Raw genomic sequence first — 115,343 nt, forward strand, 5'->3', positions numbered from 1 at the left:
CCCTTTTCACGAAACCAAGTACCTACACGTGAAAAAGTAGAAACGTGAGGAACGAAATATAAACCACAAGATACACGAAATGAAGGATATTGATGCAAAAAACGTGTTAATTTGCGTAAAGAGTCAATTTGAAATACAGTTTTCAAGAAAAAGCATTTCAGTAAGGCTTTTCTACAGATTGGTGGGCGACCTGTCACAGGCGGAACGCCTTCAATAGTTAAACTGTCTACGTATGCAAATAAAATCTGTAAAATGGATTGATTTTCATCAAATTTGGTTATCATACTAGTAAATCCGTCCTTTCTGGAGATAGTTTCGGTTACTATCATTTTTCCAGGAAAACGGATTTTTTTATGCATTCATTTTTGGATATTTATGAGTTTTGCAACACCCTCATTAACATCAAAAGAAGTAACTATTACGCCGCCTGAAGCTCCAAAAGACGGTACAGTATCGATTCATAAAATAGATTCTGAGAATCTGAACAAAGGGTTAAAAGGTGCCGAATTTGAAGTTCGAAATAGTGCAAATGAAGTTGTTGCAAAACTGAAAACGGACGAAAAAGGTTTTTCAGTACCTCAAACTTTAGCTCCTGGGACGTATAAAGTTTATGAAACAGTAGCACCAGAAGGATATCAAAAATTAACAAGCCCAGTAGAGGTTACACTTCAAGCTGGAGAAACAAAAACAATTGAAATTAAAAATACTATGCAAAAGGGTCAAATTGAAGTAAAGAAAATTGATTCGGAAAATGGTGAAAAACCATTAGCAAATGCAGAGTTTGTTATAGTAAAAGACGGTGTAGTAGTCGAACATATTGTTACAGATAAAGATGGTAAGGCAATCTCTAAACCGTTAGCACCAGGGAAATATATTTTAAAAGAAACGAAAGCGCCTGAAGGCTACCAATTAAAAGAAGCAGAGTTCGAAGTAAATGTAACAGGGGACGGCATATTCCCAATACAAGTGGAAAATGCAATGGTAGACAAAGGTAATATAGAAATTACAAAAGTGGACAAAGAAAACGGAGCAGTATTAGCGGGTGTCGAATTTGAAGTCCAAGATGAGAAAGATGAAGTAGTAAGAAAAGTAGTAACAGATAAAGATGGAAAAGCAAACGTTTCAGATCTATCAGTAGGAAAGTACAAATTAGTAGAGACGAAAAGCTTACCAGGTTATAAAAAGCTAACAGAACCAGTACCATTTGAAATAAAAAAAGGTATGACAAAAGCTTTAGCAATAAAAGTAGAAAATGAGCAGTTAGACAAAGGCTCAGTAGAAATTATAAAAATAGATAAAGATAGCCAAAAAGTACTAGAAGGCGTAGTCTTCGAAGTGCAAGATGAGCAAGGCAAAGTAGTAACAGAAGTAAAAACAGATAAAGATGGTAAAGCAAAAATCTCTGATTTATCAGTAGGGAAGTACAAATTAGTAGAGACAAAAAGTTTACCAGGCTACAAAAAGCTAACAGATTCAGTATCATTCGAAATTACAAAAGGTATGACAACAGTCCTATCGTTGAAAGTAGAAAATGAACAGTTAGATAAAGGTTCAGTAGAAATTACAAAAATAGATAAAGACAGCAAAAAAGCATTAAAAGGCGTAGTCTTTGAAGTGCAAGATGAAGCTGGAACAGTAGTAAAGGAAGTAAAAACAGATAAAGATGGTAAAGCAAAAATCTCAGATCTATCAGTAGGAAAGTACAAATTAGTAGAGAAAGAAAGTTTACCAGGTTATAAGAAATTAACAGAGCCAGTATCGTTTGAAATTACAAAAGGTATGACCGAGATCTTATCATTAAAAATAGAAAATGAAATGGTAGATACGGGAAATATAGAGATAACAAAGATAGATAAAGATAATAAAGCACCGTTAGCGGGAGTAACATTCATCGTACAAGATGAAAAGGGTAAGGAAGTTACGAAAGTAACGACAGATAAAGAAGGAAAAGCAAATGTTTCAGATTTACCTGTAGGAAAGTATGAATTAGTAGAGGTAGAAAGTTTACCTGGTTATAAAAAGTTAGAAAAACCAGTATCATTCGAAATTAAAAAAGGCATGACCGAGGTCCTATCATTGAAAGTAGAAAATGAAATGGTGGATACAGGGAATATAGAGATAACAAAAATAGATAAAGATAGTAAAGCTCCATTAGAAAATGTTGTATTTGAAGTACGTGATTCAAAAGGAAAAGTAGTTGCGAAAGTAAAAACGGATAAAGAAGGAAAAGCAAACGTTTCAGATTTATCTATTGGAAAGTATGAGTTGGTAGAAGTAGAAACACCGGCAGGATACAAACCACTAGAAAAGCCAATTTCATTCGAAATTGAAAAGGGTAGAGTAACAGCATTACAATTGACTGTAGAAAATGAATTAGTGGATACAGGAAATGTAGAAATTACAAAAGTAGATAAAGAAAATAAAGATGCTTTAGCTGATGCAGTCTTTGAAATTCAAGATGAAGCAGGACAAGTAGTCGCTAAAATAACGACAGATAAAAAAGGACAAGCACAAGTTACTAATTTATCAGTCGGCACATACAAGTTAGTAGAAGTAAAGGCACCAAAAGGGTATAAACAATTAGTAGATCCGATTACTTTCCAAATTGAAAAAGGCATGACAAAATCTCTTGCTTTAACAGTAGAAAACGAAATGTTAGACAAGGGAAATGTGGAAGTAACAAAAGTAGATAAAGATAGTCAAAAAGTATTAGAAGGCGTAGTCTTCGAAGTACAAGACGACAAAGGCAAAGTAGTAACAGAAGTAACGACAGATAAAGAAGGAAAAGCAAACGTTTCAGATCTATCAGTAGGAAAATACAAATTAGTAGAGACGAAGAGCTTACCAGGTGACAAAAAATTAACGGAACCAGTATCATTCGAAATCAAAAAAGGTATGACGAAAGTTTTATCATTGAAAGTAGAGAACGAACTGTTAGATAAAGGTTCAGTAGAAATTACAAAAGTAGACAAAGAAAGTGGCGCAGTATTAGCGGGCGTAACATTCGAAGTGCAAGATGAAAAAGGCAAAGTAGTAACAAAAGTAACGACAGATAAAGAAGGACAAGCAACAATTTCAGATTTACCAGTAGGAAAATATAAGCTAGTAGAGGTAGAAAGCTTACCAGGATATAAAAAACTAGCGAAACCAGTATCATTCGAAATCAAAAAAGGTATGACAGAAGTTTTATTACTAAAAGTAGAGAACGAATTAGTAGATAAAGGCTCATTAGAAATTACAAAAGTAGATAAAGATAGTCAAAAAGTATTAGAAGGCGTAGTCTTCGAAGTACAAGATGAAAAAGGCAAAGTAGTAACGAAAGTAACAACAGATAAAGAAGGAAAAGTAAAAATTTCAGATCTATCTGTAGGAAGTTACAAACTAGTAGAAGTAGAAAGCTTACCGGGCTACAAAAAACTAACAGAGCCAGTATCATTCGAAATTAAAAAGGGTATGATAGAAGTCTTATCATTAAAAGTAGAGAATGAACAGTTAGACAAAGGTTCAGTAGAAATTACAAAAGTAGATAAAGATAGTCAAAAAGTATTAGAAGGCGTAGTCTTCGAAGTACAAGACGACAAAGGCAAAGTAGTAGCAGAAGTAACGACAGATAAAGAAGGAAAAGCAAACGTTTCAGATCTATCAGTAGGAAAATATAAATTAGTAGAGACGAAGAGTTTACCAGGTTACAAAAAATTAACGGAACCAGTATCATTCGAAATCAAAAAAGGTATGACGAAAGTTTTATCATTGAAAGTAGAGAACGAACTGTTAGATAAAGGTTCAGTAGAAATTACAAAAGTAGACAAAGAAAGTGGCGCAGTATTAGCGGGCGTAACATTCGAAGTGCAAGATGAAAAAGGCAAAGTAGTAACAAAAGTAACGACAGATAAAGAAGGACAAGCAACAATTTCAGATTTACCAGTAGGAAAATATAAGCTAGTAGAGGTAGAAAGCTTACCAGGATATAAAAAACTAGCGAAACCAGTATCATTCGAAATCAAAAAAGGTATGACAGAAGTTTTATCACTAAAAGTAGAGAACGAATTAGTAGATAAAGGCTCAGTAGAAATTACAAAAGTGGACAAAGAAAGTGGCGCGTTATTAAAAGGCGTAACATTCGAAGTGCAAGATGAGCAAGGCAAAGTAGTAACAAAAGTAACAACAGATAAAGAAGGAAAAGCGAAAATTTCAGATCTATCTGTAGGAAATTACAAACTAGTAGAAGTAGAAAGCTTACCAGGCTACAAAAAGCTAACAGAGCCAGTATCATTCGAAATTGAAAAGGGTATGACAGAAGTCTTATCATTAAAAGTAGAGAATGAACAGTTAGACAAAGGTTCAGTAGAAATCACAAAAGTAGATAAAGATAGTCAAAAAGTATTAGAAGGCGTAGTCTTCGAAGTACAAGACGACAAAGGAAAAGTAGTAACAGAAGTAAAAACAGATAAAAATGGTAAAGCAAAAATCTCAGATCTATCAGTAGGAAAGTACAAATTAGTAGAGAAAGAAAGTTTACCAGGTTACAAACAATTAACAGAACCAGTATCGTTTGAAATTACAAAAGGTATGACAGAAGTTCTATCATTAAAAATAGAAAATGAAATGGTAGATACGGGAAATGTAGAAATTACAAAAATAGATAAAGATAATAAGGCACCGTTAGCAGGTGTAGTCTTTGAAGTACAAGACGACAAAGGCAAGGTAGTAACGAAAGTAACGACAGATAAAGCTGGAAAAGCAACAGTTTCAGATTTATCAGTAGGAAAGTACAAGCTAGTAGAAGTAGAGAGTTTACCAGGCTACAAAAAATTAGAAAAGCCTGTACCATTTGAAATTACAAAAGGTATGACAAAATCTTTAGCGTTCACTGTAGAAAATGAAATGGTAGATACGGGGAATGTAGAAATCACAAAAATAGATAAAGACAGTAAAGCACCATTAGAAAATGTTGTATTTGAAGTACGTGACTCAAAAGGCAAAGTAGTTGCGAAAGTAACGACGGATAAAGAAGGAAAAGCAAACGTTTCAGATCTATCAGTAGGAAAATACAAATTAGTAGAGACGAAGAGCTTACCAGGTTACAAAAAGTTAACGGAACCAGTATCATTCGAAATTACAAAAGGTATGACAAAAGTCTTATCATTGAAAGTAGAGAACGAACAGTTAGACAAAGGTTCAGTGGAGATTACAAAAATGGCCGCTGAAAGCAAGGAAGTCTTATCAGGAGCTGTGTTTGAAGTTCATGATGAAAAGGGAAAAGTAGTAGTGAAAGTAACAACAGATAAAGATGGAAAGGCAAAAATCACAGATCTATCTGTAGGTAACTACACACTAGTAGAAGTAGAAGCACCAAAAGGATATGAAAAATTAACTAATCCAATTCCATTTGAAATTACAAATGGAATGATAAATGCAGTTCAATTAGAAGTATTAAACAAATTGAATCATTTAGCACCACCAGGTCCAGAAACACCAGATCCAGAAAAGCCTGGAACACCAGATCCGGAGAAACCTGGAACACCGAATCCAGAAAAACCTGGAACACCAGATCCAGAAAAACCTGGAACACCGGATCCGGAGAAGCCTGGAACACCGAATCCAGAAAAACCTGGAACACCAGATCCAGAAAAACCTGGAACACCGAATCCAGAAAAACCTGGAACACCAGATCCAGAAAAGCCAGGGACACCGAATCCAGAGAAACCTGAAAAAGAATTACCGAAGACAGGGCAGAAAATGCCTGTGGAACCATATATGGGAGCACTTCTTGTAATGATGAGTTTTGGGTTACTCGTATTAGGTAGAAAACAGCAGAGATAATAAAGGTGAAAAGGTATCCTCAAAGTATTTGAGGATACCTTTTTTAGCATAAAAAAAGCATCTAGCAAAAGTACTAGATGCAAATAAAAACACAAGGGAAGACAAAATTCTTCCCTTTTCCCGTATGTAATTATATCAAAAAATTTATAAAAAACTAGCTATATTTAAAATATAATTTTTAAAAAAGTTATATACATAAATAATTGCAATACGCGCAGTTTTATCTTTCTGAAAAATCCATTTCTTTAATTTCGAATATTAAGACTAATGTTGATAAATCTTCAGATAATTAGAAAAAATAACCAAAAGGATATATAATATTGCTTAATAAATAATTTTAATGAATTACATATATTTCATTTGGTGTATTAATTGAATATCATAATTTAAAATTTTATTAAGCAAGAATCTCGGTTACTTATTGCATTTCTAACATAGGGTGAGATAGAAAAATACAATAGTGTGGAGGTTTTTATAATGACGTTTGTTCTTAGTAAAATGAATGGGTTTAGCATAGAAGAAAAGGTACATGAATTTGAATCTAAAGGATTCCTTGAAATCTCAAATGAAATCTTTTTACAAGAGGAAGAGAATCATCGTTTATTAACACAAGCACAGTTAGATTATTATAATTTGGAAGATGATGCGTACGGTGAATGCCGTGCTAGATCTTATTCAAGGTATATAAAGTATGTTGATTCACCAGATTATATTTTAGATAATAGTAATGATTACTTCCAATCTAAAGAATATAACTATGACGATGGCGGGAAAGTTAGACAGTTCAATGGCATAAATGATAGCTTTTTATGCAATCCTTTAATTCAGAATATCGTGCGTTTCGATACTGAATTTGCATTTAAAACAAATATAATAGATACAAGTAAAGACTTAATTATAGGTTTACATCAAGTAAGATATAAAGCTACTAAAGAAAGACCATCTTTTAGTTCACCTATTTGGTTACATAAAGATGATGAACCAGTAGTGTTTTTACACCTTATGAATTTAAGTAATACAGCTATTGGTGGAGATAATTTAATAGCTAATTCTCCTCGAGAAATTAATCAGTTTATAAGTTTGAAGGAGCCTTTAGAAACTTTAGTATTTGGACAAAAGGTCTTCCATGCCGTAACGCCACTTGGAACAGAATGTAGTACGGAGGCTTTTCGTGATATTTTATTAGTAACATTTTCTTATAAGGAGACAAAATGAGAGAGAATAAAATAATTATGATTTCTGGAGCCAATAGCGGTATAGGTCATGCTTGTATAAAATACTTTTTAGAAAAATCATTTCATGTAATAGCGCTTGATATTCATAATAATAATTTAATAGATTATATGAAAACAGATATGCCTTTGAAAGTAGTGCAAATTGATTTAAGTAATAGCGAAGCGATTCATAATCTTTTTACTCAATTAGATTTAGAAAAGCTTTCTCCTGATATATTAATAAATGCAGCTGGTATTCGAGAGATAACACCTGTTTTACATTTATCCGATGATATGTTTAAAAAAGTAATTGATGTAAATTTAGTAGCCCCATTTATCCTTTCTAGGGAAGTAGCTAAGCGATGGTGTGAATCGAAAATAAAAGGTTGTATTGTGAATATAGCATCGGTTTCTGGATTAATGGCTGAACCAGAGCGAGCTGCTTATGTTGCATCAAAGCATGCTTTAATCGGATTGACTAAACAGATGGCTATGGAATTTGGTAAGCAAAATATAAGGGTAAATAGTATTTCTCCCGGTGTTATTAGAACTGAACTTACAGAAGAATACTTTAGTAATAAAGCCTTGATGTCTATGATAAAAAGTAATCAATCTTTAGATACTTGGGGGTTGCCGCAGGATATTGTTTCATGTATTGATTACTTGATTTCTGATCAGGCCCGCTTTATTACTGGTTCTAATTTTGTAATTGATGGTGGTTGGACTGCTGGAAAAAATTTATAATTGAGTGTTTTTGAGGAAAAGCACCTGTCCTTTTTTTAGGCTGGTGTTTTTCTCACTATAAACCGAGTTTTTATTGGAGGGGGATTAATTTGCTTCAAAAGAGTTTTAAGCAAGAGAAAACGGTACCGGCCTTAAAGATGATAGCATCAATGGTTATCTTTGGATCAGTTGGATTTTTTTCGGTTCAAACAAACTTACCTTCGTTTGAATTAGTGTTTGTAAGGTGTATTTTTGCGACAATATTTTTAAGTGTATGCTGGTTGCTTACAGGGCAATATAAACAAGATAAATGGGAACGAAAAGAAGTTATTCAAGTTTTAATATGTGGTTTTTTCTTAGTATTTAATTGGGTTTTCTTATTTAAAGCCTTTGAAAATATGTCAGTTACCATTGCTATCTCAGTTTATCATCTTGCACCAGTAATTGTACTGTTAATTGGAAGTATCGTCTTTAAAGAAAAATTAACATTCATATCTATCATTTCAATAATTGTGTGTTTTGCAGGAGCTTTATTAATTGCTGGTATCGATGGAAGCTTCTCTGTCGGTTCATTAATGTCTTCAGGTATGATATGGGGATTTCTTGCAGCTCTCTTTTATGCATTTACAACTTTATTTGGTAAAGGGATTAACAAAATGAGTGCGTATGCAATGACATTTTTACAAACATTCTTGGGGATATTTCTTTTAATACCATTTATAGATTTAGATGCTTTTAGTGGCCTCACTCAAAGTAATTGGACATATATTATAGCTACTGGTTTTATTCACACAGGGATAGTATATTATCTGTTTTTTGATAGTTTACGCTATTTATCTACAAAAACAATCTCAATATTAGTTTTTTTAGATCCGGCAGTGGCAATATTATTAGATACTGTACTTACTGGATTCCGTCCAACTTTAATGCAAATAACAGGAATTCTTTTTATTTTTATTGGCATGACTTTAACATTAAAAAAATCTAAAGATAAAAAACTGAGCCAAAAAGAAAAGCGAATTGAAAGCGATGCTAGTATATCTCAACAATAATGAAATATATTGTGTATAAAACGATAAACCTTACATGAATCATGTAAGGTTTATTTTAGTTCAATATAATTCATATTTATAATACATAATTTTCAAAACTGAGGTGTGTGTTTCTTTAATATGCTTTTGATTCAACTATTTTTATTTGACTATAAATTTACAAAAATGTATATGAAATCTTATTTTTTGATAATATATAAGTAATAAATTCATAGAATTGGAGTGATGAGATGCAGCCGTTAGAAAGGGAGATTCATTCTAATATGCTGAAAGTGTGGCGAATTCACGCTTTAATTGGGACGGCAGTTATACTAACAGTCGTAATTGCGTATTTCTTTTTTATGATTAACTTTAACTGGTGGGGCTGGTTGTTTGGACTATTAGTAACAGGAGCTATTACATTTATTCCACTTGATTATTTGGTGTTTCCAAATTTACGTCAGCGCTATTATAGTTACAGATTAAATGAAGAAGAGATTGAGATTCAAAAGGGAATGTTCGTTGTAAAACGCGTACTTATTCCGATGATCCGTGTGCAGCACGTAACGATTGAGCAAGGGCCGATCATGAGAAAGTATAATTTAGCAGAATTACATATTTCAACAGCCGCAACTTCTCATAGTATTCCAGGTTTAACGAAAGAAGAAGCAGAACAGCTGAAAAGACAAATTGGAGAACTTGCGAAAGTGAGTGATAAGGATGTATAAGAGGCAACATCCGATTACGATATTGTTAGGTATTAGGATTGCGAGTTTGTTGCCACTTATTATTCTTGTTTTATTTAAACCTGATGAACAAGTGGAACCTTGGTATTTATTTTATCTTTTTCTTCTGGTTGTTTTATTCATCATGGCTATTTTTTCAGCAATTAAATGGTATTTTAAAGTGTACTGGATTGAGAATAATATTTTACATATAAAGCACGGTGTTTTTGTAAAGAAGGAAAGCTATTTAAATAAAGAACGTGTGCAAAATATTAGTACGTCTTCTAACATCATTTATCAAATGCTCGGACTTATGAAGTTAAATATAGAAGTAGCCGGTGGTGGTAATGAACCAGAAGTGATGTTGGCTGGTATTAAAGAAGACGAGGCAAAACATTTAATTTCTTTATTACATAAGAAAGAAACTACTGTAAAAGAAGAAATAGAAGAGGAAGAAAGCAAGACGGTTTATCAGTTAACAGCGAAAGAGGTTTTAGCCGCAGCGATTACATCTGGTCGGTTCGGACTAGTGTTCTCTGGACTAGTACTTCTTTACACAAAGTTTGATTTTGTTCTTCCTGAAGGATTCACAAGTAAAGTAGAAGCGTATGTGATGGGAAACGGTGTTTATAAACTAATTGTAATTGCATTAATTTTAATGGGAATTTCGTGGATTATTTCCACGGCTGGATATGTGTTGAAATATGCAAACTTTAAAATTGAGCGAAAAGGGGAAGAGATTCGTATCGTTCAAGGATTATTTGAAAAGAAAGAGTTTGTCTTAAAATTGCACCGCATTCAAGCGATTACTGTAAAAGAAGGTATGCTTCGCCAGCCGTTTGGCTATTGTGCTGTTGAAGTGGAAGCAATTCAAAGTATTGGAGCAGCAAGTAACGAAGTAATGTTGCATCCATTTATGAAGAAAAAAGATGTACAGCACCTGATCACATATTTAGAGTTACCATATGAAATCGAAGCGGAGATCGTTCACTTACCAAAAACAGCGTTGCGTCGTTATTTCATTATGGGCTGGTTAATAAGTATCATACTCACAGTTCTAATTGCCAGCGTGAGTATATATTTTAAACAATATATTGCGTTATTTTTTATTTTACCGTTATTTATCGTGTTTTCGTTATTTGCGTATGCTAGATATAAAAGTGGCGGTTATGAATTAAGAGAAAATCAACTAACGGTTGTATATCGTAATTTTTCGAAATATACAGGAATAATGCGAAGAAGACATGTTCAAGCAGTAGGTTATAATCAATCGTATTTTCAAAGAAAAGATGAATTATGTACAACTCTTGTAGCGGTAGCTGGGCAGGGTTATGAAGTAAAGCATATGAGAAAAAAAGATTCACTTCGTATATATAATTGGTACAAAGAAAAAGGAAACACCGGTGTGTAATGGTGTTTCCTTTTTGTCATTAAATTGATATCTTTAGTCGAATCGTTGATATATTTCAAGATGTGATAGATATATTCGGAAAATCGTTAATATAATTTCACGTACTGTTAGTGTTGTATTATGTTTTGATTAAACTAACACATCAAAAGTAGTCACAAAAGATGGACGAGAGAAAATACTCTTTTGCTGTTCCGCATGTGGATGCGCTTGAGCTTGTCCTTCTGCTTGCGTGGGACGTTTTTTATGAGCGTTTTCGAATGAACGTGATTCTGTCCAGTCCTTAAAGTTTTGCTCTGTTTCCCACATCGTTAAGATGACGTATGTATCGTTACTTAATGGGCGTAGAACACGGATCGCTTGGAATCCTGGTTCGTTTTCAATAAGGCCTGCGCGGTTTTTAAAACGGTTTTCAAATACAGGGCGACCTTCGTCTGTGACAGAAATGTTGTTACAAACGATATATAGCCAGGTTGTCCTTTAAATTCACCGACAGCATCTAGTACATCATATTGAAGTGAACCTTCTACAGATTCTTCTGTATTTTCTTTATAAAACATATTTTTTTCATCATTTTTTGCAGTGAAATGTGCTTGTTCTAGAGGTGTTTCGTATGAAATAATAGCCTTCATTTTAATGCCCCCCTTAATAGTTTGTTTCTATTATATCAACTCTCTTAAAAAACTTCGAAGATTATATACATAAAGATACTTCTTTTTCAAATAATAAATGTACCATCATTTGGAAAGAAGGACGATGTATGAAGAAAGTAAAGTGGACTTTATTAGGCGGCGTCGCAACGTTCGTAGTAGCGATTGTAATCTATAAACTTATCGTGTTAGCTGGTGGCTATATGATGGATGAAAAGCAGCTCGTTTTCCACTCTTCATCACGTATCGTTGACCAGAAAGGGAAAGAAATTACGAAATTATACGTAGAAAATAGAGAGCTCGTACCAATCGAGCAAATTCCGAAGTATGTGCAGCAGGCGTTTGTTGCGGTGGAAGATTCTCGTTTTTATGAGCATCAAGGGATTGATTATCCGTCTATATTCCGTGCTCTTTATAAAGATACGTTAGCTAGAGAGAAGGTAGAGGGCGGTAGTACCATTACGCAGCAACTCGCTAAAAACGTCTTTTTAACTCGTGAAAAAACATTTACGCGCAAATTGAAGGAAGTCGCAATTTCTCTTCAATTAGAGCAAAAATATACGAAGCAACAAATTCTTGAAATGTATATGAATCATATTTATTTTGGTCATGGGGCTTACGGTATTCAAGCGGCAGCAAAGTTGTATTTTAATAAAAATGTTGAGGATTTAACAGTAGAGGAAGGGGCAATGCTTGCAGGCCTTCCGAAGTCACCAAACGGATATTCACCGTACTATTCTGCAGAGAAGAGTAAGGAACGCCGTGATCTAGTGTTGTCACTTATGCATAAACAAGGCTATTTGACTGCAGAAGAAAGCGTTCGTTATCAAGGGAAGACAATTGCTCTATATAAAAATTTAGATGAGAATGAGCTTGCATATATGCCGTATATTGATATGGTCATAGATGAAGCCGCTCGTTTATACGGGTTGTCTCATCAAGAAGTACTTCGCGGAGGATATACGTTTGTCGTACCTATGGATGAAAAGATTCAAAAGGTAGCATATAACCAGTTTCAAGATGCAAGGAATTTCCCTGGGAAAGAAGAGGGGGCGCAAGGTGCTTTCTTATTAATGGATAATCGTACGGGAGGGATTAAAGCGGCGATTGGGGGAAGAAAGTACGTCCCGAGAGGATTTAATCGTGTTTTTGCCAAAAGGCAGCCTGGATCTGTTTTAAAACCACTTATCGTTTATGCACCAGCACTAGAAACGAAAAAGTATAATCCGTATTCTTTATTAACGAATGAAAGAAATTCTTTTGAAGGGTATGAACCTCGAAATTATAATCATGAGTATTCAAAAGAAATGACGATGTATGATGCGATTTTAGAGTCGGCAAATGTACCGGCAGTTTCTTTATTAAATGAGTTAGGGGTAGAAGAAGGAAAGCAATATTTAGAAAAAGGAAATGTTCATATTGCAGATGCTGGTTTAAGTACAGCGCTTGGCGGATTGAAAAATGGCGTTTCAACATTTGATCTTGTAAAAATGTATCGTTCATTTTTAGCAAATGGAAATATTATAGAGCCGCACGTTATTGATAAAGTATTAAATAGACACGGTGCAGTCATTGGGGAATCTCCAAAAGTAGAGACAAAAATCTTCTCGAAGCAGACAGCATGGTATATGACGAAAATGCTAGAAGGAGTTGTGAAGGAAGGGACAGCAAGAGTTGGTGTATATAACGGTGCGTTAGCTGGAAAAACGGGTACAACTTCATTGCCAAATGACGATAAGGGAGCAAGAGATATGTGGTTCGTTGGTTATACACCGAACTTAGTAGGCGCTGTTTGGATTGGTTATGACCGTACGAATAAGGAGCATCAGTTGCAAGGAGAAAGTGCATCTGCGACAAAATTGTTTAAGAAAATTTTAACGAAGTCTAATGTAGAACATAAAGAGAAGTTTATGAAGCCTGAAGGTGTGGAAACAATCAGCGCTCCGATTCGGCTGCGCAAAATTGAAGATGTAAAAATGAAATTATCATTTAGCCCTTTCGGTTTATTTAAAGCAAAATTAAGCTGGACGCCACTTCCAGATAACAGAATTATGTACCGAATCTATAGAGTGGAGAACGGAATTCATACGCATGTTAGCACTGTAAATGGTGCTGGGGAATATGAGGAAAAGTTCGTTAACATATTTTCAAAACCGAGCTTTTACGTTGTACCATATAATACACAAACGAATCGTGAAGGAGAAAAGTCAAAAGTAGCTAAACCATAGTTTTTCTCTGTGTTATAATAAGAATGTTGTGAAAATAGTAAGCGTTTTTAAGAATGTTTGTGTCAATTTAATGAACAACGTACATAATATTATGCATTTTGTTTTTACAAGCTGTATAGTAAAAAAAGATAAATATCGAACGTATTCGAAGCATTGGTAAGGAAGGGAGCAAGGGTCTTGGTAAGAACTATAAATGAGACATTTTTAAAAGCATGTAGGGGGGAACGTACCGATTATGTACCAGCATGGTATATGCGTCAAGCAGGTCGTTCACAGCCGGAATATAGAAAGATTAAAGAAAAGTATTCTTTATTTGAAATTACACACAATCCAGAGTTGTGTGCTTACGTGACAAAGTTGCCGGTTGATCAATATAACGTAGACGCAGCAATTCTTTATAAAGATATTATGTCACCACTACCTGCAATTGGTGTGGATGTAGAAATTAAATCAGGTATTGGCCCAGTTATCGATAACCCAATCCGTTCTTTACAAGACGTAGAAAAACTAGGGGAAATCAATCCAGAAGATGACGTACCGTACATACTAGATACAATTCGTTTATTAACGACAGAAATGTTAGACGTACCGTTAATCGGTTTTTCAGGAGCTCCATTTACATTAGCGAGCTATATGATTGAAGGCGGTCCATCTCGTAACTACCATAATACGAAAGCGTTCATGTATGCAGAGCCGAAAGCTTGGTTCGCTTTAATGGATAAACTAGCAGATATGGTTATTACATATTTAAAAGCGCAAATTAACGCAGGAGCAAAAGCAGTTCAAATTTTCGATTCTTGGGTTGGAACAGTAAATGTAGCGGATTATCGCGTATTTATTAAACCAGCAATGGAGCGTATTTTTGCAGAAGTTCGTAAGATGGGTGTTCCAATGATTATGCACGGCGTAGGAGCTGCACACTTAGTGAATGAGTGGCACGACTTACCGCTTGATGTAGTCGGCTTAGATTGGCGCTTACCGATTGAAGAAGCACGTGCACGGGGCGTTCATAAGGCGGTACAAGGTAATATGGACCCTTCATTCTTACTTGCACCATGGTCTGTTATTGAAGAACATGTAAAAGGTATTTTAGATCAAGGGATGAAACAGCCGGGTTATATCTTTAACCTAGGTCACGGTGTATTCCCAGAAGTAAATCCAGATACATTAAAACGTTTAACTACATTTATTCATGAATACTCTAAAGGGCAGTTAGCGAAGTAAAGGAGCATTGCTGTATGAAAAAGAAAATTGGTTTGCTTGTAATGGCATACGGAACGCCATATAAAGAAGAAGATATTGAACGTTACTATACACATATTCGCAGAGGAAGAAAGCCAAGTCCTGAAATGCTGGAAGATTTAACAGAGCGTTACCGTGCAATTGGTGGTATTTCTCCTTTAGCTACTATTACATTAGAGCAAGCTAAGAAGTTAGAGAAGCGTTTAAATGAAGTACAAGATGAAGTAGAGTACCATATGTATCTTGGCTTAAAACATATTGAACCGTTTATTGAAGATGCGGTGAAAGATATGCATAACGACGGAATACAAGATGCAATCGCACTTGTTCTTGCACCTCATTATTCTACGTTTAGCGTGAAATCGTACGTTGGACGAGCACAAGAAGAAGCTGAGAAACTTGGAAACTTAACAATTCACGGCATTGATAGCTGGTATAAAGAGCCGAAATTCATCCAGTACTGGGTTGATGCAGTGAAAGGTATATATAACGGTATGTCAGATGCAGAGCGTGAAAAAGCAGTATTAATCGTATCTGCACATAGCTTACCAGAGAAAATTATTGCAATGGGCGATCCATATCCAGATCAATTAAATGAAACAGCGGATTATATCGCGCGCGGAGCTGAAGTAGCAAACTATGCAGTAGGCTGGCAAAGTGCAGGAAACACACCAGATCCTTGGATTGGTCCAGATGTACAAGATTTAACGAGAGAACTAAATGAAAAGCACGGTTATACTTCATTCGTATATGCACCAGTTGGATTTGTTGCGGAACATTTAGAAGTTTTATATGACAACGACTTTGAGTGTAAAGTTGTAACGGATGAAATTGGTGCAAAATATTATCGTCCAGAAATGCCAAATGCATCGGAGGCATTTATTGATTGTTTAACAGATGTTGTATTAAAGAAAAAAGAATCTGTACTGTAAGAAGAAAGGAGGAGCCTGCTTGAGGAAAAAAGTTGTGATCGTCGGCGGAGGCATCACTGGATTAACAGCAATGTATAACTTACAAAAAAATATTCATGAAAAAAACTTGCCGATTGATACATTACTTATAGAAGCATCGGGTAAACTTGGCGGAAAAATTCAAACCGTTCGAAAAGATGGATTTACAATTGAGCGCGGACCAGATTCTTTCTTAGCACGAAAAGAAAGTGCAGCTAGATTAGTGAAAGAATTAGGTCTTGGCGATGAACTTGTAAATAATCAAGCCGGTCAATCATTTATCCTTGTAAACAATCGGTTACATAAAATGCCGAATGGATCAATGATGGGAATTCCAACGCAAATTACGCCGTTTCTATTTTCCGGGCTGTTCTCCCCAATTGGTAAACTAAGAGCTGGCTTTGATCTATTAATGCCGAGGTCAAAGCCAGTATCTGACCAATCACTCGGACAATTTTTCAGACATCGTCTTGGAAACGAAGTGGTTGAAAACTTAATAGAGCCGTTACTATCGGGTATTTATGCAGGGGATATTGATGAAATGAGCTTAATGTCAACATTCCCGCAAATGTATCAAATTGAGCAGAAACATCGCAGTATTTCACTCGGTATGCGTACGCTCGCTCCGAAAGAAGAGAAAGCTGAACCGAAAAAGGGAATGTTCCAAACAGTGAAAACAGGTTTAGAATCTATCGTAAAATCTCTCGAAGCAAAGATGCATGAAGGTACGATAATAAAGGGAACTCGCATTGAAAAAGTTGCGAAACAGGGTGATGGTTATACGATTACTCTTAGTAACGGAAAAGAAATAGAAGCGGACGCCATCGTAGTGGCAACTTCGCATAAAGTATTGCCGTCCATGTTTGCTCAGTACAAGCAGTTTCGTTTCTTCCGTAATATTCCATCCACATCCGTTGCGAATGTGGCACTTGCTTTCCAAAAGTCTGCAATCCAGCGCGATATTAATGGTACAGGATTTGTCGTATCACGAAATAGCGATTACACCATTACAGCATGTACGTGGACGCATAAAAAATGGCCACATACAACGCCAGAAGGAAAAACACTCCTTCGCTGTTACGTTGGACGTGCTGGTGATGAAGCGGTTGTAGAACAAACTGAAGAAGAACTCGTTCAGCTCGTACTAGAAGATTTAAGGAAGACGATGGATATTACAGAGGATCCAGAGTTTACAATCGTAAGTCGCTGGAAAGAAGCGATGCCTCAATATACAGTGGGCCATAACGAGCGAATGAAAAAGCTCACAACATTTATGGAGAAAGAGTTGCCAGGTATATACTTGGCAGGTAGCTCCTATGCTGGTGCTGGACTTCCAGACTGTATGAATCAAGGTGAGGAAGCTGCAAAGCGTGTATTATCTCATTTGGAGAAAGTAATAGATGCTGAATTAATCGCACAATAAATTATAAGAAACGCCTTCAATCATATTGAAGGCGTTTCGTTTATTATATAAAATACTTATTCGCCAATAAACATATATAAGTTATTTGGCTTTATAACAGCATCTCCTGCATAAATAACCCAATCTGTTAAGTTATCAAAATCTAAATGATAACTATTTCCTTCACTCATATCTTCTATAAAATATGGTTCATTGATGAGTATTCCTTGAATCAGGTCTTCTGTAATATGTTGCATTTCAAACCACATATGTTCGCTTTTACCCTCTTCATAGGAAACACCAAACTTAGCGAGAAAACGAAACTCTTCATTTGATTTTTCAATTTGAAAAATGTTGCTGAAATACCCGAAAGTATTTTTCGCATTATAAGCCATACGATCGGTTTCACTATTTGTTTTATAGAACATGAGCCCTGTAGCTTCCTCGTTTTCTTTGAAAAAACTTTCAATATATTCTTCTGAAGTATTAAATTTGAATAAGAGAACGGATGGAGATTGATGGTATTCATCTCGGGCATCCATTCCGCCTAAGAATGTATTTTGTGCATCTATTGGCTGTAATTTCACTTCTTCATCCTCGATTGAAGATAATTGGTCCATACTCGTTTTATGCCCTATATAAGATAATCCTTTCTCCCACGGAACAGCGACTGTATGTATAGAACCTTGCTGACTATGCGCGATAACGATAGGCTCATTCATAGGGACTTGTCCATTCTCAACGGCATTATTAGCAAATGTTTGAAAGAGATCGCCAATGCCGTAGTAGGAAGAAATGCGATTTGGAATAATTAACTCTATTTCAGTTACGCCCGCTCTTAAAAGGCCGTGTGTATGAAACCAATATTGCGTAGGCTCACCTTCTTTATCGTCTTCATAAACGGAATGAATAACGTATAAGTCAGGAATGTCAGGTAATAATTCATTTTCAACGTGATATTCAATATAGTTTCTTGATATCACTTTCATTGCTGCACTTGAATCGATTACAAATAACAAATCTGGGGCGAGGTTCCATAAAAATTGTATTTGCTGGAAAAAGCAGTCGAGTACATCGCCTACAAATAGCGTACGAGTGAAAATTTCAGTACCGAAAGCCGCATCTTCAAAATTACGATCTACAATTGTAGAATCTTGTCTATTGTACATTTTATATTCTTCTGGGTCATTCGCCTCATCAATATGCAGTTCATACGGTATGATTGTTTCATCCATATGTAACTCAACAATAAGGCTTGTCTCATCACTATAAACAATTTTTAACTCATCAACTTTAGTAGCGATATTTTCTAGCCGTTGTTTTAACTGCTCAATTGTAATTCTAGTTGGTATAACAGCAATCATATCTGAAAAATGACGTTCTAATGTTCCATTCATAGCTGCGCGGTATGTTTCTGTTTGCACTTCCATCCAATCACTCCTATTCAAATGAATCCATTTTACATGCCAATCAAATGTCGATATTTTCTGTTTTCTCTCTCTAACATTATAGAGTGCATTTGTAGAAGGTGTAAAATTATTATTTTGTATTATAGTTTGAAAGCTTGTAAATTAAATAAATCTTTTGTAAAATTTGTCGAAAAATAGTTCTATATAACGAATCATTTGTTATGATAGAAATGCTGAGAAAATATGAAATAGGGAGAGGAAAATGGCTGTGAAGAAATTGTTAAGTGTCTTTTTATCATTCTTGCTATTGCTTTCATTTACTGGAACTTTAGCGCAAGCAGAAGAAACTGCTTCTATGTCAGTAGAAAAAGCAATTCAAGTATTTAAGCAGCAAGGGAAAACGAAGGGGATTGTGGAAGGATATATTGTCGGATATACGCAAAGTTCTTCTAAATATACGAAGGATCCAGCTAAGTTTGATGATACAAACGTAGCAATTGCAGATTCGCCAAACGAAACGAATCCAGACAAAATCATGCCCGTTCAGTTGCCAAAAGGTGATGTGAGAACGGCAGTGAATGTAAAAGATCACCCTGAAAATATCGGGAAGAAAGTTAGTTTGACTGGGACTCTTGAATTATATTTTAGTAACCCAGGTTTAAAATCAGTGACAGCTTATAAGTTTCAAGGTGAAGGACAAAACCGTGTTAGCGATGTAGTAGCTTCACCGAACGGTGGAGAAGTTGCTAAAGGAACAGCGGTAACATTAACGACGAATACAGAAGGTGCAACGATTTACTATACGTTAGATGGCTCTAATCCTACTAATAAAAGTGTTCTTTATAATGGACAAATTATAGTGAATGAAAATAGTGTAGTGAAAGCAATCGCAGAAAAAGAAGGACTTACTTCTTCAGCAATTTCGACATTTTCATTTATTATCGTAAATAATGAACCAGTTCGTATTCATGACATTCAAGGAAAATCACATATGTCCCCTTACAACGGGAAGAAAGTAAACAATGTGGAAGGCGTTGTCACAGCGCTTGATAAAAACGGCTTTTATATAGAAGACAATCAGCCAGATAATGATCCAGCTACTTCAGAAGGTATGTACGTATATAAAAAAGATGCGAATGTAGCAGTAGGAGATCTTATTCAAGTTGATGGAGTAGTAGAAGAATATGTTGGACCAGGATATGCAGAGCGATTTGAAACAGACTTAACGACGACAGAAATTAAGGCGAGTCGCGTTGCTGTAATCGCAAAAGATCAATCTTTGCCAGCACCGATTGTACTTGGGGAAAACGGTGTGAAAATCCCGGACCAGATTATTGATAATGATGCATTCGGTTTATTTGATCCAAATGAAGATGCAATCGACTTTTATGAAAGTATAGAAGGCATGCGTGTTACGATGCCAACACCAAAAATTATTGCACCTCAGAAAAATGGAAATTTATATGTAACAGTAAAAAATGGTGGAGATAAAATAGTAACACAATATGGCACACCTCTATTAGATGAAAACCAATTAAACCCAGAGCGTCTTTCTGTAAAAGTACCTCGCGATTATGTAGCAAAAGTAGGAGATACTTTCACTGGAGATATAACAGGGGTAGTAGGATATGATTACGGTTCTTTCCGTATTTCGCCAATAACAGAACTGCCAGCTGTAGTGGATGGTGGATTTAAGCAAGTAGGCGCAAATATTCAGCCACGTCTTGATAAGTTAACGGTTGCTACATATAACATTGAAAACTTCTCAGCGAATAAAAAAGAAACAACAGATGAAAAGGTAAAAGCGTTAGCGTATTCTATTAAATACAACTTAAAAATGCCAGATATTATCGGTGTAGAGGAAATGCAAGATAATAACGGATCAATTAATGACGGTACAACAGATGCGTCATTAAGCGCAAAACGTATCATTGATGCAGTGCTAGAAATTCGTGGACCGAAGTATGAGTATGTAGAAATCGCTCCAAACAATAATCAAGACGGAGGAGCACCAGGAGCGAATATTCGCGTCGGCTTCTTCTACAATCCATCACGCGTGAAATTAGCGACGGTACCAAAGTTACTTGATAAAAATGTTGTTCGTATTGGAGACGAAAATCCATTATTTGAAAGTACACGTAAACCGTTAGCGGCAGAATTTACGTTCCAAGGACAAAACATTGTTGTCGTTGCAAATCACTTAAACTCAAAACTAGGAGATGCAACGCCATTTGGAAAAGTGCAGCCGCTCGTATTAAAAAGTGAAGACAAACGAATTCAGTTAGCACAAGAAGTAAATCATTTCGTGCAAGGAATTCAGAAAAAGAATACGAATGCACCAGTTGTCGTGTTAGGTGATATGAACGATTTCGAATTCTCTAAACCACTAAAAACACTAGAGGGAACAATCTTAAAAGATATGTTAAACACAGTGCCAAAAGAGAATCGTTACACGTACATTCACGAAGGAAATGCACAAGTGTTAGATCATATTTTAGTAACAAATAATATCGCACCACACACAATTGTAGATCCAGTGCACTTAAACTCAAATATAATGAAAGAGCACGGACGTGTAAGCGACCATGACCCAGTACTTGCTCAAATTGATTTGAAGAAAGCTTCTTAAAGAAAGGAACGCTTAGGTGACTAAGCGTTTTTTTTTTGCATCGTTATAGAATAGTATAAAGAGATGATTCCTTTTTTTGTAATCTAATGATAAAATTGATTGAATATTTAGTTTTTTAAAAAGGAGGACAACAATGCAGTTACAAATAAATGGAAAGGTAATGAATCAGTTTGCAATTTTTTTTAGTACGATCGTCATGCTTCAGTTTGTAGCTGATATAACAGGACTTATAAGCAATCTAGATATTACGTATAACTTAATACATACAGCAGCTTCTTATATAACATTTAGTTTGGCAGTTATTTTCACTTTAATAGGTGCAAGAAGAGAATTAAGTAAATATGCAATTGTTTCATTATGTTTAGTAATAGCGATTAAAGCGATTTATTTTGTAGCGGTTGTTATTTTATGGGGATTGGCAGGTACACCGTAAGTGAATAGTAAATAAAACCCTAATTTCCAATATAGTAAGGAAATTAGGGTTTTATTATACTTGAAACGCTTTTCTACACCGCTCTCTTTTTTGCAACCTTCTTCTATATTTTTTTCTATCACGTTTTACTCCTTGTATATACATGATTAAGCTAACGAGGAGGAAGAAGGCACATTGTATTGTCAAAATATATGGTGACATGCCATGCAGTGGCTGCCTTGGATCATATAAATGAATAGGCGCTCCGCCTATTGTAGGGAGTACCGTATTTAGCAGGACGTAAGGAATAGAGGTAGTTGCAAATGGAAATAGAAGCGCCATATAGTCCTTTTGGGACCATGCAGATGCAGCAAGTCCTAAAAGAGCCATCAAACCTGCAAATAAAAAATTAATTCCGATATATACAGCAATGTAAGTGATGGGAGAAGTTTCATATAAGTTTGCGAACATCCCGTTATCATTTATAATGCCTGAACCAGCCGTTGGTACTCCGTCTGGAATGGTTAATTTGCAAAATAATAACGATAAGATGAATGGAAATGTATAAAGAAGTCCGCCGCAAAAAAATGTAACGATATATTTCGTTACTGAATAAGAAAATAAAGAAATTTCTTTACTGACAAACGGTTTAAAACCATCGGACTTATCCGAGTTATAACTTGTACTAAAGGGAAGACTTGCAATAACTGGCATTAATAATAAATAAACATCCATTTCATTTCCACGAAATCCAATCCATTTAATATCCGTCGATATAGGTCCATTCGCAGCGTCTCCTAAATAACGAATTACATAATAATAATGATAAATACAAATAAGAACAAATCCACTAAACATAATAATTAAAGAAACACGATTACAAAAAGCTTGCTTTATATTTAAACGAAGCGCACGCATCATGACTGAAAAAGCCTCCACTATTTTGATAAACTTGTCTATTTTCTATATTACTATTAATTGTAAAGATTTTCTTGTTTTTTTATTTGATTATTTGAAAAAGAGGAATTTTGTTGTTGTGAAGTAAGGTTTAGCTGAAATTAATTTTTCTAAAATATGGTTGACAATTAAGTATTACATTTGTAATCTTAATTATAGATTACAAATGTAATACTTAGGAGTGAAACATACGATGACAAATCAATTACCTAAAATATCTGAAGCGGAATTAGAAATTATGAAAGTACTTTGGTCGAGTTCTCCGCAAACAGCGAATGAAATTATAGAAGAACTGGAAGATGCAATGGACTGGAAACCGAAAACAATCCGCACATTAATTAATCGATTAGTACAAAAGGAAGCCGTTTCTTACCATCAAGATAAAGGGCGTATGTACGCTTATTATCCGTTAGTATCACAACATAATTATTTGCAAGTGGAAACGAAATCTTTACTAAAACGTTTTTGCGGTGCAGCGTTTAAGCCATTACTTGTTAATTTCTTAAAAGAGGAGAAATTATCTTCAGAAGATATTAATGAATTAAAACGCATTTTAGATGAGAAGACAGAGGAGAATAAGAGGAAGGATCGATAAAAATGATAAACACGCTTATAAATGTATACCTTCCTCATTTTTTTGATTGGCTTATAGAAACGTCACTTATGGCTAGCATATTAGTCGGATTTATTTTATGTATAAAAGTTCTATTTAGAAATAAATTAACCCCCCGGTGGCAATATATGCTGTGGATCGTATTAATGATAAGACTCCTTTTACCGTGGTCGCCAGATAGCTCTTATAGCATTTACTCATTACTTTCTTATAGTTCTAGCGTATCGGAAGTTATTCCAAAAAATATGCCGGCTACTGAGAATATAGTGAACATAGAAAGCGACCGAAAAGTGGAATTGGAATCAAATTCTAAAATGGTGACAAAAACTAGCGAACCGGAAGTAAAAGTCAGTTCGGAAAAACAGACTACATTTTCTTTATACAAACTTGCTTTGTATGTGTGGCTAGCTGGGGTAATCATAGTAGCAGCCATCACGTTTCTTACAAATAGACGTTTATATTCTTACATAAAGAAACAACCGGATATTACGGACGAACAGGTCACTACAGTGTTTAATCGCTGTAAGCAGTCTATGAAAATGAAGAAGGCAGTTTCATTACGTCTTGCAGGAAAGATTGCAAGTCCAACGGTTTTTAGTTTCTTTCGCCCGAAAGTATTACTATCAAAAAAACATATGAAAGTATTAAATGAACAACAATTACAATATGTCTTTTACCATGAGTTAGCTCATATTAAGAGAAACGATGTAGCTGTAAATTGGATTATGTACAGTTTAATCCTATTAAATTGGTTCAATCCGATTCTTTGGTACGCCTATTTTTGTATGCGAGAAGATCAAGAATTAGCCTGTGATGCATATGCACTTACTTTTATAGATAAAGAGGAACAAATTGCATACGGACATACAATTATTACCCTTCTACAACACTATTCCTATCAAGTACCAAGCCTAGCAAATTTAAGTAGAAATAAACGAACACTAAAAAGGAGAATCATTATGATTAAAAAATTCCAAAAGAAATCGTATCGTCTTTCTTTACTTGGAGTGATTGCGATAGCAGCTATAGCAGGCGGATTTTTATTAAATGCAAGGATAACTGAGGGAGATGAAAGACAGGAAGAAAAGATTGTAGAAAAAAAGCAACATAAAGCGGCTTTTGAAGAAGCGATAGAAACAGTATTAGGTACACCAGAGAATGCAAGTAGAGAATGGGGTATGTCGATAAAGTCATATAAAATGAATACAGATTTTTTGTATTTGGCAGAAAAGAATTTTACGAAAGAAGAATTTGAGCAGTATGTTCAATTATTTAAGGAAGCGCAAGAAATTCATAAGAAAGCAATGGTTAAGAAAAATGTGCCTGAGAATTATGATGGAGATACAAAGGAATATAAACCTGAACGCTTGAAGAAAGCTGATCAAGAAAGACTAGCTACTATTGAGAAGACATTAAAGCCGCTTGAAGATAAGCTGGAGAAGTCTTTAACATATACTATAGAAGAAGCAAAAGAACATGTACCGTATCAAATTAAGCAGCCGACTTATATACCAGAAGGTTATGAGCTAAAGAGAGAATGGGCTGACTCATATTTTGGAAGAGATGTAGAATTAGTTATTAAATCAGAATATACAAAAGGGAAATATGGTTTTACGATTTATCAGTCAAGGATGTATATGGATGGTAATGGTAATGGTGGTAAGGATCCGCTACACTATATGATGCCTGGAGAAGAGAATTTAGAAAGTTATAGTTTAGACGGGAAAGGAATGGTCTATAATAAATCTTCTCATGGAGAGGGGAAGTTAAGAGGCCTTAAAATGTTTGTACCAGCACAAGGTAAGAATAGTGATTATCAAATTGTCATAGTGAATGATATTTTTACAAGAGATACAAAGATATACGAAGAGATAATCGATGATGAGCTAACTAAGAAAGAAATGGAGAAAATATTACTTTCTATGTCAAAATAATAGACAGTGTTCTTAAACCTTTGGTTTTAAGAACACTGTCTATTTTATTAAATTTCTAGTGGGATCTAGTCAGCAATTATTTACGAATATATTCTAGCTTTCCATACAAGTATACTTTTTGATAAACTATGGACAGTATGATATGAGGGTGTTGCAAAACTAAAATAAACATGCAATGTTATGAATCAGAAAAACTAGCTGAACATGCAATAGATAGCGATTTTGACCATACCAACGTGGCTGTTCCAACCCTTTATCTTTGAGTTTACTAAACTGTTGTTCAATTTTCCTACGTTCTTTCATCAATTGTTTACCAAAGATAGTTTGTATAAAATGAGATAATACACGACGATGTGTACTCTTATTTTGTTCACCATTCCTAGGATTGATTGGATTCATGGCAAAGATGTTACATGTTCGTGCAATTTCATAAATACGTTGACTATCGTAAGCAGCATCTGCAACGGAAAATAACNGGAACGAAATATAAACCACAAGATACACGAAATGAAGGATATTGATGCAAAAAACGTGTTAATTTGCGTAAAGAGTCAATTTGAAATACAGTTTTCAAGAAAAAGCATTTCAGTAAGGCTTTTCTACAGATTGGTGGGCGACCTGTCACAGGCGGAACGCCTTCAATAGTTAAACTGTCTACGTATGCAAATAAAATCTGTAAAATGGATTGATTTTCATCAAATTTGGTTATCATACTAGTAAATCCGTCCTTTCTGGAGATAGTTTCGGTTACTATCATTTTTCCAGGAAAACGGATTTTTTTATGCATTCATTTTTGGATATTTATGAGTTTTGCAACACCCTCTGATATAACTTGACTGGAATCTTTTATACTGGAAATAATAAAAAGAGAACTTGTATAGAATGTAAGCGTGTGGTAATATCAAAGATGTACTGATTGACTATATCGTCCGATTGGTCATTTTTGGAGGTGAAGATGTGGCGATAGATCGAAAACGTTCTATTATTGAAGCTGCAACAAAGTCTTTTTCAGCGTTCGGTTATAAAGCAACAACGATGGATCAAGTAGCGAAGTTAGCGAATGTAGGAAAAGGAACGATTTATACTTTTTTCAAAAATAAAGAAGAGCTATTTGGTGAAATTATTTCTAATTTAATTACAGAAATGAAGCAAGTTGCAGAAAGTGCAATTCGTTCAGATGTTTCATTTTTTGAAAATGTACATAGAGCATTATATAGCATCTTGGAATTTAGAAAAGAACATCAGCTTATGATTAAATTAATTCAAGAAGAGCGCGATATGGGAACGAAAGAAGTACAAGAAGTTATGCAACAAGTTGATGTGGAAATCGTTTCTGTTATTCAATCGTATTTAAAGATTGCGATTGAAAAAGGTGAAATTAGCAAATGTGATCCAGAAATTACAGCATTTATTATGCTTCGTCTATATGTATCGCTTATTTTTGATTGGGAAAAAAATCATGAACCGCTAGAAAAAGAAAAAATTGCAGAGTTATTTGAACTTTATTTACTAAAAGGATTGTCAAACTAAGATAATCCTTTTAATTTTATAAAAAAATGACCGAATGAACAATGTGGTCATATATTTAAGTTAAGGGGGGATATAGAAAAAATATAATCATAATGAGAAAAAGTTGCATAGTAATAAATTCGGGGATAAGGCATATGTATGAACAAGTATAGCCTTTTTGTTTGGGTAAAAATGACTATATGAACATTTTGGTCATTTTATAAAAGGGGGAGAAATTATGAAAGGTAATCAGTTACTTCGGAAAGAGTTCACGGAAATTATAAAAAGTAAAAAAATATTAATTCCAATTATTGCGGTCTTATTCGTACCGATTTTATATGCAGGGATGTTTTTGTGGGCCTTTTGGGATCCGTATAAACAGTTAGATGACTTACCAGTTGCAGTAGTCAATTTAGATAAAGGCGCAGTATTTGATGGGAAACCAATTGAGGTCGGAAAAGGGCTCGTTGATAATTTAAAAGATAATAAAAGTTTTAAATGGGAGTTCGTAAGTGAAAAAGAAGCAAAGAAAGGAATGGAAGGTAGAAAGTATTACATGTTAGTGCGCATTCCAGATGACTTCTCAAGTAACGCTACAACGTTACTAAAAGACAATCCAAAGCCATTAAACTTAGAGTACATTCCAAACGAAAGTTTAAACTTCTTATCTTCACAAATTGGAGGAACAGCCATTGAAAAGATTAAAACTGAAGTATCAAGCACGTTAACGAAAACATATGCAGAGAAAATGTTTGATTCCATTCAAGACGTCTCAAAAGGATTAGCAGATGGGGCGGAAGGAGCAAATAAACTACACGACGGATCAAGTGAGCTGCATGATGGTTCAAGTAAAGTGACGGATGGCCTTCATACACTTCAAGGGAAATCTGTGGAGATGAAGGATGGAGTTCAGAAATTAGCAGATGGATCTAATAAATTAGTAGATGGATCAGGCAAAGTAACAAACGGTTTAAATGTGCTAAATAGTAAAACAGGTGAAATGCAGGTAGGTATCGGAAAATTAGTAGATGGGTCAGGCAAAGTAACAAATGGTTTAAATACGCTAAATAGCAAAACAGGTGAAATGCAGATAGGTATAGGGAAATTAGTAGATGGGTCAGGCAAAGTAACAGATGGTTTACATGCATTAAATAGCAATGCAGGTATTGGGAAACTAGTAGATGGATCAGGCAAAGTAACAGATGGTTTACATGCATTAAATAGCAATGCAGGTATTGGGAAACTAGTAGATGGATCAGGCAAAGTAACAGACGGTTTAAATACGTTAAATAGTAAAACGGGTGAGTTGCGTGATGGATCTGAGAAAGTGACCGGTGGCTTGAACAAATTAGTAAGTAAATCCGGTGAATTAAAAACAGGAACAACGGATCTATCAAATGGTATGGGAAAACTTGTTGAAGGGCAAAGCCAATTAGAGGAAGGTTCTCAAGCGATCCAAAAGGGATTGCAAGAGTTAAATAGTAACGTACAAAAGTCTGCTGCAGGCTTAGAGGAAATGCAGTCGAAAGTTCCTTCTATATTGAATACAGTAAATGAAAAAATAGATGGAGCTGGGGCGAATGTAAATCAGTTAAATGAACTTACACAATCAACAGCAGGAGATGCAAAAAATGCAGCACAAGATGTAGCGAATTTACAAAAGCAAATTGAAAGTTTACCAAAAGAATATCAAGAGCAGTTACAGCCATTCGTAACAAGTGCTGTAAAAAGTACAGCGACAGTTCAGCAAAAAGCTGCCGGAGTAGCAGGTGGAACAAATAAATTAAATGAAGAAGTGAAACAACTAAAAGGTGAAATACATCAAACAACAAATGGGTTGCAAAAAAACTTACCAAATCCAGCAGGGATAAAAACTCTAGCAGGTGCTATTGAGAAACTAACGAGCGCACAAAATGAATTTGTTAGTAAGTTTCATGGATTTGGTGAGGGATTAGATAATGCAAAAATAGGTGCCGATAAATTAAAAGATGGATCAGTTCAATTAATTGATGGAGTAACGCAATTGCAAAGTGGCTCTGGAAAAGTGACAGCAGGATTAGGTCAATTATCTGCAGGAGTAAATCAATTAGCAGATGGGTCTGGTCAAGTAACAGGCGGTTTAGGAACATTATCTGTAGGAGTATCCAAATTAGCAGATGGGTCTGGTCAAGTAACAGGCGGTTTAGGGACATTATCTGTAGGTGTAACGAAATTAGCAGATGGCTCAAGCCAAGTAACAGGTGGTTTAGGAACATTATCTGCAGGAGTAAATCAATTAGCAGATGGATCTGGTCAAGTAACAGGCGGTTTAGGAACATTATCTGCAGGAGCAAATCAAATGGCAGGTGGTGTAAATCAATTAGCAAATGGCTCAAGCCAAGTAACAGGCGGCTTAGGAACATTATTTGCAGGAGCAAACCAAATGGCAGGTGGAGTAAATCAATTAGCAGATGGGTCTGGTCAAGTAACAGATGGTTTAGGAACATTATCTGTAGGAGCAAACCAAATGGCAGGTGGCGTAAATCAATTAGCAGATGGATCTAATCAAGTAACAACTGGCTTAGGTACTCTAAATGGTGGCCTAAATAAAATGTCAACCGGCTCAACCCAGCTAATCGACGGCGTAAATAAACTAGCAGATGGCTCAGGAAAAGTAACAGATGGTCTCGTAAAAGTAAACGACGGTTCAGGTGAACTTGCAGAGAAACTTGGCGAAGGGGCAGAGAAAACTGGGGAAGTAAAAGGAACGGATAAAACGTATGATATGTTTGCAAGTCCTGTAAAAGTGAAGACAGAGAAAATGGCGGAAGTTCCTAACTACGGAACTGGATTTACGCCGTATTTCTTATCACTCGGTTTATTTGTTGGGGCATTATTATTATCTATCGTATACCCATTACGTGATACAGTAGGCGTTCCAAAATCAGGATTTAGTTGGTTTATTAGTAAGTTCGGTGTTTTACTATCAGTTGGTATTATTCAAGCGATAGTAGCAGATGTTATATTACTGTTCGGATTAGGTGTAGAAGTACAAAGCATTCCATACTTCATACTCTTTAGCATCATTACAAGTTTAGCCTTTATCGCATTAATTCAATGTTTAGTAACAGCATTTGGTGATGCAGGCCGTTTTATCGCCATCATCACATTAATTATGCAGCTTACAACAAGTGCTGGAACATTCCCGTTAGAGTTGATTCCGAAATTTTTACAACCATTCAATGCTTGGTTACCGATGACATATTCTGTATCAGGACTGAAAGCAGTCGTATCAAGCGGAGACTTTGACTTCATGTGGCAAAACGTAGGGGTGCTCATGATTTTCATTGTTGTATTATCACTTGGAACAATTGCATCCTTAACTTGGATGCACAAACGACAATTTAGAAATATTGCGGAAAATCAATCGATTGAAGCTTAGAAAAAAGCACCTTTTTGGTGCTTTTTTATTTTAATAGAGGGCATCTTTTCCTTAGTTCATCTATAAATCTTTCTAAAAGCTATAGAAACGAAAGAAAAGGAATTACAACAATTTACAGAGAAACATAGGGTAGAGGAGTTGATATGATGAAAGGCAATCTTACTTATTATTTTATCGTAAATCCGCTAATAATCTTTCTTGTTTATGCCCTTTCACCTATATTGTTTGATAAAGAAGTATATACAAGTATGAAAGATGCATTTGGAATACTTACGTTCTATTATGTGTTAATGAGTGGATATTACTTTATTGATATTTTAAGTGAAAAGATAAAGAAAAAAAGTGATGGAGGATAACAAAATGACTGAAAGTGAAATGAAATTCCGGGATACGACCATTCGTAACTTTTTCGATAAAGAGGATCGTTTAAAATCGATTCCAGGTCAAAAGAAGAAAAAACTAGTATTGTTAGAGCATTTAATTAGCAAGTTAAATGCTGAAAATCAATATACAGAAAAAGAAATTAATACATTTATAAAACAATATCATGATGATTTTTGTACAATTAGACGTGAATTTATTATACAGGGGTTTATGAATAGAGAGGATAATATGTACTGTATAAACGGGAGAGAAGTTTGGAAGAAGTGGGAGGAGTTAAAATAATGAATCAGCGAGGGGATCCCCGCTGATTATAAGCCTGTGCTAGTCTTGCTGTTTCTTTGTAGTAAGTCTATGAACGCTTCAACATTCGAACTTGTAATGTATCCAAGCGTTATATATTCATCTTCATAGTAAAATATTATTTTTTTGTCAAAGATTCTTTTCTTCGTTTCTATGGATAGAATTTTTTCATAATCAAATTCGGCAATGAATGTGTTTTTATATTGGCTAAAAAAGAGAAGTCTTTGATTAGTAGCAAGTAACATGCCAGGATACGGGACTTTATGCGTAATCGTATAACCAGTAAGTGAACATTTTAAAGTAGATAAAATTTTTTCTTCTTTATGTAATAGTTGTTTTGCAGCTGTTAAGATTGGATTCATTGTATACATTCCTTTTATTTTGATATATGAATATTGTATCAAGAGTAAAAAGATTCTCAATATGTAATATTGCATATTGGCCGTTTTATAGTTGTAATATTATTTTTAAAAAGAAAAAGTACGAGGTGATTCAATGATACGGTTAGTAAAAGAGACTGATGCAGAAGCAATTATGAATATTAGAAAAGAAATTATATTATCGGAAACTACTACAAAATTTTTCATAGTATCCCCAAAGAAGTTACCGAATGATATGAATGCAGAAAGAGAAAAGATACGGAAAAGTAATGAGAAAGGTAATCTTTATATCGTGTATGAAGTAGATGGGAAGGTGGTAGGCTTTTTACTTTTCAACCGATATGAACTAGAACGGTTACAACACGCAGGCACAATGGGAATGGGGATTAAAGAGGCGTATTGTAATCAAGGCATAGGCACGAAATTAATTGAATTTCTTATTAGTTGGGCTAAAGGGCAGAAAGGTTTAGAGAAAATTTGCTTAGGTGTAGTTTCTGTTAATGATCGGGCAATTAAAGTGTACAAACGTATGGGCTTTGTAGAAGAAGGCAGACAACGAAAGCAAATTAAATATGAAGATGGATCATATGGAGATGACGTATTGATGGGGTTTTATATTGAATAAAGGATATATGGTATTAGGAAAAGGAATGTACATAACGTAAATTTCTAAAAGCAGTATAAATTCCCCTGCATTAACAGACTTTTTCCTATGTATAATATTAATATAGTAAAATCATAACAACCGATATTGCAGTTTCCAATAATATACTATATAATCAATTTAAGAAAACGTTTTCATGCAAAGGGGGAGAATTTCGTGTCGACTATAGAGGACGTGGCGAAATTAGCGGGGTTATCAAGGACAACGGTTTCTAGGGTGATTAATAATCATCCATATGTTTCAGATGAGAAGAAAAAAAGGGTTCAATTAGCAATGAAGCATTTAGGCTTCGTTCCTAATTCTGCGGCGAGAAGGCTTCGTAAACAAAAAACGGAAACAATTGCGGTGCTAGTTCCAAGGATTACAAATCCTTTCTTCAGTAGATTTATCGAAGCAATCGAGATTGCTGCTTCTGAACATAAATATAAACTGATTATTTGTCAAACAAGATATTTACCGGAAAAAGAGATGGAGTATTTACAATTATTATCTACGAAGCAAGTAGATGGGATTATTTTATGTTCACTAGAAAATCCGTGGGAAGATGTAGAGCCATACTTACAGCACGGTCCAATCGTGTTGTGTAATGAATATATTGAGGAAGCAAATATTCCAACAGTGAAGTTTGATCATGCGCAAGGAGCATACATAGCTGCGAAGCATGTGTTAGATCAAGGATATCGTAATCTTATTTTTTGCCGTGGTAACGAAACCAAAGTCGTTAGCCAGCAGCGAAAAATGGGCTTTTTACGTGCAATAACTGAGAAGAGCCGCCAAGTAGAAGCGATTGACTTTCTTGAAAACGCTTTCTCTTGGGAGGATGGAAAACGAATATTCCATGAAGTATTAAAGGACAAAAAAAATCCTACCGCGATTTTGGCAGGAGGCGATGAGGTAGCAGCTGGAATTATCTCAGAGGCGAAACGCCATAACTGGAGCATTCCAGATGATCTCGCTGTTATCGGTTTTGATAATCAAATATTATCGCAGATTACAGAACCAGGTATTACGACTATTGAACAGCCAATTGATGAAATGGCCCGAAAAGTTGTCGACCTGATGATGGATAAAATCCATACGAAAAATTATCGAAAAAAAGAATTGTATGAGTTTGAACTGGAGCTCTTGGTGAAAGGTTCAACGATGAAGGATAAGATGTTATTAGCCTAGTAGACTATGTCTGCTAGGTTTTTTTATGTTCACAAACTACTATTCTTCGTGAACGCAATCGTCACATTTGTTATGGTATGCTTCGTGTTGCTCATCAATTTCTTTCCCACAGTGCGCACAAGTTTTCGTCGGTAAATTTCTGAAAAACTCCATTGGTTGATCGATCATGTCAATCCCTCCATTTCCATTTCTTACTATCATTGTATTAGTACAAAAAATAAAAGTCAACAACTGTTTTATAACAAAATTGAAAATTAATGAAAAAGTTTAGGAAATGGATTATAGTTAACAATGTAGGATGTAAGTAAAACATGCATTCCTACTCGGTTTTAGAAAGGATGGATACATATGAAAATGACTGTTGTCGGCTTTTGGGGCGGCTTTCCAGAAGCGGGAGAAGCAACGTCGGGGTATTTGTTTGAACACGATGGTTTTCGTTTACTTGTAGACTGTGGTAGTGGTGTACTAGCACAGCTTCAAAAATATATAACACCATCTGATATAGATGCAGTTGTACTATCGCACTATCATCACGATCATGTTGCAGATATTGGGGTATTGCAATATGCGAGATTAATTACGAGCGCGACAACAAGGCAACTACCAGAACTACCAATATACGGTCATACGTTTGATGAGAATGGTTTCCATTCTTTAACACATGAACCGCATACGAAAGGAATCGCGTACAATCCAGAAGAAACACTTCAAATTGGACCGTTCTCGATTTCATTCTTAAAAACTGTTCATCCTGTTACATGCTTTGCGATGCGCATTACAGCTGGAGATGATGCTGTAGTATACAGCGCTGATTCCAGTTATATTCCTGAGTTTATTCCATTCACGAAAGATGCTGATCTTTTCATTTGTGAGTGTAATATGTATGCACATCAAGAGGCTGCAAAAGCAGGGCATATGAATAGTACAGAAGTAGCAAGTATTGCAAAAGATGCGAATGTAAAAGAACTTTTATTAACGCACTTACCGCATACAGGCAACCCATCTGATTTAGTAACAGAAGCAAAACAAATTTTCAGTGGCCATATTACGCTAGCGCATAGTGGCTACGTATGGAACTCATGAGGTGATACGATGTTATTTATTGATAATAAAGGAATTACAGACCCTAGAATAAACTTAGCGATTGAAGAATATTGTGTGAAGAATTTAGATATTAACGAAACATATTTACTGTTTTACATTAATGAGCCTTCGATTATCATTGGTAAAAACCAAAACACAGTAGAAGAAATTAATGCAGATTACGTAAAAGAAAAAGGTATTCATGTCGTTCGTCGTCTATCAGGCGGAGGCGCAGTATATCATGATTTAGGAAACTTAAACTTCAGCTTTATTACGAAAGATGATGGAGACAGTTTCAGCAACTTCAAAAAATTCACAGAGCCTGTAACGAAAGCGCTTAGTAAATTAGGCGTAAATGCAGAACTAAGTGGTCGTAACGACATTTTAGCTGAAGGTAGAAAAATTTCAGGTAATGCGCAGTTCTCAACGAAAGGTCGTATGTTCAGTCACGGTACGTTACTATTTGACTCTGAAATCGATCACGTCGTATCAGCGTTAAAAGTAAAAATGGATAAAATCCAATCAAAAGGTATTAAATCAATCCGTAGCCGCGTTGCGAACATTACAGAGTTCCTAAACGAAGAAATGACGACAGAGGAGTTTAGACAACTTCTTCTAGAAACAATTTTCGAAGGAGAAACAGAAATCCCAACGTATGAATTAACAGAAAATGATTGGAAAGAGATCCACAAACTTTCTGAAGAACGTTACCAAAATTGGGATTGGAACTACGGAAAATCACCGAAGTTCAACTTACAACATTCACACCGCTTCCCAGTTGGACAAGTTGATGTTCGTCTTGAAGTGAAAAAAGGAACAGTAACAGAATGTAAAATTTACGGCGACTTCTTCGGTTCACTAGATGTTCATGATATCGAAGAGCGTCTAACAGGCGTTCAGTTCGATAAAGATGCATTCACTGCAGCTTTAGAAGGCGTAGATATCGCACGCTACTTCGGTAACATTACAACAGAAGATTTCTTACATTTATTCTTCTAAAAATGAGGGAGGCTGCCATAAAGGCAGCCTCTTTCTTTTTGTAGTTTTGTCGATATAATTCCATTTACCACAAAATGTATACTTACAGGACATCTGCCTCTTATAAAGGAATATATATATGAAAAGGAGGCGAATCGAAATGAAAAGAGTAATGTACGTTATATTATTGCTCAGCTTCGTCATCGGAATGACAGCGTGTAACAGTGGATTGCCCTCAAGTCGTACAATTTTGTCTATCGGAAAACCGGCTGAGGATAATGTTATATATTTTACGCATACAGATAACAAACGAAAGATACATGATATACAAGACATGTTTCAAAATAAGAAGTGGAAAAGAAATGAAACATTCAGCGCTGTTAATAAAACGCCAGATGTCGTCTTATCAATAGATGAAAACAACAAAGGGTTACCGACGTTATATGTTACGGTGTATTTTCATGAAGATGGAGCGGACGCTCTTAACTTGCACGGCGAGCATACGACGTTAAATAAAGAGGAACTTAATAAACTTAGAGAAAAGATGAATGCATATTATCCTAAAATGATTTCTGATCTAGTTTCATAAATTACTTACAAATAAAATCCCCTTATTCTTCCAAAGTAAACTAAGAGTAGGTGGTCTGTCTATATGCAGTTAATAGAATATCACTTGCCACTTTAATTTTCTTTTAATATAATTAATTTAGAATTTTTAAATATTCTAAATTTTATAAAGGTGGGGTTTTTGTGAATCTCGTTCAATCTTTGGCTGAAACGGCAAAAAAGAAGGGGGATAAACCGGCTTATATATTTATGGATCAGTCGGTCTCATATGACCAATTAAACAAAATGGTCACAAGGTTTTCTGGCAATTTAGCAGAAATGGGCATTGGAAAAGGGGACAATGTCGCATTAGTTGTTGGGAACTCACCACATTTTTTGGTCGGTTTATACGGAACAATGAAAGCCGGAGCAACTGTTATTCCAGTTAATCCAATTTATACAGCAGACGAAATGCATTATATTTTACAAAATGGAGATGTAAAAACAATCATCGTACTCGACGTCCTTCTACCTGTTATACAATCTCTTACAACAAGACTTCCTTCATTAGAAAACATCATCATATGCGAAACCTCATCAGATTTTAACCATACAGAAACCGAAAAAATGAAAACGTTTACTAGTTTTGTGGGGACTGGAGATACAACTTACGAAGGTCCTGAACTAGATGAAGAAGATGTAGCGGTTATCCTATACACTTCGGGCACAACTGGAAAACCGAAAGGCGCTATGCTTACACATAAAAATTTATATAGTAATGCGAGCGATGTGGCTTCGTATTTACAATACACGGCTGATGACCGTGTTGTTGCGGCACTGCCTATGTTCCATGTATTCTGTTTAACAGTTGCGGTAAATGCACCGATTGTGAACGGGGCAACGATTTTAATGTTACCGAAATTTAGTCCGAAAGAAGTATTCCGTATTTGTCGTACGTACGAACCAACGATCTTTGCTGGCGTACCGACGATGTACAATTATTTATATTTATTTGAAGAAGCAAGCGCAGAAGATGTGAAGACGCTTCGTCTTTGTATTTCCGGTGGCGCATCGATGCCTGTTGCTCTTCTACAAAACTTTGAAAAACGTTTTAACGTTATTGTTTCAGAAGGATACGGTTTATCAGAAGCATCACCAGTTACTTGTTTCAATCCGCTAGATCGTCCTCGTAAACCAGGGTCGATTGGCACAAATATTTGGCATGTAGAAAATAAAATTGTAAATGAACTTGGGGAAGAAGTACCTGTCGGCGCAGTCGGCGAATTAATCGTTCGCGGACCTAACGTTATGAAAGGATACTATAATGCACCAGAAGATACAGCTGCGACATTGAAAGACGGCTGGCTATATACAGGTGACTTGGCGAAAATGGATGAAGAAGGTTACTTCTATATCGTTGATCGTAAAAAAGATATCGTCTTAGTTGGCGGTTATAACGTATACCCTCGTGAAGTAGAAGAAGTATTATATACGCACGAATCAGTAGCGGAAGTTGTTGTAATCGGTGTTCCTGATGAAAACTTAGGAGAAGCAGTGCGAGCTTACGTCGTTCTGAAACAAACGAACGTAACAGAAGAAGAACTAATGCATTACTGTACGTTACATTTAGCGAAATATAAAGTGCCGAAAAGTATTGAGTTTTTAATAGAATTACCGAAGAATACGACTGGTAAGTTGTTAAGAAGAGCATTGAGAGAGAAAGCGATGCAAGTGTAAAAATGAGGCAACCATCTTTGAAGGTGGTTGCCTCATTTTTTTGTGCATTGATTAAGCTGTGGTGCCATATATTTAAAGCTTCATATGACCAACAAGGAGGAGATATACATAGAACAGAAGGGATTAACGCTTACGGCGAGTGCAATATCTTATTTGTGAAATTATGGATGAACTCTGAAAGTGATAAGAACGGTAATTTTAATCCAAATGGAGTAATGAACCGTGAATCAATGGCTACGGTGTTAGTAAATGCATATAAATTAGAATGGAATGAAAATAGTAAGTTACCAAAAGAATTTGCTGATTTGAAAAATCATTGGGCTCGAAGTATGCCAATATTTTAGTTTAGCAAGAAAATTCAAAATCCAAGTTGACACATATGAATTACAGAATTAAAATGAAAAGAAATCGAATACAATACATTAGAAGCTAATCAGATAAACTGAAGGCGCACAATGTTCACATTTGTGAATATATTGTGTGCCTTTTTCTATTGTATAAACTAAGGGGGCTTAACGATGAAAAAGTGGGGTAAGACAGCGTTTATGAAAAGTACAGGTGTTTTATTATCAGCAGTTGTACTTTTATCAGGGTGTGGTTCGGCAACATCCACTAGTAATTCTGAAGGAAGTGGAGATAAAAAAACAGTTGAGCTTTTAAATGTTTCTTATGATCCAACTAGGGAGTTATATCAAGATTTTAATAAAGATTTTGCGAAGTATTGGAAAGAGAAGCATGGGCAAACAGTAAATGTAAAACAATCACATGGGGGATCTGGAAGTCAAGCGCGCTCTGTTATTGATGGCTTAGAAGCAGACGTTGTTACACTAGCACTTGCTTATGATATTGATGCCATTAGCAAGAAAAAACAACTAGCAGAAGATTGGCAGAAGCGACTTGCGAATAATTCCACTCCATACACGTCAACAATTGTATTTCTTGTTCGAAAAGGAAACCCGAAAGGAATTAAAGACTGGGATGATTTAACGAAAAAAGGTGTGTCTGTCATTACACCAAATCCAAAAACATCAGGCGGAGCACGTTGGAACTATTTAGCGGCGTGGGGATACGCATTGAAAAAATATAATAATAGTGAAGATAAGGCGAAAGAGTTTGTTAGCCAAATTTATAAAAACGTAGAAGTATTAGATTCAGGAGCGCGCGGAGCAACGACAACATTTGTTGAAAAAGGAATTGGAGACGTATTAATCGCGTGGGAAAATGAAGCGTTATTATCCCAAAAAGAGCTTGGAAAAGATAAATTTGAAATTGTAACCCCTTCTATTAGTATACTTGCAGAACCACCAGTAGCGGTTGTAGATAAAGTCGTTGATAAAAAAGGAACGAAAAAAGTAGCAGAAGGATACCTGGAATATTTGTACTCAGAAAAAGGGCAGGAAATTGCGGCGAAAAACTTTTATCGCCCGCGCAATGAAAAAGTAGCAGAAAAATATGCATCCCAATTTCCGAAAGTTCAATTATTTACAGTAGATGAACTATTTGGTGGCTGGAAAAAAGCACAAGAAAAACACTTTAATGACGGCGGCGTATTCGATAAAATTTATCAAAAATAATGCGTACTGCTAAAGGGGGATGAGGTGAAAGAGGATGAGGAAGAAGCGTGTTTTACCAGGGTTTGGATTATCGCTTGGATTTACAATGTTGTACATGAGCTTATTCGTACTTATACCACTTTCTATCGTATTTATTCAAACTTCACAGTTAGGTTGGAAGAAGTTCGCTGGGGTTATAACGAACGAGCGTGTGTTGCATTCCTATCAAGTTAGTTTTACAACTTCATTTGCAGCTGCTATTGTAAATGCCATTTTCGGTTTATTAATAGCTTGGGTGCTCGTACGCTACAAATTTCCAGGGAAACGACTATTAGATGGACTCATTGATTTACCGTTTGCACTTCCGACAGCTGTAGCTGGTATTACACTTACAACGCTTTATGCGGAAAATGGATGGATTGGGAAAATATTTAGTCTGTTTCATATAAAAGTAGCTTTTACACCACTCGGAATTATCGTTGCGCTTACTTTTATCGGTTTACCATTTGTCGTTCGAATGGTGCAACCAGTGCTGCAAAATATTGATAAAGAAGTAGAAGAGGCAGCTTCGAGTTTAGGTGCATCCCGCTTACAAATATTTGTGAAAATCATTTTACCAGAAATCTTTCCCGCTCTTCTTGCCGGTTTTTCACTCGCATTTGCAAGAGCATTAGGAGAATACGGATCTGTCGTTTTCATTGCAGGTAATATGCCGATGAAAACAGAAATTGCACCACTGATGATTATGACGAAACTAGAACAATATGATTATGCGGGGGCAACAGCTGTAGCGACCGTGATGCTTATTATTTCTCTCCTTTTCCTTCTTCTTATTAATATGATTCAAAGCTGGAGTAGAAGGCATGAACTAAAAAGTGAATAGGAGGAGAGAAAATGGAACCAACATTATTAGAAAAGAAAATAGTAAAAAGCGTATCAGCTAAAAAAGAATCTAAGCTTGTACCAGGCATATTAATTACGATTACAGTTTTATTTTTATCTCTCTTTCTATTACTGCCACTCATAACTATTTTTCTAAAAGCCTTTGAAAGAGGGATGGATGTATACATTGCCGCTATTACAGATCAAGAAGCATTTTCAGCAATTAGATTAACGCTTCTCGTTGCGTTAATCGTTGTGCCGCTTAATACGATATTTGGGGTAGCGGCCGCATGGCTTATTACAAAGTTTCAGTTTAAAGGAAAACAAGTATTACTCTCTCTTATTGAACTGCCGTTTGCTGTGTCACCAGTTATCGCAGGATTAGTATTCGTTTTACTTTTCACACCGAGGGGTGCTCTTGGCGAATGGTTACTTGAACATGGAGTGAAACTCATTTTCTCTGTACCAGGCATTATTATCGCAACAATCTTTGTAACCTTCCCGTTCGTTGCACGTGAATTAATTCCCATTATGCAGGCGCAAGGGAAAAGTGAAGAAGAGGCAGCTTTATCACTTGGCGCAAGTGGCTGGAAAATGTTTTGGCGCGTTACGCTTCCAAATATAAAATGGGGTCTTTTGTACGGCATGATTCTATGTAATGCCCGTGCTATCGGTGAGTTTGGAGCCGTTTCTGTCGTATCAGGTCACGTGCGCGGTATTACGAATACGATGCCGCTCCATATTGAAATTTTGTACAATGAATATCAATTTTCAGCAGCATTTGCAGTAGCGACGTTAATGTCATTAATTGCAGTGTTTACACTCGTTATAAAAAACTGGATTGAATGGCGAATGGAAAAACGACAATAAGAGGGGGATTACGGTGAGTATTCAAATTCAAGGTGTATCAAAGCAATATGGTACATTTCAAGCACTAACAGACATTCATTTGGATATTCCAAAAGGTGAACTTGTTGCCTTATTAGGCCCGTCAGGTTCTGGGAAAACGACGTTATTACGCATTATTGCAGGATTAGAAGAAGCGGATGGAGGCTCTGTTTCATTTGATGGGGAAGATCTAACAGACATTCACGTGAAAAACAGGCAAGTCGGTTTCGTCTTTCAGCACTATGCGCTCTTTAAACATATGAATGTATTTGAGAATGTCGCCTTCGGTTTAAAAGTAAGAAAGAAAAGCTTAAGACCGTCAGCAGAAGCGATAGAAGAAAAGGTAACAGAATTATTAAAGCTCGTAAAAATGGATGGCTTTGCTAAACGTTATCCAGCGCAATTATCTGGTGGACAACGTCAACGTATTGCACTAGCCCGGGCACTTGCAGTCGAACCGAAAATTTTATTACTTGATGAACCGTTCGGTGCACTCGATGCAAAGGTGAGAAAAGAATTACGAAGATGGCTCCGAAAATTACATGACGAATTTCAAATTACGAGCGTATTCGTAACGCATGATCAAGAAGAAGCGTTAGACGTTGCAGACCGCATCGTTGTAATGAATGAAGGTTGCATTGAACAAATGGGAACACCGGAAGAAGTATATGAAAACCCAGCAAGTCCGTTTGTATATGACTTTTTAGGAAATGTAAATTTATTTCACGGGCGCGTTCATAAAGGAAAGCTAAATGTAGGGTCGGTCGAACTAGAAGCACCAGAGCATAAGCACGTTTCCAACGTAGACGGAATAGCCTACGTAAGGCCGCATGACTTATCAATCTCTCGTACGAAACAAAGCATAGATGCAATCCCGGCAAAAGTATCTTATTCTCACGCAGTCGGAAATATCGTATATGTAGAATTAAAACGAGACGGAACAGATGAATATTTAGAAGCAGAAATTACGAAAGAACAGTTCAAGCAGCTGAACATTCAAGCGGGTGATTTCGTATACGTACAGCCGAAAGAAGTGAAAGTGTTTATTCCGGAGGATTTTGTAATTTAAGAGTGTTCACTCTTAAATTACAAAATCTATTAATAAGAAAAGGTCTCCTAAAAGATATTTTAGGAGACCTTTTCTTTGTTTATCGTAATAACTTTTTCTCATATGAAATGTAGTCGGAAGTTTGCATATATAATAGCGGAGCGTGTTCACACAACTATTTGGTACGAGTAGTAATGAAGATATTCTTCCTACGTTCTTACATAAAATTTTTAATTTTGGATATTTGTATCATATGTTTCTGCGACAAACACAAAGTCTACATGCTCTTTATCAATAAAAATACTTGTTTTAGATGGAAGACCTGTTATGGTAGAAACAATATCAACCTCAACAAGGTCAAATCCTACACGATAAGCATCTTCAATTTCAATTCCACCAGTTAGAAAATGCAATCCATCCCCAAATGACTTAAATACAAATACATTTTCTTTCAAACTTTTATTATCCATTTCAATCCATTCTTCGTTAATATAAATCTTAAATGTTGTGCACTTTGGAACACACTCGATGTGATGTATCCCTTTATAACTATTAAGTGAAAACATATAGGTATGAGTTTCTTTAAAGTTAATATCTATCCCGTATTTAAAAGCAAAAGTTTTATATACCATCTCATAAAACAATGGCATTACAATATCATCCCATGCGTCATAGGCAAAAGCATGAATTGGTATTAGATGAGGATATAAACTTACAATCGCTTTTTGAAAATTAAGTAAGATGGTTGTATCTGTAATTTCTTTTAAAGAATCATCTATTTCATGATCATAATCTTTCGAAATTCTGTTATCAATCATATGACAAACTCCTTACATAGTCTTCTATATACTACGTTTTTCCGCATCATCAGTTTGTTCCTTCTTCAACTAAATTGCAAGTTTAACCGATGATTCCAAAAAGGCCCTTGTCTTATTTTATCAATCGTTAAATCGGATTGGGATACTACAAGCATAAATGAGAAAAGAAATCGTCTTTTCTTTTTTATGATAGATGTATTTATTTTTAAACTGTATTTACTTTACTCTTTATTTTATTTAGATTTGGATATGTAACATTATTGTGTTAAAAAATATTTCAGCGAGGTGAGTTTATGAAAGAAAAGAAATGGTATAGGAGTATCATCTAAGGCCATTTTAAATGCCGTTAAAACTGGCGAAAAAGTTATACAAAGTGGTGGTAGAGCTAAATCTACTAGTAAACAGGCTGTAGTAGTTTTAAATAAAAAAGGTAAAGTAATTACAACTTTTGCTAAGGGTTCAAAATAAACTGGGAAAGGAGAAGATAAGGTTGTTTAAATTAAATAAAGAGATGCAGATTTTATTGAAACAGACATTAGAATCACAAAATAAACATTTACTATGGTTAAATGTTTATGAAGACTTAAGTATGATAGAAACTGAAAAAATAAATAAATTGAGAGATATTATAGTACATGAATTAATGGAGAAAGGTTTTGATGAACGAGACAATATAAACGATTTGGGAAGAGCATTAGAAGAGCTAATTGATATCTTAGGAAATTTAATACCTTAGAAAATGTTAAGCTGTATGGCAACGTTTTTAGCAGATGGAAAGTTCCGTTAATTACAGAATGAAAGATTATATAATTTTTAACAATGCGCTTAATACGAGCGTAGCTATGATTAGAGAGTTTTGCATGTGTAGAATAACTCCAAAAATATAAGGATATATTCTGAGGGCGTATGATTATATAGTATATTTATTGATTCGAATCTTTAAAAGGAGAGGAAACATGGAGAAAATAATAGGGATTATTCTGATTATAGGTGGTATGATTCCATTAATTTATGCAATGATACAAATCTACCGGCAATGGAAAGAAAAAGGACCTTCTTTTGCCCTTAAATCAATAATTTTCCTAGCCGTAAGCATTTTGCTAGATACTGCAACAACTATTATATTGTGTATAGTAACAGTATTCATTGGTATTTGTTTAATTATCTACACATAATAAGTTCAAGAAGGCTAACTTATCGATTGTTACTAATTGGAGGGATTGAATGAACTTCATTTTACATGGATCTAAACATACAGTTTTGGCTTCCGTTTTTGACTCATTTCAAGGTAGGGAAAAAGAGTTTAATTGGCTTATAACAGACATGGAGATTGTCGCACAGCAGGAAGAGAAACTTATCCGAGATTATCCTAAAATGTCGCATCCAATAGTTTGGATAGCAGGTGAAGATCTTTCAAATCTCGTAAAGAAATATAATCCTCAATTTATTTGGGGTGTACTATCTGCGTTTGATAAATCTATAAACATTGATATTAATAATTTGCTTGTAGAGCCCTATGCAAATGGAAACGAAGGGCTCTGGGTACCAAGTCCAAATATTCAGCACCCTCAAGCAAAAATTGAAATTGTTTGTTGGGATTCCAGTTTAATGTTGTTATTAAGTAACGATATAAATATTGATGATAAATTTAGAAATTACTTTAAAGAAGCTAGGGATTTAAATGCCTATAATTCGGAATTTTGATTTAAATGGAGACAACATTAATCCGTTATACGAAACAGATATGGAAAAGGGAACGGTATGCGTACTCTACAAGTAGCGTATTATAAGGTGAAAAGCGGATTCTCTGTGAGGAGAATTAGATTATTATTGATTTATAAAAACAAATAGGAATAGATAAACTTAATATTATTAAATGAGAATAGTAGGATGGAATAGGGATAAATATAACTTTGAGAGAAAAGAAGGTGTATTATGGAGTTTACATTCGAAAAGGTTCAACGTATTGAAGATGCAAATATATACCGTGTTAGTAATATAACTGATATTTATGAAACAGATTTATTTGATGATTATAATCGTAATGTTGATAATTTAAGTTTACTTGTTCAAGAGAGGATTAATCAGTTTATTGTACATGTAGATAAATCTGAGGAAAAAAATGTGAAAGAAGAAATAGAGTCTAAAAACATTTCCTACACAGTTTTTGATTCGGGAAGAAGGAACATTTTCTTTGTTTTTGATTCTATACCAAGGACAGAAGTATCATATATAATCAAGTATTTTTATGGTGTAAGTATAGAAAATACTTTTGCTATTATCAGTTTAGGAAATAGCGTTGGTATTAAACTAGAGGAAATAAATCAAAGTAAATTGATGAAGTGTTTAATGGGAGAATGTGTTGTACCACAAATCGAATTAGTTCCATCATCGGCGTGTGCATTTATTCAATATGATGGTGCGCTTTTAACAATTGCTAGTAATAATTTCGATATTTGTGCAACATGAAAATAATAAGAGGTAATTAAATGATTTTTTTAGCGCAAGGAGATACTGGAGATATCCAAAGTTAATTAATAGATATATGTCGCACCACTTATATTTTTCAGAAAAGGTAACTTTAAGAATATAGGAGGATAAAAGATACATGGATAAAGAATATGAAGAACTCATAGTTAGGAGTTTTTTCAAAAAAAATTCAGGATAGAATTATTTTTGAACTAACTTCACCTAAAAAAAGAGTGAAGGCATTAGGGCGTTTGGCGCATAACCATGACACTATCTTAAATTCTATGTATTTTGAATCTATCCCAAAAAATATGGAGCAAAGGATTCTTGTTACGTAATGTCCCTTATTAGTGAAATTGATGGGAGTTTTATGGGATTAGAATGTGCAATAGAAAAAGTTATTTGGTGTGGTTTACCTTGTTTAATTTCATGCATACCGAGTAAATTATTATATTTTCAAGCTGAGCAGGGGAGCGGCCCGCCTGAAAGATATATTCTACGTAAAATTTAAAAGTATATTCCTATAAAAAGATATATAAGGTAGGAGAAAGAGTGGCACCATCAATCCATTATATGAAACAGATAGAAAGCGTCCCCCGCTAAATAAAAGTGAGGGTGTTGCAAAACTCATAAATATCCAAAAATGAATGCATAAAGAAACCCGTTTTCCTGGAAGAATGATAGTATCCTAAAACTATCTCCAGAAAGGACGGATTTACTAGTATGATAACCAATTTTGATCAAAATCAATCCATTTTACAAATTTTATTTGCCTACGTAGACAGTTTAACCATTGGAGGCGTTCCGCCTATGACAGGCCGCCCACCCATCTGTAGAAAAGCTTTACTCAAATGTTTTTTTATAAAAACGGTATTCCAGATCAATTCATTACGTAAGTTAACTCGTTTTTTACATCAATATCCTTCATTTCGTGTATCTTGTGGCCTTTCGCTTGTTCCTCATATATCTACTTNATGAGGAACAAGCGAAAGGCCACAAGATACACGAAATGAAGGATATTGATGTAAAAAACGAGTTAACTTACGTAATGAATTGATCTGGAATACCGTTTTTATAAAAAAACATTTGAGTAAAGCTTTTCTACAGATGGGTGGGCGGCCTGTCATAGGCGGAACGCCTCCAATGGTTAAACTGTCTACGTAGGCAAATAAAATTTGTAAAATGGATTGATTTTGATCAAAATTGGTTATCATACTAGTAAATCCGTCCTTTCTGGAGATAGTTTTAGGATACTATCATTCTTCCAGGAAAACGGGTTTCTTTATGCATTCATTTTTGGATATTTATGAGTTTTGCAACACCCTCTAGTTTGATAAGTGTTGATGGCTTTATAGAAATTCAAATTATTTTCAACTTAGAACAATATATTTCTTTGACCAATCACCAAAAGAATCAAATGCTTCTCAATATAATACAGAGAGCTACTAAAAGTGTCGGAGATATCTTTGAGTGGGAATATCAACCATTCCAAGAAGCTTATAATAAAGTAATTGAAAAAAATTATGAAAATAATTATGTATGGAAAAAGAAAGTAAGTCCTGGAAGGAAATATATAGCGGAGGTATTTTGCATGCATGGGATTAATGAATATCTTATTTATATGATTGTAAAAGATTACCGTGATAAGAATGAGTTAAAGAGGGAACTACTGCACAGAGTTAGTCCACATGAGTTTATGTTCGCGCCATATTTAGGAGATTTAAAATGGCTCTCTAATGATAGTGTTGCATTAATTGGGGAGAATCCTCGTAGACAATGGGCTGTAAATGTATAAATAAAAAGAAGGTGTCCATATGATTAAACTGATTAAGCAAGAAAAGGATAAACTGTTGTACTGGGAAGTATGGGAAGAAGATAAGAAAACTTTAATTGTACATTGTGGCTGTGTTGGTGATACAGGTGAAATGTATGAAATAGAACTGTATCCATTTCAACGTGTTGAAAAAGAAATGAAAGAGTTAGCGGATGAACAGTTGGCGGATGGCTATAAGGTACTCGATGAGGAAGAGCTAATAGAATTTGTTTTGCAATATGATTACACAGAAAATCAGTTGGAAGAAGTATTGGAAAAACGAAACCAAGTTCAAGAGATAATGGATGAAGCGTTAGGGTGGTCTGGAAATGGCCATTGTGATGGTGGAGATATTGGTAGCGGGACGATTAACATATTTAACTTTGTAATTGACGTTGATAAAGCGTTGAAAACAATTCTAAATGAATTAGAAAATCAGCAGTTGTTAGATGGTGTGAAGATTGCTTATGTGAACGATGAGGAAGATTATGTGCAGGTTTATCCTAGTGAAGGTGAATTTAATTTACTATAAATCTACTGAGTAGAGGTGCCGAATGTATGTATCAGGAGTAGGTATTTTTGAAGATAATCTATCTGAAGATATAAAGTTTGATTTCCAAGATTTGATTAGTGAAGGCTATAGCTCAGAAGAAGCTAATGAGATGATGGTGAATACATATATTTCATCTTTACGAAAACATGAGGAAAATATTTTTTGGCTAGCGTTGGCTGCAATTCAATGGGAACTAGGAAGATTGAATCCTCAAGTTAAGGAAAAAGCCATTTGTATTATTGAAAGTAAATCAGATTTAAAACGATGGTGGAGAGAACCAGAATTAAAGAAGAAAAGAGAGCTTGTTTTGGAGAAATTAAAAAAAAATTTAGTTTCACCTTTGCCAGAACCGAAAAAGGTAAAAAGAAGAGTGGTTCTAAAAACTGAGCTTGAAATTGGAGATGTCATTACGTATCGGTTATTAAGCGGGCAGTACATTATACTAAAAGTCGTGGGTGTGAATGAGTATGCTGGAAATGCATATCCAATATTGATGTTATGTGACTGGATTGGACGAGATATTCCTGATAAAGATGAAATTCTCACGATGGAAATGAAAGAAGGATTAAATCAATATTTTCAAAAAGGATTTCAGTACATAGAAGTGTTTCCATTAAAGAAAAAGAGTTATCCAAAAGAACGTATTCGCCTTGTATATAAAAATATAGAGGTACCGTCAAGGGATGCATATCCAATTATGTCTATGGCATGGGATGAGTTTGATGATGATATTGAAGAATATTATGAATTAAAATAAAAAAAGATAAAACATGAAATATAAAATGCACCCAAAGTATTGAGTGCATTTTTTTACAATCTTTATATATTTTGCTGCATTAATTCCAAAATGTGCATCACAATATAACATGTGAAATTTTAAAATACCAGTTAATACCCGATTGATTTAACTAATAAAATAATGAGTGGAGGATGAAGCCCCTCACTCATTAAAGTTTCACTTTATTTTTTCTCTACCAATTTCTTATTCTTCCAATCTAGTGTGAACAATTTATTAAATGTTTTTTGATCAACGTCTTTTACGTTGTTTCCAACCCAGTTTGCAGTTCCGAATGTGTAGCCTGGACGAAGTTGGTAATCGTCGGCGTGTTTTGTATAAGCGACTTGTAAGTTAGATTGATCTGTATTTTTTTCAGAGATAACAACAGCAATCATACCAGGAGAGAAACCGCTATTTGTTAATGCTGGAAGTTGATCCATCGGTATTAAATTACCTTTTGCATCAGATTCATATAGGTATGTGCGAGAGTACATGAAAAGTTGGTTTCCATATAAAGAATGATAGGAGTCACGTGTGTAAATACCCCAGTTTTGATTGTTATATCCGTTAAAGAATACGTTCCACTTTACGTTTTTGTTTGTTTGGTCAATTAAATTTGTTTTATAACTAGTTTGTTTATAGCTTACAGAGTCAGACCAAGTGACTTGACCAGTTGCACCAGCTTCACCGCTAGGGCCATTAGGCGTTACAGAAGCTTTAACAGAGCCACCAAGTTGATAAGATACGCTAGATGTTACAGTCGTTTCTTCTACAGCATTTGTAGGTGCTACGTTAAAGAAACGAGCGCTGTTATCTTGAAGGTTAAATGCAACATCATATTGTGAAGGATAACGTAATGTTGCACTAGCGCCAGGGATTGGGTAGTTATCAATAGGTGCATCACTTATAGTAGGATTTGCTTTTAGAAAACTACCAGTTGTATTAATAACGGCAATCTGTTTATCAGCGCTTGGATCATCGATAAAAGTTACCTTTAAAGACATTGTCATATTATCAGCTTGATCATTATTAAATGTATTATAGCTCGTATGTGTTTTTGCATTTTGCCCGATATCTGTTACAACTTGTGACGTCGTTTGAGCGTAAGTAGCAGGTGTTGAAAGAGTTACAGCACTACTAGCAAAAACAGCGGATAATGCTAAACATTTTAAGTATGTTTTAGAACGTTTCATACAATCACTTCCTTTTATCTTTGTCGATATATGTCGTATTACATTTATATCGTAACATGAAAATAAAACGGAATGGATGGTTATGCATAATTGCATAGGTGAGTTTTGAACGATAAAGATAATAGAATTTCATCCAACACTTAAGACTCAAAAATGTCCATTACAGCCGTTCTTAAAAATTTTAAGATAATATGTTTATCAATGTTCTTATTATGAAGATTGAAGCGCTTAATATTTACGTTATAAGTGCATAACAAGTTATAATAAAAGAAATCAATAAGGAGGCTGGCTGTGAAGAATCTTCGTTATCTCAATATATTTACCATATTAATTATATACACACTACTTATGTTTTACATCGGCTGGAACGGATGGGTTTGGCTTCATGCGGTATTTGGCTGGGAATCTTGGGGATATTATGCTTTTATAGTCGCATTTATTTCATATGCGTACATTCTCGTGCAAGTGTTTAAGTTTTTGCCATTTCTACGAACGATCGGTTCAATTTGGTTCGCGGTCATACAATACGCGCTTATGTTGTTGCCATTAGCTAATATTATGGTCTTTCTTTTACAGTTTTCAGTAGAGAAAGAAGCGGCAATTATTTGGACAGGGGCGGCTGTGATAGCTGCATTTATCTTTATCTTTGCGTATGGAGTATTTAATGCGTATAGTCCGGTAGTAAGAAAGTACGAGGTGCACATACCGAAAAAGGTAGAGGGGCGTAAAAGTTTACGCATTGCGATGGCTTCTGATATGCATTTCGGTAAACTGTCTGGCGTTTCGCATTTAAAAAGACTTGTTCGTCATGTAAATGAGATGGAACCTGATATTATTTTACTGCCAGGTGATATTATCGATGATCATCCAGGTGTGTTCATTCAAAAGAATATGGGACCAATCATGAAACAAATGAAAGCACCATTAGGCGTATATGGCGTATTAGGAAACCATGAATACTACGGCAGAGCGGTTCCAGAGTTTTTACAAGAGATGGATAAGATTGATATTCGTATTCTTTTAGATGAAGTAATTACAATTGAAGATGACTTTTATCTCGTTGGAAGAAGAGATAAAACAGAGCGAGATCGTCAAAGCTTTGAACAATTAATGAGTACGGTAGATAAATCGATGCCTGTTATCGCAATGGATCACCAGCCATTTGAGTTGAAACAAGCAGCAGCGGCAGGTGTAGATTTATTATTATCCGGTCATACGCACCGCGGACAAATGGCGCCCAATCATATTGTAACGAGAAGAATGTACGAGCTAGACTGGGGATACGCACAAAAAGGCGCGTTCCACGCAATTGTTTCTTCTGGATTTGGATTTTGGGGACCACCGCTTAGACTTGGAAGTAGGTCGGAGATTGTGCAGGTAGAAGTTACATTTGAATAGGGGTTATGAAATAGAGAGCTGATGGCTCTCTATTTTTTCAATAAAAACAAATAACAATAAATATTTATGTTGGTGCTAATTTCATAAAAGAGATAAGATTATAAGACTCGATTAAAATAAAGGGGGGATTGTAAGTGATCATATCAGATGTACTATACGGAGAATTTGAAGTGGATCAAGTAGTAGAAGAATTAATTTCAAGTAAGTCTATGCAAAGGCTAAAAGGCATTCATCAAAATGGCGCAAGTTACTTAATGAACGAGAAATGGAATGTAACGCGCTTTGATCATTCAGTTGGTGTTATGTTATTAGTTAAAAAACTAGGTGGTTCAGTAAAAGAACAGATTGCTAGTTTACTGCATGACGTATCGCATACTGCTTTTTCCCATGTGATTGATTACGTTTTTAATAATGAAGATGAAAGTTATCATGAAGAGATATTTAGTTCTGTTGTGAAAAACTCAGAAATTCCAGCGATCCTTGCGAAGCATGGTTATAACTATGAAGATATTTTATTAGATGATTCGAAGTGGACATTACTGGAAAGGTCAGCGCCCGAATTATGCGCAGATCGAGTAGATTATACGTTACGAGATATGTATACATACGGATATATTTCTTTAGAAGAGGTTCATAGATTTTTAGAGGATATTATCGCAGTAGAGGGGAAAATGGTTGTTCAAAGTGTCGAAATGGCAGAATGGTTTACAGAAACGTATTACAAAGAAGTAATTGATTTCTTTATGAAACCAATGAATATTTACGGAAACGATATGTTAGCGAAAACGTTAAAGTTATCTCTTCATAAAAAGGTTATTCATGCAGATGATTTTCTTCTTGAAGATGAGGAGCTTATTTCGAAATTGCAGCAATGTAATGACCCCGAAGTAGAAGCTTTATTAAGCAAAGTTCATCCAAATGTAAAGGTAAAAGAAGATAGAAACGATTATGATTTACATCAGAAAAATAAAGTGCGTCTTATTGATCCGCCGTTACTTCGTGAAGGGAAAATCGTTCAGTCATCTGTTGTGTCAGAAAACATAAGACAGATAAGTGATATTGCTTATGAAAAAGCGGTGAGAGGGATGTATGTGAAAGTGATTTCGAATTAAAAAAGAAGTAGCGCATCGTTTTTAGAGCGCTACTTCTTTTTTATTAATTATCAAACCAATTCCAAATCTCAATATCTCCAAGAGTCGCATAACGTACGTGCGGGGAGTTTTGTAATTTTAATAACTCTTTCGATGGGCCAGTAATAACAATTCCGTATACTTTTACACCGTTGTCCTTTACATATTGATAACGTTTATCTAAGTTTAGTTCTTTCTCAGAAAGCGCTGCTATTTTGCTTACCGTTTTTTTATGGATAGAAAGGATGCGCATCATTTCGGTTACTTTGTCTTCTTGCGTTTTCTGCCCGTCAGTTTCATTAGCGAGGAATCTTACATGTTCTGGAAACCCTATAGCTTCTCCGCCATGTAGGATATAGTCATCTACATTTTTTCTTTCTTGTCCTGTATCTAAAGCATACCATAAAGGAGTTGGAGGGAGTTCTTGTGCCTCAAATATGCTATATAAAAGCGGTTCTAATTCTTTTAAAGTGTAAGCTTTATCAAAAGAAATTGCTACTTCTGCAACGGTTCCATCATGTACTTTTGCAAGTGTATCCCATACTTTTTTTGATGAATCCTTTAAATAATCACCCTGCTCTGTTTTTGGATGAACAAAGAAGAGTTTTGGTTGATAGAACGGATTCATCCAAGTTCGCTTCGTAACATCTACAGATGATAAGAAGCTTTTTGTTTCTATTGTACCGAGGGGCATTTCTTTTTTACCGACGGTTCGTACTAAATCAAATTGGCTATTCGTACGGAAAAAAGCTTCTACACTTGTTCCGCCTCCCATAACACGGCTATTTGGGATCGTTGCTTCAAGTGCAAGCGAAGGAACCTCTCTAATTTCTTCTAGCCTTTTATCATTATTAGCTTGAAAATAAAAGGCTGATAATACCCCGCCGATTATATAGATAACGATGCAAATTGATAATATAAAACCAAACGTTTGTAAACGATGTTTCCACTTAATCCTCCAAAAAGGAACTTTAAAATCTTTTGGAGGTAACTTTTTCTTAATTGGTTCTGTTTTTGTTAACAGCTCATCTAAGTAAGCTTCACACGCTTCACACGCTTCACATGACTCAATATGACTTTCTAACAGTTCTTGTTCATCATGCGTGAGCGTTCCATTTTCATACTTCTTCCATAGTTTTTTAAATTCTGTACAACCCATCCGTATCACTCCTTTATGCTTTTCGTGTCTTTCCGTCCCCTGTGTAATTCAATTTTCACTTTCGCTAATGAGAGACCAGTCATTTCTGCTATTTCCTTATAGGAGAATCCATAGTAATCTCGTAGTAGTAGGACATTTCGTCTTTCGAGCGGAAGAGCGTATAAACTGTCTAACCAACTAGCAATCTCATGTTTTACGAAATATTCATGTTCTGTACTTGGCACGTTTGGTAAATGGAATTCTTCCACTGTAGTTGTTTTATACTTTTTTTCTTTTCGATACCAATCGATAAAGGCATTGTAGGCAATTGTAAATAACCACGGCCTAATTTCTTCTCCTTTATAATAGTCAATATGGACGAGCATTCGGTAAAATGTTTCTTGCATGAGATCTTCCGCATAGTGGGAATCTCCGGTTAGGGAGAGAAGATAGCGAAATAAATCTTGCATATGCTCTGAGTAAATTTCTTCTAATGATTGTTTCCGTTTCACTACATTTCCCTCCCTTCATACATAACAACGAAATACATATAAAAAAGTTACAATTTTTTATGGAATTATAGTAAAAAACGTCAAGAATTGGATTGCGTTCTCTTTTATCATAATACATATAAGGCGGGTGAACAGAGATGGAAAGCTATGAAACACAAATTCAAAGGTCAATTGATTATATTGAGGAAGATGTAATGGAAAAACAAACGCTGCGTAATTTAGCGCGGGTTGCAGGTTTTTCTGAGTCTCATTTTCATCGTGTATTTCAGGCGTTAGTAGGTGATACGGTAATGGAGTATGTTCGAAAGAGGAGGTTAGCCCGGGCAGCTTATCAACTTTCTCATACGGATGAAAAAGTTATTGATATCGCGTTTGAACATGGCTTTCAATCTCACGAAACGTTCACGAGAGCCTTTAAAAAATTATTTCAAATGACACCGAGTGAATATCGAAAACAAGAAATCGAAACACCGATGTATTACAGAGTAAATGTAAAGCAAAGAAAATTAAATCCGTATTTAGGAGGCATACAAATGGAATATCGTATTGTAAATAAACCAGAATTTTTAGTGGCGGGTTATGAACTGAAGACGACAAGTAAAGAAGGGAAAAACCATCAAGATATTCCAGCATTTTGGCAAGAATATTTACAAAAAGATCTTGGAACGACGATTCCGAATCGTAAAGATACGAGCCAATGGGTAGAGCTTGGATTATGTACTGATTTTAATTTAGAAACAGGAGACTTCACTTATATTATCGGAATGGAAGTTACAGACTTTGAAAATGTACCAAATGAAATTGCAAAGCGTACTTTCCCGGCAGCAACATATGCAGTATTTACAACGCCGAAAGTTCCTCATGAAGAAATGGTATCGTCTATCCACCAAACTTGGAATGCAGTATTCTCAGAATGGTTTCCGCATTCAGGCTATGAACATTGCGGAGTTACAGAGTTTGAATTATACGATGAGCGTTGCCACGAAGATAAGAGTGAGTTTGCACAAGTAGAGCTTTGGATACCGGTGAAGAAAAAATAATAGGGTAAGAGCGAATCATTGGGAGATGGTTCGCTTTTTTTATAAGTGGATTGTTAAATTTGTATTGTTTTATCTGTAATACATATGAAAATGGTAAAATAAAATAGCAATTAAATATTGCGGGTGGAAGGTTATGCCCTTTCTTCATTTTGTGAAGAAAGGAGGTGTAATCGTATGGAATTTCTTTTGCAAATTTTGTTGGAAATTACAAAAACTATAGCTAGAGAAGGTATAGTTTTTGGATTTAAGAAATTAACGGCAAAAAAAGCGCAAAAAGAAGACCACCCGTCTGCCTGCGAAGCGTGGGAAGTCTTCTAAGCGCAAATAAGCTTTAGTTGCAACCTTCCACCTTGCGGTAATTAGTTGCAGTGACGGGGTGTTGGAAGCACCTCGTCTACTTCATTTTATGCAAAACTTAGTTAGTTTATACTTCTATTTATAGTATAACAGTTTAGAAATGTATTTGTTAATAGTTTTATTTTTACTTTGTATAGTAGGGAAGCAGGTTAGTATTGTCGGTTTTTGTCGGTAAGTCGATATATCTAGAAAATCGCTGATATAATTCGAGTTGCGCTGATATATTCAAAAAATCGCTGATATAATTCGAGTTGCGCCGATATATTCAAAAAATCGCCGATATAATTTCATATACCGCTAAAACACCCCAAAAAAAACGATCTGCATAATTTCAATTACCGCAAAACTCTCCCAGAAAAGAAAAAAAGACGCCACATAGCGTCTTTCCTACGAACGAAACGGAAACACAAGAATAATCGTCGTTCCTTTTCCGAGTGCACTATCAACGGAAATTGTCCCGTTATGAGCATGAACGAGCTGTTTTGTAATGGCTAGGCCAAGTCCAGTTCCGATGTTGCTTTCTTCTGTGTTTGTTCCGCGGTAATATCGTTCAAATAGAAGTTCTTTCGTTTTTTCATCCATTCCTTTTCCGTCATCTGAAATGGAGAGTGTAAAGGAATTAGCGTTTTGTGATAACTTTACGATGACAGTAGTTGTTTCGTTATTATGTTTTACAGCATTTACTAGTAAGTTTTCGATAATACGCTGGAACCATTTTTCTTCAATGAAATATTGAATTTTATTTGAGCTCGGTACGAATTCAATATTTTGATTTTGAAGTGTTGGATTATTAATAAATTGCAATAATACTTTTTGGACGAACTGATTGATTTCAACGTTTACGTGTTGAGCAGGAAGGCTGTTATTTTTTAATTGATACGTTAAGCTTAAATCATCAATTAATGTCGTCATATATTGAGATTTCTCTTTCATAACACTACCAAATTGCTGAATATCACGATCAGTCCAGTTATATTGATTCGATTCGAGTAATAATGCGTAGCCATATATAGAGCTAAGTGGTGTTTTTAAGTCGTGTGTTAGACCGGTAATCCATTCTTCTCGTGTTTGCTGGAGGACTTGCCTCATCGCATCATTTTTTTTGAGTGTAATAGAAAGGTGTTCTAGTGAACTTGTTACATCTCTAAACAAACGGAATGACCATTTTTCTTTACCAGATCGCCGGAACCTGACGGGTTTTCCTTTTTTACTAATAGGTTCTTCATACTTTCCACCAGCGATATTTTTAAGCCAGCGCATCGCATGTAATAACGGTTTCCCGAATTTATTACCGTACCAAATAGAAAGAATGACTAAATAAACAAATACGATAAGAAGGATTAATCCGCATCCGATGAGAAACTTCTTAGTAAATACATCTTCAATTTCGTCATCTGGATAGTAGTGCTCATTTTTTGCAGTTACAACGAGAAGGTTGCCACTATTTGCATCGTAAAAGCTAGACGTGTTTTCTTTATGATTCCACGGTTCTTTTTCATTAAGGGCAATTTGTATTGCTGAAAATGTTTTTTTCTTTCCAGTTGGATAGGAAAAAACCTCTTCGCCATTTTGATTAAATATTTGAAGTGTTGCTTTTTCTTTAGACAGTAACTGTTTTTCATGATCTGTTAATGCGAACGAATCCATCGTTAAAGAGGAATGCTCCTTTTGAATTGCTGTCAGTAACGCATTGCTTTTTAACATACCACCATAAATAACAAGTGCTTTCTTTTCTTCTAATTCAATTTCCCAATATGTAAATTTATAATTGCTTTCGATATGATGTTGTATATATGCGACTAAAGATGTCTTCGTATAAGCATCCGGAACATCATTTGGTGTATTAAAGTGGTAGAGGATCTTTCCGTTTTCATCTACAACTTGGAGCCAATCATTTTTCTCCTTTATTAAATCTTGCACTTCAGATTGTAACGAAATATGCCCATCCTCTGAAGAGATGTATCTTGAAATTGTAAAACTATCAGAATCCGGAATGTTAGGTTCGTATAAAGTACTAGTAAGAAGAAAAATTAAATAAGTAAAAGCAGCAACTACAGCGATAAGTAATGTAACTAAAACAAAAACGTGTTGCATGATAAATTGAATAATAAGTCGTTTATTAAAATTCATATCGTCACCCTACTTTGTAACGAACTTATAACCAAGCCCGCGAACGGTTTTTATATATTCTGGTTTACTTGGATCATGTTCAATTTTTTCACGTAGTTTTCGAATGTGGACCATAACAGTGTTGTCATCGCCATTATAGGCAGGTGCTCCCCAAACTTTTTCGTATATTTCCTCTTTCGAAAATACGTAGTTCGGATTCTCGCAAAAGAAGAGTAGTAGTTGAAAGAGTTGAGCGGAGCATTCGACAATGTGCCCATCTACTGTTAGTTCTGCAGAGTGCTGATCAATTTCAAATCTTCCAAATGAAATCGAGTGTGATTTTTGTTCGTGTGGTACGGTTTGTTTCATATGTCTCCGAAGCTGTGCTTTCATACGTGCTACTACTTCTAATGGATTAAATGGTTTCGTAATATAATCATCTGCACCGTATGAAAATCCGGATATTTTATCTAAATCAGATGCTTTTGCTGATAGGAAGAAAATTGGACAATCTGTTTGTTGGCGAATGATTGGACAAATATCAAAACCAGATTGTCCAGGAAGCATTACATCTAAAATAATTAAATCGTAATTGTTTTGCTTAGTTAGAGATAAAGCCATTTCAGCTGATGTTGCAGTTGTAATATGAGAAAAGCCTTCTTTTTCAAGAATGGTAGTTAGTAATTGTAAAATTGCTGTTTCATCATCAACGAGTAAAATATTTGCTTGGTACATAAACATCCCTCCTAATTTCCTCGAATATCATATCATCATTTTGTAACTTATGGAATTTTTAAGGAAATTTTAAGGTTTTCTTTCGCAAAAAATTAAGAATCAAATGATATGATAAAAGTAACATAGGGGAGGAGATGAGTGTGAACCCGTTTCAAGTGATGCGAGCTAGATATTTTTTAATTGTATTTGCACTATTAATTTTAATAGCGAGAAGTAGTGGCGATTTGCTAACAAGTATATTTCATATACAAAATTCTTCTTTTATAAATATTCTTATATTCTATATCCTTCCGATGGTATGGATTTCTTATGAGTATAGAAAGCACCACATTTCATTTTCATTATTTGTTAATAAAAATGAAACATTTAACTTGGTACAAGTTTTATACATTACGGTTATGTTATGCATGTTTAGTTACGGGTATCTTATTTTGTATATGTATAGTTTTGCATGGATTACACCGGACTTTATTATGAACGCCCTGCATGAACCAATTGTAGATAGTACTGGGGGATATGTATCTCAAGTCATTAGGGTCGTATTCATCGCACCAATTATCGGGGAATTTGTTTTTCGCGGATTTTTACTTCAACGTTTTGCAACAAAATGGGGAACGAGCATAGCGACCATCGTTGTAGCAATATTGTTTGCGTTGTTACATGTTGATTTCCTCGGTGCAGCCATATTCAGCATCGTATTGTCAATCGTATATATTCGTACGAAAAGTTTACTCATGCCAATTGCAATACATATGTTAAACAATGCATTTGTAATAGGTGCGTCTTTTCTAATAAGTAGAGGGTGTTGCAAAACTCATAAATATCCAAAAATGAATGCATAAAAAAATCCGTTTTCCTGGAAAAATGATAGTAACCGAAACTATCTCCAGAAAGGACGGATTTACTAGTATGATAACCAAATTTGATGAAAATCAATCCATTTTACAGATTTTATTTGCATACGTAGACAGTTTAACTATTGAAGGCGTTCCGCCTGTGACAGGTCGCCCACCAATCTGTAGAAAAGCCTTACTGAAATGCTTTTTCTTGAAAACTGTATTTCAAATTGACTCTTTACGCAAATTAACACGTTTTTTGCATCAATATCCTTCATTTCGTGTATCTTGTGGTTTATATTTCGTTCCTCACGTTTCTACTTTTTCACGTGTAGGTACTTGGTTTCGTGAAAAGGGTATTCCAGTCATTCATGAAAAGGTTCTTCAGGAACTAAATTTAGAGCTGATTCCTTGTGTGTTAATCGATAGTACTGCCTTACGAAGTAGTTTATATGATTCACAAGCGAAATGGGGAAAATCTACCCGCTATGGTTGGTATAAAGGATATAAGGCTCATGTTTGTTCAACACCAGAAGGTGTTGTGCTGTCTTACGCGTTTACAACAGCGAACGTCCATGATAGCAAAATGGCTCCTGTATTGCTTCAGGATATAAAAGATCAAAATGTGTTATTTTCCGTTGCAGATGCTGCTTACGATAGTCAACGTATTTATGAAATTGCACGAACATGTAACATCTTTGCCATGAATCCAATCAATCCTAGGAATGGTGAACAAAATAAGAGTACACATCGTCGTGTATTATCTCATTTTATACAAACTATCTTTGGTAAACAATTGATGAAAGAACGTAGGAAAATTGAACAACAGTTTAGTAAACTCAAAGATAAAGGGTTGGAACAGCCACGTTGGTATGGTCAAAATCGCTATCTATTGCATGTTCAGCTAGTTTTTCTGATTCATAACATTGCATGTTTATTTTAGTTTTGCAACACCCTCAAGTAGAGAAAAAATTATGAGTTTTGCCGATTTCTCAAATTATACGACATTCTTTCCTGGACTTATTATTTTTATAACAGGATTAAACTTAGTACTTATCTTTTTATTTGTTAATCGCAAATATTGGAGTAAAGAAGTGCCGGTTATATATGCAGAGCAGGAAAAGAGCTTTTCAGATGTAGTCGGGAGTAAATAAGATGAAGAAGACGGTTGAAAAAATATTAAAAGACATTATAGATTCTACGTCTATTACAGATATGTGTGATAAAAGCGTTTGTCATTGGCTTCAACCTGTAGTAGATACGATTGTGTTTTCAGAGTATTACTTATTTTCTAGTACTCATTTAAAAGAAAATATTATTTCTCTTCTTATTGTGTTCGGGGTTTTACTAATATTTGGTCTAATTGTAGAAGAAATGATGAAGCGCATCTTCAGAAAGAATGAAGAGAAGTATATGTGGATTCATAAAGTATTCGAGAAAGTAATGGTGGCTTTCCTTTTGTTTTATGGTATAAAAACAATCATTTACTTTATAGCTTTGAAACATCATTAATTCGAAATTTGAAAGGGATGTATAAAATTATATGAATGAAACGATATCATCAAATAAGTTTTTTTATTTGATTTTACTTAGTCTAGTGTTAATAACGACAGTGAATGTTATTTTGCGCTGGGAGGAAGCTTATTTTTTCATGTATTTAGCGCTCCATTTGCTAGGGATTTTATGTATAAGTGGTGGAGTGGTTACTGAAAAAAAGAATGAAGAAAGCGTTAACTATATGTGTGTGATCGGTCTTGTTTTACTTTTAGCTGTACAAGGTATTATGAAATATAGTTCTTTCTCTTTACAAGATTTTAGTTTATTAATAGATGTACTTCCTTAAAGAGGCTTTTTATTTTATCTAAAAAGCAAGTAGGGTACGTGTTGGTTTGTAAGTGTGATCCTTATTACGGATTGTGAACCGAAGAAAGTGTTTAAAGATAGGTAAAACTCTTCTTATGTAGAAGAGTTTTTTTATGTAAATAAAAAGATCCAGAGCAATTCACATAATAAGCTTGTTCTAATTTAGCGTGTACGAACTTACAATAATAATAGACAGGCAGCATAGAGGAGGGAATAGCGTGAGGAAGGTTATCGGTTGGTCGCTTTTTTTGTACGTTGGATTTGCGTTACTTATATATTGGTATTTATTTGGATGGAATCATGAACTTATTCCGGACATGTATAAGGGAACGAGTGCAGATCCAGAAACGTTTATGAGTACGAGAGAGCTTACGCTAAGCCAAGATTATTCGCGCGTGAAAAATTTACTATACTTTTTAGCGACGCCTCTTGAATGGATTATTTTATTATTTGTACTTGTGCTAGGTATTTCAAGAAAGTTTGAGAAATGGTCGAAGGAAACGACTAAAATAAGTGTTTTGCAAGTTGCGATTTATTTCTTTTATTTATCATTACTGACAACAGTGCTTGCCTTACCGATGCAATGGATTGGCCGGAAAGTGTCCGTTGATTACGGCATTTCAACACAAAGTACACAAAGCTGGATAAAAGATCATGTTATCGGTTTTTGGGAAAGTTATGCGACTATGTTAATCGTAGTTACCGTTCTATTATGGCTTATCCGTAAATTTCCGAAGAGATGGTGGCTCGCAGGATGGGCGCTCTCTGTTCCATTTACAATCTTTTTAACATTCATACAGCCTGTCGTTATTGATCCACTGTATAACGACTTCTCGACGCTGAAAAATAAAGAATTAGAAACGAAAATTTTAGCGATAGCAGACAAAGCGGACATTCCTGCTAAACACGTATATGAAGTAAATATGTCAGAAAAAACGAATGCATTAAATGCTTACGTAACAGGAATTGGCCCTAACGCCCGTATTGTAATGTGGGATACAACACTTAAGCAGTTAAAAGATAAAGAGATTTTATTTATCATGGCCCATGAAATGGGGCATTATGTTATGAAACATATATATTTTGGCGTTGCAAGTTATGTATTGCTATCGTTTATAGGTATGTTTTTAATTAGTCGTATTATAAATATGTGTATTCGCAAATGGGGAGATACATTGCAAATTTCAAAAGTAGCATGTTTCTCCATTTTACCTTTATTTTTCTTAATTTCTTCTGTCCTCTCTTTTGCAGCACAACCAGCAACAAACTACGTTTCACGTATAGAAGAAAGAGCGGCAGATCAATATGCTTTAAATATGACGAAGGATGGGAAATCTGGTGTGAAAACTTTTCAATATTTATCAAAAACAAGTTTAAGCCAAGTAAATCCGCCTGCGTTAGTAAAATTTTTCTTATACACGCACCCACCAATTTTTGAAAGAATTCATACGTTTGAACAATATGAGAAACAAAGAAAAAAGGAGTAGCTATTATGCTACTTTTTTTTATAGAGATATAAGTTTCATATTGGGAATATTTATCATTGCTTTTTATTGCGATTTTGTAAATAATAAGCTATAAAATTCTAAAAATCTATATATAAAGGAATAAAGGTGAAAAAATGTATTTTTTACAAAATTTAAAAGTGAAATATAAATTATTGTCGCTTATTTCATTAGCAGTTTTAGGTATGGTAATTATAAGCAGTGTAGCAATTAGTTCTATTAATAAGATTAAGCATGATACAGAGGTTGTAGTAGATGATTATCAATATTCTGCAATTTTATTAGAAGGAATGCTTCGCACACAAAATTCACTAGAATATAACCTACTAGAATTAATTACGGTATCACAAAATGAAGTGGCAAATAAAGAGGGAATAATTGATAATATTGAAAAGGATCTTAAAAAATATGATTCTTTATTAAAAGAATATGATGATGGTTTTAATTTAAGTAAGCAAGAGGATGAACTGTTTCAGAAGATGAAGAAATCTTTGCCAAGTTATAAAGATACATATAAAAAATTATTTGAAAAGGCAAAGGCAACAAACGAGCCACAAATGGTAAATGAATTTCAGAAGGAATTAAAACCGAAGGGAATAGAGTTAGCTGGTTATGCAGTGGATCTAGAATCGTATGTTTCAAATTTAGCTGACCAAGTATTTAAAGATTCTCAAAAAATGATTGATCGTTCCGTTATTACCTTTATCATTCTTGTAGTAGTTACTACAATCGTTATATGTATAGTAAGTTATATTATTAGCAAGCTTATAGTTGCTCCTTTACAAACGGTTAGTCGTATGATGGAAAGAGCGAAAGAAGGAGATTTAACCGTACATGGTGATTATAATGCTAAAGATGAATTAGGTGTATTAGTAAGTAATTTTAACGAGATGATTGCAGGGCTAAGAACAAATATGCAAGAAGTAGAGAATAATATTCAGCTTTTATTTCAACATGCAGACGGAGTAGTATCTGCATCAGAAGTATCTAGTAGTGCAGCAAAGAAAATCACTATGGATATTGAAGAAGTTGCAAATGGTGCAGAGAGTCAAATGCAAGCAATGGAACAAACTGCGGGTGCGATGGAAGAGTTGACACAAGGAATGCAGAGTATAGTCAATACATCGTCCTCTGTAAATGAATTATCTGCTCAATCAGCATTAGATGCAGAGAATGGTAACAAATTAATGAAACAAATGATTCAACAGATGGATACAATCCAAAATTCGGTACATAGTGGTGTGAAACAAGTAGAGACTATGAAAGAACAATCAGAAGAAATTGTTAAAATCATTGATGTTATGCAAGGTATTACCTCCCAGATTAACTTATTAGCATTAAACGCCGCAATTGAGGCTGCACGTGCTGGTGAAAGTGGTAGAGGATTTGCAATTGTGGCAGATGAAGTGCGGAAATTAGCAGAACAATCTAGTGATTCTGCAAAACAAATTGAGAATCTTATTATTCAAGTTATGGGAACAACGAACCATACGGTACATATGATGGGGAAGGTAGATAATGAGGTACAGGCAGGTACACAAGTAGTAATGCATACAGAAAAAGTATTTGGAACAATTACAGAAAAAGTACAACAAGTATCTGAGCAAATTCAAACGGTATCTATGTCTACAGATGAAATTGCAGCGAGTAGTGAGGAAATCTCGGCTTCTGCAGAAGACATGGCTCAAATTTCCCAAAGATCATCTGACCGAACTGATAGGGTAAAAGAGTCTATTCAACAGCAAGAAAAATCTGTTCAAGAGATTTCGGTTTCAATTGAACATATGCATAACGCAGCAGGAAAACTAAAACAAATAGTTGCCCAATTTACTCTTCAAAAGTAGTAGCATATTTGAGTGTTAATAAATATAAAAAATCATCCTCTTTTAAGAAAAAAGGATGATTTTTTTATCCCGCTATTTGCTGGGCAGTAAGACCTCCACCTCAAAATTCAGCGAAAGCGAGTTATCAGTGAAGGGGAATGCTACCTCTGAAATATAAACCATGAATATAGTAGCCTCCACTAGGTATCTCCTTTAGGTGCCAATAAAGGGAAGTTATAAAGTGAAAAGGAGTTTATAAAGAGATTGTAGAATGTTTTAGTATATAACACCTTAGATGTGACAACTTCCTTTTTGAAAAAGAAAGAAGGGAGTATAAAGCAGAAAGGTAGTGGAAATATTTCTTCTAGAAGATTTACATTTTATCTTACATTCACCAAAAAATAATACTCCTGAAACAATGAAGTTCATTTTATTTGAATGAAATAGGGAGAGAGGACAATGAAGAAAAAAATATTGGGTGTAATGATGATTGCGACAATGGCAGGAGGTATATTTGCAGGGACGAATGTGACGCCTGTAAAAGCAGAAGAGTATCCACAAATGATTGTGTTTGAAGATGTTCCATACGGATTTTGGGCATATGATGCTATTATGGACTTAGCATATCATAAAATTATATTAGGGTATGGAAACGGGAAGTATGGTGTTGGCGATCTTATAACACGTGAACAAGTAGCTGGGACTATTTACAGAACACTTGAGATAAAAGAAGAAGGGCCAGTAGCGAATCCATATAAAGATGTTTCTGATAGTACAACAACTTTTAAAAAGGAAATTTTGGCGTTAACAAAACGTGGTGTTTTTTCAGGGGATGGCCAAGGGAATTTTAGGCCGAAAGCACCAATCTCTAGAGCGGAAATGTCTGTCATTTTAAAACGAGCATTTCATTTTGAAACGAAACAAAAACATACATTTAAAGATATTCCAAAAGGCCACTGGGCAGAAGATGCAATTAGTGCGTTACAATCTAATAATGTTGTGAGAGGAACTGGGAATGACATGTATGAATTAAATCGCCCTGTACCTAGAGAACAATATGCTCAGTTTATTAATAATGCGATTATTAATTATCATTTGAAAGAGGATTGGAAGTAGAGTGAAATATGAAAGCACAAATAGAAATATTTGTGCTTTTTTGTTTGTTTAAAAAAGAATTATTATTCTCATTTATGTATTTTTATGGTTATACACAAGCTTTATAATCAACCCGATGAAAAAGACATGATGTGTAACATGATTCACAAAACCGTCACGAAATGTGTCGAAAAATATATTGTCACTATACCATTTATTCTGTATATTTTTAAAAAAACATATACATATTGGGGAGATAATTTGATGAGCAAAAAATTATTAAAAACAGCTACAGCATTAACAATTATGGGTGGGGTGTTATTCTCAGCAGAGAGTAACAGTGTAAAAGCGGAAAGTGCACCGTTGCAAAAAACAAATACAATTGTATTTAAAGATGTACCAAAAGGGCATTGGGCATATGAGGCAATTCATGAATTAGCGGAACAAGAAATTATTTTAGGATATGGCGATGGAATATTCGGTTTTGGGGATAATGTAACACGTGAGCAAGTTGCAGCTTTAATTTACCGTGTGTTTGATATGGAAGAACAAGATGAATATGAAAACCCATATGGAGATATTGATGAAAATTCAACAAGCTTTATCGAGGAGATATTGGCTTTAACGGAAATGGGAATTTTCCAGGGAGACGAGAATGGAAACTTTAGACCGAAGGCGACGTTAACGCGTGCAGAAATGGCACAAGTTCTTACGAATGCTTTTGACTTACAGGCAAAGGGATCTCATAACTTTAATGATGTTTCAGCAAATTCATGGGCAACGAATGCAATTAGTGCAGTACAAACAAATGGTATTACAATAGGAATCGGAGAAGGTAAATTCGGTCCGTCTATGAAGGTAACGAGAGAACAATACGCACAGTTTTTACATAGAGCAATATTGCATGATATGGAACAAGGGCAGTAATAAAGTTTAACTAGTCAAAGTGAAATTTAAAAATAATACAAAAAGGTCGTTGTTGTATAACAGCGGCCTTTTTTGTATGAAATAAAGCGCGAAAGAATGGCGTTTTGAAAAAAATGAAATGAATTTTCAAAAAAAACTTCCTTTTCTGAAGATTTGTTATATAATATAAAACATAAAATCAAATCTGTTATAAAACAGTTTAAGAAGGGGATGCTAATATGTCGACGCAAACTTCACGGGTTACATTGCCCGGAGAAATGTTGCCAGCGTACAACGAAATATTGACACCTGAGGTGCTTAGTTTTTTGAAGGAACTACATGAGAATTTTAATGAGCGCCGCATAGAACTTTTACAAAAACGTGTAGAAAAACAAAAGAGAATTGATGCAGGGGAGTTTCCGAAGTTTCTAGAAGAAACAAAACACATACGTGAAGCGGATTGGACAATTGCCAAGCTGCCAAAAGACTTAGAGGATCGCCGCGTAGAGATTACTGGACCGGTAGATAGAAAGATGGTCATTAACGCTTTAAATTCAGGAGCGCATCTTTTTATGGCGGATTTTGAAGATTCGAATGCACCAACTTGGGAAAACGCAGTTGAAGGTCAAATCAATTTACGAGATGCAGTAAAGGGAACGATTTCACATAAAAATGATAAAGGGAAAGAATATAGATTAAATGAGAAAACAGCTGTACTCATTGTACGTCCAAGAGGATGGCATTTAGAGGAAAAGCATATGCAAGTTGATGGGAAGAATATGTCGGGTAGCTTAGTAGATTTCGGCTTGTATTTTTTCCATAATGCGAAAGCTCTTTTAGCAAAAGGGAGCGGCCCATACTTTTACTTACCGAAAATGGAAAGTTATTTAGAAGCGAGATTATGGAATGATGTATTCGTATTTGCTCAAAAATATATCGGCATTCCAAATGGAACGATTAAAGCAACTGTGTTACTGGAAACGATTCACGCTTCGTTTGAAATGGATGAAATTTTATATGAGCTAAAAGATCATTCTGCTGGCTTAAATTGCGGAAGATGGGATTATATTTTTAGCTTTTTAAAGAGTTTCCGTAATCATAATAAATTCTTACTACCAGATAGAGCACAAGTCACGATGACGGCGCCATTTATGCGTTCGTATTCTTTGAAAGTAATTCAAACATGTCACCGCCGTAATGCACCAGCAATTGGAGGAATGGCGGCACAAATTCCGATTAAAAATAATCCAGAAGCAAATGAAGCAGCTTTTGAAAAAGTGCGTGCTGATAAGGAACGCGAAGCTTTAGACGGTCATGACGGGACTTGGGTCGCCCACCCTGGACTTGTACCGGTTGCAATGGAAGTGTTTAATCACATTATGAAAACACCAAATCAAATTTTTAGAAAACGTGAAGAAATATGTGTAACAGAAAACGATTTACTAGAGGTACCGGTGGGAACGATTACAGAAGAGGGCCTTCGCATGAATATTAGCGTAGGTATTCAATATATTGCATCTTGGTTAAGCGGACGGGGAGCAGCACCCATTTATAACTTAATGGAAGATGCGGCAACAGCTGAAATTTCAAGAGCACAAGTATGGCAATGGATTCGTCATGAAGGTGGAAAACTAAATGATGGTCGTAATATTACGCTTGAATTAATGGAAGAGCTAAAAGAAGAAGAATTAGCAAAAATAGAAAGAGAGATTGGTAAGGAAGCCTTTAAGAAAGGGAGATTCCAAGAGGCGACAACGTTGTTTACAAATCTCGTTCGAAATGATGAATTCGTACCATTTTTAACATTACCGGGTTATGAAATTTTATAAAAAACGAAAAGGGGATGGAACAAATGAAAAACGAAAGAATCGAGAAGTTGCAAGAAAGCTGGGAATTAGATGAGCGTTGGAAAGGGATCACACGTCCATATTCGGCAGAAGATGTAATTCGCCTGCGCGGGTCAATTGACATTGAACATACGTTAGCGCGTCGCGGTGCTGAGAAGCTTTGGACATCGCTTCATACAGAAGACTATATTAACGCACTTGGCGCATTAACAGGAAACCAAGCGATGCAACAAGTAAAAGCTGGGTTAAAAGCGATTTACTTAAGTGGTTGGCAAGTAGCAGCTGATGCAAACCTTTCTGGACATATGTATCCAGACCAAAGTTTATATCCAGCGAACAGCGTACCTGCTGTAGTAAAACGAATTAATCAAACGCTTCAACGTGCGGACCAAATTCAGCATATGGAAGGAAGCGATGATACAGACTATTTCGTACCGATTGTAGCAGATGCAGAAGCTGGATTTGGTGGGCAATTAAATGTATTCGAACTGATGAAAGGTATGATTGAAGCAGGTGCATCAGGTGTGCATTTTGAAGATCAATTATCTTCAGAGAAAAAATGTGGCCATTTAGGTGGAAAAGTACTACTACCAACGCAAACAGCAGTACGCAATTTAATTTCTGCACGCCTTGCAGCAGATGTAATGGGAGTGCCGACAATTATCGTTGCAAGAACAGATGCGGATGCAGCTGATTTAATTACGAGCGATATCGATCCTGTTGATAAAGCATTTATTACAGGAGAAAGAACACCAGAAGGATTTTACCGTACGAATGCAGGTCTTGATCAAGCAATTGCGCGCGGTTTAGCGTATGCACCGTACGCAGACCTCGTTTGGTGTGAAACTTCAGAACCAAATTTAGAAGATGCAAAACGATTTGCGGACGCAATTCATAAGGAGCATCCAGGGAAGCTACTTGCATATAACTGCTCACCTTCATTCAACTGGAAACAAAAACTAGATGAAAAAACAATTGCAAGCTTCCAAAAGGAAATCGCATCTTACGGTTACAAGTTCCAATTCGTAACACTTGCTGGATTCCATTCATTAAATTACGGTATGTTTGAACTAGCACGTGGCTATAAAGAGCGCGGCATGGCAGCATACTCTGAACTACAACAAGCAGAATTCGCAGCTGAAAAACATGGCTACTCTGCAACACGTCATCAACGCGAAGTAGGAACAGGTTACTTTGATGAAGTAGCACAAGTGATTACAGGCGGAACTTCATCAACGACAGCGTTAAAAGGATCTACGGAAGAAGCACAGTTTACGAAATAAAAGGAAGGGGCACCTTTTTTGAAAGGTGCCCCTTGTTATTTTCTAAACGATTCGAAAAGAGAGATGGAGTTGTCGGCAAAAAACGATACTCCCTTTTCTTTATTACTAAATCAACTCCACTCAGCCCTATGATCACGAATAAACTTTATATCTTTCTCATAATGCTCTAGATGTCCTTCATCGATCATTCTTTGGAAATTCAAGTCGCCTTCTTGTGCTTTTCGTTTCATATATGTACATAACCCTTCTAATCGAAGCAACACCATTCCTAAGTAATCTTCATCCATATTTTTACCATAGGACTGAACGAACAATTTGACTCTCTCTTTAATACGATCTGCATGTTGCGGTGAATCATAATGAACGGCTTCACCGGATTCTGTATAATATACTCTACTTAAAGGCACACAAGTATAAAGTGTATAAGCGATATCCCATAGTCTTGGGCCAGGAGCAGCAACATCGAAATCAATAATCCCTACTGGCTTCTCATTATTAAAAATAATGTTATATATGGCAAAATCATTATGGCATAAAACCTCAATGTTATTTGGCGTATGATCCATCGGTTTCCAATCATCTAATAAAGGAAAATCACTTACAGCATCATGGTAAAGGCGGAGCATCATTGCGATTTCTTTTAATACATCATTAGATCGCATATATTCTTTTAAAGGATAATTGCCAGCTTCTCCTTCAATAAAGGATAAAATCTCTCTATCTTTTTCATCTACACCTAAAAACTTTGGCGCATGATGAAATCCCTTGTTTTCTAAGTGTTGTAATAGCTTATGGATCTTTGCACTATCTGGCTTTAACTCTCGACGAACAGTATTTTTAGAACGATATACGTTCGAAACGTTTCCGCCTGTTAGCTTTTCTTCGTTATCGTAGTTTGACATGTAAAAATTCCCCCTATAATTAAAAAATCCAATTCCAAATAGTGAATAGACCAACAATGGCAGAAAAGAGAAGGGAAGCAAGCAATGCTAGACAGCCAAAAGGGACTAGCTTATCTTGCCATGTTTCTTTATACTCATAAATTAACTCTTCTGCTACTTTCTTCTGCACTGAAGATAAAGGTTGCTCTTTATACAAACTTTTTATATGGTTAGAATCGCCTTTAAACTTTAAAGCACGTGCAATATGATGAGGACTATTTTCCATTGATTTTTCAAATAATAAACATGATTCATGCATAATGTCTGTTTTATGCTCCTCTAGATACCAGTAACGTCCAGCCATTTCTGGATATTGTAATTTATAATAAATATCTCCGAGTTGTTTTCGAAGATGTAATTCATTTGGGTATGTAAAGATAAGGCCATGCAATCTATCTCTTGCTTTTCCAAGATTATTATTTTCAATATCCTCTTCAATTCTTTTTAATGTTTTTCTAGAAATTTTATTGGTCATAAACTTCCCCTTATTTAGAATAGAGATAAGTATATTTTATAAGAAATACTAAAAATTAGAAATTCTATTTTCGAAAAAGATTGTACATTTTATTTTAATGTGCTATGATGATGTCAGTTGAATAGTTAAATTAAGCAATCCATATGTTATCAAGTGCTGGAAACGAACGAGAAAAAGTATGTGAGAACTAGTTTATGTTTCGTATTTGATAATGTGTGGATTCTTTTTTTAGACAGGAAGACTAAAAAATTAAAAATTTGTATTTTCTTAGGAGGAAATAATTATGGCAGTAACAGGACAAGTAAAATGGTTTAACAACGAAAAAGGCTTCGGTTTCATCGAAGTTCCAGGCGAAAACGACGTATTCGTACACTTCTCAGCAATCGAAACTGACGGTTTCAAATCTTTAGAAGAAGGTCAAAAAGTTAGCTTCGAAATCGAAGACGGTAACCGTGGACCTCAAGCTAAAAACGTAATCAAACTATAATTTTATAGTTGATGATGGAAAAAAGGATGGCTAATGCCATCCTTTTTTTGTTGTGGGGAAAGTTTTTTCAGAGCCTGTTTTTATATCTAAATCTCTTTTTCTATGTTACAACGGGTGAAAAATTATCTGGAATGCGTATTAGTTTCTGTAGAAGAATTAGTTCAGCAAGAGCATTTGCTGCGTATGATAGTAAATAACTATAAATTTGTATTCTCTATTGAAATAGGGGAATCTTTTCCAGATAGACCTTGAGTAACATCTTTTTTGTTAGCATTGTTGTTGGAATTTTGTACGTTTTGAGATGATGTTTCTAACAGTTGTTCTTGTTCCTTACTAGGGGTATTCAGAGCATCTGAGGGAATGCTATTAACCTGCTGATTTAATGGATTTTCTTTATCCATAGTATACAACTCCTTTTTAGAATTCGATAAAAAGCAATGTAATTATAAATAGCTACTTATATATATTGTGTTTTTGAATGACATTATATACAAAACTTATATTACAAAGTTAACTAATTAACGAATTGTTAGTGATGGATAAAGATGTACAAATTTGAAGTGTTTAATAAAAATTAAAAGCGGGTAACAAGTAATACTCTTTCTCATGTTTTATATAAGGATCATATTACAAATCAAAAAAGATGTAGAGAACCTTGGAAGAAAATATAGTCGTTTTTTAGGGGGAAGAAGAATAAATAAAATGATACTACGAATGTAAAAAGGCATTCCATAAAGGAAGGCCTTTTATTGTTCTTGTCCTGATTTTTTCTTCTCACGTTTTTTACATTCTGGACATTTTGATTTACGAAACGGTTTGGCAAAGAATAGCAGAATGAAAAATAAACCGAATATAATACTAGCTGAGTTTTTCACGATAATGACGCTACTATTTTTCATTTGAATCGATGGTTGGATCTCTTTTTCTTCCATAGTGGCCCTCCATATATTGGATTTACATTTTAATTATAGCAAAGTTAATTGTTTTCATGATGTGAAAATAGGAAGGGATAATAAATATTTATAGGTAGTATAAATGCTGTTTTTATAACTTTAAAATTAAATCATTACTATATCGTGATTTTTTTATTTAACAAATGTTTGATAAATGATAAAAAATTGTAAAAAAGCGGAACTTGTAAGCTATTTCCTTTTCATAGATGCTAAAATTATATATGCAGCTGCTAATATAAATGGAAAAAAGGAGATAATGGAGTATGGAAAGTAAAGTGGAACGCTATGTCGAAAATTATGTTGTAACGAAAAATACGATGGCCTTACTTCCTGTTATTCTAAGTGAAAAGAAAATTGTTACGCGAGTCGTTGAAATGAATGATTCTTTTTTCGTATTTCAAAAACCTCTAGATATTATAGAAAGAAGTTGCCGCAAGCATGGCTCTAGTTTCTTAGGCAGAAAAGAAGGAACGAAAGAGTTAACTCATATTACACATAAAGCACCGATTGCGATTAGTCCAGCAGATCAACTTTATTTTTTCCCTACCTATTCTTACTCTAGAAAAGAGTGCGCGTGGTTGTCTCATTTTTATATTGAAAGTAATAAAGAATTAAAAGATGGAAATCTTATTATTAGATTTATAAATGGCTTTGCTGTGAAATTAGAGATATCAAAAACTAGTTTTGAAAATCAACAAAATCGTACAGCGAAATTACGTACTGAATATGAAGATCGTAGGAAAAAACAAGGAAATCCTTGTTTTAAAGAGGTCGATAAAAAAGAGGAATCAACATTAAGACCCGCTTATGAGAGTGTGTATGTTGTTAGAGAAGAAGAAGTGTAATATAGAAAAAGCTGCCTCTAGAATGTTGCTTTAAGCGGCATTCTAGGACAGCTTTTTTGCTATTTAAATATTAATAAGTTTCTTCCTTACGGGCAGCATCCATCATAATGAAGATAGCTGATAAAATATGCAAAATCATTCCTACAAACGGAATCCATGCAAGGCAAGAAGTTACAATTCCTAGCACATTACCGTTAGCACTCATATTAGCTTTTTTAGCCAATACTAAAGTGACGATATGTAATACTAGCATGAAAAGAAGTGGTAACCAAAGTAAAGAAACAACAATAGTTCCTCCGAGTACAGGTATTCCCAGTAAAGCCTCTAAGGCACCAGTAACCCATTTTAATAATTTTACTGTGTCTTTCAAAGTATTTCCTCCTAAAAACATAAAATAAATATATTTCGATATTTAGTATATCAGATTTGTGTTGTTATTTTAATAAAAAATGTAAAAAATACTATTTTTTTATATTTAAATAAATTATTTGTAATATACTATTTTTGAAGGGCTATAAGGATATTGTTGGATATGGTGTTATTAATATGTAATATTTTGTCAAATATTGATAGATTATCATAGCTAAATAATGAAGGAATTCTTATGAAAGATATGGAAACTTTAATAAATACATCTCCATATGTCGTATCTACCATTTCCTCTTTCATATAAGCAATGATACAGTAGGGATAGTATTTAGAGTAAAGGGGTAAAGTGTAGAATGGATTTTCAGACAATCAAAGAGTATTTTTCACCAGAAAATATGGATCATATTGTTGAGAGTTATAAAGCGTTCGGACCACTTCTTGGTATTGGTTTACCGATGATAGAGGCGTTGATTCCAGCATTACCGCTTATCGTATTTGTACTGGCGAATGCTGTTGCATTTGGCTTTTGGCTCGGTTTTCTTTATTCATGGCTTGGATCAGTAATGGGTGCATTACTTGTCTTTTTCATCATCCGCCATTTTGGTCGCAGTCGTTTCTTTTCGTTTGTAAATAAGCATGAGAGAGTACGAAAAGCAATGGGGTGGATTGAAAGGAAAGGATTCGCACCGATTTTTGTTATATTTTGTTTTCCGTTTACACCGTCAGCGCTCATAAATGTTGTCGCTGGTTTATCCCGAATTAGTGTAAAACAGTTTGGTCTAGCGTTAGCATTCGGAAAACTTGTGATGATTTTTATTTTAACGTATATCGGTCATGATTTAATGTCATTTATTCATAATCCGGTGAAATCAGTTATTGTAGCGATTGGTATTTTTATTTTATGGTATGTCGGTAAGAAAATCGAAGTAAAGTTAGAACTACATTAAGAATAGTCTTCTTTGTAAAGGAAAGCTTCAGTATTAAAGAATAAGGGGAGAAGCAGATGAAGAAAACTTTGAAAAAAGAAGGCATGGAGTGGATACGAACAATTTTAATTGGTGTATTATTAGCTGTATTTTTTCGAACGTTTTTCTTTTCAACGTATGTTGTAGAGGGGAAGTCAATGATGCCGACATTGCAAGATGGCAATATGCTAGTTGTAAATAAGGTGAGTTATCAAGTTGGGGACTTGAACAGATTTGACGTTGTGGTATTTCATGCGAATAAAAAAGAGGACTATGTAAAGCGGATTATCGGTTTACCTGGAGATCATATTGAATATAAGCAGGATAAGTTATATATAAACGGTCAATTTATTGATGAGCCGTATTTAGAGAAGTATAAGAAAGAGATAAACGGAAGGCAACTAACAGGCGACTTTACATTAGAAGAGTTAACGAAAGAAAAACTGGTGCCACCTGGGTTTATTTTTGTAGTAGGTGATAACCGGCTCGGGAGCTGGGATAGTAGACACTTTGGCTTTGTAAAAGCTGATACAGTCGTCGGTAAAGTTGATTTGCGATATTGGCCAATTCAAGAGGTGCAAACGAATTTTTCAAAAGGTTGATATAATAGATAGAAGTATAGAAAAAGGCAAACAACTCAGTTTGTCTTTTTTCGTGTCCTATAATACAATTATAGTAGCAAACTAACGTTCGTTATGTAAGTGAAAGGTGGGGTTACATGTCACTTCGATTTGTGATTGGTAGAGCGGGAAGTGGAAAAAGTACACTTTGTTTACGCGAAGTGCAAGAAGAGTTAAAACAACGCCCGAGAGGGAAAACAATATTATATCTTGTGCCAGAACAGATGACATTCCAGACGCAGCAGGCGTTAATTGGAAGTGAGGATGTAAGAGGTTCTATTCGGGCACAAGTTTTTAGTTTTTCACGATTAGCGTGGAAGGTACTGCAAGAAGTTGGCGGAGCGAGTCGTCTTCATATTGATGAAGCTGGTGTACATATGTTACTCCGTAAAATTGTAGAGTCTCGTAAAGATGGATTATCGGTGTTCCAAAAAGCAGCGGAGCAAAACGGTTTCTTTGAACATCTTGGCAGTATGATTGCAGAGTTTAAACGTTACAATGTAACGCCATCTAACGTATATGAAATGTGGCAACAATTAGATGCGCATAGTAGCAGTGCCGAACAAAAGTTACTAGCGAATAAAGTGTATGATTTACAGCTATTATACGATGATTTTGAACGTGCTTTAATTGGAAAATACTTAGATTCAGAAGACTACCTGCAATTGCTAGTGGAAAAGCTTCCGCAGTCTGAATATGTAAATGGTGCGGAAATTTATATAGATGGATTTCATTCATTCTCCCCGCAAGAGTTAGAGATTGTAAGACAGCTTATGATTTGCGGAGCGAGAGTTACGATCACGTTAACGATAGATGAAAAAACGTTAGCGCAGCCAGTAAATGAACTCGATTTATTTTATGAAACGACGTTAACGTATGAAAAAATAAAACAAGTAGCGCGTGAAGAGAAAATAGAAATTGAAAAAACAATTCCACTTATGGAACAGCCGCGTTTTCATTCTCCAGCATTAGCGCATTTAGAAGCGCATTATGAAGCGCGTCCGAATGAAAAATTTAACGGTGAAGCGAGTGTAATGATTAGTACAGCTGCGAATTTACGAGCGGAGGTAGAAGGTGTTGCTCGTGAAATTCGTAAACTTGTTGCGAATGAAAAATATCGTTACCGGGATATTGCAGTGCTTCTTCGTAATGGGGAAAGTTATTACGATGTGATGCGAACGTTATTTACAGATTATAATATCCCGCACTTCATCGATGAAAAGCGCCCGATGTCACACCACCCATTAGTAGAATGTATTCGTTCTGCACTCGAGATTATTAGTGGGAATTGGCGTTATGATGCGGTGTTCCGTTGCGTGAAAACAGAGCTTTTATATCCATTAGACGTAAGAAAAGAAACGATGCGTGAAGAAATGGATGAATTTGAAAATTACTGTTTAGCGTACGGTGTACAAGGAAAGAGATGGACTTCAGAGGATCCATGGATGTATCGCCGTTATCGTTCTCTTGATGATACGAACGGGATGATCACAGACAGTGAACGTGAAATGGAAGAGAAAATAAATAGGTTACGTGACGTTGTAAGAACACCTGTTATTCGCATGCAAAAAAGGTTAAAGCGTGCAGGAACAGTTATGCAAATGTGTGAAGCAGTTTACTTATTTTTAGAAGAACTGGATGTTCCGAAAAAACTAGAAGAATTACGTATACGTGCAGAAGAAAGTGGAGATTTCTTATTTGCGACAGATCATGAACAAGTATGGGAAGAAGTAATGAGCCTTCTTGATACGTTTGTAGAGATGCTTGGTGAAGAGAAAATGTCTCTTTCTATGTTTACGGACGTTATGTCGACTGGTCTTGAGGCGCTTCAATTTGCTAACATTCCGCCGTCATTAGACCAAGTGTTAATTGCTAATATTGATCACTCCAGGTTATCTGATGTGAAAGCAACGTTTATTATAGGTGTAAATGAGGGTGTTATTCCAGCAGCACCTATGGACGAAGGTATGCTTTCTGATGAAGAAAGAGAAGTTCTTGGTGCAGCAGGGATTGAATTAGCGCCAACGACGAGACAAACTTTGTTAGAAGAACAGTTCGTTATGTATCAAATGGTAACGAGAGCATCTGAGAAGCTATACATTTCATGCCCGCTTGCAGATGAAGAAGGAAAGACGTTACTTGCGTCTAGCTTTATTAAGAAAATAAAAAGAATGTTCCCTAATGTGAAAGATTCATTTATTACGAATGATGTAAACGATTTATCACGTTCAGAACAAATTTCATACGTAGCAACGCCAGAAGTAACGTTATCTTACGTTATGCAGCAACTACAAACGTGGAAGCGATACGGATTTGAAGGGAATTTAGACTTTTGGTGGGACGTATATAATTTCTACGTAACTTCAGATGAATGGAAACAAAAAAGCAGCCGCGTCTTATCAAGTTTATTCTATCGAAATCGTGCGAAGAAACTAAGTACAGCAGTAAGTAGAGATTTATACGGAGATATAATTAAAGGAAGTGTCTCTCGTATGGAACTATTTAACCGTTGTGCATACGCTCATTTTGCGCAGCACGGTTTATCGCTTAGAGAGCGTGATATTTTCAAGCTTGATGCGCCAGACATCGGCGAATTATTCCATGCGGCATTAAAGAAAATTGCGGACAAGTTATTGCGTGAAAACCGTACTTGGGCGGATTTATCCATAAAAGAGTGTGAGCATCTTTCTGTTTTAGTAATAGAAGAAATCGCACCGTTATTACAACGACAAATTTTATTAAGTTCAAACCGTCATTTCTATTTAAAACAAAAACTACAACAAATCATTTTCCGTACTTCAATCATTCTTCGTGAACATGCGAAGTCAAGCGGATTCGTACCAGTTGATTTAGAAGTGCCGTTCGGTATGGGTGGTACAGGATCACTTCCGCCGATGGAATTCTCATTACCAAATGGTGTGAAGATGGAAGTAGTCGGCCGTATTGACCGTGTTGATAAGGCAGAAGATGAAAACGGGACGTTCTTACGTATTATTGATTATAAATCAAGTTCAAAAGCGTTAGATTTAACGGAAGTGTATTACGGATTAGCACTTCAAATGTTAACGTATTTAGATGTCGTTACTTCGAATGCACAGACGTGGATGAAAAAAGGCCACGCAGCATCACCAGCTGGTGTATTGTATTTCCATATTCATAACCCAATCGTTGAGATGAAAGGTGACGCATCTGAAGCTGAAATTGAAAAAGAAATTTTAAAGAAATTTAAAATGAAAGGACTCGTATTAGGAGATGCTGACGTTGTTCGTTTAATGGATAACAAACTTTCAACAGGGAGCTCAGATATTATTTCTGCTGGCCTGAAAAAAGACGGTAGCTTTAGTGCGCGTTCAAGTATTGCAAGTGAGCAAGAGTTTAACGTACTGCAAAAATATGTACACCATACGTTTGAAAATATCGGAAAAGATATTACAGAAGGTGTTATCGATATTGCTCCTTATAAAATGGGAAATAAAGCAGCATGTACGTTCTGTAACTTCAAATCTGTTTGTCAATTTGATGAGTCACTTGAAGATAATCAGTTCCGATCGTTAAAAGATATGAAAGATAGCGAAGCAATGGAGAAAATAAGAGAGGAGGTTGGCGGAGAATGATAGAAAATTGGCCTGAAAAACCAGAAGGTAGTCAATGGACAGATGACCAGTGGAAAGCTGTTGTAGCGAATGGACGTGATATTTTAGTTGCGGCTGCAGCTGGGTCAGGGAAAACAGCAGTATTAGTTGAACGTATTATTAAAAAGATTATTAATGAAGAGAATCCAGTCGATGTCGACCGCCTGCTCGTTGTAACATTTACGAATGCAGCGGCGCAAGAGATGAAAAACCGAATCGGGGAAGCGTTAGAAAAGGTATTAATTGATGAACCAGGTTCTCAACACGTAAGAAAGCAGCTGAGCCTATTAAATAAAGCTTCCATTTCAACAATTCACTCATTTTGTTTACAAGTAATTAGAGGATATTACTACATGCTTGATGTTGATCCTCGTTTCCGTATTGCGAATCAAACAGAAAATGAATTGTTAAAAGAAGAAGTGCTAGATGACATATTAGAAGAAGAGTACGGAATCGAAGATAATACAATCTTCTTTGAACTTGTTGATCGTTATACGAGTGACCGTAGTGATGATGACTTACAACGTATGATTTTAGCGCTTCATACAGAGTCAAGAGCGCATCCAAATCCGGAAAAATGGCTTGATAAATTAGTAGAAGCATATGACGTAGAAGGAAAGACAATTGAAGATTTAGTGTATGCTTCTTATTTATTAGAAGATGTGAAATTCCAGCTTGAAACAGCGGAACAGCATATTCGTAAGGCAACTGAACTCGCAATGCTTCCTGACGGTCCAGCGCCTCGCATTGAAACCCTGCAAGCAGATGTAGCATTACTTGGAACGCTATCATCAGCTGCTCGTGAGTCATGGACAAGTGTGTATGAAGCGATGCAAAACGTATCGTGGCAAACGTTAAAGCGTATTAAGAAAAGTGATTACAATGAAGATGTTGTAAAACAAGTAGACTCTCTTCGTAATAAAGCGAAAGATGAAGTGAAGAAATTACAAGAAGAGTTATTTAGCCGCAAACCTGAAAGTTTCTTACGAGATTTTCAAGATATGCACCCAGTATTAGAAAAGCTTGTTCAACTTGTAAAAGTATTTACAGAGCGTTTCCAAGCGATGAAGAGAGATAAAGGAATGGTCGATTTCACAGATTTAGAGCATTTTTGTTTACAAATTTTAAGTGAACAAAGTGAAAATGGTGAAATGAATCCGTCAGCAGTGGCGCTCCAATATCGTAATAAATTTGCTGAAGTATTAGTCGATGAATATCAAGACACGAACTTTGTACAGGAATCCATTATTAAATTCGTAACGAAAGATTCTGAGAGTGAAGGAAACTTGTTCATGGTTGGTGACGTAAAGCAGTCGATTTATCGTTTCCGACTAGCCGAGCCAGGACTATTCCTAGGAAAATATAAACGCTTCACACAAGAAGGATTGGGCGGCGGAATGAAGATTGACTTAGCGAAAAACTTCCGTAGTCGTTATGAAGTACTAGCAGGTGCGAACTTTATCTTCAAACAAATTATGGGTGAAGAAGTCGGAGAAATCGACTACGATGCAGACGCTGAATTAAAGTTAGGTGCTACCTATCCAGAAGGTGAAGATGTAGCGGCAGAACTACTGTGCATTCAGCAAACGGAAGAAGAAGTAATAGACGGAGAAGAAGGTGCAGAAGTCGAAAAAGCACAGCTTGAAGCTCGTCTTATGGCGCAGCGCATTAAAGCGATGGTGGATTCCGGTTATGAAGTGTATGACCGTAAAAATGATAGTATGCGTCCGGTACAATACCGCGACTTCGTTATTTTACTTCGCTCCATGCCGTGGGCCCCGCAAATTATGGAAGAGTTAAAATTACAAGGAATTCCAGTATACGCTGACCTTGCGACTGGTTACTTTGAAGCGACGGAAGTAAATATTATGATGAACGTATTCCGCGTTATTGATAATCCGATGCAAGATATTCCGCTTGCAGCTGTACTTCGTTCTCCAATCGTTGGATTGAGCGATGAAGAACTTGCAACGCTTCGTGCTCATGGAAAGAAAGGCTCGTTTTATGAAGTAATGAGCTCATTCTTAAAAGGGGCACCACTTGAAGAGGAGCAAGAACTTCATGATAAATTAGAGTGGTTTTATAACTTACTGCAAGGATGGCGTGAATTTGCACGTCAACAATCACTTTCTGATTTAATTTGGAAAGTGTACGGTGAGACAGGTTATTACGACTTCGTTGGCGGTTTACCAGCTGGAAAGCAAAGGCAGGCAAACTTACGCGTACTATATGACCGCGCAAGACAATACGAAGCAACATCATTTAGAGGATTATTCCGCTTCTTACGTTTTATTGAACGTATTTTAGAACGCGGTGATGACATGGGTACGGCGAGGGCCCTCGGTGAACAAGAAGACGTTGTTCGCATTATGACGATTCATAAAAGTAAAGGGTTAGAGTTCCCGGTTGTATTTGTAGCTGGACTCGGTCGTCGTTTTAATACACAAGACTTAATGAAACGTTTCTTATTGCATAAAGATTTCGGTTTCGGTTCGCAATTTATCGATCCGCGTAAACGAATTAAATATACAACATTATCACAGCTTGCGATTAAGCGTAAAATGAAAATGGAATTAATTGCGGAAGAAATGCGCGTACTATACGTAGCGTTGACGCGCGCGAAAGAGAAGTTAATTTTAATCGGAACAGTTAAGGATGCAAATAAGGAAATGGAAAAATGGCTTGATGCGAGGGAACATAGTGAATGGTTATTACCAGATCACATACGTGCCGGGGCGTCTTGTTATTTAGACTGGATTGCACCTTCATTATATAGACACCGTGATAGTGAAATGCTTCTTGAATTAGGACAAGGAAGTATTCCAGATGAAATTTACGGGTATGACACTAGCTGGAAAGTAGAAGTTGTGGACGGTAATACGCTACTTGCACCAGAGCCAGTTCAAGAAGAGAAACAAGAATTGTTAGAAGCGCTTCGTGAGAAAAAGGCTGTGCCGTTAGAAAGTGAACGAAAAGATGAAGTGTACGATAGATTAATGTGGAAGTACGGATATGAGGAAGCAACATCTCACCGTGCGAAGCAATCTGTTACAGAAATAAAGAGAAATTATCAATCAGAAGATGGTAGTGATAACGCCTTTATTAAAAAACTACGTGCACCAATTAAAACACGTCCGCGCTTTATGGAGAAAAAAGGGTTAACGTACGCAGAGCGCGGAACAGCAGTCCATGCCGTTATGCAGCATGTTGATTTGAAGAAGCCGATTACGGTTGAAGTTCTTCAAGAGCAAATTGCTGGAATGGTAAATAAGGAATTATTAACATTCGAGCAGGCGGAAGAAATAGCGATTGAAAAAGTAATTTCATTCTTTGACAGTGACTTAGGTAAAAGGGTATTAGCGGCGAAAAGTGTTGAGCGTGAAGTTCCATTTACGATGATGCTTGCAGCAGAAGAAGCATATCAAGATTGGCAAGGGAAGAGCGGGGAAATGATTCTTGTCCAAGGGGTTATCGACTGCATGATTGAAGAGGAAGATGGCATTACGTTAATCGACTTCAAAACAGATACGATTGAAGGGAAATTCCCAGGCGGATTCGAACAAGCGAAACCAATTTTAGAAGATCGATATAAAGTGCAGCTTTCGTTATATGCAAAAGCACTGGAGAAAAGCTTACAACATCCTGTAAAAGAGAAATGTTTATACTTCTTTGATGGGAATCACGTTGTAAATATTGAAGAATAGAGGGGCTTGAAAATGGTAACGGAAAAAACGTTAAGAACTTGTGAACAGGGACACGAGTACTATAAAAGTAGCGATTGTCCAACTTGCCCAGTCTGTGAGAAAGAGAGAAAACCAAAAGAAGGTTTTCTCTCTCTTCTTTCAGCGCCAGCAAGAAGGGCATTAGAGCACCGTGGAATTCAAACTGTAGAAGAACTCTCAAAATATAGTGAAAAAGAAATTTTAAAACTGCATGGTATGGGACCTGCGTCTTTGCCGAAGCTTAGGAAGGCTTTGGAGGAGAGTGGGTTATCATTTAAATAAAATAGTGCCTCTTCACTACTTACTTGTTTATACCACTATTTGTGGACAGTCAAGCTCTTGCTTATTAAAATTTCATTTTAATAATTTTGAATTAGATAAAAGAAAAAAGTAGGAGAATATCTCCTACTTTTTTTACGCTGTTCCAATCTGATCTTGATCTGCCACATCAGAATCAAATGTATTCGTTGCACTAACACCGTTAAACGTATTCACGACAAATCCAACATTGGAAGCTCCGGACCCATTATAAGCTTTCGTGTTTTCTTTCGGAGAAACGTTATAAAAATCTCCTAAATTGAAAGAACCGTTACTGTTTTGAACGACGAGATTTCCAACAACAGAAGGCATATCCATCCACCTACTTTACTAAACTTTGTAATTACTATATGAATTATTGTGCGGAAGGTTCATCTGTAAGATATTGGCGGATTTGCATAATACGAGAGTTATTAAAAACATAATCAACATTTCCAATTTGAAATCCACCAGAGTTTAAAAGTGTGCGCAATTCAACGTTATTCACTTCAATAAAAGGGCATTCATTTACAATATTTAATTTTACATCTGTCGTTCGTTTTGGAATTGTAATGTGTTCATCTGTAAAGATTTCAAAAGCATCAAAGCTACCTTCTCCCCGTATATAACAAGGAATTTCACGGTGGACGGCAATAGCTCTACTTTTTAATTCCATTTGATTGGCATCTCCAACTTGAAATACGGCAGCAATCCCTAACGAAACAATAGAAACATTTTGGACAATAGACACATGATGCAACATAATTTTTCAGTCTCCTTAACCTGGAGTAGGAGGGACATCTGTTACTAATGGTACAAATGGACCCTCTGTAACTGTTTCAAATGGTGTATCGAGAATAGAAGATAGAATGAGGAGATTTGCATCTCCAATTAAAAAGAGTGCGGACGACGATACACCGTTCATTTTAATCTGTCCGACTTTTAACTCACGGTTTACAACGTTAAGGTTCATACCTACTTACTCCTTTCGGAAATTTCCCGGTATGTGCTGAATAAAGGAGAGAAAGGCTTTGTCAATATCTTGTTTCATTGCCTGAATAATGATATCTCGTAAATAGTCTGAATCTGTTGAAATACCTTCATATGATTGCGCTTGTGATAAATAATAAGGGAGTCGATGCTCCATCTGTTTTTTTATGTCATCCACCATCATTTGTCGATACATTTCATCAAGCGGTGTTCTCTCTTCTTGTTCAAAATGGAGAATACGATTATATGCTTCTTCATCTAAGTATCGATGCATTTCTTGGAGGATACCTTGATAAAAGTCTGGGTTTGTTTCGGTTTCAGGGTTTACCTTCAATGTTTCTGTATCCACTTGAAAATCTTCAATTTGTTGTCCTTTTGCTGAAAATGGGTTTAAACCAATATTTAAAGTACCATTTAAATTTTCGACTTTTAATTGATCGAATTTGTATTCCACTTTTCCTACAGAAGAGGAGGGGCGATTTTTTAATTCGTTAAGCTCTTCTTGGAGTTGGCGCACTTGATCTTCTAAATTCAGGATGGTTGCTTGTTGTGTTTGAAGAGCTTGTTGAAGTTGGTGTAAGTAAGTATATATATCTTGATTCATTTGTGAAACCTCCTTTTCAATAGGGAGGGTAAAAATATTCCTGCTATATATTTATGACAAGGATGTCTTAAGAAGAACTAGTTGATGGTTTGATAGAAATAATTTGTCCTTTCGCCTGTAATGGGCGAAGCGGTTCCGTAAATCCGCCCGTATTTGAAAATTTAGATAGGGCTTTAATACTTCCGGCAGTACCAATTTGGAACACAGAAGAGGTTGTAATGCTATCAATTTTAATACTGTTGATGATGATACTTTGGTTTACATAAAAATTCAATGCAATTGCCTCCTTTAAGTTGAGCCAATTATCGCTTGATCGATTACATCTGAATCGTTGACAGTCGTTGCACTTTGATAATTGTAGACAGAAACATTATCTCCAACGTTGAAAGAGCCGGCCCCGGCGAAAGCACGTGAGTAACTAATAGGCCTAATCGCAAATACATCTCCAATATGAAAAATACCACTTGATCCAATATTGACGATACGAATATGTCCGACCATAGCTGGCATACAAAACACCCTTCGCTTTTAAAATTTTCTTTTCTACTATTGTATGGGCGTTTCCAATAAAATGTGTATTTTTTTGAAATAAAAGAAACACACGCATTATTGCGTGTGTGTTTTGAACGTTTGATTAGGGTGTAAATCCGTATGTACATGACAAATTACATTTAAGAGCCTGTCCAGTTCTTGGCTACAATCCACTGTTTTTTGAGAAGTCATTCCATAGCGTTCAGCAAAATAAATCATTTTTTCACGTTTTTTTTCAATCGCTTGCTCAAACATTGAAATCGGCTCCATCTCTAAATGAAATTTTTAGTATATATGTAGTACATATTATACAAAAACTTCATAAAAAAGAAATGCATTCGCTAAAAAAAGTAAAATTTCTACATTTTATGCCAAATGATAAAGGGGTAACGAATAGGGGATGAGAAGAATATTGTAAAAATTAGCGTGCATGAGAAGGTTTTTTTCTTGCGGATGCGAATACAATTAAAGGGTATGAGTTTTAGGATGGAGAGTGGAAATATTGCGTTTTGTAACGGCGAAGAAAGAAGAAAAGGTATTTGTAGGTATTGTAGATGAAGAAGAAGAAAAGGTATTACACTTAAGAGAAGCGCAAAGACAAAAAGGGGAAAAGGTTACAATCCCTATTACAATGTTAGAGTGTATTGAAAGAGGGACTGAATGCTTTGAGAAAGTATGTGAAATTGTAAATTGGGCAAAAGAGAACGGGGAAGCGGCGTATTATCCGTTAACAGAGGTGAAAATATTAGCGCCGATTCCAAGGCCAAGAAAGAATATTTTGTGCGTTGGAAAAAACTATCGTGAGCATGCGGTAGAAATGGGCGGAGTAGAGTCTATTCCAGAAAATATAATGATCTTTACGAAAGCACCAACAACAGTTATTGGCATAAATGAGCAAATTAATGGTCACCCTCATGCAACGGACGAACTAGATTACGAAGGAGAATTAGCTATCATTATTGGTAAGCGAGGGAAACAAATAAAAAAAGAAAAAGCGCTTGAGCATGTTTTTGGTTATACGATTATCAATGATGTAACAGCTCGAGACATTCAAAGAAAACATAAACAGTTTTTCCTTGGGAAAAGCTTCGATACATTTTGTCCGATGGGACCGTATTTAATTCATAAATCGGTGGTTAATGCGCCGAATGCATTACACATTGAAACGGTAGTAAATGGAGAAGTAAGGCAAACTTCTAACACAAATAAAATGATTTTTTCAATAGAAGAAATTATTTCAACGATAAGTAAAGGAATGACTTTAGAACCAGGCGATATTATCGCAACAGGAACGCCGGCTGGTGTCGGAAAAGGTTTTACACCACCGAAGTTTTTACATGCTGGTGATGAAGTGGTCATTACAGTAGAAGGAATTGGTACTTTACGAAATGTAGTGAAATAAAGAAAAGAGCTATCTTGTTAAAAGATAGCTCTTTTTTATGGCCTTGGGTTATAGAGGTAATCGATAACGGCAAAAGTGTAAAGACCAATGAATGCAAGTGTACAAATGCCAAATAGTATAACCGTAAGTGCGCTTTTTTCTCGTCCAAAACCAATGATAGTAAGAATAACAGCAGTCCAAAATGATGCTTTCAGTAGTGTGAGTGTAGTAGGAGTTGAGTAATGAAGCCATGTTGTGGAAAGTAGGAAACCAAAGAATGTAACTAAAATAAAAGCTGTAGCTAAATAGTTAATATGTTTACCATATCTTAATAGCATGTCGCACCTCCTTTACGATTTTAAAATACAGAAAATTACAATTTCATCTTAATATAAATGAATATAAAAAGAAAGAGGTTGTCCCAACATGTCGGACAACCTCTCTATCATTACGATAATACAGCTTTAATTTTTTGGAATGCCCACTCTAAATCTTCTTCAGAGATTACTAGAGGTGGTGCGATACGAATTACATTTTCGTGTGTTTCTTTACATAATAGACCAGCTGCTTTTAGTTGTTCACAGTAAGGACGAGCTGGCTCGTTTAATTCGATACCGATGAATAAACCTTTACCACGAACTTCAGTGATCATTGGGTTATCAATCTCTTTTAATTGCCCAACTAATTTTTCACCTAATTGAAGAGAACGCTCTGTTAATTTTTCTTCTTCTAACACTTCAAGAGCCGCGATAGAAACAGCACATGCAAGTGGATTACCACCGAATGTAGAACCGTGAGAACCTGGTTCAAATACACCTAAAATGTCGCGGTTTGCTGCTACGCAAGAGATTGGGAACACACCGCCGCCAAGTGCTTTACCAAGTATGTACATGTCAGGAGTTACATTGTCCCAGTCACAAGCAAATACTTTACCAGTACGGCCTAAGCCAGTTTGGATTTCATCTGCTACAAATAAAACGTTTTCTTTTTTACATACTTCAAAAGCTTCTTTTAAGTAACCAGCTGGTGGGATATTAATTCCTGCTTCACCTTGAATTGGCTCTAAAATGAATGCTGCTGTGTTTGGTGTAATTGCGGCTTTTAATGCTTCTAAATCACCGTAAGGAATTACAACGATGCCAGGAAGCATTGGACCGAATCCACGCTTGTACTCTTCATTTGAAGACATGGAAACAGAACCCATTGTACGTCCGTGGAAGTTATCTTCACAAACGATGATTTCAGCACGGTTTGCTTCTACTTTCTTCACATCATAAGCCCAGCGACGAACTGTTTTAATTGCAGTTTCAACAGCTTCAGCACCTGTATTCATTGGAAGTACCATTTCTTTATTAGTTAGTTTCGCAACTTTTTCGTACCAAGGACCTAATTGATCGCTATGGAAAGCACGAGAAGTTAACGTAACACGATTAGCTTGGTCAATTAAAGCGTTAATAATTTTCGGGTGACGATGACCTTGGTTTACTGCAGAATATGCACTTAATAAGTCCATATAGCGGTTTCCTTCAGGATCTTCTACCCAAACACCTTCTGCTTTAGAAATAACGATTGGAAGTGGGTGATAGTTATTTGCTCCGTATGTGTCTGTAAGTTCGATAATATCCTTAGTTTGAATCATGATTGTTCCCCCTTTTGTTATTACAAGAAGTTTGTAAATACTCTAAATATTATAGCATTTAAATGTAAAAAAGCGAAACATTTCCTGAAAATAAATGAACATGTTATCATATAGAGTGAAAAAGTGTGAAAAGAGGAGGTAAGGGATACGATGGTACATATGCATATTACAGCATGGGCGTTAGGTTTAATTTTATTCTTCGTTGCGTATTCACTTTATTCAGCAGGAAGAAAAGGGAAAGGTGTACATATGGGGCTTCGCCTAATGTATATCATTATTATTGTGACAGGCTTCATGTTGTACATGAGTATTGTGAAGACAGCAACAGGTAGCATGCACATGTGGTATGGCTTAAAAATGTTAGCTGGTATTTTAGTTATCGGTGGAATGGAAATGGTTCTTGTGAAAATGAGCAAAAACAAACCAACAGGGGCGGTTTGGGGCTTATTTATTGTTGCGCTAGTAGCAGTATTTTACCTTGGGCTGAAATTACCGATTGGCTGGAAAGTATTCTAATAAAAAATAAAGCCACCTTATAATCTCAAAGACTTGGGAGATTATAAGGTGGTTTTTTACTTTATCCCGTAAACATCAGATTGGTGAAGGTTAATAATCAGTGGGCTACCCCACTGATTAAAGTTTCACTTTATGTCGCATCGATATGCAACTCTTCTCCATTTACTTTCGTAAAACGGAACATATTTTTATTTGACGTAGTGTGACGGACGAAATGGTGCTGCAGTATACAGATCATTTCTTCGTTATCAAACAAAAGAATATTTACTCCTTCGCGTGACTCCTCTTGCGGTAAGAAAGATAAATAATTATGACAATACATGCAATCATATAAAGAGTAGTGAAGTGATTGCAATGATTCGGTTAATAATGTGAAGACAGAGTCAGGTAATTCCTCCAGCCATTCATTATAGCTAAGAAGTAACTTTTTTCGAATACGTATCATTTCACCATTTTGCAAATGGTGTTGCTCGTTGGCGATTTGTAATACATCTTGTTCATAGAAACGGGCTGGTAGCCAATTGTTATTATACAAAATTTCAAACCCATCTTCGGCAATATCTTCTAATAAAAACGCTTCATCATTTTCATCATCAAAGAATACCCACTCATTGTTTATATATTCTACATTACCGACTGTATGAGCACGGGGCTGATTATATAAAATATGTTTACGTTGTATCATACACGATTTCTCCTTTATGAAAAGTAGTTATTCCTGTTATAGACAGTTCGTGCGTTCTTTATAACTAGACACATCTAGACATAGGTGGGCATACAATAAAACACGTTTTACTGAGTGAGAATGCTATTCCATATGTGGATAGTAGGTTATCGTCAAGTTTTTCATTTTTTGATCCGCACTCTTAGGGTGGGGATTACTGCACGTTCAAGAAAAGAAATAAGATGGAAGGATGATTTATATGTGCGGGATTACAGGATGGGTGGATTATAAACGCTCATTAGAAGGAGAAAGAGATGTCGTTACGAAGATGGCTGAGACGTTAGCGAAACGGGGGCCGGATGATAATAAAGTTTGGATTAAAGGAAATGTCGCATTTGGGCATAAGCGGTTAATCGTTGTGGATCCTGAGGGCGGTAAACAGCCGATGACTTGTTTAAAAGATGAAACGAATTACGCCATTTGCTATAACGGTGAACTTTATAACACAGAAGACATTCGAAAGGAATTATTAAGAAGAGGATATACGTTCAAAGGTCATTCTGATACAGAAGTATTATTAGCTTCTTATATTGAATGGAAAGAAGAATGTGTCGATCATTTAAACGGTATATATGCGTTTGCAGTATGGGACGAACAGAAAGAGCAAGTATTTATTGCGAGAGATCGATTAGGTGTAAAGCCACTTTTTTATAAATATGATAGCGGACGCTTACTATTTGGTTCGGAGTTAAAAGCGATATTGTCGCATCCAGATGTGAAGGCGGAAGTAACGTTAGAAGGATTATCAGAAATATTCGGGCTCGGACCGTCAAGAACGCCTGGCCACGGTATTTATGCTGGTATAAAAGAATTGCGTCCAGGTCATGCGATGACATTTTCAAAGAACGGTTTATGCATATGGAGATATTGGAATGTAGAAAGTAAAAAACATGAAGACTCTTTTGAAGAAACAGTAGAGAAAACGCGCTTTTTATTACAAGATGCTATTACAAGACAGCTTGTTTCTGATGTACCACTATGTACTTTTTTATCGGGTGGTGTAGATTCGAGCGCTATTACAGCTATTGCAGCGAAAGAATATGAGAGATTGGGAAAAGGGCAATTACACACGTATTCTATTGATTACGAAGATAATGACAAATACTTTAAAGCGAATGCATTCCAGCCAAATTCAGATGCTCCGTTTATTAATTTAATGACTGAGACATTTCAAACAACCCATCATCGCTGCGTCATTTCGAATGAAAAATTAGCAGAGTATTTAACTGAAGCAGTACTCGTTCGTGATTTGCCAGGTATGGCAGATATCGATTCGTCATTATTATGGTTTTGCCGAGAAATTAAACAAGATTTTGTCGTTGGCTTATCTGGAGAATGTGCAGATGAAATATTTGGTGGATATCCGTGGTTTTATAGAGAAGATGATTTACAATCGAGTGCATTTCCGTGGATGCGTTCTACAGAGGCACGTGAACAACTTCTAAAAAAAGAATGGAGAAATAAATTAAATTTACAACAATATGTACAAAGGCGCTATGAAGAGTCGATTCAAGAAGTTCCTATTTTAGAGGGGGAAAGTCCGCTAGAAGCAAAAAGACGCCAATTATTTTATTTAAATATGGTATGGTTTATGACAACATTATTAGACAGAAAAGACCGCATGAGTATGGGAGCGAGCTTAGAAGTACGTGTTCCATTTGCAGATCATCGTCTTGTCGAATATGCGTGGAATATTCCTTGGGAAATGAAAATGTATAAAAACCGCGAAAAAGGTCTATTACGTAAAGCGTTAGAAGGTGTACTTCCACATGACATCTTATATAGAAAGAAGAGTCCTTATCCGAAAACGCACAATCCGCACTATACAAAAGCAGTAACAGTATGGCTTCAAAATCTATTAGCGGATAAAGGTTCAATTTTACACGAACTGTTTGATAAAGAGCAGTTGAGCGGATTAATTCAGTCTGGCGGCAGTGCATTTCAAACACCATGGTTTGGTCAATTAAACCCAATGTAACTACATTAAAAAAGTATAGTTGACTTGAGCTTAATATTTCCATTGTAAGTCCTTAATCTCTATTACTGGTGCAATAGGTTTTTTTCCTGTTCTCGCTGGTTTTATTACCTCGACAGATATAGAAGATACAAATGAATTTACCGCCGCTTTCTTAGATTCATTGTTTAAATGAAACCATTCATCCTTCAATCGACTTAATAAATCTTTTATTTCAACGGAAGAAACGGTATCTTCTGTATTAGCAAGTTGCTTTTGGATTGTAGTTTCTTCTTGTATAATTACAGCCATTTCTTTTTTATATTCATTTTGGGAAATGTCACCTTCTATGAATAAAAACTTTAAACGTGATTTTTTCTCTTGAATTCTATTATATTGTTCTTGTAAATTACTTAGTTCTACAGGTTGATCTACAGTGTCATCAAGGTCAATAATTACATCTTCTAATAAACTTAAAAATTCTTTTTCAATTACATCCTCTGAAATTTGGGGCATGTCACACATTCCCTTATGCTGTCGTGAACTACATCGATAAGACATTACAATTCTATTTTGAGCCCTTACCTGTTTATGTCCTAAAAAGTGTTTCCCACATCTTGCGCATCTTAAAACATTGGAGAATACGAAAAAATTTTGCAATCTAACTTTTCCTATCTTTCTACTATTTTGGATTTGTTGAATGGTATACCATGTGTTTTTATCAATAAATGTTTCAAAATCTTTCTGAGCTATATCCGTTAGGATGTCATCTCCCCAGCGGATTTTACCGATGTAAATAGGATTGTTTATAATATAACGAACCGCATCATAATTAAATATTTTTCCTTGTTTGGTTTTAACACCACGACTGTTCAATGATTTGACAATACTTGTTACACCCTTAGTTTTATACATCTCGAATATGTATTTTACAATTTCAGATTCGGCATGATTTATATACAAGTTACCTTCCTTTTGGTCATATCCCATAGGTGATTTAGCTCCATTTCTAAGACCTAATTCAGCCTTTTTTTGCATGGAGTCTCTTACACGTTCTGCTGTTGTTTCACGCTCCCATTGTGCAAGTGTCGCAACTAATGTGATAAACATTCTTCCAGTAGCGGTTGTTGTATCAAATATTTCTGTACTACTCTTAAATTTAACATTATATTCATCCATTGTTTTTAGAATGGAATGTAAATCTGAAACGGAACGAGTGAATCGGTCTAATCTGTAAACGAGAATAATATCAAATTGTTTTTTCTTTATATCTTTTATCATTTGTTGAAAAGCAGGTCGTTCGGTATTTTTTGCACTGTATCCTTCGTCACAGTAATCATCTACAACTACCCAATCTTGTGATTTAGCATATTGTTCAAGACGAAGTTTTTGCATATCTAATGAAATACCTTCTTCAACTTGCATGTCGGTGGATACACGTCTATAAATGACACACTTCATTGTATATAACTCCTTTCTTACTAAATTTCTATAGCATATGTTTTTTTAAAAGCGATTAGACAAATGTTTTATAAAAAGTATTTGAGGTTTAATGTATGAATGGGTCAACTACTTGATTGACTTTCGGACCCAGTGAGAAAATCTCACTGTTCATCCAACTGAATGAGATCATATAGTTCTTCCATACTTACATTAAGTTGAGAAGCGATATTTTTAGCGGTTTGATACGACATAACCCTATCGTTGTTCGCGTAAGAATGTATTTGTTGTTTAGCCATACCAAGTTTCAGTGCTAGATCTACTTGAGTTAATCTCTTCTCTTTTAATATTTCATTCAGCCGGCATTTGCCGACTACATACACCTTTTCACCGCCTAATTATTGAATTATGGGGCTTACGCTATATAAAAACTTTCCTATAATCTTTATATCTTCACAGTTATCTCGTGAGTATTGTTGGTCTTTAAAGCTTTCATCATGTGAACAAGGTTCTAAAACAATTAAATCCGTAAATTTATAAACCTTTTTTAAAGTTGCATAATGTCCATTTACAATTACAGCTGCTATTTCTCCATTTTCCACATCAGGTTGTTTTTTTAATACTGCGTAATGACCATCAGGAACAATTTTGTTCATGGATTCACCATGTACAACGAGTCCAAACATTTCATCAATGTTACCTATTTGATATGGAGGGGTAATTCTATCAACTATATCTTGTACAGCTTCTATTGGTGTACCAGCCGCTATTTTACCGATTACAGGTATTTCACGTTTTTTTCTTGGTCTATTTTTCGTGGTAGGTGCTTTATCGCTAACAAATTGAAGTTCTCCGTTCACAACCTCAACTTTAACGTTTCTATAAGTTGTATCAATATCAGCTTTTGTTACGCCGAAGACAGCAGCCATTTTCTCTAAAACACCTGAACTTGGTTTAGCCCTGTAATTCATATAATCACTTAATGTACTTCTTGCGATGCCGATTTGATTAGCTAAGTCAGATTGAGTCATATCTTTTTCTTTTAAAAACTTTTTTATGTTTCTTACTATAGTTTGTTTTTGTAAATCAGTCATAACGTCACCTCCTATATTGACTACGTTTTTAATATATCACATTACGAATTATTCGTAAAGTGTACGTTTTGTATGGTTTTTTCGTACTTTTGTGTTGAAATTACATAAATTTAGTAATACAATAAATCTCGAAGGAAGGGGGTCACACAATGGATTATTTCAAAAGAGCATTAAACGAACTACGTGAAAGTGCAGGGTTCAATCAAACAGAACTTGCGGATATATTAGAAGTATCCCCAAAAACGTTATGGTTATATGAACAGGATTCAACTAACATGCCAGATGAATTAATCAAAAAGTATATGTACTTATTTGACATTCCTTACGAGGATATATTTTTTGGACCTAAGTACGAAAAATTCGTACAAGTAAAAGAACGCGTTAGAGAAAGAGCGAGCGTTTTAAAAAAAATCGTTTCATGAAGTTGTATTTTAAATGGATAGTCCAACTGTCCCACATACATATAAATGCATTGAGGTGATAGAGCATGAGTGGGGGACAAATCATTCGTGATGAAAAAGGGAATGTTGTGAAAATAGTACCTACAAAAGAGCAATGGAAAAAGTTTTTAACACCGTTAATACCAGCTGCACGGGAGCTCATTTTACAAAGGAAATTGGAACAAAGGAATAAACAAAACGAAAGTAAATAATTTTTTTGAAATGGTTGCGAAATTTGACGATAAATTTTTATTCTACAAATCCAAAGAGGAGAGTGAAGAGAAATGAATGGAGTATTATCCGCAAGTAAATTAATGAAAGCATCAGATGTTGTAAAAAGATGTGCAGAAATGAGAAAGAGCCCAGCATTGTTGCTTGTTACTGAAATCGAAGCAAAGTGTCAGCTAAGGGAAATGAACCGTAAGGTTTCAAATCGAAGGGAGGTGAATTAATTGAAGGAGATAACACTAGTTTTTAAATCAGGAGTTAAAACAAGTTTTACAGTAGAGCAATTTAAAACATTTAAAAATAGTTTTGGATTTTTATCAGGAATTGAATATGAAGGTGCAACTCCGACAGTACCATTCCACATTAGTTTGAGTAATATCGATGCAATATTTGTGAAAGACATTGGTGGAAAGGAATCCACTAAAGAACCTGATCATCCAATTGAAGATTTCTATGGCTGTGGAATTAAGCAAGATGATAAGTATTTTATGTTTGGCCAGGATGCTGTACTTGAAGGGAATCTAACGAATTACTTAATTGCAGAACAGAATGTTGAATGTTTTCGAGCTGTATAAAAGGAGAAACCGCCAGTTGGGGCTGACGGCCTAATAAAAACACATGTTGAGGTCATTATAGCATGAAATGAATGCATGTAAAGGAGTGAACGATCATAATTGAAAATCCAATGATTATAGGAAATCCAAATGATTCAGCGATAACGAAGGTTATGGGGCATTGTGCGAGTTGCAATAAGGAAATCTACTGCGGTGAAGAGTACTTGGATTTTGAAGGTGATTGTATACACAATTCAACAGAATGCGTTAAGGAATACGTTGTTGTACATTCTACCCAAAAGATAGCAGGTGAATGAAATGAACTTACAACAAAAGATTGAAAGTGAGATATCCATTTTAAGGCGTCTAATTGATCGATACAAACTTTGTGATGATTCGGAATCCATTTGTATGGTGATTGCCTATGAATATGGATTGCAGGCGTTGATAGAAGTAAATGAAATGAGTAAACAAAAAGAGGTGCTGCCGTTTTGAATGGTGGAATTGAAGAACTAGAAAAGTCATTAATTGTGGAACAACGAAGGTTAAGTGAACACAAAAGAGAGTTAGAAAGGCTAATAGAAAAGAAACCGATTGTGGAACAAAATATTTGGAACACGGAAAGTAAAATTTTTGATTTGGAAGCTTCTATTTTTGTTTTGAAAAGCATGGCGAAGGAGTGAATCAATTGGAAATCACAAACGGTGCTGCCATTACCAAAAGTAAAAAAGCAAAAATCATTATCTATTCAAAGCCAGGTAACGGTAAAACAACGGTTGCTGGATTGTTACCAGGTAAAACATTAGTCTTGGATATTGATGGGACAAGCCAAGTTTTAGAAGGATATGAAAATGTAGATGTAGCTAAAATTGATGGTGAAAATCCACATGATAGCATCCTACAATTTTATGCATTAGCAAAAGCAAATATCGCTAAATACGATAACATCTTTGTTGATAATTTAACGCATTACCAAAAGTTATGGTTACTTAAAAAAGGTGAAAATACGAAAAGTGGTATGCCGGAATTAAAGGATTACGCTTTACTAGATAACCATCTTTTAAAGGTAGTAGAAACGTTTAACTCATTAGATGCAAATGTTATTTTTACAGCTTGGGAAACAACAAGAAATATCATTCATGATGATGGGCAGCAATATACACAATTCATTCCAGATATTCGGGATAAAATCGTCAATCATATTATGGGAATTGTTCATGTGGTTGGTCAATTGGTTAAAAAGGCAGATGGTACAAGAGGATTTGTTTTAGAAGGTAATCAAAGTGTTTTTGCTAAGAACCATCTCGATGTGCGGAAAGGCTGTATACAAGAAAAATTAATCGTGTCATCCACAAACTAATAAACAGTCTAGTGGTAATAAGTCAAGAGTAAAACAAGACTGATTTTTTCTAGGTGCGATTTTTTCAGCATACGGAAATAGACCCGACCAAAAATGAAATTTTTTCGGGCCGTTTCCAAGATTGCGTCAATAACAAAGTGTTATTTTTCTATCACGCTCCTTGGTGGCGTGTAGAGTTGATGGTTACGTAGTAGCGTATCCACCAGACGCACAAATTTTCTTGCGGTTAAGACGATGGCTCTTTTGTGTTGATGTTTGGGTGTTTTTTTGTATTTCTTTTGATAAAATGCTTGATATTCAGGCAAATATCTTCTTACTGAATTGGCAGCCTCAACTAAGTAATAGCGAAGATAACGATTGCCTTGTTTGGTTAAGGGCGTATTTTCAGACTGATAATTTCCAGATTGCTTGATTTTCCAGCTTAATCCGGCATATTTANACAGGAGCTACCGGAGAAACAGGACCGACTGGAGAAACAGGAGCTACCGGAGAAACAGGACCGACTGGAGTTACAGGAGCTACCGGAGAGACAGGAGCTACCGGAGAAACAGGACCAACTGGAGGTACCGGAGCATTTCCTATTGGATATGTTTATCAATTAGCTACTATTGCAGATGCTACCGTTGTAGGAGGTGCGGATATACCATTTAGCAATAATGGACCGCTGAATGGCATAACTCATACAGCAGGAACAACTACAGTTACTGTGCCTGCCGCTGGAGTGTATGAAATTGAGTTTATTGTCAACATTACAGCTGGTATAGGAAGTCAAATTGGAATTGCTGTAAATGGTACTGTCGATGCTTCTACCGTATATCCAGTATTAGTGGCTACCGGAGGAATTAGCGGGCAAGCACAATTATCGTTGAGTGCTGGAGACGTCCTTACCTTGAGAAATAATAGCGCAGTACCTTTGACTATGAGTCTCGCTCCCGCCATTGGTGCTTCTATGATTGTAAATCAAGTAGTTTGATGTAATGTATAAAATATCTTTGATTAATTATATAATATATGTGGAGTGGGATAGGGAAAAGGAAAAGAACATTCTTGGTCGGTTATAAAGAACTGAAAAAGTGGTAGTTAAGTAAAAAAAGGTATAATTCTTCATACCCTGAGGAAAGTATACCTTTTTTGTTGTATACGATCCTACAGGCTGTTGAAAACGGTACGCTTGGTTGGTGCGATACTATTTCATCTATGTCTTCATTTGGGAGATATTTTTGATTCCAAGCGTCTCTATAATGGCCCGATTGGAATACCCATCCTTTTTCATTTTAATGACTTTCCACTTTACTTCTTCTGGGTAATGGACTCTTGTTTTTTTTCATGTACCAATATTCGGGTTCACTTCAATGTTGTGAATGGGAGTGTTTTTCTATATATAAAATGGCATCATGCCAGGAGCAGTTTATTATGCTTCTAAAGTGCCTAACATGCTGTGAAAACAACAAGATACCTTCTCTGGTAAGAAGGCGTTAAAAATGTAGTGATTCTCTAGAGGCATAAATAATACATGCGAAATGATTCATTTCTATGTAATTAAAATTTACTTTTAGATAATGCCTGTAATATAGGGTTTATGATTGTACTCAACAAACGAAATAAACTAAATATTGAACGAATAACAGTCATAAATTTAGAGTTCTTCTTCATTTAATATATCTTTCCTTTACCTCTAATTATAGTTCGGATATTTTTTAAACTGCTTTTTCCTTTGCTTTAAATTCTTTTTTGTGTTGTCTGAAATCTTGCTTATTAACCCTGAATTTCTCTCCAGTAGCAACATTTTTTACTACATATGTTGTACGCTTGAATTCTCTAATGTAATAGATGACTAATCCAACTAAAAGGGATATACACATTGTTGCTGGGATAGCGATAATACAAAGAACGATAATGAGAGCTGAAATTTTATCTGATTCATAAACTCTTTTTAGAACTAAACATTTTCCAGTTGCAGCTGGTGCTTGCTCTAATGGTTGCATACGTTGTAAGGATGCGATTGTATCATAACTCATGGAAAAACCTCTAAATTACACCAATTTCATACAACAACTGTAAATATTACATTCCTATAAATTCCTTATCGAAATAGAACTTGTCCATTAATTTATTTACAATTCCGTTGAAATAAGCAAATGTACCCTTCTTCATTTTTGCTCCGGATTTAATTTTCATAACAAACTCTTTAATAGCTTTTAAGCCAATAGTAAGTTCCTGGTCTTTAGTAAATACTTTATCACCTGTTGTATGGTTAACAATTTTATTGCACTGTCTTACGACTTTCCACAGTTCTTGAATAGTTTTAGATTCACTGTAAAAATAGCTAACTAAAGAAACAAAACGTTCTGGTACCCAGTGAGCAACGAAATCAGCTTGTTCAATATTCTCTTCTGGAGTATTGCTATTCTCATTACTATTACGTTTGTTTATATCTTTTATATTTTGTTTTAAGGAAACAGGGGTTGTTTTAATGGTAGGACACTTTGTAGGACTTTTTGTATCTACCTTGTCGGACACTTCTTCTACAATTGGATGAATAATAATAGCGTTAGAAGTTTGTAACATATCCTTTGTGCGCTTCATTGCTACTTGCTTAATCATCTCTAGATCCACAAGCTTTTTCATTAAACGTTGTACAGTTTTATATGAAACTTCCATTTTTTCAGCTATTCTATTTTTGCATAGGAAACTAACACCCACATATTTACAGCTATGGCGTTTTAAAATTTCAAGTAATGCAATTAGTTTAGATTGTACGTCAGTACGCTTAATGGACATACGAATAGTGTCTCTGTATGCACGTACAGTTTTATTTAGTTCTTCCACATCTTTGAATGATGATAAGTTGTGGAAGGATTCTTTATTTGCTATAACATCAATACGTTTTTTTTTCATATGAATTAGCCCCTTTGTATAAACAAAAAAGCAACAGAATGCCAAGTGTAAGCAAACTGTTGCTAAGGAGCCCTTACGTACTGTAAAATAGTCCGTAAGAGTACAGCAAGTGTTTGCCTATCTAGAGTAGGCGGACGGTATATAGAGTGTTGGTCGCACTTTATACACAGGCTGTGCTCTTTTATTTTTGTTGTAGTTAAATGGTGTTTGGTCAATTGATGACTGGGCCACAGCTTTTAGCTCATTTAGCACAAATTCACGTTTGGTTTAAAGAATATGGGGTAAATATTAAGGAATAAGGGAAAAGCGGCTTACAATTATGTAAGTCGCTTTTTATTAAAGAAATTTTCATATAAAATTCAAAATCACCTTATAAATAATATTTAATTAGAATTATTATTTTGACGTATTTATTATTACTTGTTATAATTGGAAACGAATGTTCTGAAAAGTATTCTCATTTATAAAATTGAGGTGTTATATAGATGACAAAGAAAAAAATAGGTTTACTCGTAATGGCGTATGGAACACCAGAATCATTAGACGATGTAGAGGCATATTATACACATATCCGTCACGGGCGTACGCCATCAGAAGAAGCGCTTGAAGATTTAATTGGCCGCTATAAAGCGATTGGTGGAATTTCGCCGCTTGCAAAAATTACGAAAGAACAGGCGCATAAATTAACAGATTCAATGAATAACATATTTACAGAGTATCAATTTACTTGTTACTTAGGTTTAAAACATATTGCACCATTTATAGAAGATGCGGTAGAAGAAATGAAGCGTGATGGGATCGAGCAAGCGATTAGTATCGTATTAGCGCCACATTACTCTACATTTAGCATTAAAGCGTATAATGACCGTGCTATTCGTCTTTCAAAAGAAATCGGTGGTCCTGTTATTGAACCAATTGAACAATGGTACGATGAACCGAAGTTTATTTCGTATTGGGCAGACCAAATAAAAGAGACGTTTACTAATATTATAAATAAAGAGAAAGCAGTCGTAATTTTTTCAGCGCATAGTTTGCCAGAAAAAATTATTGCAGCAGGAGACCCTTATGTAGAACAACTAAAGCATACGGCAGATTTAATTGCAGAAGCTGCAAATATTCAAAACTATACAATCGGTTGGCAAAGTGCTGGGAATACTCCAGATCCGTGGATTGGTCCAGATGTGCAAGATTTAACGAAAGATTTATATGAAGAGCATGGGTACGAATCTTTCATATATTGCCCAGTTGGTTTTGTAGCGGAGCATTTAGAAGTTTTATATGACAACGATTATGAATGTAAAGTTGTAACTGATGAATTAAATGCCAAATATTTTAGACCAAATATGCCGAATGCACAATCAGCATTTATCGACTGTTTGGCTGAAATTGTTTCCAAAAAAGTGAAGGAAATAGTTGACAAAGATTTAGTTTTGAATAATAATTTATTTATAATAATTTTAAATAAATAATAATTACTACGAAATAAAGAGGAGGATCCCCCTAGATGAATCCAAATAATCGCTTAACAACAAACCAAGGTGCTCCAGTTGGAGACAACCAAAATTCTCGTACAGCTGGTCGTCGTGGACCAGTATTATTAGAAGACTATCATTTAGTAGAAAAACTTGCACACTTTGATCGTGAACGTATTCCAGAGCGCGTTGTGCATGCGCGTGGTGCAGGTGCTCACGGTGTATTCGTAACGAAAAATAGTATGAAGCAATATACGAAAGCGGCATTTTTACAAAATGAAGGAACTGAAACGCCTGTATTTGTTCGTTTTTCAACGGTTATTCATGGTCAAGGTTCTCCTGAAACAGCACGTGACCCACGTGGGTTCGCTGTTAAATTTTATACAGAAGAAGGAAACTACGATATCGTAGGTAATCATTTACCAGTTTTCTTCATTCGTGATGCAATTAAATTCCCAGATATGGTACATTCCTTAAAACCAGCACCTGATACGAATATTCAAACGCCAGATCGTTATTGGGATTTCATGACGTTAAGTCCAGAATCTACACATATGATGACATGGGTATTTTCTGATTACGGTACACCAGCAAGCTATCGTGAAATGGAGGGTTTTGGCGTCCATTCATTTAAATGGATTAATGAAGAAGGTAAAATTGTTTATATAAAATACCACTGGAAACCACAGCAAGGTGTACGTAACCTAAATGCGAAAGAAGTGCAAGAAGTACAAGGGAAAGACTTCAATCATGCAACTCGTGACTTGTTCGATGCAATCGAAAAAGGAAATCACCCAAAATGGGATTTACACGTACAAGTTATGCAATTAGATGAAATGGACTCTTTAGACTTTGATCCACTAGATCCAACGAAAGTGTGGCCAGAAGATCGCTTCCCATTAATGGAAGTAGGGACAATGACGTTAAATCGTAATCCGAAAAACTTCTTTGCAGAAGTAGAACAAGTAGCGTTCTCTCCAAGTGCAACTGTAAATGGTATTGAGCCATCGGAAGATAAATTATTACAAGGTCGTTTATTCTCTTACCCAGATACACAACGTTATCGTCTTGGGGCAAATTACTTACAAATTCCTGTAAACTGCCCATACGCAGCTGTTCATAACCAACAACGTGATGGTGCGATGCAAGTAAATCAAAACCCATCTACAATCAACTACGAACCGAGCCGTCATGCTGAAAATCCAGTTGAAGACCCAGCTTACCGCGATTCAACTATGAAAGTAGAAGGCTATGTATCTCGTGAAAAAATTGAGAAACCAAATGACTTTAAACAAGCAGGTGAGCGTTACCGTTCATTCTCTAAAGAAGAGCAAGATAACTTAATTGCAAACTTAACAAATGACTTGAAAGACGTAAATGAACGCACAAAATTATTAGCTGTTTGTAACTTCTTCCGTGCAGATCAAGAATACGGTATGCGTTTAGCGCAGGCATTAAATGTTGATATTACGCAATATGTAGGAAATGCTCCGAAATAAATAGGAAAAGACGACCGGGCTTCGGTCGTCTTTTTTGTATAAAGTTATGTGGGGTATTTCGCATGTAAAACATGTCGGAATTTGTTGGTAAATCGATATGTTGTGTCGAACCGTTGATATATTGAAAGAAACAATCGATATATTTGAAAAATCGTTGATATATCCAAAAAACCGTTAATATATTTCCAGTTATACTAGGTGGGGTATGTTGCCCGGTACGCAAAAAAGAGATGCAATCTATCATCGATAGATTGCATCTCTTTTTTAGTTCACTCGCTCAGTATACTCATAAGCTTTCTCCCCATGCATCGAAATATCAAGTCCCATATGTTCCTCGTGCTCATCTACCCGGACAGGGAGGAAGAAGTTGATTGCTTTAATAATGGCATACGTCATTATAATTGTGAACGCATATGTTGCGCCGATCGCTACAAGTTGTTTCAACAGCAGCGAGGCGTTTCCGTAAAATAATCCGTTAGCGCCATCACCGTTTACGGCAGTAGTTGCAAATAATCCTGTTGCAATACCGCCCCAAGTTCCACCGATGCCGTGACATCCGAATGCATCGAGTGTATCGTCGTATCCGAATTTTGTTTTTAAGAAAAAGACCGCTCCGAAGCATAATACGCCGCCAATTGCTCCGATAAGAAGAGTTGAGAAAGGTGTAACGAACCCGCAAGCTGGTGTAATAGCGACTAGACCGGAAACGGCGCCACAAGCAGCTCCCATCGCAGTCGGTTTTGATTGGAAGAACCACTCTGAAAGCATCCAAGTTAATGCTGAGGCAGCAGCAGCTATATTTGTATTAATAAATGCAGTTAAAGCTACATCATTTAAAGATAATGCGCTTCCGACGTTAAAACCGAACCAGCCAAACCATAATAATCCTGCGCCTAACATTGTAAATGGCAAATGGTGAGGAGAAGAACCATTTATGTTTTTTCGTTTTCCAAGGAAAATAGCTAATACAAGACCAGCAACTCCGGAAGTGATGTGAACGACGTTTCCGCCAGCGAAGTCTAGTGCACCAAGTTCCCTTAGCCACCCGCCGACGCCCCATACCCAATGAGCGACAGGATTGTAAACAATCGTTGTCCATAGAAGGATAAAAATAAGAAAGGCAGAAAATCGCATTCTTTCAGCAAATGCACCTGAAATTAAAGCTGGAGTTAAAATGGCGAACATGAGTTGAAACATCATGAATAAATTGTGAGGAATAGTAGATGAGTAGTCTGGATTTGGTGCGTAGGTAACTCCGTTTAGACCGAACCAATCAAGTGTACCGATAAGCCCGTGCCAATCTGGTCCGAATGATAAAGAATAGCCGATAACAATCCATTGAATCGAAACGATAGCCATTGCACTATAACTATGCATCGTTGTACTGAGTACATTTTTGCTGCGGACCATACCTCCATAAAAAAGTGCCAATCCTGGTGTCATCAACATGACCATTACTGTCGTCACAAACATAAAAACTGTATCTCCCATATTCATGAGCTCTCCTCCTATAATGTTAGAAAAAATAACATCGTTTTGTTATGTTTCATATCATATTCGAAAAGTAACTAAAAATCAACTAAAAATTCAGAAAAATATATACATGATGTTAGAAAATGTAACATAGATTATTTTGTGAGGATTGAAATCGACATATGCGTTTCTCTTGGATAATTGGTATAATATTCTTACAATTAAAAACTTGGGGGATGCGTGTGGGAAAAATACGGACTAGGAAACTATTCATTTGTTTTTGCTTAGCTTTTGTTTTGTTTGTACCAATACATACTTTTGCAGACGAAAAAAGAGAGTGGAAAGATGAAGTTATATACTCCATTATGATTGATCGCTTCAATAATGGAGAACCGAAAAATGACAAACAATTAGAAGTTGGTAATTTAGAAGGGTATCAAGGCGGGGATATAAGAGGAATTATAAAAAGGTTGGATTACATAAAAGAAATGGGTTTTACTACCGTTATGCTTTCGCCGCTTTTTGAAAGTGGAAAGTACGATGGATTAGACGTGCGAAATTTTAAAAAGGTAAATGAACATTTCGGGACAGAAAATGATGTGAAAGAACTTGTAAAAGAAGCTCATGCAAAAGGAATGAAAGTTGTATTTCAATTTCCGCTTGGAGAAAACGAACGACAGGTAATTGACGCAATGAAATGGTGGATAAAAGAAGTTGATTTAGACGGAAGTTATGTTATACATAGTGAAAAAAAGCCGCGTTCCTTTTGGGATAACGCGCAAAAAGATATGCAAGTGATAAAGAAAGATTTTCGTATTATGACAAAGGAGGATAGCGAATACAACGAAAAAATAGTAGAATCGTTTTCTGAAGCGGATGTATCGGTGAAATCGTTATACGATGTGAGTAAAAAAGAAGGGGAATTTGTTACGTTTTTAGATGATCAAGAAACAAAAAGATATGCGCGTATTGCAAAAGAAAATATGTATTATCCGCCATCACGTTTAAAACTGGCGCTTACATATTTGTTAACATCACCTGGGATTCCGAATTTTTATTACGGAACTGAAATTGCATTAGATGGAGGAAGTGTACCCGATAATAGACGATTAATGGATTTTAAGTCAGACGAAAAATTTATGCAGCACATAACAAAACTAGGTGAACTTAGGCAGGCGAGACCGTCTTTACGACGCGGTACGTTTGAGCTTCTGTATGATAAGAGCGGGATGAGTATACTAAAACGAAAATATAAAGATGAAGTAACTTTAGTAGCAATTAATAATACGAAAGAAACACAAAAAGTCTCCTTACCTGCAAGTGAAATTGGTGAAAAACAAGAGTTAAGAGGATTGTTGCAGGATGAAATTATAAGAGAGGAAAATGGAAAATTTTATCTCGTTTTAAAGCGTGAAGAATCAAACGTGTATAAAGTTAACGGAGAAACAGGTGTGAATTGGTTATTTATCTCCTTAATCGTTGGTGTGAATGTATTATTTATTGCGTTTTTAATTGCAGTTAAAAGGAAACGTAGATGAGATGAGAAGTTACTCACTCTATGTTCATGTCTTCTTATTGGATTTGTAAGTTTGTTCGGTGGGGCCAGGTTAGGGAGAAAGTCTTCTTCCTAGCCTGTTTTTGTGTCAATACGGATAGAGAAAGACCTTTGAAACAAACAATAATTGCAACTATATTAATTTTACATTACATTAAAAGTTAGAGAATACTCTTATACTAATATAGTACTAAATAGTAGGTGGGAAAATGGAATTTTACGATTTGGGTATTACCATTAAAGAGCTTAGAATTAAAAAAAATATATCACAATCCGAATTATGTCATGGAATATGTTCGCAAAGTCAAATTAGCAAAATAGAAAAAGGTATGATTTATCCATCTAGTATATTGTTATATCAATTATCAGAAAGACTTGGTATTGACCCAAATAATATATTTGCATTAACTCAAAACAAAAAGCTAAAATATGTAGAAAATGTAAAATGTGTAATAAAAGATTGCTTAAAGCAAAAACAATATAATGAACTTTATGAAATCGTGAAAAAAGAGAAAGATGAAAAGAATTTCCAGGCAAAAGAAGATAAACAATTTCTCCTATGGCATGAAGCTATTGCTATATTTGAGGTGAACAGATCCATAAAAACTGCTTTAAAGCTTTTAAATAATGCATTAAAACTAACTTTAACCAATGTTGATTTTTTATCAGAAAGAGAAATAGATATTATGCAGACAATGTCTATATTTTATGCGGAAAATAAAGAATATGATAAAAGTATTACTATATTAGGAAGATGTTTAACTAATTTTAATAAATTAGATTTTCCGAGAGATAAAGCGATTAAATTAAAAATCATTTTTAATTTAGCGAAATGTTTAGGTATGACCTATCAATATGAAGAAGCGGTAAAATACCTTGATAAGGGCATCAAATTAGCTATTAATCTAAATACTCTATACTTATTAGGTGAACTTTACTATTTAAAAGGATGGAATTTATTAAGATTTAAACAACAGAATGAAGAAGATATTGCAAATAACATGAAAAAAGCATTATTTATATTTGAACTAACAGAAAAAGAAAATCTGATAAAAATGGTTAAAGAAAAATATTTTGAAAACCAAACTGAAAAAAGTCACTTATAATTCATTTGGAAATCACTTGAAATATAATAAAACCTACAGGGAAAATCTCTGTAGGTTTTATACTTATAAACTTGTTTCTAAAATATTAGTGCTTAATATAAATTTTTGAATAAGAGTTTACTTAGTGTACTTTTTATTTTGAAGTCTGCATCTTTATTAACAATTTATGCTTCTTTTTAATCACATCCAAATATTGTTAAGATTGAGATGATTCAAGTCGGAGGAAGGCACTTTGAGGTGTCTTTTTTTTATGACCTTTATCATTAACTATTTAATGTTTTTTTAAATGATTACATGACATATTTTTTTTGTACCAAGCTTTGTTGATACAGTTAGACTTATCCGTTAGTGTATTCGTATTATTAGAACATCCTACAGTATTTAGGGAGAATGTGGCCAATAAAAACCATAATATTAATTTCTTCAAATAACCACTTCTAACTCTTTTTTAATTAACATTTTTTAAAATACTTATTAATTTTACATTACATTAAAGGTTGGAAAATATTCTTATACTCATAAATTGTTACGTTTCGGCGAGGAGAGGAATTATGAGTTATAGCAATTTTTAAGATGACTTTGGCCTAGGATGTAATTGCTAAGAAAAGTAATTCAAATCGAAGGGAAAACGTCTTAAGGTGTCTTTTCCTTATTTTCAATTTACTTAGCGATTTTTACCGCACATACCTTTTTTCTATAGTTTGTTCTCGTAATATTGTCTCTACAAGACAAAAAAGAAAACTCCTCTAATTAAGAGGAGTTTTCTTTTTAGCGGTAGTTAATGAACTGTACGTCGATTGGTAAATCAGCGCTACGAACAGCTGCGATTACTGCTTGTAAGTCATCACGGCTTTTTGCTGTAACACGTACTTGATCATCTTGTACTTGTGTTTTTACTTTTAATTTCATTTCTTTAATGATGTTGTTAATTTTTTTCGCGTTATCTTTATCGATACCTTGTTGAAGTGTTGCGCGTTGGCGAACAGTGTTGCCAGTTGCAGCTTCAACTTTTCCGTAATCTAAGTTCTTAATTGGAACGTTACGTTTTACAAGTTTAGAGATAAGAACGTCTTTTACTTGCTCTAATTTAAACTCGTCATCAGAAGTTAAAACAAGTACTTCTTTTTCTAATTTAATATCACTTTTACTTCCTTTAAAGTCATATCGGTTTTGGATTTCTTTTAATGCGATATTAATTGCGTTTGTTACTTCAGGTAATTCTACTTTCGAAACGATGTCAAAAGAACTATCTTTTGCCATAGTTAGCACCTCCAAATAAATTTCTAATCTTGTTATGTACTGTACATACTAAAGTATAGCTGAAAACGAGTCTAGACTTAAGTGTTTTCGTATTTATATTCATGTAACCTCATTTTATTATAGTGAATTTTGGGCAGTTGGACAAATATAGGAAAAATCATGTTATAATTAACTTTTGTTTGGAATGATAAAAAAGATAATTTTATATATATAGAAGGGAATTAAAAAATATGTATTTGCAAATAGGATCGATTGAACAGGTAACTGTTTTACGAGAAACGGAAATCGGATATATGGTTGGGAATGAAGAAGAAGAAATTTTCCTACATAAAAATGAAGTAGCTGGAGAAATTGAAGAAGGCGATACGATTGATGTATTCTTATACCTTGATCACCAAAATCGTATTTCAGCAACAATGAAGGAGCCAATTATTACAACGTATGATTGGAACTGGGTAAAGGTTGTAGAAGTTATTCCGAGTTTAGGTGTGTTTGTTGATATTGGTGTATCAAAAGATATACTAATTCCAGCTGATGAATTCCCAATTTATATGCCGGTATGGCCAGAAGTTGGAGACGAATTATATTGTACGTTAAAATTAACGAATCGTGATCGTTTAATTGCTCTTCCGGCAAGAGACAGTGATATGCAAGAAATTATCGTAGATGCAACGCCATCTATGCGTAATAAAAATGTAAATGGACGTGTATATCGTTCGCTTCAAGTAGGTTCATTCGTTTTAACAGATGAACATTTCCGTGCTTTCTTACACCATACAGAAAGAAAAGAACAAGTCCGCATCGGTCAGCGTGTAACAGGACGTATTATTGACGTCAAAGATGACGGTACAATTAACATTTCACTTCTTCCTCGTAAAGAAGAAGGAATGGAAGACGATGCTGCAGTAATTTATGCATATATGGAAGAACGAGGCGGAGCAATGCCGTTTTGGGATAAGAGCCATCCAGAAGATATTAAAGAACGCTTTAACATGAGTAAAGCTGCATTTAAGCGCGCACTTGGTAAGTTGATGAAAGAAGAAAAGGTTTACCAAGAAGAAGGTTGGACTTACTTTAAGAAATAAGATGAAAGATTAAAAAGCACACCCTTATCTAAAAAGATAAGGGTGTGCTTTTTTTAATTTCCTTGCGGAGAAACAAGAGTAAACGTATCTTTCAAATCACTATCATTTATTTTAATATTTGCCTTTTTTAATTCCTCTTGTAACAATTTTTTGCTGAATACAGGATCAGCAGTACGTTCTTCCTCTAAGTTTTTGCGAATAGAGTCTTTCACTTCATCATAAGGCTTTAAAGCTTTTTTATCAGTTAATTTAATAACGTGATAACCGTTTGATGATTTTACGGGATTGCTAATTTGTCCAACATTTAGTTTGTAGGCAGCCGTTTCGAATTCAGGAGCCATTGTACCTGAATTGAAGTATCCAAGGTCTCCGCCTTTATCTTTTGATAGTAGATCTTGTGATTCTTGTTTTGCTAATTCTTCAAATGAAGCACCAGCATCTAGTTTACTCTTTATTTCTTTCGCTTCATTTTCATCACTTACTAAAATGTGACTCGCTTTAATTTCTGGCTTATAGTGGTCTTTTATGTCTTTTTCTGTAATGCTTTTCTTAATCGCTTCATTCATAGCAAGTTTGAACTTAATTTGATTTTTGAAGTCCTCTTCATCTTTTAAACCATAATTTTCTAATACTTTTTTGAATTGATCTCCATATTGTTTTTTTACTTTTTCTACTTCTTTATTTACCTCTTCATCAGGTACTTTATATTTTTTTGTGATGACGTCTTGTGCCATCATTTCGTATAGCATGTCTTTTCCGTAACGATCTTTCAATTGTTTTTCGAAGTTATCCTTTGTAATGGTCGAGTCTGTTGCTGTAGCGACTGTAGCTGAGCCATTCTTTTGTCCGCAAGCAGATAGCATCAATATACTTATTAGTGCAGTAATAATGAAAATATGTTTCCCTCTCATGCCAACACCTCATCCGAATATGTTATCGCTATTGTAGAATATAGAAGTGAACATGAAGTGAATTTTTAATGTTTTTTTCCTTTAAAATGTAAAAAAGTACATCAACATAATTGTTGATGTACGATGGAATCAAAGGTGATCGGTCTTTTTAGAATATGCACGTTTACCTTGCTGAATATTTTTTTGCTCTTGCTCATTTTTTTGTGTGCGTTTTGCGTTATTATCGCGTGCTTTTTTGTCGTTATCACTCGTATGTGGCATATGTATCAACTCCATTTCTAAACGTTGTACGTTTATCATTTCCTTTTTCGTAAAGACTATGTATAGCGGTGCATTTATGAAGGGTAAAGGTGGATTCGAAATGGATTTGAAGTTGAATTATACTGAACTTATAAAGAAGTTAATCGTTGTAATCATCGCAGGTTTATTAAATGCGATTGGGATGAATTTATTTTTAACGCCAGCAAAAGTGTATGCGAGCGGCTTTGCTGGATTGTCTCAATTATTATCACAAATATTAGGTGATTTTTTATCGATTCACATATCTACGGGAGTATTGTTTAGCTTATTTAATATTCCTGTCGTTATTTTAGCGTGGAAAAAGGTTGGAAAGGCCTTCACCTTTTTCAGTTTTCTTTGTGTTATATTTATGACTTTGTTTCTAGAAGTCATCCCTGTTAGAGCGGTTTCGAATGATATCATATTAAATGCGATTTTTGGCGGGATTATTTCGGCGATTGGAGTAGGGATTGCTTTAAAGTGGGGTGCTTCTACAGGTGGATTAGATATTATCGCCATGATTTTATCAAAAATAAAAGATAAGCCTGTCGGTACATACTTTTTCTTTTTTAATGCAATTATCATTATCGCTGCTGGCTATGTATATGGATGGGAAAAAGCGTTATATACGTTAGTGACTTTATATGTATCAACGAGAATTATTGATGCAATTCATACTCGTCATGTAAAGATTACAGCATTAATTGTTACGAAGAATGGGGCAGATGTAAGAAAGGCGATTCACTCGCGATTAGTAAGAGGGATTACAACGATACCAGCAACAGGTGCTTATACGAATGAAAATAAAGAAATGTTAATGATGGTTATTACTCGTTATGAGTTATACGAATTAGAGAGGATTATTAAACAAGTGGACCCAGGTGCATTTACAAATATACTGCAAACAGTTGGGGTGTTCGGATTGTTTCGGAAAGATTAAAGAGGACCGAAGTTGGTCCTCTTTTTTAATGTAAATTCGTAATGTTTTGCAATTGCTCTTGCATTTCACGGAGCTGAACTTTTTCAGCAGTTGAAGAGTTTGCGTAAGCGGATTGCAAAGCATTTTTTGCTCTATACACGAGATCTTGTTGCTCAGTACCGCTTGAACAAGATACGGCATTTTCAACAGCATCTCTAGCTTGTTGGAATAGTAAGTTCCCCATTTAAACCCCTCCAAAAGAAGAGTTACTTCTTGCTTTTTCTGCCTCAGCTAATGTACCTCTGTACGGGAATCTTGCATCATGCTTCATAACAGCATCGGCTCCTTGTTGGATAAAACGTTTTGATTTGTTCTTTTTACCCATTCGAAAAACCCCCTTTATTTAGCTGAAAACAATCGACGCAATGTCTCATGCGTCTACTTATAGTATGGACATTTGGCAGGAAACTATAAGTAGGAAATTTTTAGATTACAACCCAAGAACCTCTTCTAAATATAAAGCAATACCATCTTCTTCGTTCGTTAACGTCGTATGGTTTGCGAGTGATTTTAATTCAGGGATGGCATTTCCCATTGCGATGCCGTGACCAGCAAATTCAATCATTTCAAAATCATTATCTTCATCACCGAAAGCGATAATTCGCTCTTGTGGAATGTTGTAATGACTAGAAATTTTTTGTAATCCAACTGCTTTATTTAATCCGCTTTTCACAATTTCAATAATCGGCCAAGGTGCGCCCCATTTTCTATGGTCGATTACTTCCGCATGCATATCGGTTAAATGTTGACGAATTGCAGTAGAATGCTCGTCATGGGCGTCAATTAATAAGCAAGTTGGATGATCGTTTAAAATATTTAATAAGTCTCCCGTAAAAATCTTAGGAGAGCCGAATTCGAAAATATGTTTTTTATCTTCATCAATTTCACGAACATACACATCGTCCATTACTTCCGCGTATATATTTTTTACGCCAAAATCAAAGCAAGCTCGGACAATTTCTTGCGCTGTTGCTAGCTCAAGAGGAGAGTGATGTGTTCCCCAGTTTGAATCAAGAGGATGATGTACGTAAGCGCCGTTAAAGTTTACGATAGGTGTGTTAAGATCAAGTTCTTTATAGTAATCATAACTAGCACGGAATGGACGTCCTGTTGAAATAACGACAATATGTCCCTGTTCCTTTGCTTTTGCAATTGTATGTTTCGTTCGAGTGGAAATTATTTTGTTGTCTGTTAATAAAGTGCCGTCTAAGTCTAATGCGATTAAATGTTGTTTGTTCATAATTTCACCTCTTATAATAATTTTTTTGTATCTATCTGTATTTCCGTTTTTAATATGCAGAAATAAGAGGTTAGACTCGGTGGAATCACCATAGATGGAAATTTCACTATATATCCATCTTACGTCTCAAAGTGCTGTGGTGTCTACTATTTATCGTTGAAAATTAAGAAAAGTCAACATCTTTTTAGAAAGTTCAAACAATGTTTCTTTCATTATGTACAAATTGTGAAAAGGGTTACATTGCTCGTGTGATGAGGCATATAATGAACATGTAATCTTCTCGTATATGTTTGACTCTCCTTTGAAACTAGCCTAGAGTAGGTTGGTTTCTTTTTTTTTCTACAAGTAGGAAAGAAATCCCTGCTTACGCTTGTGTCATTCATATATATGTACAAGAATGAGATGTAGTACTGTTTCCTAAACATGACAGAAAAGCTTTCTTTTAAAATGGATATACTAATGAGGCAAGACGTCATGGAAGGAGAATGAAGATGGGACAAAATCGCAGGTTTCGTTCTGGACAAAAAGCGCCGAATGATGGCATTTACGTAGAAATTGGTGAAACGGGAAGTATGGTGAAAGATCCGCAAATGGTGAAATTAACTGCCGGTGAAAAGTTTCCGGATAACACGAATCATAACCGCCAGTGGACATATAAAAGAAAACCGTAACAGAAGCCGCAATCATTATTGCGGCTTTTTTGTCGTTACACATTGTAATTTCATTTACCGTATTTTTTAGCGGTATAATGAATGCTCTCTTTTTCTTTTTCAAATAATAAGTTTGAAAATACATAGGCAAAATTATTGTATAAAAAAGTCAGTTGGCGTATAATCAAATCAAAGGTCAAAGAAAGTCAAACTTTTGGAGGGCTGTAAAGATGGACTTAAATCAAATGACAACAAAAACACAAGAGGCGATTATGAGTGCCCAATCTTTAGCGGTATCTCATCATCACCAAGAGGTGGATACTGTTCATCTATTACTTGCATTATTAGAAGAGCAAGATGGATTAGCAGTACGTATATTTCAAAAAATGAATGTTGATATAGAAGCATTAAAGCAAGGTGCTGAAAGTTTAATTAAAAAGAAACCTTCTGTAACGGGGAGCGGTGCAGAAGTTGGAAAATTGTATGTAACGAGCGCTCTGCAACAACTTCTTGTAAGAGCAGGAAAAGAAGCAGAAAAACTGCAGGATGATTACATTTCAGTAGAACATGTATTGCTTGCTTTTTCTGAAGAAAAAGGCGATATAAATCAATTATTTACAAGATTGCATATTACGAAAGATAACTTATTACAGTCTTTAATGACAGTTCGGGGGAATCAAAGAGTGACGAGTCAAAATCCAGAAGCAACTTATGAAGCGTTAGAAAAATATGGTCGTGATTTAGTGGCGGAAGTGAGAGCAGGGAAAATTGATCCTGTAATCGGCCGTGATAGTGAAATACGACGTGTAATCCGTATTCTTTCACGTAAAACGAAAAACAATCCGGTTTTAATTGGGGAGCCAGGTGTTGGTAAAACAGCAATCGTTGAAGGGCTAGCACAGCGTATCGTGAAAAAGGATGTACCTGAAGGATTGAAAGATAGAACGATTTTTGCGTTAGATATGAGTGCACTCGTAGCTGGTGCGAAATTCCGTGGTGAGTTCGAAGAGCGTCTGCAAGCTGTATTAAATGAAATTAAAAAGAGTGAAGGACGCATTTTATTATTCATTGATGAACTTCATACAATAGTTGGAGCTGGTAAAACAGAGGGAGCCATGGATGCAGGAAATATGTTAAAACCGATGCTTGCGCGCGGTGAACTGCATTGTATCGGGGCGACGACGCTCGATGAATATCGCAAATATATTGAGAAAGATCCAGCGCTAGAAAGACGTTTCCAACAAGTATTAGCAGAAGAACCAACTGTTGAAGATACAATTTCCATTTTACGTGGATTAAAAGAACGCTTTGAAATTTATCACGGTGTAAATATTCATGACCGTGCGATTGTAGCAGCGTCAGTTTTATCAGATCGATATATTTCAGATCGCTTCTTACCTGATAAAGCAATTGACCTTGTTGATGAAGCGTGTGCAACAATTCGTACAGAAATTGATTCTATGCCAACAGAATTAGATGAAGTAACGCGCCGCATTATGCAGCTGGAAATTGAAGAAGCGGCTCTTGGGAAAGAAACGGATCGTGGTAGCCAAGAGCGTCTAAAAACATTGCAACGTGAATTATCGGATTTAAAAGAAGTTGCAAGTGGCATGAGAGCGAAATGGGAGAAAGAAAAAGAAGACATTCACAAAGTTCGTGACTTACGTGAACATTTAGAGCGTTTGCGTCGTGAATTAGAAGAAGCAGAAGGCAATTACGATTTAAATAAAGCAGCCGAACTTCGTCACGGGAAAATTCCCGCAATTGAAAAAGAGTTAAAAGAAGCGGAAGAAATGGGCGCGCATAATAAACAAGAAAATCGTTTATTACGTGAGGAAGTAAGTGAAGAAGAAATTGCAGATATTGTTTCACGCTGGACTGGTATTCCTGTTGCGAAACTCGTGGAAGGTGAACGCGAGAAATTATTACGCTTAGAGCAAATCTTATCAGAGCGTGTCATCGGACAAGAGGAAGCAGTAAGCTTAGTGTCAGACGCAGTTCTTCGTGCTCGCGCTGGTATTAAAGATCCGAACCGCCCGATTGGTTCTTTCATCTTCTTAGGGCCAACAGGTGTTGGTAAAACAGAACTTGCAAAAACGTTAGCCCAGTCTTTATTCGATAGTGAAGAGCAAATGATTCGCATTGACATGTCTGAGTATATGGAAAAACACGCCGTGTCTCGCTTAATTGGTGCACCTCCTGGATATGTAGGATATGAAGAAGGCGGTCAATTAACAGAAGCGGTAAGACGTAAACCATATTCCGTTGTTTTATTAGATGAAATTGAAAAAGCACATCCAGAAGTATTCAACATTTTATTACAAATGTTAGATGATGGACGCATTACAGATTCGCAAGGTCGTACAGTGGACTTTAAAAATACAGTTATTATTATGACTTCAAATATTGGATCTGCTCATTTACTAGATGGATTAGAAGAAGATGGTTCGATTAAAGAGGAATCAAGAGACCTTGTAATGGGGCAATTAAGAGGACATTTCCGCCCTGAATTTTTAAACCGTGTGGATGAAATTATTTTATTCAAACCTCTTACAACGAATGAAATTAAAGGCATTGTTGATAAAATTGTAAAAGAACTACAAGGTCGTCTAGCTGACCGTCACATTACAGTAGAATTAACAGATGCAGCAAAAGAATTTGTTGTGGAAGCCGGTTTCGACCCAATGTACGGAGCTCGTCCATTAAAACGATACGTACAGCGTCAAGTGGAAACGAAATTAGCACGAGAATTAATTGCAGGAACAATTACTGATAATAGTCACGTAGTTGTTGATGTAGAAAATAACGAATTAGTCGTTCATGTGAAATAAAAATAAAAAAGAGTTCGGATAAAATCCGGACTCTTTTTTTAGTGTTGTTCTACTGGTTCGTTTGGAATTGCAGCTGAAATTGCTAGTACTAACACAGCAAGAACAACTGAGAAAATAGACGCTTGGTTAAAGTCGTATGTACCGCCAGTCATAGAGCCGATTACATAGCTCATCATATGTACAAGTAAGAACGACCAAATTAATGCCCAAATGAAACGCATATTTTACACCTCTATTCGTTCAATCTGTC

General features: G+C 35.4%; 114 protein-coding genes and 12 pseudogenes. 81 read left to right on the forward strand and 45 right to left on the reverse strand.

Annotated elements, in window-relative coordinates; genetic code table 11:
- Positions 1-284, reverse strand: a 284-nt coding sequence (locus V6946_RS05445) for a transposase (protein WP_406622057.1), incomplete at its 3' end; no start/stop codon positions are given.
- Positions 285-375: 91 nt separating this feature from the next.
- Between V6946_RS05445 and V6946_RS05450 the strand changes: the two are divergent.
- The 7 genes and pseudogenes from V6946_RS05450 to V6946_RS05480 all read left to right on the forward strand — a co-directional run.
- A pseudogene (locus V6946_RS05450) lies at positions 376-4,569 on the forward strand (SpaA isopeptide-forming pilin-related protein); the annotation flags it as partial.
- 36 nt (positions 4,570-4,605) lie between these two features.
- Complete coding sequence (locus V6946_RS05455; protein WP_406622346.1) at positions 4,606-5,823, forward strand: SpaA isopeptide-forming pilin-related protein; 1,218 nt, start codon at positions 4,606-4,608, stop codon at positions 5,821-5,823.
- 477 nt (positions 5,824-6,300) lie between these two features.
- Entirely contained in the window at positions 6,301-7,038 is a 738-nt protein-coding gene (locus V6946_RS05460; RefSeq protein ID WP_000144812.1) for a 2OG-Fe dioxygenase family protein, read from the forward strand.
- A complete protein-coding gene (locus V6946_RS05465) occupies positions 7,035-7,781 on the forward strand; it encodes an SDR family NAD(P)-dependent oxidoreductase (protein ID WP_139849529.1) in 747 nt (248 codons plus the stop codon). Before V6946_RS05460 ends, V6946_RS05465 begins: the two co-directional genes overlap by 4 nt.
- An 89-nt stretch (positions 7,782-7,870) precedes the next feature.
- Positions 7,871-8,812: a DMT family transporter gene (locus V6946_RS05470; RefSeq protein ID WP_000939625.1), complete on the forward strand. Its 942-nt coding sequence runs from the start codon at positions 7,871-7,873 to the stop codon at positions 8,810-8,812.
- Positions 8,813-9,042: 230 nt separating this feature from the next.
- On the forward strand, positions 9,043-9,519 hold the full coding sequence (locus V6946_RS05475) for a PH domain-containing protein (protein WP_366982099.1): 477 nt from the start codon (positions 9,043-9,045) through the stop codon (positions 9,517-9,519).
- Positions 9,512-10,927: a PH domain-containing protein gene (locus V6946_RS05480; RefSeq protein ID WP_366982100.1), complete on the forward strand. Its 1,416-nt coding sequence runs from the start codon at positions 9,512-9,514 to the stop codon at positions 10,925-10,927. The genes V6946_RS05475 and V6946_RS05480 overlap by 8 nt, the downstream gene beginning before the upstream one ends.
- Positions 10,928-11,056: 129 nt before the next feature.
- Here the strand turns inward: V6946_RS05480 and hmoB are convergent.
- A pseudogene (gene hmoB / locus V6946_RS05485) lies at positions 11,057-11,556 on the reverse strand (heme-degrading monooxygenase HmoB).
- Positions 11,557-11,684: 128 nt separating this feature from the next.
- On the opposite strand from hmoB, the gene V6946_RS05490 reads away from it, so the two are divergent.
- From V6946_RS05490 to hemY, 4 genes are all read left to right on the forward strand, one after another.
- The gene (locus tag V6946_RS05490) at positions 11,685-13,802 is read left to right on the forward strand and encodes a PBP1A family penicillin-binding protein (protein WP_336456233.1); all 2,118 of its coding nucleotides are present in this window, start codon (positions 11,685-11,687) and stop codon (positions 13,800-13,802) included.
- A gap of 177 nt (positions 13,803-13,979) precedes the next feature.
- Positions 13,980-15,026 (forward strand): uroporphyrinogen decarboxylase, encoded by a 1,047-nt coding sequence (gene hemE, locus V6946_RS05495; RefSeq protein WP_000252605.1) that lies wholly within the window; start codon positions 13,980-13,982, stop codon positions 15,024-15,026.
- Positions 15,027-15,040: 14 nt separating this feature from the next.
- Positions 15,041-15,976 carry a ferrochelatase gene (hemH, locus tag V6946_RS05500; protein WP_000726779.1) on the forward strand — a complete coding sequence of 312 codons (936 nt, stop codon included), beginning with the start codon at positions 15,041-15,043 and terminating at the stop codon, positions 15,974-15,976.
- A gap of 19 nt (positions 15,977-15,995) precedes the next feature.
- The gene (hemY, locus tag V6946_RS05505; protein WP_001228101.1) at positions 15,996-17,417 is read left to right on the forward strand and encodes a protoporphyrinogen oxidase; all 1,422 of its coding nucleotides are present in this window, start codon (positions 15,996-15,998) and stop codon (positions 17,415-17,417) included.
- Positions 17,418-17,473: 56 nt separating this feature from the next.
- On the opposite strand, the gene V6946_RS05510 is transcribed toward hemY, so the two are convergent.
- A complete protein-coding gene (locus V6946_RS05510) occupies positions 17,474-18,826 on the reverse strand; it encodes a DUF4026 domain-containing protein (RefSeq protein ID WP_000453705.1) in 1,353 nt (450 codons plus the stop codon).
- A 241-nt stretch (positions 18,827-19,067) separates the two neighbouring features.
- On the opposite strand from V6946_RS05510, the gene V6946_RS05515 reads away from it, so the two are divergent.
- Entirely contained in the window at positions 19,068-21,434 is a 2,367-nt protein-coding gene (locus V6946_RS05515) for a DUF6359 domain-containing protein (protein ID WP_046392434.1), read from the forward strand.
- Positions 21,435-21,567: 133 nt separating this feature from the next.
- Entirely contained in the window at positions 21,568-21,867 is a 300-nt protein-coding gene (locus V6946_RS05520; protein ID WP_006925469.1) for a hypothetical protein, read from the forward strand.
- A gap of 54 nt (positions 21,868-21,921) precedes the next feature.
- On the opposite strand, the gene V6946_RS05525 is transcribed toward V6946_RS05520, so the two are convergent.
- On the reverse strand, positions 21,922-22,767 hold the full coding sequence (locus V6946_RS05525) for a membrane protein (RefSeq protein WP_000984146.1): 846 nt from the start codon (positions 22,765-22,767) through the stop codon (positions 21,922-21,924).
- Positions 22,768-22,996: 229 nt separating this feature from the next.
- Here V6946_RS05525 and V6946_RS05530 point away from each other — a divergent pair, with 229 nt between their 5' ends.
- Both V6946_RS05530 and V6946_RS05535 read left to right on the forward strand, forming a co-directional pair.
- Positions 22,997-23,398: a BlaI/MecI/CopY family transcriptional regulator gene (locus V6946_RS05530; RefSeq protein ID WP_000184510.1), complete on the forward strand. Its 402-nt coding sequence runs from the start codon at positions 22,997-22,999 to the stop codon at positions 23,396-23,398.
- Between the two features lie 2 nt (positions 23,399-23,400).
- Entirely contained in the window at positions 23,401-25,350 is a 1,950-nt protein-coding gene (locus V6946_RS05535) for a M56 family metallopeptidase (RefSeq protein ID WP_033692705.1), read from the forward strand.
- A 159-nt stretch (positions 25,351-25,509) separates the two neighbouring features.
- Here V6946_RS05535 and V6946_RS05540 read toward each other — a convergent pair.
- Positions 25,510-26,062 (reverse strand): annotated as a pseudogene (locus V6946_RS05540) (transposase).
- Between the two features lie 245 nt (positions 26,063-26,307).
- On the opposite strand from V6946_RS05540, the gene V6946_RS05545 reads away from it, so the two are divergent.
- From V6946_RS05545 to V6946_RS05560, 4 genes are all read left to right on the forward strand, one after another.
- Positions 26,308-26,880 carry a TetR/AcrR family transcriptional regulator gene (locus V6946_RS05545; RefSeq protein ID WP_000963381.1) on the forward strand — a complete coding sequence of 191 codons (573 nt, stop codon included), beginning with the start codon at positions 26,308-26,310 and terminating at the stop codon, positions 26,878-26,880.
- A 217-nt stretch (positions 26,881-27,097) separates the two neighbouring features.
- Complete coding sequence (locus V6946_RS05550; RefSeq protein WP_406622260.1) at positions 27,098-30,280, forward strand: YhgE/Pip family protein; 3,183 nt, start codon at positions 27,098-27,100, stop codon at positions 30,278-30,280.
- A gap of 143 nt (positions 30,281-30,423) precedes the next feature.
- Positions 30,424-30,636: a hypothetical protein gene (locus V6946_RS05555; protein ID WP_025710375.1), complete on the forward strand. Its 213-nt coding sequence runs from the start codon at positions 30,424-30,426 to the stop codon at positions 30,634-30,636.
- A 4-nt stretch (positions 30,637-30,640) separates the two neighbouring features.
- Complete coding sequence (locus V6946_RS05560; protein WP_006915979.1) at positions 30,641-30,946, forward strand: DUF2087 domain-containing protein; 306 nt, start codon at positions 30,641-30,643, stop codon at positions 30,944-30,946.
- Between the two features lie 26 nt (positions 30,947-30,972).
- Here V6946_RS05560 and V6946_RS05565 read toward each other — a convergent pair whose 3' ends face one another.
- The gene (locus V6946_RS05565; protein WP_001068224.1) at positions 30,973-31,326 is read right to left on the reverse strand and encodes a PH domain-containing protein; all 354 of its coding nucleotides are present in this window, start codon (positions 31,324-31,326) and stop codon (positions 30,973-30,975) included.
- 133 nt (positions 31,327-31,459) lie between these two features.
- Between V6946_RS05565 and V6946_RS05570 the strand changes: the two genes are divergently transcribed.
- Entirely contained in the window at positions 31,460-31,969 is a 510-nt protein-coding gene (locus tag V6946_RS05570) for a GNAT family N-acetyltransferase (RefSeq protein ID WP_000620469.1), read from the forward strand.
- Positions 31,970-32,164: 195 nt separating this feature from the next.
- On the forward strand, positions 32,165-33,178 hold the full coding sequence (locus tag V6946_RS05575) for a LacI family DNA-binding transcriptional regulator (protein WP_000103715.1): 1,014 nt from the start codon (positions 32,165-32,167) through the stop codon (positions 33,176-33,178).
- Positions 33,179-33,217: 39 nt separating this feature from the next.
- Here the strand turns inward: V6946_RS05575 and yhfH are convergent, their stop codons facing one another.
- Positions 33,218-33,346 carry a protein YhfH gene (gene yhfH / locus V6946_RS05580; protein WP_000567010.1) on the reverse strand — a complete coding sequence of 43 codons (129 nt, stop codon included), beginning with the start codon at positions 33,344-33,346 and terminating at the stop codon, positions 33,218-33,220.
- 180 nt (positions 33,347-33,526) lie between these two features.
- Between yhfH and V6946_RS05585 the strand changes: the two genes are divergently transcribed.
- From V6946_RS05585 to V6946_RS05625, 9 genes are all read left to right on the forward strand, one after another.
- Complete coding sequence (locus tag V6946_RS05585) at positions 33,527-34,261, forward strand: MBL fold metallo-hydrolase (protein ID WP_006916057.1); 735 nt, start codon at positions 33,527-33,529, stop codon at positions 34,259-34,261.
- 9 nt (positions 34,262-34,270) lie between these two features.
- Positions 34,271-35,260 carry a lipoate--protein ligase gene (locus V6946_RS05590; RefSeq protein ID WP_000897285.1) on the forward strand — a complete coding sequence of 330 codons (990 nt, stop codon included), beginning with the start codon at positions 34,271-34,273 and terminating at the stop codon, positions 35,258-35,260.
- Positions 35,261-35,399: 139 nt separating this feature from the next.
- On the forward strand, positions 35,400-35,828 hold the full coding sequence (locus V6946_RS05595; protein ID WP_366982243.1) for a hypothetical protein: 429 nt from the start codon (positions 35,400-35,402) through the stop codon (positions 35,826-35,828).
- A gap of 161 nt (positions 35,829-35,989) precedes the next feature.
- Positions 35,990-37,522: a fatty acid--CoA ligase family protein gene (locus V6946_RS05600; RefSeq protein WP_006916060.1), complete on the forward strand. Its 1,533-nt coding sequence runs from the start codon at positions 35,990-35,992 to the stop codon at positions 37,520-37,522.
- A 167-nt stretch (positions 37,523-37,689) separates the two neighbouring features.
- Entirely contained in the window at positions 37,690-37,866 is a 177-nt protein-coding gene (locus V6946_RS05605) for a hypothetical protein (RefSeq protein WP_006916062.1), read from the forward strand.
- A 174-nt stretch (positions 37,867-38,040) separates the two neighbouring features.
- Positions 38,041-39,096 (forward strand): sulfate ABC transporter substrate-binding protein, encoded by a 1,056-nt coding sequence (locus tag V6946_RS05610; protein WP_000758701.1) that lies wholly within the window; start codon positions 38,041-38,043, stop codon positions 39,094-39,096.
- Positions 39,097-39,130: 34 nt separating this feature from the next.
- Positions 39,131-39,958 (forward strand): sulfate ABC transporter permease subunit CysT, encoded by an 828-nt coding sequence (cysT, locus tag V6946_RS05615; protein WP_001227879.1) that lies wholly within the window; start codon positions 39,131-39,133, stop codon positions 39,956-39,958.
- Between the two features lie 11 nt (positions 39,959-39,969).
- Positions 39,970-40,827 carry a sulfate ABC transporter permease subunit CysW gene (cysW, locus tag V6946_RS05620; protein WP_000433826.1) on the forward strand — a complete coding sequence of 286 codons (858 nt, stop codon included), beginning with the start codon at positions 39,970-39,972 and terminating at the stop codon, positions 40,825-40,827.
- A 13-nt stretch (positions 40,828-40,840) separates the two neighbouring features.
- On the forward strand, positions 40,841-41,914 hold the full coding sequence (locus tag V6946_RS05625) for a sulfate/molybdate ABC transporter ATP-binding protein (protein ID WP_000027102.1): 1,074 nt from the start codon (positions 40,841-40,843) through the stop codon (positions 41,912-41,914).
- A gap of 209 nt (positions 41,915-42,123) precedes the next feature.
- Here the strand turns inward: V6946_RS05625 and V6946_RS05630 are convergent, their stop codons facing one another.
- On the reverse strand, positions 42,124-42,711 hold the full coding sequence (locus V6946_RS05630; protein ID WP_000566764.1) for a hypothetical protein: 588 nt from the start codon (positions 42,709-42,711) through the stop codon (positions 42,124-42,126).
- 490 nt (positions 42,712-43,201) lie between these two features.
- Here V6946_RS05630 and V6946_RS05635 point away from each other — a divergent pair, with 490 nt between their 5' ends.
- The 5 genes and pseudogenes from V6946_RS05635 to V6946_RS05655 all read left to right on the forward strand — a co-directional run.
- Positions 43,202-43,447, forward strand: coding sequence for a hypothetical protein (locus V6946_RS05635; protein WP_000475565.1), 246 nt, complete (start codon positions 43,202-43,204; stop codon positions 43,445-43,447).
- Positions 43,448-43,667: 220 nt separating this feature from the next.
- Positions 43,668-43,886, forward strand: coding sequence for a hypothetical protein (locus V6946_RS05640; RefSeq protein ID WP_000411162.1), 219 nt, complete (start codon positions 43,668-43,670; stop codon positions 43,884-43,886).
- A gap of 49 nt (positions 43,887-43,935) precedes the next feature.
- A complete protein-coding gene (locus tag V6946_RS05645; RefSeq protein ID WP_001009368.1) occupies positions 43,936-44,415 on the forward strand; it encodes a hypothetical protein in 480 nt (159 codons plus the stop codon).
- Positions 44,416-44,646: 231 nt separating this feature from the next.
- Positions 44,647-45,180, forward strand: a complete 534-nt coding sequence (locus tag V6946_RS05650; RefSeq protein WP_006916074.1) for a hypothetical protein — start codon at positions 44,647-44,649, stop codon at positions 45,178-45,180.
- A gap of 723 nt (positions 45,181-45,903) precedes the next feature.
- Positions 45,904-46,152 (forward strand): annotated as a pseudogene (locus V6946_RS05655) (transposase); the annotation flags it as partial.
- Between the two features lie 2 nt (positions 46,153-46,154).
- Here the strand turns inward: V6946_RS05655 and V6946_RS05660 are convergent.
- Positions 46,155-46,394, reverse strand: a pseudogene (locus V6946_RS05660) (ISNCY family transposase); the annotation flags it as partial.
- Between the two features lie 377 nt (positions 46,395-46,771).
- Here V6946_RS05660 and V6946_RS05665 point away from each other — a divergent pair.
- The 3 genes from V6946_RS05665 to V6946_RS05675 are packed head-to-tail and all read left to right on the forward strand — an operon-like array spanning position 46,772 to position 48,303.
- The gene (locus V6946_RS05665; RefSeq protein ID WP_366982315.1) at positions 46,772-46,975 is read left to right on the forward strand and encodes a hypothetical protein; all 204 of its coding nucleotides are present in this window, start codon (positions 46,772-46,774) and stop codon (positions 46,973-46,975) included.
- Positions 46,976-46,994: 19 nt separating this feature from the next.
- The gene (locus V6946_RS05670) at positions 46,995-47,525 is read left to right on the forward strand and encodes a hypothetical protein (protein WP_006916087.1); all 531 of its coding nucleotides are present in this window, start codon (positions 46,995-46,997) and stop codon (positions 47,523-47,525) included.
- Positions 47,526-47,547: 22 nt separating this feature from the next.
- Positions 47,548-48,303 carry a hypothetical protein gene (locus tag V6946_RS05675; RefSeq protein WP_006916088.1) on the forward strand — a complete coding sequence of 252 codons (756 nt, stop codon included), beginning with the start codon at positions 47,548-47,550 and terminating at the stop codon, positions 48,301-48,303.
- A gap of 203 nt (positions 48,304-48,506) precedes the next feature.
- On the opposite strand, the gene cytK2 is transcribed toward V6946_RS05675, so the two are convergent.
- Entirely contained in the window at positions 48,507-49,517 is a 1,011-nt protein-coding gene (gene cytK2, locus V6946_RS05680) for a beta-channel forming cytolysin CytK2 (protein WP_000830633.1), read from the reverse strand.
- Between the two features lie 143 nt (positions 49,518-49,660).
- Positions 49,661-49,774 (reverse strand): annotated as a pseudogene (locus tag V6946_RS05685) (TetR family transcriptional regulator); the annotation flags it as partial.
- Positions 49,775-49,808: 34 nt separating this feature from the next.
- Here V6946_RS05685 and V6946_RS05690 point away from each other — a divergent pair.
- Together V6946_RS05690 and V6946_RS05695 are read left to right on the forward strand one after the other, a co-directional pair.
- Positions 49,809-50,915, forward strand: a complete 1,107-nt coding sequence (locus V6946_RS05690) for a metallophosphoesterase (protein ID WP_000793735.1) — start codon at positions 49,809-49,811, stop codon at positions 50,913-50,915.
- A gap of 134 nt (positions 50,916-51,049) precedes the next feature.
- Positions 51,050-52,027 (forward strand): HD domain-containing protein, encoded by a 978-nt coding sequence (locus tag V6946_RS05695; RefSeq protein ID WP_006916090.1) that lies wholly within the window; start codon positions 51,050-51,052, stop codon positions 52,025-52,027.
- A 43-nt stretch (positions 52,028-52,070) separates the two neighbouring features.
- Here V6946_RS05695 and V6946_RS05700 read toward each other — a convergent pair whose 3' ends face one another.
- Positions 52,071-53,204: an anti-sigma factor gene (locus V6946_RS05700; protein ID WP_366982314.1), complete on the reverse strand. Its 1,134-nt coding sequence runs from the start codon at positions 53,202-53,204 to the stop codon at positions 52,071-52,073.
- A 5-nt stretch (positions 53,205-53,209) separates the two neighbouring features.
- Entirely contained in the window at positions 53,210-53,695 is a 486-nt protein-coding gene (locus V6946_RS05705) for an RNA polymerase sigma factor (protein ID WP_000824008.1), read from the reverse strand.
- 137 nt (positions 53,696-53,832) lie between these two features.
- Between V6946_RS05705 and V6946_RS05710 the strand changes: the two genes are divergently transcribed.
- Positions 53,833-54,735: an AraC family transcriptional regulator gene (locus tag V6946_RS05710; RefSeq protein ID WP_000446855.1), complete on the forward strand. Its 903-nt coding sequence runs from the start codon at positions 53,833-53,835 to the stop codon at positions 54,733-54,735.
- A gap of 174 nt (positions 54,736-54,909) precedes the next feature.
- A complete protein-coding gene (locus tag V6946_RS05715; RefSeq protein ID WP_006916098.1) occupies positions 54,910-55,053 on the forward strand; it encodes a hypothetical protein in 144 nt (47 codons plus the stop codon).
- 426 nt (positions 55,054-55,479) lie between these two features.
- Here the strand turns inward: V6946_RS05715 and V6946_RS05720 are convergent, their stop codons facing one another.
- Positions 55,480-57,222: a sensor histidine kinase KdpD gene (locus V6946_RS05720; RefSeq protein WP_006916100.1), complete on the reverse strand. Its 1,743-nt coding sequence runs from the start codon at positions 57,220-57,222 to the stop codon at positions 55,480-55,482.
- Between the two features lie 9 nt (positions 57,223-57,231).
- Positions 57,232-57,936 carry a response regulator transcription factor gene (locus V6946_RS05725; RefSeq protein WP_000283871.1) on the reverse strand — a complete coding sequence of 235 codons (705 nt, stop codon included), beginning with the start codon at positions 57,934-57,936 and terminating at the stop codon, positions 57,232-57,234.
- A gap of 140 nt (positions 57,937-58,076) precedes the next feature.
- Here V6946_RS05725 and V6946_RS05730 point away from each other — a divergent pair.
- The 12 genes and pseudogenes from V6946_RS05730 to aceA all read left to right on the forward strand — a co-directional run.
- Positions 58,077-58,736, forward strand: a pseudogene (locus tag V6946_RS05730) (lysostaphin resistance A-like protein); the annotation flags it as partial.
- Between the two features lie 109 nt (positions 58,737-58,845).
- Positions 58,846-59,715 carry a transposase gene (locus tag V6946_RS05735; protein WP_325783837.1) on the forward strand — a complete coding sequence of 290 codons (870 nt, stop codon included), beginning with the start codon at positions 58,846-58,848 and terminating at the stop codon, positions 59,713-59,715.
- Positions 59,716-59,731: 16 nt separating this feature from the next.
- Positions 59,732-59,926: pseudogene (locus tag V6946_RS05740) on the forward strand (CPBP family intramembrane glutamate endopeptidase); the annotation flags it as partial.
- Between the two features lies 1 nt (position 59,927).
- Entirely contained in the window at positions 59,928-60,284 is a 357-nt protein-coding gene (locus V6946_RS05745) for a hypothetical protein (RefSeq protein ID WP_366982303.1), read from the forward strand.
- Between the two features lie 31 nt (positions 60,285-60,315).
- On the forward strand, positions 60,316-60,615 hold the full coding sequence (locus V6946_RS05750; RefSeq protein WP_001006050.1) for a DUF2101 family protein: 300 nt from the start codon (positions 60,316-60,318) through the stop codon (positions 60,613-60,615).
- 238 nt (positions 60,616-60,853) lie between these two features.
- Positions 60,854-62,122, forward strand: a complete 1,269-nt coding sequence (locus tag V6946_RS05755) for a M48 family metallopeptidase (RefSeq protein WP_006924931.1) — start codon at positions 60,854-60,856, stop codon at positions 62,120-62,122.
- A gap of 134 nt (positions 62,123-62,256) precedes the next feature.
- Positions 62,257-63,036, forward strand: a pseudogene (locus tag V6946_RS05760) (MCP four helix bundle domain-containing protein); the annotation flags it as partial.
- A gap of 156 nt (positions 63,037-63,192) precedes the next feature.
- Positions 63,193-63,984, forward strand: a complete 792-nt coding sequence (locus V6946_RS05765) for a methyl-accepting chemotaxis protein (protein WP_406622347.1) — start codon at positions 63,193-63,195, stop codon at positions 63,982-63,984.
- A gap of 438 nt (positions 63,985-64,422) precedes the next feature.
- Entirely contained in the window at positions 64,423-65,079 is a 657-nt protein-coding gene (locus V6946_RS05770; protein WP_006924935.1) for an S-layer homology domain-containing protein, read from the forward strand.
- Between the two features lie 138 nt (positions 65,080-65,217).
- Positions 65,218-65,985: an S-layer homology domain-containing protein gene (locus tag V6946_RS05775; protein WP_139304517.1), complete on the forward strand. Its 768-nt coding sequence runs from the start codon at positions 65,218-65,220 to the stop codon at positions 65,983-65,985.
- Between the two features lie 218 nt (positions 65,986-66,203).
- Positions 66,204-67,793, forward strand: coding sequence for a malate synthase A (gene aceB, locus V6946_RS05780; protein WP_033692683.1), 1,590 nt, complete (start codon positions 66,204-66,206; stop codon positions 67,791-67,793).
- Between the two features lie 23 nt (positions 67,794-67,816).
- Positions 67,817-69,094 (forward strand): isocitrate lyase, encoded by a 1,278-nt coding sequence (gene aceA, locus V6946_RS05785; RefSeq protein ID WP_000787346.1) that lies wholly within the window; start codon positions 67,817-67,819, stop codon positions 69,092-69,094.
- 110 nt (positions 69,095-69,204) lie between these two features.
- On the opposite strand, the gene V6946_RS05790 is transcribed toward aceA, so the two are convergent.
- Both V6946_RS05790 and V6946_RS05795 read right to left on the reverse strand, forming a co-directional pair.
- Positions 69,205-69,996 (reverse strand): phosphotransferase, encoded by a 792-nt coding sequence (locus V6946_RS05790; RefSeq protein ID WP_366982305.1) that lies wholly within the window; start codon positions 69,994-69,996, stop codon positions 69,205-69,207.
- A gap of 19 nt (positions 69,997-70,015) precedes the next feature.
- The gene (locus tag V6946_RS05795; RefSeq protein WP_366982306.1) at positions 70,016-70,510 is read right to left on the reverse strand and encodes a DUF6584 family protein; all 495 of its coding nucleotides are present in this window, start codon (positions 70,508-70,510) and stop codon (positions 70,016-70,018) included.
- Between the two features lie 283 nt (positions 70,511-70,793).
- Here V6946_RS05795 and cspA point away from each other — a divergent pair, with 283 nt between their 5' ends.
- Positions 70,794-70,997, forward strand: a complete 204-nt coding sequence (gene cspA, locus V6946_RS05800; protein WP_000301518.1) for an RNA chaperone/antiterminator CspA — start codon at positions 70,794-70,796, stop codon at positions 70,995-70,997.
- Positions 70,998-71,194: 197 nt separating this feature from the next.
- On the opposite strand, the gene V6946_RS05805 is transcribed toward cspA, so the two are convergent.
- Positions 71,195-71,398: a hypothetical protein gene (locus V6946_RS05805; protein WP_000356924.1), complete on the reverse strand. Its 204-nt coding sequence runs from the start codon at positions 71,396-71,398 to the stop codon at positions 71,195-71,197.
- Positions 71,399-71,743: 345 nt separating this feature from the next.
- Positions 71,744-71,929, reverse strand: coding sequence for a hypothetical protein (locus V6946_RS05810; RefSeq protein ID WP_000391373.1), 186 nt, complete (start codon positions 71,927-71,929; stop codon positions 71,744-71,746).
- A gap of 284 nt (positions 71,930-72,213) precedes the next feature.
- Between V6946_RS05810 and V6946_RS05815 the strand changes: the two genes are divergently transcribed.
- Positions 72,214-72,795: a competence protein ComK gene (locus V6946_RS05815; RefSeq protein WP_006924949.1), complete on the forward strand. Its 582-nt coding sequence runs from the start codon at positions 72,214-72,216 to the stop codon at positions 72,793-72,795.
- Positions 72,796-72,865: 70 nt separating this feature from the next.
- Here the strand turns inward: V6946_RS05815 and V6946_RS05820 are convergent, their stop codons facing one another.
- Positions 72,866-73,165 carry a hypothetical protein gene (locus V6946_RS05820; protein ID WP_000655757.1) on the reverse strand — a complete coding sequence of 100 codons (300 nt, stop codon included), beginning with the start codon at positions 73,163-73,165 and terminating at the stop codon, positions 72,866-72,868.
- Between the two features lie 352 nt (positions 73,166-73,517).
- Between V6946_RS05820 and V6946_RS05825 the strand changes: the two genes are divergently transcribed.
- The 5 genes from V6946_RS05825 to V6946_RS05845 all read left to right on the forward strand — a co-directional run bounded on the left by V6946_RS05825 (position 73,518) and on the right by V6946_RS05845 (position 82,385).
- Complete coding sequence (locus V6946_RS05825) at positions 73,518-74,111, forward strand: TVP38/TMEM64 family protein (RefSeq protein WP_000347517.1); 594 nt, start codon at positions 73,518-73,520, stop codon at positions 74,109-74,111.
- Between the two features lie 56 nt (positions 74,112-74,167).
- On the forward strand, positions 74,168-74,731 hold the full coding sequence (gene lepB, locus V6946_RS05830; RefSeq protein ID WP_000751919.1) for a signal peptidase I: 564 nt from the start codon (positions 74,168-74,170) through the stop codon (positions 74,729-74,731).
- A gap of 116 nt (positions 74,732-74,847) precedes the next feature.
- Positions 74,848-78,363, forward strand: coding sequence for a helicase-exonuclease AddAB subunit AddB (gene addB, locus V6946_RS05835; RefSeq protein WP_366982172.1), 3,516 nt, complete (start codon positions 74,848-74,850; stop codon positions 78,361-78,363).
- Positions 78,360-82,085, forward strand: a complete 3,726-nt coding sequence (gene addA, locus V6946_RS05840; RefSeq protein ID WP_366982174.1) for a helicase-exonuclease AddAB subunit AddA — start codon at positions 78,360-78,362, stop codon at positions 82,083-82,085. Before addB ends, addA begins: the two co-directional genes overlap by 4 nt.
- Before the next feature lie 12 nt (positions 82,086-82,097).
- Entirely contained in the window at positions 82,098-82,385 is a 288-nt protein-coding gene (locus V6946_RS05845) for an RNA polymerase alpha subunit C-terminal domain-containing protein (protein WP_000255728.1), read from the forward strand.
- 132 nt (positions 82,386-82,517) lie between these two features.
- Here the strand turns inward: V6946_RS05845 and gerPF are convergent, their stop codons facing one another.
- The 7 genes from gerPF to V6946_RS05880 form a co-directional block, all read right to left on the reverse strand.
- Positions 82,518-82,733: a spore germination protein GerPF gene (gerPF, locus tag V6946_RS05850; protein ID WP_001141566.1), complete on the reverse strand. Its 216-nt coding sequence runs from the start codon at positions 82,731-82,733 to the stop codon at positions 82,518-82,520.
- Between the two features lie 43 nt (positions 82,734-82,776).
- A complete protein-coding gene (locus tag V6946_RS05855; protein ID WP_366982175.1) occupies positions 82,777-83,163 on the reverse strand; it encodes a spore germination protein GerPE in 387 nt (128 codons plus the stop codon).
- Between the two features lie 15 nt (positions 83,164-83,178).
- Entirely contained in the window at positions 83,179-83,373 is a 195-nt protein-coding gene (gene gerPD / locus V6946_RS05860; protein ID WP_001052807.1) for a spore germination protein GerPD, read from the reverse strand.
- A 6-nt stretch (positions 83,374-83,379) separates the two neighbouring features.
- Positions 83,380-83,994 (reverse strand): spore germination protein GerPC, encoded by a 615-nt coding sequence (gerPC, locus tag V6946_RS05865; protein WP_006924955.1) that lies wholly within the window; start codon positions 83,992-83,994, stop codon positions 83,380-83,382.
- A 67-nt stretch (positions 83,995-84,061) separates the two neighbouring features.
- Positions 84,062-84,268, reverse strand: a complete 207-nt coding sequence (gene gerPB, locus V6946_RS05870) for a spore germination protein GerPB (RefSeq protein WP_001012508.1) — start codon at positions 84,266-84,268, stop codon at positions 84,062-84,064.
- A 14-nt stretch (positions 84,269-84,282) separates the two neighbouring features.
- Entirely contained in the window at positions 84,283-84,504 is a 222-nt protein-coding gene (gerPA, locus tag V6946_RS05875; protein ID WP_001111187.1) for a spore germination protein GerPA, read from the reverse strand.
- A gap of 96 nt (positions 84,505-84,600) precedes the next feature.
- Positions 84,601-84,780, reverse strand: coding sequence for an aspartyl-phosphate phosphatase Spo0E family protein (locus V6946_RS05880; protein WP_000462841.1), 180 nt, complete (start codon positions 84,778-84,780; stop codon positions 84,601-84,603).
- 247 nt (positions 84,781-85,027) lie between these two features.
- On the opposite strand from V6946_RS05880, the gene V6946_RS05885 reads away from it, so the two are divergent.
- On the forward strand, positions 85,028-85,927 hold the full coding sequence (locus tag V6946_RS05885; protein ID WP_001213071.1) for a fumarylacetoacetate hydrolase family protein: 900 nt from the start codon (positions 85,028-85,030) through the stop codon (positions 85,925-85,927).
- Positions 85,928-85,962: 35 nt separating this feature from the next.
- On the opposite strand, the gene V6946_RS05890 is transcribed toward V6946_RS05885, so the two are convergent.
- Together V6946_RS05890 and rocD are read right to left on the reverse strand one after the other, a co-directional pair.
- A complete protein-coding gene (locus V6946_RS05890; protein WP_000926857.1) occupies positions 85,963-86,244 on the reverse strand; it encodes a hypothetical protein in 282 nt (93 codons plus the stop codon).
- A 110-nt stretch (positions 86,245-86,354) separates the two neighbouring features.
- Positions 86,355-87,545, reverse strand: a complete 1,191-nt coding sequence (gene rocD, locus V6946_RS05895) for an ornithine aminotransferase (protein ID WP_000616658.1) — start codon at positions 87,543-87,545, stop codon at positions 86,355-86,357.
- Between the two features lie 150 nt (positions 87,546-87,695).
- Here rocD and V6946_RS05900 point away from each other — a divergent pair, with 150 nt between their 5' ends.
- Positions 87,696-88,061: a YisL family protein gene (locus V6946_RS05900; RefSeq protein WP_000233494.1), complete on the forward strand. Its 366-nt coding sequence runs from the start codon at positions 87,696-87,698 to the stop codon at positions 88,059-88,061.
- Positions 88,062-88,191: 130 nt separating this feature from the next.
- Here V6946_RS05900 and V6946_RS05905 read toward each other — a convergent pair whose 3' ends face one another.
- Complete coding sequence (locus V6946_RS05905) at positions 88,192-88,746, reverse strand: DUF2777 domain-containing protein (RefSeq protein WP_006924963.1); 555 nt, start codon at positions 88,744-88,746, stop codon at positions 88,192-88,194.
- A gap of 238 nt (positions 88,747-88,984) precedes the next feature.
- On the opposite strand from V6946_RS05905, the gene asnB reads away from it, so the two are divergent.
- Positions 88,985-90,763 (forward strand): asparagine synthase (glutamine-hydrolyzing), encoded by a 1,779-nt coding sequence (gene asnB, locus V6946_RS05910; protein ID WP_197228455.1) that lies wholly within the window; start codon positions 88,985-88,987, stop codon positions 90,761-90,763.
- Positions 90,764-90,793: 30 nt separating this feature from the next.
- On the opposite strand, the gene V6946_RS05915 is transcribed toward asnB, so the two are convergent.
- The 3 genes from V6946_RS05915 to V6946_RS05925 form a co-directional block, all read right to left on the reverse strand.
- Positions 90,794-92,200, reverse strand: a complete 1,407-nt coding sequence (locus tag V6946_RS05915) for a recombinase family protein (protein WP_006919332.1) — start codon at positions 92,198-92,200, stop codon at positions 90,794-90,796.
- A 143-nt stretch (positions 92,201-92,343) separates the two neighbouring features.
- On the reverse strand, positions 92,344-92,562 hold the full coding sequence (locus V6946_RS05920) for a helix-turn-helix transcriptional regulator (RefSeq protein ID WP_006919334.1): 219 nt from the start codon (positions 92,560-92,562) through the stop codon (positions 92,344-92,346).
- 15 nt (positions 92,563-92,577) lie between these two features.
- Complete coding sequence (locus V6946_RS05925; protein ID WP_006919336.1) at positions 92,578-93,273, reverse strand: LexA family transcriptional regulator; 696 nt, start codon at positions 93,271-93,273, stop codon at positions 92,578-92,580.
- Positions 93,274-93,422: 149 nt separating this feature from the next.
- On the opposite strand from V6946_RS05925, the gene V6946_RS05930 reads away from it, so the two are divergent.
- The 7 genes from V6946_RS05930 to V6946_RS05960 all read left to right on the forward strand — a co-directional run bounded on the left by V6946_RS05930 (position 93,423) and on the right by V6946_RS05960 (position 95,855).
- Positions 93,423-93,695 (forward strand): helix-turn-helix transcriptional regulator, encoded by a 273-nt coding sequence (locus tag V6946_RS05930; protein WP_006919337.1) that lies wholly within the window; start codon positions 93,423-93,425, stop codon positions 93,693-93,695.
- A 65-nt stretch (positions 93,696-93,760) separates the two neighbouring features.
- Entirely contained in the window at positions 93,761-93,925 is a 165-nt protein-coding gene (locus V6946_RS05935) for a hypothetical protein (protein WP_006919341.1), read from the forward strand.
- A 72-nt stretch (positions 93,926-93,997) separates the two neighbouring features.
- Positions 93,998-94,165 (forward strand): hypothetical protein, encoded by a 168-nt coding sequence (locus V6946_RS05940; RefSeq protein WP_006919348.1) that lies wholly within the window; start codon positions 93,998-94,000, stop codon positions 94,163-94,165.
- Complete coding sequence (locus V6946_RS05945) at positions 94,166-94,516, forward strand: hypothetical protein (RefSeq protein WP_006919349.1); 351 nt, start codon at positions 94,166-94,168, stop codon at positions 94,514-94,516.
- A 297-nt stretch (positions 94,517-94,813) separates the two neighbouring features.
- Positions 94,814-94,990, forward strand: a complete 177-nt coding sequence (locus tag V6946_RS05950; RefSeq protein ID WP_176545745.1) for a hypothetical protein — start codon at positions 94,814-94,816, stop codon at positions 94,988-94,990.
- Positions 94,987-95,178 carry a hypothetical protein gene (locus V6946_RS05955; RefSeq protein WP_098214351.1) on the forward strand — a complete coding sequence of 64 codons (192 nt, stop codon included), beginning with the start codon at positions 94,987-94,989 and terminating at the stop codon, positions 95,176-95,178. Before V6946_RS05950 ends, V6946_RS05955 begins: the two co-directional genes overlap by 4 nt.
- 5 nt (positions 95,179-95,183) lie before the next feature.
- Positions 95,184-95,855: an AAA family ATPase gene (locus V6946_RS05960; protein WP_406622262.1), complete on the forward strand. Its 672-nt coding sequence runs from the start codon at positions 95,184-95,186 to the stop codon at positions 95,853-95,855.
- A gap of 140 nt (positions 95,856-95,995) precedes the next feature.
- On the opposite strand, the pseudogene V6946_RS05965 reads toward V6946_RS05960, so the two are convergent.
- Positions 95,996-96,298: pseudogene (locus tag V6946_RS05965) on the reverse strand (transposase); the annotation flags it as partial.
- Positions 96,299-96,462: 164 nt separating this feature from the next.
- Here V6946_RS05965 and V6946_RS05970 point away from each other — a divergent pair.
- Positions 96,463-96,828: a BclA C-terminal domain-containing protein gene (locus tag V6946_RS05970; protein ID WP_406622348.1), complete on the forward strand. Its 366-nt coding sequence runs from the start codon at positions 96,463-96,465 to the stop codon at positions 96,826-96,828.
- 225 nt (positions 96,829-97,053) lie between these two features.
- On the opposite strand, the pseudogene V6946_RS05975 reads toward V6946_RS05970, so the two are convergent.
- From V6946_RS05975 to V6946_RS05985, 3 genes and pseudogenes are all read right to left on the reverse strand, one after another.
- Positions 97,054-97,176, reverse strand: a pseudogene (locus V6946_RS05975) (IS3 family transposase); the annotation flags it as partial.
- Between the two features lie 376 nt (positions 97,177-97,552).
- Positions 97,553-97,873, reverse strand: coding sequence for a hypothetical protein (locus V6946_RS05980; protein WP_006924920.1), 321 nt, complete (start codon positions 97,871-97,873; stop codon positions 97,553-97,555).
- 46 nt (positions 97,874-97,919) lie between these two features.
- Positions 97,920-98,753: a helix-turn-helix domain-containing protein gene (locus tag V6946_RS05985; protein WP_366982033.1), complete on the reverse strand. Its 834-nt coding sequence runs from the start codon at positions 98,751-98,753 to the stop codon at positions 97,920-97,922.
- Positions 98,754-98,959: 206 nt separating this feature from the next.
- On the opposite strand from V6946_RS05985, the pseudogene V6946_RS05990 reads away from it, so the two are divergent.
- The 3 genes and pseudogenes from V6946_RS05990 to katB form a co-directional block, all read left to right on the forward strand.
- Positions 98,960-99,052: pseudogene (locus V6946_RS05990) on the forward strand (aspartate--ammonia ligase); the annotation flags it as partial.
- A gap of 186 nt (positions 99,053-99,238) precedes the next feature.
- Positions 99,239-100,222, forward strand: a complete 984-nt coding sequence (gene hemH, locus V6946_RS05995; protein ID WP_366982034.1) for a ferrochelatase — start codon at positions 99,239-99,241, stop codon at positions 100,220-100,222.
- A 35-nt stretch (positions 100,223-100,257) separates the two neighbouring features.
- Complete coding sequence (gene katB, locus V6946_RS06000) at positions 100,258-101,724, forward strand: catalase KatB (RefSeq protein WP_001069179.1); 1,467 nt, start codon at positions 100,258-100,260, stop codon at positions 101,722-101,724.
- 264 nt (positions 101,725-101,988) lie between these two features.
- Here katB and V6946_RS06005 read toward each other — a convergent pair whose 3' ends face one another.
- A complete protein-coding gene (locus V6946_RS06005; RefSeq protein ID WP_006928985.1) occupies positions 101,989-103,221 on the reverse strand; it encodes an ammonium transporter in 1,233 nt (410 codons plus the stop codon).
- Between the two features lie 158 nt (positions 103,222-103,379).
- On the opposite strand from V6946_RS06005, the gene V6946_RS06010 reads away from it, so the two are divergent.
- Together V6946_RS06010 and V6946_RS06015 are read left to right on the forward strand one after the other, a co-directional pair.
- Positions 103,380-104,735, forward strand: coding sequence for an alpha-amylase family glycosyl hydrolase (locus V6946_RS06010; RefSeq protein ID WP_050427354.1), 1,356 nt, complete (start codon positions 103,380-103,382; stop codon positions 104,733-104,735).
- A 226-nt stretch (positions 104,736-104,961) separates the two neighbouring features.
- Positions 104,962-105,858: a helix-turn-helix domain-containing protein gene (locus V6946_RS06015; RefSeq protein WP_006928991.1), complete on the forward strand. Its 897-nt coding sequence runs from the start codon at positions 104,962-104,964 to the stop codon at positions 105,856-105,858.
- A gap of 768 nt (positions 105,859-106,626) precedes the next feature.
- On the opposite strand, the gene V6946_RS06020 is transcribed toward V6946_RS06015, so the two are convergent.
- Positions 106,627-107,118, reverse strand: a complete 492-nt coding sequence (locus V6946_RS06020) for a YajQ family cyclic di-GMP-binding protein (protein WP_001040149.1) — start codon at positions 107,116-107,118, stop codon at positions 106,627-106,629.
- A 230-nt stretch (positions 107,119-107,348) separates the two neighbouring features.
- Here V6946_RS06020 and V6946_RS06025 point away from each other — a divergent pair, with 230 nt between their 5' ends.
- Positions 107,349-108,203, forward strand: coding sequence for a S1 RNA-binding domain-containing protein (locus V6946_RS06025; protein ID WP_000281262.1), 855 nt, complete (start codon positions 107,349-107,351; stop codon positions 108,201-108,203).
- Positions 108,204-108,256: 53 nt separating this feature from the next.
- Here V6946_RS06025 and prsA read toward each other — a convergent pair whose 3' ends face one another.
- On the reverse strand, positions 108,257-109,114 hold the full coding sequence (gene prsA / locus V6946_RS06030; protein WP_001214211.1) for a peptidylprolyl isomerase PrsA: 858 nt from the start codon (positions 109,112-109,114) through the stop codon (positions 108,257-108,259).
- Between the two features lie 129 nt (positions 109,115-109,243).
- The gene (locus tag V6946_RS06035; RefSeq protein WP_001120851.1) at positions 109,244-109,375 is read right to left on the reverse strand and encodes a DUF3941 domain-containing protein; all 132 of its coding nucleotides are present in this window, start codon (positions 109,373-109,375) and stop codon (positions 109,244-109,246) included.
- Between the two features lie 100 nt (positions 109,376-109,475).
- Between V6946_RS06035 and V6946_RS06040 the strand changes: the two genes are divergently transcribed.
- Positions 109,476-110,333, forward strand: a complete 858-nt coding sequence (locus tag V6946_RS06040; protein WP_000364444.1) for a YitT family protein — start codon at positions 109,476-109,478, stop codon at positions 110,331-110,333.
- A gap of 25 nt (positions 110,334-110,358) precedes the next feature.
- Here the strand turns inward: V6946_RS06040 and V6946_RS06045 are convergent, their stop codons facing one another.
- The 3 genes from V6946_RS06045 to V6946_RS06055 form a co-directional block, all read right to left on the reverse strand.
- The gene (locus tag V6946_RS06045; RefSeq protein WP_000527407.1) at positions 110,359-110,556 is read right to left on the reverse strand and encodes a DUF3813 domain-containing protein; all 198 of its coding nucleotides are present in this window, start codon (positions 110,554-110,556) and stop codon (positions 110,359-110,361) included.
- Entirely contained in the window at positions 110,557-110,697 is a 141-nt protein-coding gene (locus V6946_RS06050) for a hypothetical protein (protein WP_000516816.1), read from the reverse strand.
- A gap of 105 nt (positions 110,698-110,802) precedes the next feature.
- Positions 110,803-111,612: a Cof-type HAD-IIB family hydrolase gene (locus V6946_RS06055; RefSeq protein ID WP_001041232.1), complete on the reverse strand. Its 810-nt coding sequence runs from the start codon at positions 111,610-111,612 to the stop codon at positions 110,803-110,805.
- Positions 111,613-112,103: 491 nt separating this feature from the next.
- Here V6946_RS06055 and V6946_RS06060 point away from each other — a divergent pair, with 491 nt between their 5' ends.
- Both V6946_RS06060 and clpB read left to right on the forward strand, forming a co-directional pair.
- Positions 112,104-112,283: a YjzC family protein gene (locus tag V6946_RS06060; protein ID WP_000531421.1), complete on the forward strand. Its 180-nt coding sequence runs from the start codon at positions 112,104-112,106 to the stop codon at positions 112,281-112,283.
- A 209-nt stretch (positions 112,284-112,492) separates the two neighbouring features.
- Positions 112,493-115,093, forward strand: coding sequence for an ATP-dependent chaperone ClpB (gene clpB / locus V6946_RS06065; protein WP_000365401.1), 2,601 nt, complete (start codon positions 112,493-112,495; stop codon positions 115,091-115,093).
- 38 nt (positions 115,094-115,131) lie between these two features.
- Here the strand turns inward: clpB and V6946_RS06070 are convergent, their stop codons facing one another.
- Positions 115,132-115,314 carry a YjzD family protein gene (locus V6946_RS06070; protein ID WP_001211116.1) on the reverse strand — a complete coding sequence of 61 codons (183 nt, stop codon included), beginning with the start codon at positions 115,312-115,314 and terminating at the stop codon, positions 115,132-115,134.
- Positions 115,315-115,343: the final 29 nt, after the last annotated feature.

Source organism: Bacillus sp. PPSBB_2 (assembly GCF_045291115.1).
GTDB classification, from domain to species: domain Bacteria; phylum Bacillota; class Bacilli; order Bacillales; family Bacillaceae_G; genus Bacillus_A; species Bacillus_A cereus.

Excerpts from the sequence above, each read along its gene's own strand:
- V6946_RS05455 (WP_406622346.1), top strand. The coding sequence starts at position 4,606 with ATGGTAGATACGGGAAATGTAGAAATTACAAAAATAGATAAAGATAAT.
- V6946_RS05460 (WP_000144812.1), top strand. The coding sequence starts at position 6,301 with ATGACGTTTGTTCTTAGTAAAATGAATGGGTTTAGCATAGAAGAAAAG.
- V6946_RS05465 (WP_139849529.1), top strand. The coding sequence starts at position 7,035 with ATGAGAGAGAATAAAATAATTATGATTTCTGGAGCCAATAGCGGTATA.
- V6946_RS05475 (WP_366982099.1), top strand. The coding sequence starts at position 9,043 with ATGCAGCCGTTAGAAAGGGAGATTCATTCTAATATGCTGAAAGTGTGG.
- V6946_RS05480 (WP_366982100.1), top strand. The coding sequence starts at position 9,512 with ATGTATAAGAGGCAACATCCGATTACGATATTGTTAGGTATTAGGATT.
- V6946_RS05490 (WP_336456233.1), top strand. The coding sequence starts at position 11,685 with ATGAAGAAAGTAAAGTGGACTTTATTAGGCGGCGTCGCAACGTTCGTA.
- hemH (WP_000726779.1), top strand. The coding sequence starts at position 15,041 with ATGAAAAAGAAAATTGGTTTGCTTGTAATGGCATACGGAACGCCATAT.
- V6946_RS05510 (WP_000453705.1), bottom strand. The coding sequence starts at position 18,826 with ATGGAAGTGCAAACAGAAACATACCGCGCAGCTATGAATGGAACATTA.
- V6946_RS05515 (WP_046392434.1), top strand. The coding sequence starts at position 19,068 with ATGGCTGTGAAGAAATTGTTAAGTGTCTTTTTATCATTCTTGCTATTG.
- V6946_RS05520 (WP_006925469.1), top strand. The coding sequence starts at position 21,568 with ATGCAGTTACAAATAAATGGAAAGGTAATGAATCAGTTTGCAATTTTT.
- V6946_RS05525 (WP_000984146.1), bottom strand. The coding sequence starts at position 22,767 with ATGATGCGTGCGCTTCGTTTAAATATAAAGCAAGCTTTTTGTAATCGT.
- V6946_RS05530 (WP_000184510.1), top strand. The coding sequence starts at position 22,997 with ATGACAAATCAATTACCTAAAATATCTGAAGCGGAATTAGAAATTATG.
- V6946_RS05535 (WP_033692705.1), top strand. The coding sequence starts at position 23,401 with ATGATAAACACGCTTATAAATGTATACCTTCCTCATTTTTTTGATTGG.
- V6946_RS05550 (WP_406622260.1), top strand. The coding sequence starts at position 27,098 with ATGAAAGGTAATCAGTTACTTCGGAAAGAGTTCACGGAAATTATAAAA.
- V6946_RS05555 (WP_025710375.1), top strand. The coding sequence starts at position 30,424 with ATGATGAAAGGCAATCTTACTTATTATTTTATCGTAAATCCGCTAATA.
- V6946_RS05560 (WP_006915979.1), top strand. The coding sequence starts at position 30,641 with ATGACTGAAAGTGAAATGAAATTCCGGGATACGACCATTCGTAACTTT.
- V6946_RS05565 (WP_001068224.1), bottom strand. The coding sequence starts at position 31,326 with ATGAATCCAATCTTAACAGCTGCAAAACAACTATTACATAAAGAAGAA.
- V6946_RS05570 (WP_000620469.1), top strand. The coding sequence starts at position 31,460 with ATGATACGGTTAGTAAAAGAGACTGATGCAGAAGCAATTATGAATATT.
- yhfH (WP_000567010.1), bottom strand. The coding sequence starts at position 33,346 with ATGATCGATCAACCAATGGAGTTTTTCAGAAATTTACCGACGAAAACT.
- V6946_RS05585 (WP_006916057.1), top strand. The coding sequence starts at position 33,527 with ATGAAAATGACTGTTGTCGGCTTTTGGGGCGGCTTTCCAGAAGCGGGA.
- V6946_RS05590 (WP_000897285.1), top strand. The coding sequence starts at position 34,271 with ATGTTATTTATTGATAATAAAGGAATTACAGACCCTAGAATAAACTTA.
- V6946_RS05595 (WP_366982243.1), top strand. The coding sequence starts at position 35,400 with ATGAAAAGAGTAATGTACGTTATATTATTGCTCAGCTTCGTCATCGGA.
- V6946_RS05605 (WP_006916062.1), top strand. The coding sequence starts at position 37,690 with ATGAACTCTGAAAGTGATAAGAACGGTAATTTTAATCCAAATGGAGTA.
- V6946_RS05610 (WP_000758701.1), top strand. The coding sequence starts at position 38,041 with ATGAAAAAGTGGGGTAAGACAGCGTTTATGAAAAGTACAGGTGTTTTA.
- cysT (WP_001227879.1), top strand. The coding sequence starts at position 39,131 with ATGAGGAAGAAGCGTGTTTTACCAGGGTTTGGATTATCGCTTGGATTT.
- cysW (WP_000433826.1), top strand. The coding sequence starts at position 39,970 with ATGGAACCAACATTATTAGAAAAGAAAATAGTAAAAAGCGTATCAGCT.
- V6946_RS05630 (WP_000566764.1), bottom strand. The coding sequence starts at position 42,711 with ATGATTGATAACAGAATTTCGAAAGATTATGATCATGAAATAGATGAT.
- V6946_RS05640 (WP_000411162.1), top strand. The coding sequence starts at position 43,668 with ATGGAGAAAATAATAGGGATTATTCTGATTATAGGTGGTATGATTCCA.
- V6946_RS05645 (WP_001009368.1), top strand. The coding sequence starts at position 43,936 with ATGAACTTCATTTTACATGGATCTAAACATACAGTTTTGGCTTCCGTT.
- V6946_RS05650 (WP_006916074.1), top strand. The coding sequence starts at position 44,647 with ATGGAGTTTACATTCGAAAAGGTTCAACGTATTGAAGATGCAAATATA.
- V6946_RS05665 (WP_366982315.1), top strand. The coding sequence starts at position 46,772 with ATGCATGGGATTAATGAATATCTTATTTATATGATTGTAAAAGATTAC.
- V6946_RS05670 (WP_006916087.1), top strand. The coding sequence starts at position 46,995 with ATGATTAAACTGATTAAGCAAGAAAAGGATAAACTGTTGTACTGGGAA.
- V6946_RS05675 (WP_006916088.1), top strand. The coding sequence starts at position 47,548 with ATGTATGTATCAGGAGTAGGTATTTTTGAAGATAATCTATCTGAAGAT.
- cytK2 (WP_000830633.1), bottom strand. The coding sequence starts at position 49,517 with ATGAAACGTTCTAAAACATACTTAAAATGTTTAGCATTATCCGCTGTT.
- V6946_RS05700 (WP_366982314.1), bottom strand. The coding sequence starts at position 53,204 with ATGGGTTGTACAGAATTTAAAAAACTATGGAAGAAGTATGAAAATGGA.
- V6946_RS05710 (WP_000446855.1), top strand. The coding sequence starts at position 53,833 with ATGGAAAGCTATGAAACACAAATTCAAAGGTCAATTGATTATATTGAG.
- V6946_RS05715 (WP_006916098.1), top strand. The coding sequence starts at position 54,910 with ATGGAATTTCTTTTGCAAATTTTGTTGGAAATTACAAAAACTATAGCT.
- V6946_RS05720 (WP_006916100.1), bottom strand. The coding sequence starts at position 57,222 with ATGAATTTTAATAAACGACTTATTATTCAATTTATCATGCAACACGTT.
- V6946_RS05725 (WP_000283871.1), bottom strand. The coding sequence starts at position 57,936 with ATGTACCAAGCAAATATTTTACTCGTTGATGATGAAACAGCAATTTTA.
- V6946_RS05735 (WP_325783837.1), top strand. The coding sequence starts at position 58,846 with ATGATAACCAAATTTGATGAAAATCAATCCATTTTACAGATTTTATTT.
- V6946_RS05745 (WP_366982303.1), top strand. The coding sequence starts at position 59,928 with ATGAAGAAGACGGTTGAAAAAATATTAAAAGACATTATAGATTCTACG.
- V6946_RS05750 (WP_001006050.1), top strand. The coding sequence starts at position 60,316 with ATGAATGAAACGATATCATCAAATAAGTTTTTTTATTTGATTTTACTT.
- V6946_RS05765 (WP_406622347.1), top strand. The coding sequence starts at position 63,193 with ATGCAAGCAATGGAACAAACTGCGGGTGCGATGGAAGAGTTGACACAA.
- V6946_RS05770 (WP_006924935.1), top strand. The coding sequence starts at position 64,423 with ATGAAGAAAAAAATATTGGGTGTAATGATGATTGCGACAATGGCAGGA.
- V6946_RS05775 (WP_139304517.1), top strand. The coding sequence starts at position 65,218 with ATGATTCACAAAACCGTCACGAAATGTGTCGAAAAATATATTGTCACT.
- aceB (WP_033692683.1), top strand. The coding sequence starts at position 66,204 with ATGTCGACGCAAACTTCACGGGTTACATTGCCCGGAGAAATGTTGCCA.
- aceA (WP_000787346.1), top strand. The coding sequence starts at position 67,817 with ATGAAAAACGAAAGAATCGAGAAGTTGCAAGAAAGCTGGGAATTAGAT.
- V6946_RS05790 (WP_366982305.1), bottom strand. The coding sequence starts at position 69,996 with ATGTCAAACTACGATAACGAAGAAAAGCTAACAGGCGGAAACGTTTCG.
- V6946_RS05795 (WP_366982306.1), bottom strand. The coding sequence starts at position 70,510 with ATGACCAATAAAATTTCTAGAAAAACATTAAAAAGAATTGAAGAGGAT.
- cspA (WP_000301518.1), top strand. The coding sequence starts at position 70,794 with ATGGCAGTAACAGGACAAGTAAAATGGTTTAACAACGAAAAAGGCTTC.
- V6946_RS05805 (WP_000356924.1), bottom strand. The coding sequence starts at position 71,398 with ATGGATAAAGAAAATCCATTAAATCAGCAGGTTAATAGCATTCCCTCA.
- V6946_RS05810 (WP_000391373.1), bottom strand. The coding sequence starts at position 71,929 with ATGGAAGAAAAAGAGATCCAACCATCGATTCAAATGAAAAATAGTAGC.
- V6946_RS05815 (WP_006924949.1), top strand. The coding sequence starts at position 72,214 with ATGGAAAGTAAAGTGGAACGCTATGTCGAAAATTATGTTGTAACGAAA.
- V6946_RS05825 (WP_000347517.1), top strand. The coding sequence starts at position 73,518 with ATGGATTTTCAGACAATCAAAGAGTATTTTTCACCAGAAAATATGGAT.
- lepB (WP_000751919.1), top strand. The coding sequence starts at position 74,168 with ATGAAGAAAACTTTGAAAAAAGAAGGCATGGAGTGGATACGAACAATT.
- addB (WP_366982172.1), top strand. The coding sequence starts at position 74,848 with ATGTCACTTCGATTTGTGATTGGTAGAGCGGGAAGTGGAAAAAGTACA.
- addA (WP_366982174.1), top strand. The coding sequence starts at position 78,360 with ATGATAGAAAATTGGCCTGAAAAACCAGAAGGTAGTCAATGGACAGAT.
- V6946_RS05845 (WP_000255728.1), top strand. The coding sequence starts at position 82,098 with ATGGTAACGGAAAAAACGTTAAGAACTTGTGAACAGGGACACGAGTAC.
- gerPF (WP_001141566.1), bottom strand. The coding sequence starts at position 82,733 with ATGCCTTCTGTTGTTGGAAATCTCGTCGTTCAAAACAGTAACGGTTCT.
- V6946_RS05855 (WP_366982175.1), bottom strand. The coding sequence starts at position 83,163 with ATGTTGCATCATGTGTCTATTGTCCAAAATGTTTCTATTGTTTCGTTA.
- gerPD (WP_001052807.1), bottom strand. The coding sequence starts at position 83,373 with ATGAACCTTAACGTTGTAAACCGTGAGTTAAAAGTCGGACAGATTAAA.
- gerPC (WP_006924955.1), bottom strand. The coding sequence starts at position 83,994 with ATGAATCAAGATATATATACTTACTTACACCAACTTCAACAAGCTCTT.
- gerPA (WP_001111187.1), bottom strand. The coding sequence starts at position 84,504 with ATGCCAGCTATGGTCGGACATATTCGTATCGTCAATATTGGATCAAGT.
- V6946_RS05880 (WP_000462841.1), bottom strand. The coding sequence starts at position 84,780 with ATGTTTGAGCAAGCGATTGAAAAAAAACGTGAAAAAATGATTTATTTT.
- V6946_RS05890 (WP_000926857.1), bottom strand. The coding sequence starts at position 86,244 with ATGCTATTAAGATATGGTAAACATATTAACTATTTAGCTACAGCTTTT.
- rocD (WP_000616658.1), bottom strand. The coding sequence starts at position 87,545 with ATGATTCAAACTAAGGATATTATCGAACTTACAGACACATACGGAGCA.
- V6946_RS05900 (WP_000233494.1), top strand. The coding sequence starts at position 87,696 with ATGGTACATATGCATATTACAGCATGGGCGTTAGGTTTAATTTTATTC.
- V6946_RS05905 (WP_006924963.1), bottom strand. The coding sequence starts at position 88,746 with ATGATACAACGTAAACATATTTTATATAATCAGCCCCGTGCTCATACA.
- asnB (WP_197228455.1), top strand. The coding sequence starts at position 88,985 with ATGTGCGGGATTACAGGATGGGTGGATTATAAACGCTCATTAGAAGGA.
- V6946_RS05915 (WP_006919332.1), bottom strand. The coding sequence starts at position 92,200 with ATGAAGTGTGTCATTTATAGACGTGTATCCACCGACATGCAAGTTGAA.
- V6946_RS05925 (WP_006919336.1), bottom strand. The coding sequence starts at position 93,273 with ATGACTGATTTACAAAAACAAACTATAGTAAGAAACATAAAAAAGTTT.
- V6946_RS05930 (WP_006919337.1), top strand. The coding sequence starts at position 93,423 with ATGGATTATTTCAAAAGAGCATTAAACGAACTACGTGAAAGTGCAGGG.
- V6946_RS05935 (WP_006919341.1), top strand. The coding sequence starts at position 93,761 with ATGAGTGGGGGACAAATCATTCGTGATGAAAAAGGGAATGTTGTGAAA.
- V6946_RS05940 (WP_006919348.1), top strand. The coding sequence starts at position 93,998 with ATGAATGGAGTATTATCCGCAAGTAAATTAATGAAAGCATCAGATGTT.
- V6946_RS05950 (WP_176545745.1), top strand. The coding sequence starts at position 94,814 with ATGAACTTACAACAAAAGATTGAAAGTGAGATATCCATTTTAAGGCGT.
- V6946_RS05980 (WP_006924920.1), bottom strand. The coding sequence starts at position 97,873 with ATGAGTTATGATACAATCGCATCCTTACAACGTATGCAACCATTAGAG.
- V6946_RS05985 (WP_366982033.1), bottom strand. The coding sequence starts at position 98,753 with ATGAAAAAAAAACGTATTGATGTTATAGCAAATAAAGAATCCTTCCAC.
- hemH (WP_366982034.1), top strand. The coding sequence starts at position 99,239 with ATGACAAAGAAAAAAATAGGTTTACTCGTAATGGCGTATGGAACACCA.
- katB (WP_001069179.1), top strand. The coding sequence starts at position 100,258 with ATGAATCCAAATAATCGCTTAACAACAAACCAAGGTGCTCCAGTTGGA.
- V6946_RS06005 (WP_006928985.1), bottom strand. The coding sequence starts at position 103,221 with ATGAATATGGGAGATACAGTTTTTATGTTTGTGACGACAGTAATGGTC.
- V6946_RS06010 (WP_050427354.1), top strand. The coding sequence starts at position 103,380 with ATGCGTTTCTCTTGGATAATTGGTATAATATTCTTACAATTAAAAACT.
- V6946_RS06015 (WP_006928991.1), top strand. The coding sequence starts at position 104,962 with ATGGAATTTTACGATTTGGGTATTACCATTAAAGAGCTTAGAATTAAA.
- V6946_RS06020 (WP_001040149.1), bottom strand. The coding sequence starts at position 107,118 with ATGGCAAAAGATAGTTCTTTTGACATCGTTTCGAAAGTAGAATTACCT.
- V6946_RS06025 (WP_000281262.1), top strand. The coding sequence starts at position 107,349 with ATGTATTTGCAAATAGGATCGATTGAACAGGTAACTGTTTTACGAGAA.
- prsA (WP_001214211.1), bottom strand. The coding sequence starts at position 109,114 with ATGAGAGGGAAACATATTTTCATTATTACTGCACTAATAAGTATATTG.
- V6946_RS06035 (WP_001120851.1), bottom strand. The coding sequence starts at position 109,375 with ATGCCACATACGAGTGATAACGACAAAAAAGCACGCGATAATAACGCA.
- V6946_RS06040 (WP_000364444.1), top strand. The coding sequence starts at position 109,476 with ATGGATTTGAAGTTGAATTATACTGAACTTATAAAGAAGTTAATCGTT.
- V6946_RS06045 (WP_000527407.1), bottom strand. The coding sequence starts at position 110,556 with ATGGGGAACTTACTATTCCAACAAGCTAGAGATGCTGTTGAAAATGCC.
- V6946_RS06050 (WP_000516816.1), bottom strand. The coding sequence starts at position 110,697 with ATGGGTAAAAAGAACAAATCAAAACGTTTTATCCAACAAGGAGCCGAT.
- V6946_RS06055 (WP_001041232.1), bottom strand. The coding sequence starts at position 111,612 with ATGAACAAACAACATTTAATCGCATTAGACTTAGACGGCACTTTATTA.
- V6946_RS06060 (WP_000531421.1), top strand. The coding sequence starts at position 112,104 with ATGGGACAAAATCGCAGGTTTCGTTCTGGACAAAAAGCGCCGAATGAT.
- clpB (WP_000365401.1), top strand. The coding sequence starts at position 112,493 with ATGGACTTAAATCAAATGACAACAAAAACACAAGAGGCGATTATGAGT.
- V6946_RS06070 (WP_001211116.1), bottom strand. The coding sequence starts at position 115,314 with ATGCGTTTCATTTGGGCATTAATTTGGTCGTTCTTACTTGTACATATG.